This is a genomic window from Dyadobacter sp. CY351 (assembly GCF_021502625.1).
GTDB lineage: Bacteria > Bacteroidota > Bacteroidia > Cytophagales > Spirosomataceae > Dyadobacter > Dyadobacter chenhuakuii.
Window position 1 is genome coordinate 230686 of the sequence record NZ_JAKFFU010000010.1, and the last position, 105102, is coordinate 335787.

Sequence of the window (105102 nt, forward strand, 5' to 3'; positions counted from 1 at the left end):
CGGACGGAACGGATTTCAGTGGATCGTGGAAAACAGCATTGCTCGCGCACATGAGCTGGGTGATTATATTATAGGAAGCGAACTTTTCGAGCTGGCAGCGCCCGTAAGGCTTAATGTGGTCAGTTTCCGCCTGAAAAAATCGAATGAGGTGGCTGGTTTCCTGGAAAAACTGAACCAGAATGGTAAGGTCTTTATTACCCCGACAATGTTAGATGGCAAGAGCGCAGTGCGTGCAGCATTTGTTAATTACCGGACAACTTCCGCCGACATTGCCATAGCAGTCAAAGAAATGGAAGCAGCTTACCATTCTCTGCTACAACCAGACTAGTAAACTGCCAGCTTGCGCACAACGCTCCGCCCGTTCACACTTACTTTTAATAAGTAAATCCCGGCAGCAACATTATCTGGCAAGAATAGCACTGGCGATTCGGTCAGTGTCATTGTTTTTTCAACCAAAATCCTTCCGGAAACATCCATCAATTGCATTTCCACTTTCAACGAAGCACTCTCCGAAAGCTTGACCTGCATTTGCCGAGCCGAGGAAGGGTTCGGAATAACTTCTATGTCGAATGGTTTTGCATTGGGATTTACAGCAAGAATGATTTCTTGCAAACGAATGCTTGTAATGCGTGAATAGGAAATCCGGCCATCGAGCGCCACCATTTTAAGGCGGTAATAAATCGACTGGTTCAGATCAAGCTTTGGGCTTTGTTCGTCTTTGAAACTGTAATTCTTGATGGTGGTAGAAGTAGGCCCGCCGGCCATGCGGCCTACTTCTGCCCATTTGAGATCATCCTGTGCTCGCTCGATCAGAAAATGTGAAAACGCATTTTCAAACTCGGTCGCCCAGGACAGGGTAACCACGTTCGCAGCGTCCGCTTCGCGGGAAAAACTAATGAGCTTAACGGGGTCGGCAAGCGTTACTGTCACATGAAATACATCAGTAATGCAATTCTGGGCGTCCTTTACATTATAATCAGTTGTCTTGTCCGGGGAAACGGTTATGGAGGATGTTTTGGCACCGTTGTTCCAAACGTATTCCGCTATGAAAGAAGATTTTAATTCGATGCTTTCGCCGGCATCAACTTCAATGGTCGTCTCATTGTTTACATCTTTTTCAATAGTGAATTGGTCATAAATTATTCCGTCAACGCCGATCCACTTGGCATCGAGGCGGTTTCCTTCCACTTCCAGCACCATGCCGCCCGAGCGTTCTGCATCCGAATAATACATGGCATTGTGGGGAAAACCGGCGGCCTTCGATCCCAGCTGTCCGGCCGAGCCCGAAACCACATATACGGTGCCCTTATTGATCCCCGATTTCTTTAAATAAGGACAAGATTCTTGTGACCCGTCGTATCGGCCAGAGGAATTGCTGACGTTATGTTTTGCCGGATCGAATGTGTCCGCTTTGTCATAATGTCCCTCCATAAGCCGCGAGCGCTCGTATACGTGGCTATGCCCGCAAAGGATAAGATCAACGCCGTTCCTTTCCAGGATGCCGATAAAATTTTCACGGATTTTAATCATATCAAGTTCGGTTTCCGAATTGCGCGAGCCCTGGGAATAGGGTGGGTGATGCCAGTAAGCAACGATCCAATCCTTGTTCTGATTAGCCGCCAGGTCCTTTTTGATCCACTGCACCTGCCTGCCGAGCGTGTCATACAAGCGCGTCGCCTGGTCTTCTTTTCCATAAGAATCGAGGGACAGAAAATGCACATTGCCGTAATCGTAGGAATAGAAAGCCTCCGTTTCGGACGGTACGCCACCTGCTTCACCTTGCGTGGGCAATGTGAAAATGTCGTAATAGGGAACATTATGATCCTTCTGGCGGTCCGAATTGTCGTTGTTGTAATCGTGGTTTCCCGGAGTGGGGAAAACCGGGTTCTTTTTCAGGAAGTTGCTTTTGTAATGATTAAAAAAATTGGATTGATACTCGGCGTCTTTTCCAAAAGCGTATGCATTATCGCCGAGCAGCAGCAGCGCGTTCATGTAATTTTGCCCCAGATAGCTGGAAATCCTTTCACGCACCATGTCCTGCGTGGCTGAATTTGTCCCGCAGTCGCCCAGCACCCCGAATCTGTATTTTCCTTTTGTACCCGGTTCTGGCGCAGTTTCGAAATAGTTGTCTTCACCGCCTTCGAGGGGCTCGGTCCCAGAACCAATCGCATAATAATAACGAGTGGCCGGATCCAGTTCCGACAATTTTACTTCGTGCTCCGTTTCTTTTGCGGCAAGGTTAACCTGCATGGTCAATGCAGCAGAAGAGGGGCCATAACGAACCGTACTCGTGGTCGCTATGTCCGTGCGCCAGCGTATGACCATGCTGGTGGACGTGGCCGATTGCAGGTAAGGTCCACGCAGCAACGCGGTCTGCGCCTGCACACATGGCGCTATGTAAATGAGTACAATGAGGAGTAAATATTTCTTCATATTTTGTCGGTTAGGGCATGCATAAAAGCGATAATGTCTTGTTTCTCCTGATCTGTGAGATTGAGCGGAAGCTTTGAAAGTGTTTGCTTGGGAATGTCCAGCCCAAGCCCTGCACCGCCGCCTTGGTCGTAAAAATCAATTACTTTTTCGAGCGATGTAAATGCCCCGTTGTGCATGTAGGGGCCGGTTACCGCAGCGTTCCTGACCGTCGGTGTTTTAAATGCGGCTTCGTAATAAGGAGTCGCGCGGATATCCATGCGACCATTATCCGTGTCTTTTTTCGGCTTCAAAAAATCGTCTGTGGCCGTTGTGCCGATGATCTCGAATTCTGTCAGTGCGTAGAATGGTGGGATAAGGCCATTGAACAGGGGCGCGAAGTGGCAGGTCCCGCATTGGGCCTTACCCATAAACAAATTGAATCCGCTGATCTGGGAGTCGGTCATGGCTTGCCGGTTTCCTGCTATATATTGGTCAAAATCAGATGCATAGGGATTTAATGTTTTGATAAATTCCGCCAGTGCTGAAAAAATCTGCTGCTCATCCCGCTTCTTTTTGCTTGTGTTTGGAAAAGCCTTTTTAAACAAAAGTTTGTACGACTTGTCTTTGAGCAACATTTGCATGCTACCCGCCGGACTCGCATTCATTTCGGACGAATCGCGCATTACGGCTTCAATTTGCGCTTCCAGTGTTTTCGCGCGTCCGTCCCAGAACTGGTTATGCTGCGCTGCTGCATAAAATAGCGAAGGGGCATTTCTTTTTACGACTGCATGCGCCTTAATGCCCATGCTTTTTGGAAGGCCATCTGTAAAATAGTTGGCAGGATTGTGACAGGAAGCGCAGCTTTTGGAACTGTTGCCGGACAGCCGTGTTTCAAAAAACAGCTTTTTCCCAAGCGCAGCCCGCTTTGAAGATAAACCCTCATCTCGCACCGAATCGGCCGGTTGCAACGCCCCGGGGCTGAACATATGCGGCGCATCATAGCGTAACATCCCGGGCGCTGCCGTGTCCAGGCCCATTTCGCGAATCATCAGGTTTAGATGCTTTTGGAGCGGCAGCGCATTCCCGGTGAGGAATTTCAGCCGGTCAAATGAATCGAATTCTTCATTAACGCGGAGGAAGCGGACCGAACTTTCAAGATAATGCCTCACGCTGTCCTGCTTGCTGTGGTCCAGGTAAGGTTTCAATGTGAGGGCAATTGTTTCCATGGCAGACGCAGATTCCCATATGCTGCTCTTCAACTGGGGTGCGTCAAAACCTGTTATGCCGAGTGCGATAATGCGGATTAATTCAAGCCGGACGGCGGCAAGCAATTGCTTGTCAGTAGTTTCAAATTTATATAGTAATGCGTGCAGGTCATTCGCTGCATTGGTCAGCAACTCCGCCTGAACCAGCAATTCTTTCTTGGAATCGGTTGTAATGCTGTCAAATAAAATAGCTTCCATATACTGCATACCGGCTGGTTCCATGTATTCCAGATGCGGTTCCTCAATTTCGTTTTTGGGTGCGCGGTTGTAAATCCGGGATGAAGTGTAGAAAAAATGTTCGAGAAAATATTCGATCCGTTTGTAAGCCAACCTGCTGTATATCAATCTAGTCTTGACATTGGCAATTGTTTCAGGCGCACCGGGGACCATATCCTCAACGGCTTGTTTGAGATCTGCCAGGCTTGATGCATAAGATTTGGAATCGACCCTGAACCGCGCAATGCTTTGCTCCACACCTATTTTACCAGACGCTGTTCTTCGGTTGAAAGCAAGTATCAGCAGGGATGCAAGAAGCAGGAAGGTAAAGGTTTTGGGCATCGGCAACGGGTTCAGTTTGCTCATATAATATTACAGAAAAAATCAGTTTTCCCGCTATCCGGGCTGTATTGCGTATAGTTGAACACGTTCCGCTTTATGACCGGGCGATTTTCCAGCAAAGCTTCTGGCATAGTAATTTATGTTACGGGCACATTCTGGTTCGTTTTAGTATCTGGATTTTTACAGAAAAAGAAAGCGGATCGCACATTCATCAACATTCACATTTGTATAATGATCGATACCCCAATCAGCAACGATTTTTCCGCAAAACAGTTGCAGCACCTGACCCTGGCGGGAGATGAGGAGCAGGATTCGCTCCCCAGGAACCTGCTTTGCTTTTCTCATCTCAGATGGGATTTTGTTTACCAACGTCCACAGCATTTGCTCACGCGGTTTTCAGACATTGCTGCGGTTTACTTTTTGGAGGAGCCGATATTCGGCAAGACCGATGTTCCATATCTTACTTTTTCCCAGCGCCTTCCGGAACTCTGGGTCTGCGTGCCGCACCTGGCCGACGGTCTCACCAAGGACGAGGTGAACGCACAGCTGCGGGAACTGATCCGGGTATTTTTCATCAATAAAAAGCTTGACGAATTCATCTTCTGGTATTACACGCCCATGGCGCTTGAATTTTCATCGCATCTGTCTCCGGGGCTTACCGTATACGATTGCATGGACGAGCTTTCGGCATTCAAGTTTGCACCTGAATCCTTGAAAAGCCTGGAAAAGGAATTGATGACGCGGGCAGATGTTGTTTTTACGGGAGGACATTCTCTGTTCGAATCCAAACGCGATCAGCACGCAAATATTTATCCGTTCCCGAGCAGCATTGATAAAAAGCATTTCGGACAGGCAAGAAAACGAAACTATGAGCCAGCCGATCAGGCGAAAATCAAAGGAAAAAAGATTGGTTTCTATGGTGTGATCGACGAGCGTTTTGACATTGATCTTATTCGCGACATCGCCGCAGAACGGCCCGACTGGAACATTATCCTCATCGGTCCCGTAGTGAAAATTGACCCGGCTACATTGCCGCGTCAGGCTAACATTCATTATCTGGGAGCGAGATCTTATGAGCAGTTACCGGCTTATCTTTCCGGATGGGATGTTGCATTGGTGCCATTCATGCTGAACGAATCCACGCAGTTCATCAGCCCGACAAAAACGCCTGAATATCTGTGCGCCGGAAAGCCGGTTGTATCCACACCCATCCGCGATGTCGTAAATCCATATGGGACCAAAAACCTGGTGTCTATTGGTAACAACAGCAAGGATTTCGTGGAAGCGATTGCGTATTGGATTGCTATGCAGGATAAAAAGGACTGGTTAGGAAATGTTGACAAGTTTTTGAGCACAATCTCCTGGGATCTTACCTGCGCCGATATGATCGATAATATGTCATCCGTTTACCAGGACAGGAAAGTTGTTAAGATTGGTCGGCAGTGAGAGACTATATTGTTAAATTGCCGGGAAGATAATGTCCGATCTATTTTTGCATGCAGACAACTTTCCCGCGGCTTGACATTGGCCCGCTATCTGAGTATAAGGAGAATGATGTAATGATCAGCCGGTTTGAGGATTACCTGGCAGAGCACCAGAACCTGGTGTTCCCGCACCGGCATGGCTTTTACCATCTGGTCCTCTTTACGAAGGGCGGGGGCTTTCATACCATTGATTTCAACCACTTTGAAGTAAACCCGTTACAGATCTATTTCATGACTCCCGGTCAGGTGCATTCCTGGCATTTTGAGGGCGAAATGGAAGGATTTGTCGTGAATTTTTCCGAGGCTTTTTTCCGTTCTTTCCTGCTAAAACCTGATTATCTGGAATCTTTTTCGTTTTTTGACGGGGACAGCAACAATAGCGTCATCACCGTTCCGTATGATATTCAGAAGAATGTTGTGGGACTATTTGACGACCTGTTGTTGCAGGTAAAGAAGGCCAAATTCCGGGAAGATATCATCAGGGTTTTACTGCTGCACATTTTCCTTTTGCTCGAACAGGGCCAGGCGCAAGAGAAAAAGCAAGAGGTCAAAAACCAGCAGAATCCTTTGATCAAAAACTTTCAGAAACTCGTTGAGAAAAACTTCATCAAAATCAGGCAGCCGGGTGAATATGCTGAAATGCTGCATGTTACGCCCAATCACCTGAATGCGCTGAGCAAGGAACATTTAAGCCTGCAAGCAGGAGCGGTCATCCGGAACCGCATTGCGCTGGAAGCGAAGCGATTATTGATCAATCTGGATTTTACAGTGTCCGAGATTGCCTACAAGCTTAATTTTAATGACAACTCTTATTTTTCCCGCTTTTTTAAAAAAGAAACCGGTATGACACCGGAAGCATTCCGGGCTGAGTCTGCCAACCACTCCGTTAAACCTTAGCGCTTAACGGTTTCCTGATTCGCCGGCTTGATGAATAAAGCCAGCCAGGAACGACGCGCCAACCGGTAAAAATAGGGTGTCAGGATGATCAATACAGGAATTATCGACATTAAAAAGTAGTCCAGATATTCCTCGAAAAAGTTGACGAAGATCAGGAAATAGATCACCATAAAGGCTACATAAAAAGAGTAGCTCATGTACAGCGCGCCCTGGTAAAAGCCGGGCTCGGGAACCAGGTTTTCGCCACAATGCGGACAGTGCTTATTCATCTTGTCAAAGGTTTTAAGGTTATAGGCGCTTTTTGAAATAAAAAAATCGCCCACACCGCATCTAGGACATTTATTGAAAAGGACGCTATATAGTTTATTTGGCTTTGCCATGGTGTTGAAGTTTTGGATTAACACAAATTACGCGAGAAATCAGCTCAGAAAGAAAGACTGATGGTAGGTTTTGTGGTACAGATCAACGATCGCCTATAAAACCCGTGCCAATTTTCCGGACAACCCGGCGCAGCTCAGTGCAAGGTGTTAATGAAATGTGCCATTTGTGGAATGTCGCACACGTGGTCAATTACGGCGTGCATCAAGGCATAGTTCGGCATGTAGGGCATCTGAGCTGTTTCCGGGTTTTGAACGAGGGTAATTCCCCCTGTTTTCTTCACAGCTAAGAGACCTTTTGTCCCATCCTCATTAGCACCCGACAGTAACAATGCAGCCAGTGAAGAACCATATACTTCCGCCGCAGATTCAAATGTAACGTCTATGCTGGGCCGACTGAAATTGACCTTTTCTGAATAGTCCAGTGAAAAAGTCTCACCCTTTTCGATCAGCAGATGGTAATCCGCCGGCGCGAGGTATATATGCCCTGGCAGGATCACGTCTTTGTCGTCTACTTCTTGGGTAGGCAATGCAGTTTTTGTAGATAGCAACTCAGAAAGTGATGAGTCTGCCGAATGGCGGCGGTGGAGCACCACAATGATGGCGAACGGAAGGGTTTTGTTCAACAACGGAAGCAGATGGAAGAGCACCTGCAAGCTTCCGGCAGATCCTCCGATCAGCAGCGCCTTAACAGGTTTTTTTACATCACTTTCTTCCATATTTTTTCCCGGTTAAGCTGCTTATACTTGTTTTGTATCACCGAAAATTTTAATGTTTCCTTTGTTCCCAATGCGAGATAACCCAGTGTTCCCAGGCTGGCATCGAAGAGCTTCAAAACCCTGTCTTGCAGGTCTTTGTCAAAGTAAATGAGCACATTCCGGCATAATATCAGGTCAAACTCATTAAAAGAGCTGTCGGAGACCAGGTTATGCGTGGAAATAATGATTTTTTCAGACAGCTCTTTGTCAAATTTCGCCTGTCCGTAATTGGCTGTGTAATATTCCGAAAAGTCTTTCAGGCCGCCCGATTCAATGTAACTTTCCGAATATTGCTTCATCTGGTGCATTGGGAAAATCCCTTTCCGCACTTTTTCCAGCACGCTGGGATTAAGATCGGTCGCATATAGCAGCGATTTCCGTAACAGTCCGGCTTCTTTCAGCAAAATAGCCATTGAAAATACTTCCTCACCAGTAGAACAGCCTGCATGCCATACTCTTATGAAGGGTTTCGTGCCCAGAACCGGCAAAATATCTTCACGTAACGACTTGTAGAAAGTGGGGTCGCGAAACATCTCGGTCACATTCACCGTAATTTCTTCAACAAACCTTTTCAGGTAGTTTTCATCCGTCCTGACCTTGTATCGAAACTCCGCGAAACTTGGGAATTTGTCAATTGAGACAAGCCGCACAATGCGTCTTTTCAGGGACGCCCTGGAATAGCTCGTAAAGTCGTAGCCATAGATGTCCAATAAGTCTGTCAGCAGTATCTCAACTTCCTCGTCCTCAATCATTTCGTCTAAATGTCTTTTAAAACCTGCAATAATCTGTCGACGTTGATCGGTTTGGAGATATAATCGTCCGCACCAGCTTTGAGGCATTTCTCGCGGTCGCCTACCATGGCTTGCGCGGTCACTGCGTACACAGGCGTATTTCTTCTGCTTTCTATGTTCTTAATCAATGGGATAGCTTCATAACCATCCATTTCGGGCATCATCATATCAATCAGGATCGCATCGACAGGTTCATTTGTCCTAAGCAATTCTAATGCCTCGGCAGCGCCCGTGCAGGAAATGCAATCGTAGGATTTGGATTTCAACGTGGCTTTCAGGGCGAATATGTTCCTGGAATCATCATCGATAATCAGCACTTTTTTCTTATTCATATGGAAGGTCATTTTCTTTGGATCCGGATCTTACGCCATTTTCCAGGTTCAGGATTTTTCATACAGCCACACGCGCAGCAGTGACATCAGCTGGTCAATGTCCACAGGCTTGGTAATGTAGTCGGACGCGCCGGCATTAATGCATTTTTCGCGGTCACCTGTCATTGCTTTGGCTGTTACGGCAATTACCGGCAGGTTGCGCCACTGGTAATTCTCCCGGATACGTCTGGCGGTTTCATAACCATCCATCTGCGGCATCATCATGTCCAGCAGCACCACGTCCACGTCCGGATTTTCTTCCAGCCGCTGCAATGCTTCTTTTCCGTCAAGTGCGGTTAACACATTCATTTTATAGTTTTCCAAAGATTTGGAAAGCGAGAAGATATTCCGCACATCGTCGTCGGCAATAAGCACCGTTTTACCTTGCAGGATTTCACTGAGGCCGCCCAGTTTCTGCCTGTCCGAAGCTTTTTGCGGAGCTTTTTTACTCTCTTCAACCACATGCAGGAAAAGCGAAACTTCGTCCAGCATACGCTGGTAGGAGTGGGCAGTCTTCACCACGATGGAATCCGCATATTGCTTGATACGCAGCTCTTCGGTCATCGAAAGGCTTTTTCCCGTAAAAACTATAATCGGGATATGTTCGAAGCTTGGATTCATTTTCGCCATTTCCAGCATTTCGTAAGCTTTCTTGTCGGGTATGCCCATATCCAGGATCACGCAGTCGACCTCATTGTTTTGCAAAGCCTGCAACCCTTCGTCAATGTCGCTTTTCAATTGGGAATTAATGTTGAAAGAGGACAAATAATAGGCAAGCGCTTTGGCATGCATGGAATTATCTTCCACGATAAGCACTTTCTTGCTCTGCTTACTGACTACAAACTCAATCTTTTTAAAGATCTCTTCCATCTTCTCGAAGGCAACCGGCTTATCAATGAAGTCGACAGCGCCTTTCAGCAGGCTTTCATTTTTCATGCGGTGCGATGACATAATGTGCACCGGGATGTGCCTGGTTTCCGGCTTGGATTTCAATTCGTCCATGACCTCCCAGCCGCTCAGGATAGGAAGCTGAATGTCGAGCAAAATGCCCATCGGTTTGAAGGTTTGTGCCAGTTCCAGCCCCTCATCTCCACGAACGGCCACGATTCCTTTATAGCCTTGCTTCCGGGTGTAATCGAGCAGCGACTTGGCGAACATGGTATCATCTTCCACGATCAGAATCGTTTTGTCGGCGGCCTGAATATTGTCGCGGTCGTCGGCAATGCTGGCCGGGATTACCGTGCTGATGAAACGTGCATCGTTTCCTTCCGGCTTGGTCTTTAACGCTTCTTCGCTGTGGTTCAGGAAATATGTTTTTGGCTCGCTGTTGTTTCCGGCAAAAGCTTTTGCAACAGGAATGGAGAGGGTGAAAACGCTGCCCTCATTTAATTTGCTTGACAGTTCAATCTCACCACCCAGCAGTTTAACAAGCTCACGACTGATGGACAGCCCCAGTCCGGTTCCGCCGTACTTTCTTTTTGTAGAACCGTCGGCTTGCTGGAATGCTTCGAAAATGTGCAGTTGCTTCTCCGGCGCCACGCCTATGCCCGTATCTGTTACCGCAAAGCTGAGCATATTCTCCGAGCCGGATTTGCGCTTGATATCAATGCGGACGGAACCCTGTGAAGTGAATTTCAATGCATTGGAAATCAAATTTTTAAGTATTTGTTCCAAACGCATTTTATCCGTTTCAATCACCAGGGGAACACCGTTTTCAATGTCAACCACAAAATCAAGTCCTTTTTCCCGCGCAACCGGGGCGAACAAACCTTTCAGATCGTCCACAATTTCCTTTACCGTAACATTAACATAGTCCAGCTCCATTTTGCCAGCCTCAATTTTGGAAAGGTCCAGGATCTCGTCGATCAGCCCGAGCAATCCGTTTCCGGAAGATTGGATCACGGTTGCGTATTCCACTTGTTCAGTGCTCAGGTTTTTCTCGTCATTTTCGGACAATAACCGGCTCAGTAGTAAAATAGAGTTTAGCGGTGTGCGCAGCTCGTGGGACATATTGGCCAGGAATTCGGACTTATAACGCGTCGTCAATTCCAGTTCCTCGGCCTTCTTTTGTATCTCCGCGTTCTTTTCTTCCAGCAGTCCGCTGCGTTCTTCCAGTTCTTCGTTGGTTTGTTGGAGTTCTTCCTGCTGCACGCGCAGCTCTTCTTCGGATGCCTGCAATTTCTGCGACTGTGCTTCGAGCTCGGCATTCAGATTTTCCAGCTCATTATGCTGCGTCTGCAATTCCTCAGACTGGGCCTGTGTCTCTTCCAGGAAGTTCTGCAATCTCAGGTAATCCAATGCCGAGTTGACGCCCGTAGCGATGGATTCCAGACTGCCTTCCAAAAACTGGATTTCAAGCTTGTCCGGTTTCGAAAGAAAGGCCAATTCTATCACCCCGATGCATTCATAGGCGTAAATAAGCGGCAGGATCGCCAGAGCAGCTGGCTTGGTTTCGCCGAGCGTTGACGTTACTTTCAGGTAATTTTCGGGTACATCATATACCACGATTGGTTTTTTACTATGGATCACCTGCCCGGCGAGCCCTGCTCCGGGAGTGATGGTTTCCGGCGCATTCTCCGTAGCATAACTGCTTGCTAATTTGAAGTTCCAGTCGTTATCCTGGATATAGATAGTTCCGAGGTGTGCTTTGGAATAACGCGTAATGGTTTCGATGAGGTTCGCCGCCAGTTTTTTCAAAATTCGCTCACCGCGGATCGCATCGCTGATCTCCACCATTCCGGTTTGCATCCAGTTCCTGGTGTTGAGATCATTGAATGTCTGTTCGAGGGAAGCGGTCATTTTATTCAGCGCTGCTGAGATGCGGCCAATGTCATCATCACTTTCATCCTGAGATCTTACAGCATAATCGCCTTCCGAAACCTGCCTTGTAATCTGTTCGATCCGGTTGATCCTGCGTTCTGTGGTTCTGTATTTTTCTTCTTCCAAAAGCTGCAGAGCAAGTCTCTTGTCCATATCGTTCTTGATGCGCATGTATGCAAACACCGTGATCAGGATCGAGATCAATGCGGCCACAACGAGCAGGATAGGCGTGTACTGAATGTAGATCTGCTGCTGTTCCAGTCGGGTCTGGAGAATTTTATTTTCTTCGGATTTAATGCGCTCTGTTGTCAGCCGCAGGTCGTCCATGATCTTTTTTCCTTTGACCATTTCGCGCAGCCTGCCGTTCTGATCATCTGCAAAGTTGCTATTCCGGCGTGTCTGGTCAATAATGTATTGCATTTGCCCGAATTTGGCTTCATACAATGCTTTTATTTCCCGCAGGTTTTTTTGCTGCGCCGGGTTGTCGGCGGTTAGCTCGCTAAGATTGTTGTAGCTGTTGGTTGTTTTCGCATACGCATCATTATATGGATCCAGGAATGTTGCGTCTGAGGTGATCAGATATCCTCGCTGGCCCGTTTCCGCATCCTTAACGAATGAGATAATGGATTCGGCTTCTATGAGGACCTGGTTGGTGTGGTTAACCAGTTCTGAATTATTGATAAGCTTCTGAGTGCTGTAATAGGAGGCCAAAAGGCTGAATATAAGCAGCAGAATGGAAAAGGAGAATACAATTTGTAATTGCTGAATTATCGAGTTAGAGGTTTTTTTCATCTGCGCTTATAGCTGATTTTTCAGTTTTGATTTCGTTTGGTGCCTGCTCCTGGACGAGGGGCAGTATGAGAATAAATTGAGCGCCGCGGTTCTCCGCACTTCTTGCTGAGATGACGCCATTGTGCTTGTCCATAATTTTTTTGGCAATCGCCAGCCCGATTCCCGTCCCTTCATAGCTGTTCATATTGTTGAGCCGCTGGAAAATGACGAATATCCTGTCCAGAAATTTCTCGTCGAAGCCGATGCCGTTGTCTTCAATCACGATTTTACAATATTGCCCTTCATAGTGCTCAGCTGCGTCCACGTGCTTGTCGGCAATGATCGTGGATGTCACGTTTATGACCGGCGGAATTCCTTCTTTGGAAAATTTGAGTGCATTACTGATCAGGTTTTGGAAAACCTGTCGAATCTGGCTCGGTATGGTATCGATGATGGGCAGCTTGCTGATCCTAATCTCTGCTTGCTTGTTCAGGATGATCTCGTCGAAGTCGGAAAGCAAATCGTCCAGTAAGGAATTGAGGTCGGTAGGCTGGAAGTGGGCTTTAACCGAAAGCCTGGAATAATCGAGCAGGTCACTGATCAGGCGGGACATTCTGGCCGACGAGCTGATAGACCGGTTGAGATAAGAAACGGCCTCCGCATTTTCATTCAGATACTTGTCTTTTACCAAATGGCTGAAAGTCTGTATTTTACGTAATGGCTCTTTCAAGTCGTGTGAAACAACCCAGGCAAATTGTTGCAGCTCGTGATTGGTCGTTTCGAGTTCCGAGTTTTTGTCAAGCAGCTCCTTCGTCCGGACTTCTACTTTGTGTTCAAGCAGCTCATTCGCCATTTTTTGCTGGTGAATGTCTGTAAATGTGCCTACCCAGCGTATGGTTATCCCGTTTTGAAGAATGGGGATGATTTTGATCAGAAAATATTTGTATTCCTGCGTTTCTAAATGTCTTAACCTTGCTTCGCCGGTAAATTCCTGTCCGTTCCTGAATGATGTTTCCCAGCGCTCATACAGGTTGTCTTCGGGATGCGATTCTGGAAATACGTTTGCATCCGCCGAGACCTGAAACCAATGTTCATTTACAAATTCTATTTTTCCATCCACACCAATGGTGAATGCGATCTGGGGAAGCGATTCAAGTATAACCCGCAACTCCTCCATTCTCCCGGCGAGTTCTTCCTGGGCTTTTTTTCTTATTTCAATTTCATATTGAAGCGAGTGCTGAATTGCTTTCAGCTCCTGCTGCTGTTCATAAAGTTTGTAGAAAGTCTTTACTTTAAGCAGCAAAATGTCCGCATCCACAGGCTTGGTAAGATAATCAATGCCACCGGAGGAATAACCTTTGGTAATAAATTTCTTCTCTTTGTTAACAGCGGAAAGGAAAATGATGGGTGTATCCTTAGCTTTCCCGAAACCCGAAATTGCCTCAGCAACCTCAAAGCCGTCCATGCCGGGCATCTGGACGTCCATAATGATCACAGAATAGCTGTTTTTCAGTATTTTTTTTAACGCCTCTTCTCCTGACTCCGCACTATCCGTTTTGAAATCGTGCAGTTCCAGGATTTTTTTAAGTGGAAGTATATTTTCGGGCCTGTCGTCGACAATCAGAATCATAATATGGGTAAAAAACTATCCATTCAAATCCTTGCTAATGTCAGCTGTGAAGTGATCTAGTATCCTTAAATTAAACCTGCATGTGTATACGCTGTAATTCAATTAGTTAAGATAGAGTGATAGCAACAAGTCAAAAAATTCAATGTAAGGTAATCGATATTATAGATTTAACACAAAAATCATACCAAATTTGCATCAAAAGGCACTTTTTGTTGAATTCGCGCAATGTAATGACCTAGCCTTCACGCACAATTTTTTTAAGTTCTTCCGACCACTTTTGAATGGTGATCATGGGATGAATGAAGGGTGTATTAAAATCTTCTGAAATCGAACTATATCCCTTTTCGTCGACCATTTTGATAATGGCTTGTACCAGATATTCCTCGGAAGAGTCGTAAACCGTATCCTCATTCATTTCACTTACTTTTTGCAGAAATGCCAGCATTTCCGGCTGCATGTTTTTGTCCATCTCCTTGTTGTTATGTGTCAAATAAGCGCCCTTGTGGAATATTTTCCCGAATCCATCGGTGCCGTACTGGCATAATTTTATAGCAAATTGTGTTCTCAAACAAAAATTCCGGCGAGAATGGTCTGTGTAATATATGTTCAGGCGGCTGTTTCCGCATGAGCAAGAAGGAGAATTTGTAACAAAAATTTTAAAAATGAAAAAAGTATCCAATAATACCGTTGTCAAGAAATCAGAACATAGTAACGTCATAGTATACCCCGGAGAACCCTATCCATTGGGCGCAACGTATGACGGTGAAGGAGTTAATTTCGCATTATATTCCGAGAATGCCACTGGTGTTGAGCTTTGCCTGTTCGAAAGCCAGGAAAGTGAACGGGAGCATATCAAGATTGAAATTCAGGAAGCGTCGCATCATGTGTGGCATGTGTATGTGCCTGGTTTAAAGCCTGGTCAATTATACGGTTACCGTGTCCACGGGCCTTTCGTCCCCACAGCAGGGTTCAGATTTAATCCCAATAAACTTCTTATCGATCCTTATGCAAAGTCCATTTCCGGGACAATCCAATGGCATGACGCGCTTTTCGGCTATGTGATTGGTGATGAAAACGAAGATCTCAGTTTCAGCGAGCTGGATAGCGCTCCTTACATTCCTAAATCGGTGGTGATCGATTCGGGTTTTGACTGGGAGGGCGTACAGCCACCCGAGATTCCTTATCATGATACGATCATTTACGAAACGCACGTAAAAGGTTTTACGGTGTTGAACGAACAGATTCCTGAGGAAATACGGGGAACGTATGCTGCTATGGGGCATCCGGCCACCATTAAATATCTCAAAGAACTCGGCGTAAACGCAGTTGAGCTGATGCCGGTTCACCATTTTATTGCCGACCGGCATTTGAAAGAGCGCGAACTGACCAACTATTGGGGTTATAATTCCATTGGTTTCTTCGCACCGGATGTGCGTTACAGCAGTGCCGGGACGCTTGGCGAGCAGGTGGTTGAGTTCAAAAATATGGTGAAGGAATTGCATAAGGCGGGCATTGAAGTGATCCTGGATGTGGTTTATAACCATACAGGAGAAGGTAACCATATGGGGCCGACTTTATCATTCAGGGGCATTGACAATATGTCTTATTACCGGCTTATGGAAGGCCGTTACTATATGGATTACACGGGAACTGGTAACACCCTGAATGCCCGGCTTCCGAGCGTGCTTCGCCTGATCATGGACAGCCTGCGTTACTGGATCACCGAAATGCATGTGGATGGATTCCGGTTCGACCTTGCTTCTACGCTTGCCAGAGAGTTGCATGAAGTGGACAGGTTGAGCGCATTCTTCGATATTATTCACCAGGATCCGATCATTTCGCAGGTGAAACTTATCGCCGAGCCGTGGGATATTGGTTTCAATGGCTATCAGGTAGGGAAGTTTCCGATCGGATGGGCCGAGTGGAACGGGCAATACCGCGATTGTATGCGCGATTACTGGCGTGGTGCCGACAGTATGCTCGCCGAATTCGCAGAGCGCTTTACAGGAAGTTCGGATTTATACAAAGGAGAATACCGCAGGCCTACGGCGAGCATTAACTTCATCACCGCACACGATGGCTTTACATTGAATGACCTCGTATCGTATAATGATAAACGTAATTTTGCCAACGGTGAAAACAATAACGATGGAGACGACCATAACCGCTCATGGAACTGCGGGGTTGAAGGACCATCGGATGACCCGGAGGTTAATGCATTGAGAAACAAGCAAAAACGTAATTTCCTGACAACCCTGTTTTTATCACAAGGTGTTCCGATGCTGGTTGCCGGGGACGAGTGGGGCAGGACGCAGGGCGGAAATAACAATGCTTACTGCCAGGACAATGAGATATCCTGGCTGAACTGGGACAAGGCGGATACCGAATTATTAACATTCTCGCAAAAGCTCATTGCTTTCAGTAAGGCGCACCGTTCGTTCAGAAGAAGGGACTGGTTCCGGGGCTTACCGATCAAGGGAAAAGGATTGGAGGATATTGCATGGTTCCTGCCTGATGGAAGCGAGATGCCGGAAGAAAACTGGAACCACGACTACGCCAAATCACTGGCCGTTTTCCTGAATGGCAAGGGGATCCGTCACGTGAATAAAAAGGGCGAACCGATTTATGATGATAGCTTTTATATGATCTTCAATGCGCATTATGAACCCGTTGAATACACGCTGCCTCCAAAAAAATACGGGACGGAATGGCGAAAAGTAATTGATACGAGTGAAGGCACAGTGAACGAAGAAGGCGAACTATTCGGACCAGATACGTCGGTGACGGTGGATAGCAGGTCGATCATTGTATTTAAACATGCATTGGAACAACAGAAAATATGATAGATAACGAAAAATTGATACCGGGTGTACGGTTCAACGAATTCGGTGAGGCGCAGGTGGTCGTTTGGGCTCCCGAATTAGAAGAAATTGCATTGCTGCTGGAAAAAACACAGGAGCAGCTTCCGCTAAAAAAGCAGGAAATGGGTTACTGGCTGCTGAGGACCGATGCGCTGAAACCGGGTGATCTCTACCAGTTTGTAGTAAAAGATAAGCCACAGCCGGATCCCGCATCCCTATGGCAGCCTCAGGGCGTTCACGGACCTTCCGCTGCCTACGACGTCCGTAATTTCAAATGGACCGATAAGGACCTCCCGCAACTGGCGCTGAAAGATTACATTATCTATGAGCTCCATACCGGGACTTTTACAGAGGAAGGCACGTTTGCAGCAATGGAAAGCAAGCTGGATTATCTGGTTGAACTCGGTATTAATGCGATTGAAATTATGCCTGTTTCGCAGTTTGCGGGCGCGCGTAACTGGGGCTATGATGGGGTTCTTCCTTATTGTGTCCAGGATTCTTACGGCGGGCCGGAGGCATTACAGCATCTTGTAAATGCCTGTCATGAGAAGGGAATCGCGGTTATCTTGGATGTCGTTTACAATCACATCGGCCCTGAAGGCAATGTGCTGCCGCAGTACGGCCCTTATTTTACAGATAAATACAACACACCCTGGGGCGACGCGCTCAATTTTGACTCTCCCTGGTGCGATGGCGTCCGGGAATATTTTGTCGAAAATGTGCTGATGTGGTTCCGGGACTTCCACATTGATGCGCTGCGGATGGATGCGGTTCATGCTATAAAGGACATGAGTCCTGTGCATATCTTGCAGGAAATGAGGACGCACGTTGATGAGCTGGCTCAGCAGACTGGGAAAAGTCATTACCTGATCGTGGAGATGGACCTGAACGACACACGTTACATTAATCCAATTGCAAAAGGCGGTTACGGCATGGACGGACAGTGGATAGATGAATTTCACCATGCATTGCGCGTTTCCTCAGGCCAGCAGCGAAGCGGTTACTACTCTGATTTTGAGCCTATAACATCCCTGGCTAAATCTTATAAGGACGCCTACGTATATGACGGAGGGTTTTCTGAACACCGCAAGCGCAAGTTCGGTGTGAAGGCGGATGGGAATTCCGGAGAGCAATTTGTGGTTTTTTCTCAGAATCACGATCATGTTGGAAACCGGATGCTGGGTGAGCGTACAAGTCAGCTTGTCTCGTTTGAAATGCAGAAATTGCTGGCCGGTGCTGTTTTTGTGAGCCCTTATCTGCCGATGCTTTTCATGGGTGAAGAATACAGCGAGAGCAATCCATTTCAGTATTTTGTGAGCCATACTGATCCTGAACTAGCGGAAGCTGTCAGAAAAGGCAGGAAGCGGGAGTTCGCAGCATTCCATCTGGATGGCGAAGCTCCGGACCCGATGTCTGAGGAAACTTTCAATAACTCCAAACTTCAATGGTCACTGCCGGAAGAAGGTCAGCATAAGACAATGTTGCAGTTTTACAAAGAGCTGATCCGTCTGAGAAAATCACAACCAGCATTAAGGAGCAATGATCGCGAAGCATTGGAGGTTGAGCCGAACACGGTAAATGAAACGATTACCCTGCTTCGCTGGACTTCGGAACAGCAGATTGTCGCTGTCCTGAATTTCTCTAAAACGGTACGCGAAATGTGGTTACCAGAGCAGGCAGACGGATGGAAAAAGCTGATTGCGTCGTCTGACAAAGTTTGGAATGGATTGGGGAATGTTACCGAGCCGCCGGCTGACCGACTGATTATGCTGCCGCCGGAGAGCGTTGCTATTTTTACAGATTCCGTATTTTAATCTTCATCTCATGCGGCGCCACTTCGTCGCCGCCAAAATAGGGAAGGAGCTTATAAGCAATGCCCACGCCGCCTGAACAGTGGCGTGGCATTTTTGTATCCACCCCATGGTAAGAAAATATGTAAGCATTATCCTCCAAAGCTATTTTGAAGCTGTTGGTCTCGTTCAGTTCGGCAGTGCCCAGGTCTTTTACTTCCCGGATGCCATTTGCGTAGGTATATGCATAGATGTGTATGTTGCCCTCCAACCAGTTCCAGCCGAATCTTGCACTGTTGTTTTGATGTTGGGAGCTGCAATCGGAAAATCCATAGAGCTTATTGATGTCAAACTGGTTTTCAGGAATGGCTGTCTGATAAATGCAGGAACTGTCGAAAACGACCTGAAAACGCATTGAGCTGGCTGTGAAGGGCGTATTAGCATTTTTCTCGACCTCATGGTCACCGGCTTTAATGGTGTAAGTGATAAAATCATCACCGAAGCTGGGTGTGTTGCCAATCCAGTCGCAGGATATGGTGGCAACCAGCAGAATGGCGCAAAAAAGGATTGTTCTCATAACAATGTGCTGCATTACCGGCAAAGTTTAACCGATAATCAGCTAATGAACGAATGGTTGAGCTTAAAATTGAATAAAATACAAAGTGCGTGATCAGTGTTTTGCAATCATGTAAGTATGGAATGTGAGCGGCGCGTCTTTCAGTTTCTCCCGAAACTCTTCCACATTGCTGAATTGCAGCTGTGTCATTGTTTTTGATTCAAAATTAATCTGAAAATTATCCACATCAAAAGGCCACGGAGTAACGCTGAGTTCATTTTCGGCCGGTGACCAGAGCTCATAGTTCTGCTGATCCGGCCCGGCGCTGATCTCTATTTTGCGGCCTTCGGGCGGGACAAGGTTTTGGCATAGCAACAAGGAAAATGCATCGCACCATTCGAGGATAGCATAAGCCGTTTTGATCTCTTTCTCATCCAGCTGCGCCTCTTTAAGCCATTTTTGATCCCACTTTTTGAGTTTGGCACAATATGCGGTGATCTTTTTGTCGGTTTCTTTTTCGTATAAAAACTGCAAATGCTGCGATGTGAGCAATGCGATGAATCTGCTTTTGGATAACGCGAGTTGCAGCAGCTCTTCACATTTGTCCTCATCAAATTTCCGCATCTTGAAGTTCACAGGCCCGCCATTCTCATTCAGGAGCATGTTATCGTTCACAAATTCGTTGAATGCGTCGTCATGCTCCGTTGTGGCAATGATCGTTTCCAGCCATCGTTCAGGCCTTAGGTCCTGTTTCCAGTGAAAGCAGATTTGCCCGGAAAGCAGCCCGTGCGCGCGCTGTGAGATGATCTGCCAGCCATTTTCCTGATAATTAACAATCATATTGTTAGTGAAATTTGAAATGATATATTGCAAAAAAGGCCAGGAACGAATCCTGGCCTACCTTCACAAAACTGCATTTGCACAACGGCTATTGCTGCTGTTTTTGCTGTTTTGAATTGCTATGTTGCTCTTTGTGATTATTTGTAATGTGGTCTCCTTTAACCATTTCCTCTTCCTTATGCCTGCTGTCGATATTGTCTTTATTGTCAGGCTTGCGGTTGCTCTGCGTTTGTTGCATCGATCCCGAATTTTGTGACTGTTTCATGACAATCTTTATTTGGTTATGCACATTACATTTTAAAAATTATGCCAGCGGTGCGGGCTCCTTGTTAAATTCTCTTCGAGTTCCTTCATAAAGTTCGTATTCCAGTAAGCGACAGTCTATTGTGCTGGTATAGAACTCAATTCTGCGCTTGGCTTTCAATCCGATTTTTTTCGCAAGGTCCAGGTTTCCGGTAAATACATATCCGAAATATCCGCCACACTTTTGTTTCATAAAATCGCCAATCCGCGCATATGTTTCTTCCAGCTCTGCGATTTCGCCCAGCCGGTCGCCGTACTCGGGATTGATAAAAAATACGCCTTTATTTTCTTTCGGCACTTCTGTATCGGCAAAGTCGCAGCATTCAAATTCTATGAGTTCGGCTACGCCGGCTGCGATGGCATTTTTCTTTGCATTGGCGATGGCCACATTGCTGTAATCTGTTGCAATAATCCGTAAGCCGGGCACTTCCCTTATCTGCTGTTCCAGCTTGTCCTGCTCAGCGTAATATATTTCCTGGTCGTAGCCAAGCACGTGCATAAATGCGAAGTTATCCCTGAACAGGCCCGGGCGGCTGTTGGTAGCGATCAAAGCAGCCTCAATGGCCAATGTTCCGGATCCGCACATCGGATTAATGAATGTCGAATTCCGGTCCCAGCGGCTGGCCAGAATTGTGGCAGAGGCCAACGCTTCGAGCATGGGCGCCCTGCCCGGAATTTTCCGGTAACTATGCCGCGCGAGCGAATCGCCCGATGTATCTATAAAAATTTCAGCAGAATCATTTTTCCAGAATAAGTGGATCACTGTGCCTATCAGGTCCGAACCTGTGGTTGGTCGCGTTCCTTTTTTATCGCGGAAACGGTCTACGATGGCATCCTTAACACGCAGGTTTGCAAACATGCTGTTATTGATCGTCGGGTTCTGAACATTGCTGGTAACGGAAAAATACCCTTCGTCGGCAATGATATCCTCCCAGGGCATTTGCAGCAGAAACCGGTAAACGTCATCAGGATGGTGCGCTGTGAATGAACCCAGACTATACAAAACCTGGCTTGCGCAATAGAGATTAAGGTTTAGCTTAATGCATTCATTGATAGATGCTTTGATCCGTAATCCGGTAATAAATGCTTCCTCGATATCAAATCCAAGGTCCTTAACCTCTTGTTCCAGATAGGGCGCAAGGCGTTTGTGACAAGTGATAATAACGCGGGAAGGTGTTGTGAAATATGACATGCGTGAATTTGAGCTTTCGGCGGTGAGCTCTTTTGTTTTATTTTAAAATAACAAACTTAGTGCTTTCTGTCTTAATCGCCTATATTCCGTTCAGCTCACTTTCCGTAAATGCTTTTTCACGCCCGGTTAACTTCTGGCGCGTTTTTTCAACTTCCTCAGCAGTGATTTTGTCCGCATCATTGCGCCATGATTTTCTGATAAAACTCAGTAGCTGGGCAATGTCTTCGCTAGGCATATCCTTATCGTAGCCAATGCCGGGCATATCGCCGCTTACCTCGGGCGTTTGGTACACGCGGCCATTTACTTTAACAGGACCGGTTAAGCCATAAAGAATGATGGAAATGAGCTTGTCTTTATTCCCCGTAACCCATTCCGACTGGTTCAATGGCGGAGCGAGCGACTTGATCCCAGCGCCATCTGCGCCGTGGCAGGTCTGGCAAATGGATGTGAACAATGCTTCGCCTTTGGGAAATTCCTTTTTCAGCATGTCGGGATTCCGGTTGCCGCGTGCGCTCTGCACAGTGCTGATAACCCGTTGCAATTGCTTGTTCAACACAAAGTCGGGATTGGATAGGGAAGCTGAAATTTCGGATTGGAAACTTTCTTCCTGATCCTGTAAGTTGCTGATAATGGCGTCGCTGACGTAACGGTTGTTCGGATATTTCGCAGCCAGCTTGGTAAGCAGTCCGCGGGCAGCGGTTGTATCGAATGGTTGGATGGTTTTTGCTGCAAGCGCAATGTAAGGTGCTGCTAATGTATCATTAGCATCCACCATAGTATTGAATGCCGAAGCAAATTGCTGATAGGAACCGGGCGTCATCAATACTGGCGAAACGGCAAGGCCTTGCATACGGAACTTCCAGTCAGCCTGTCTAAGCCATGCCAAAGCTTCCTCTGTTTTCAGGGAGTTAAGGCCTTCCAATGTCCATAATGCATGAATAGCAAGCAGCGGATTTGTTGTCTCCTTAATCGCTGCACGCAGAGCAGGAACGGTCTGATTATACTTCCCATCGATCAGCTTCTGTTGTGCGCGGTCTCTTACCCAGCCATTGGCATGGCCCAGCAATTTTACAAGGTCATCGGCGCCCGAGGGAATCAATACCGGTTTGGCCTTTGCGTTTTTCGGGACAATTTTATAAATACGTCCGCTGGAAAGTGGCTGTGTAAGGCTTCGCTTTCCAATCTGGTCTTTCAGATAGGGCGTCAGATAAGTTTTGTGCTGGATGATGCCGCGATACATGTCCAGAATATACATGGCGCCATCCGGTCCATTGTACAGGCTTACCGGACGGAAACGCTCATCTGTGCTGGCGAGAAATTCTTTGTTTTTATATGCCTGTTCTCCTTTAACAACATAGCCGTTTTCGCTGAGCACATTCCTTTTAATGAGGTTTGCGGAAGGCTCGGGAACGAACGCATTAAATGCGTAGCTGTCGCCAAACAGGTCGCCGCGGTAAACTACTGGCGCGGCTGCTGCAGTAAAGTTGGTCAGGCGCAGGCTGTCGTCAAGGACATTTTTCATGTAGCCGCGGTTCACGCCGGGTGTAGGATGCAATGGGAAAACGCGGTTATTGGCCACCCATTTTTCATTGTAACCTGCCACATTCTTCTGGTTTTTGTTGGAAGCACCAAGCCCTGCCGGAAAATAGTCGCCGATCAGGTTTTGCGAATTGTTGTTATAATAAAGGCGTCCGTAATTATCCTGGCTGATGCCCCACTGGCCGCGGAAATGCGTATGTTCAATTTCCCATTTGTTGCCGCGCTTGCGGTAACGCTTGTCTGATTTGGCGTTGTAAATCCAGTTGTCCAGCGCCCGGAAAAGCCCGTTAGGCTGGTGCTCAACATTACCGCCCTCGGTGTATTTCGGATCGACTAATGTTCTTTTTCCGACCTTATCATTTTTAATCTCATAAAACCAGAGGCTGGTTGGTTCTGCCACGAGTATGCCATTCTCAATAAGACAGATCGCGCGTGGAAGAACAAGGGAATCTATCACTACTGTGCGGTCGTCATACACGCCGTCTTTGTTTTTGTCGTCCAGGATCACAATGTTCCCGTTCGGAATATCTTCGCCTGTACCAATGGTGTCGGGCATATAACCCGTCATTTCCACGACCCACATTCTCGCCTTATCGTCGAACTGCATGGCAACGGGCGCACTTACAAGCGGCTCGGCGGCGATCAGTTTTACTTCAAAACCATCTTCCACCTGCATTTTTGCAATGGTCTTTTCGGGTGAAATAAATGGTGACAATGCTGAAACCTCAGCCTTGGCAGGCACTTCTTTTTCCACTTTTTCGGTAACGACCTGCTGTGAGCCGGTTTGCTTATTGGACTTACAATAAAACAATGTGACCGAAATTGTCAGGAAAAGAATATAGAATCGGGACTTTTTCATTTCAATGAATAACCTCTTTGCAGTAATGGTGAAATTAAATATAGCAGGTTGGAAGAACCAAACAATCAATCTCTTAACGCTTCTTCAACCGGTTTCATATTTTTGGTAAGGAAATGAATAATGAGCCATGCTACCAGATAGGCCAGGCCGCATATAATGAATAAAATATTGTACCCTGCACCAATGTTCCCCGCTGCCTTATAATAGTCCAGTAAAGAACCCACCAGCAATGGAAACAGCGTGGAGCCAATGGACCCGGCCATGCCGCCGATTCCTACGACGGAACTTACCGCGCGTTTTGGGAAAATGTCGGAAACAATCGTAAAAATATTTGCGCTCCAAGCCTGGTGCGCTGCTGCCGCAATGCTGATAATGCCCACGGCCACCCAGATATCAGTCGCAAATTGTGCCAGAATGATCGGTAATACAGCGATTGCAACGACCAGCAATGTCGTTTTCCGCGCCCGCAATGGTGCCCAGCCCATTTTTTTGATCAGATAGGACGAAAGATAACCGCCGCCAATGCTGCCGAATGTTGTTGCCGTATATACGACCGCCAGATGCAAGCTTGGTTTTTTAAGATCCAGTGCGAACGTGGTAGCAAAGTAGGAAGGAAGCCAGAAGAGGAAAAACCACCAGATGGGATCGGTGAGCAATTTTCCGCTGATAAAAACCCATGTCTGGGGAAGTTGGACCAGCTTAGCCCACTTGATCGGTTTTTGATCCGGTGTAGCAATGTCTTCGCTATCGCTGTGAATGTATTCAAATTCAGGCGTTTTGATTTTCTTATGTCTGGAAGGGATTTCATAGAACAACCACCAGAATATCAGCCACACGAAACCCAGCGCACCTGTAATCAGAAATGCTTCCTGCCAGCCGTAAGCGCCGAGTAACCAGGGAACCATTATGGGCGCTGCAACGGCGCCGATGCTCGTTCCGGAGTTGAATATACCGGTTGCCAATGCGCGTTCGCGCTTGGGAAACCATTCGGCTGTCGCTTTTACAGCAGCCGGAAAGTTACCGGCTTCTCCAAGGCCTAAAAGTGCCCTAACCGCTCCAAAGCCGAATGTGCTTTTGACAAATGCGTGTGCAATGGCAGCAATGCTCCAAATGATGATGGAAATAGAATATCCTAATTTCGAACCGATCCGGTCGATGAAATTTCCAAAAATGATATAACCCAGGGCATAACATCCGGCAAATACCATGACAATATTCGCATAGTCAGTTTCGGTCCAGTTGAACTCCACTTCGAGCGTGGGTTTCAGTAAGCCCAGGATTTGTCTGTCGATGTAATTGATTGTGGTGGCGAAGAATAACAATGCACAAATGACCCAACGGTAATTGCCAATTTTGGATTTTTCCATAGTGAGAGGTAAATCGATTTTTTCGGATTCAGGATGTAAAAACTGTTTGTTCGAAAAGAAGACTGTTTTTTAATCATTCTACCCCTTAAAATCATTGCGCGGCGGCCAATAAAAAAGACTCCCGCCACTAACAAGCTGGCTTGTAGCGACGGGAGAATGTATTTTTCAGAAACTTTATCTCAACATTTAACTAGTTGACAGGATAGTCCTTTTGTGCTTTTTCCAGGTCGGCCTCGTTGGTGAGGTCGAGGCGGAGCGGCGTGATGGAAACAAAATTGTTTTCAATCGCCCAGCGGTCCGTTCCTTCCTCTGCCGGCTCCATTGGAATTACCGTAAACCAGTAATGTTTCCGACCCATAGGATCAAGCGCAGGCACGATCTGGTTGTCGTATAGCCTTACCGACTGCCTTGTCCAGCGCACACCTTGCGGATCATGCGGGAAGTTGACATTCACCAGGTTCAAATGTTCATTTTGAAATAAAAGGGCCAGTGCTTTCTCAACAAAAGGATCTAATGCGTCGAAATCAGGCTCCTTATCGGTTGGCGTGCTGAGGGCAATTCCCTTCATGCCAAATAATACGGCCTGTTTGGCGGCGGCGAGCGTTCCGGAATGCCACATGGCGTTTCCCAGGTTTGGCCCCATGTTGATGCCCGAAAGCACCACATCCGGCTTGTCCCATAAGTGCTGGCCCAGCGCCACACAGTCTGCGGGCGTTCCGTTGACGCGCCAGGCGTCGATGCCGTCAAATTCGATCGGGGATTTTTTGTAAGAAAGTGGCCGGGAAGCTGTAATCGCGTGGCCCATAGATGATTGTTCTACATCGGGGGCTACCACTTTAACTTCTCCAAACCGCGCCGCAATTTTTGCCAGGGCAGCGAGTCCGGGACTGTATATTCCATCGTCGTTTGTCACCAGGATTTTCATAATGATATCTTTTTTAGGGTTCAGGGTAATAAAATTATGCCTGGTATGTTTTTTATGCCTGGTACGTTATCCTAAATACTTTCTATGAAAAACGCAAACCTTTTGCATAACCCCACAGCCGGGGATAATGATTTTTCCGAAAAGCAACTAGTGAAACAGATTGAGGCGGAAGGTTTTAATTGCGAATATTCCTCTGTAAAAGAGGAAGGCTGGGACCAGTTCAAAACAGAGACAGATTTTCTTATCATTGCAGGCGGCGACGGGACTGTAAGGCGCGTTGCCAAAGCGCTTATGGCCCGGAAGCGGCTGGACAAGCAATATCCGCTTGCCCTGTTGCCGCATGGAACGGCCAATAACATTGCTACGGCTTTGCAGATCAGCGGCAAACCCAAAGAAATTGCAAAACGCTGGCACGAAGTTCATTTGCAGCCCTTTGACATTGGTAAAGTATACGGCTTAAAGGACGACCGTTTTTTCCTGGAAGGCTTTGGCTACGGCGTATTCCCGCGCCTGATGAAAGTGATGGAGAAAATAGAGGATGAGATTGGTGATACGGTGGAGGAAAAGCTGAAAGCGGCACTGGCGGTTCTCTACGATGTTGTGCTGAACTACGATGCAAAGGAATGCAGGGTGGAAGCAGATGGCGTTTCATACTCGGGTAAATACCTGATGGTGGAAGTCATGAACATCAGGTCTATCGGGCCCAATCTGGTTCTGGCTCCTGGGGCAGATCCGGGAGACGGAGAGCTGGAAATCGTCATGATCCCGGAAACGCAAAGGAAGAAGTTGGAAACATACATTCTGGCGCTGATCAATGGTGAGGATAAGGAGTTTGACTTCACGACTGTCAGGGCAAAGAATATTACGCTGCGCTGGGAAGGTAAGGATATGCATATTGATGATGAGCGCATCAAGCTCGAAAACCCCGCTGAAGTCCGCATTGAAATTCAACCTAACATGTTGCAGTTTCTGATAACAAAACGCGCAGACCAATAACTTTTGGTTATGGTGGATAAGCAAATGTGATTGGCATAACATGCGGTGAGGAGGTAATTTTGGGACATTAAATTATTCCAAAGTTCAATCTCATCACGTTCATGATTACCACAGATATTTGCATAATAGGCGCCGGCCCCGTCGGTTTGTTCGCAGTTTTTGAAGCGGGTTTGCTGAAAATGCGCTGCCACTTAATTGATGCGCTTCCCGTAGTAGGAGGCCAGCTTGCCGAAATTTACCCTCAAAAACCTATTTACGATATTCCTGGTGCGCCGGGCATTATCGCCGAAGATCTTGTTAAAAACCTGATGTTGCAGATCGAGGAGTTCAAGCCCGGGTTCACATTGGGCGAGCGCGTGGAAGCGCTCGAAAAGCAGGAAGATGAAAGTTATATTGTCCGTACGAATGAGGGAACTGCAGTGCATTGCAAAGTTGTGGTGATTGCAGCTGGCCTCGGAAGCTTTGAGCCCAGAAAACCAGCCGTTGAAAAACTGGAATATTTCGAAGGCAAAGGCGTGCATTATATGGTCAAAAAACCTGAACAGTTCCGCAACCAGAATGTGGTGCTGGCGGGTGGCGGCGACTCTGCACTGGACTGGACCATTTTCCTTGCCGACATTGCCTCACGCGTAACACTGGTTCACAGGGGAGACACATTCCGGGGCGCGCCGGATTCAGCCGAAAAGGTTTTTGAGCTTGCCGAAAAAGGAAAGATCGACCTAATCCTGCAATCCCAGGTAAGCAGCCTGGGCGGAAATGGTGTTTTGAAAGAAATTTCGATTACAGGCAATGATAAGAACGTAACCACCATTCCCACCGACCATTTTATCCCGCTTTTTGGATTAAGCCCCAAGCTCGGCCCGATTGCCGACTGGAATCTGGGGGTTGAAAAATCGGCTGTTATAGTCGACACACTGGATTACTCCACCAACGTCCCGCGTATATATGCCATAGGCGACATTAACACTTATCCGGGCAAATTAAAACTGATTCTCTGCGGTTTCCACGAGGCGGCCATTATGATGCAGAGCGCGTTCAAATATGTGTATCCGGATCAGAAATTAAGTTTTAAATACACAACTGTCAACGGAGTTAACGCTTTTTAGCCATGATAAATATTCAAGTAGAAGATAACAACGGAGACCGTCAGGAGCTGGAAGTGCCTGTGGATATGGGGCTAAACCTGATGGAAATGCTTAAAGCGTATGAATACGACATTCAGGCGACGTGCGGCGGAATGGGACTATGTGCAACATGCCACATTGCCGTGCTGGAAGGAGGAGAAGGTTTGCCCGAACTGAACGACAATGAACTGGAAACGCTGGATACTTTGCCGGACGCCGAATCAAACAGCCGCCTGGCCTGCCAGCTCCGCTGCAATGATCAGATGAACGGCCTGGTGATCCGGTTGAAAGCCTTGCAAGAAGCGTAATTTAAGGTTATAGAATTTTGGAATATAGTGCATAAACCTTCGCCTTCATAAAGCGGAGGTTTTTAGTTTGAAGTGTATTTATATCCTAGACTTGATCAGCGGCACAACCTTATCAACCCAAAGCTGGTGCATTTTGCCCGAATAGTGAAGGTTATCACGCGCCAGCAGGGTAGGGTTCTTTAATGCTTGCCTTGAAATGGGGGTTATATCAATGAAAATGACTTTCAACTTATCACACTCTTCTTTTGCAACCAGATTGAACGCGTCAATTTCTTTGGTAATGTTCGCACGGTCACTTTCTCCGTAGGGCGTTGTGCCCCAATCCGGAATTGACAGCACAAAAACGTGATCCACTTTGCCGCTGGCTAGCGCGATGCTTTTGGTCAGCAAAATGCGAAATTCGGTCCTGTACTCGTCAATGCTTTTGCCCTGAAACTGGTTATTAACGCCAATCATGAGCGACACCAGATCATAATCCGTCGCGGGTTTGGCATTATCAACTGAAAAAATAAGGTCCCGCGTCGTCCAGCCTGTGGTGGCAACAATGTCCGGTGAACGAAACTGAATTCCATTCTCTTTCAAGCTTTTAACCAATAAAACCGGCCAACGCTCGGCTTCCGTAACACTCTGCCCGATTGTATAGGAATCGCCTAAGGCAAGCATTTTTGCACCAGGTTCGGTGCTGCCCGGATTGTATGCATTACCGGGATCCGCTTTTTTGCTGCAACTGGTAAGCAGCGCGGTGCATAAAAAGAATATTTGAAGAAGCTTCATCTCGATTGTTTGTTTACAGGAGTGCTTTGCGGTGGTTCCAATTCAAAAAAATCACCATTAAATGTATGTTTTTTGCCCGTGCCATCGGTCATTTTGGTACTTTTGAGCGTATTTAATCTCGTTGAAGCCGCTTATGACCATTTCAGAACGGTGATTCGGGCGATTTAATTTTAGCAGATAATGACTTATTGTTTAGGGATAAAAGTGAAAGAAGGGCTTGTGGCATTGGCCGACACCCGCATTACAGCTGGCACCAATACGACTGTAAAAAAGAAGATGTATGTAACGCAAAAGGATAATTATTCGCTTTTTATCATGACCAGCGGACTGCGTTCCGTGCGGGACAAGGCGGTGCATTATTTCGAAGAGCTGATCAGCGAGGGCGTTGTTTATAATAAGCTTTACAAAGCTGTGAATGCGTTCGGAGAGCAGATTAAGCGTGTTGCAGAAGAGGATAGGGCGTCGCTGGAACGTGCAGGATTGAAATTTAACCTGAACACCATCGTTGGTGGACAATTGAAGGACGATACGGATCACAAACTGTTCCTGCTTTATTCCGAAGGGAACTGGGTGGAACTCGACGAAGGTTCACCCTATGTGATCATCGGAAACTCCGGTCAGGGAAAAGCCATCCTGAACCGCGTGTTGAACGGCGAATCCACCATGAAGCAGGCCTTAAAAGCTGGTTTCCTCTCGTTTGACTCGACGCGCGTTAGTAATAATGATGTTGATTTTCCCATTGACGTGGTCCTTTACAAAAAGGACAGCTTCAAAATTGTTGAACATCGTTATGAAAAGAAAGATCTGGAACAGATTTCAGATATCTGGGCCGATAAGCTGAAACAAGCGCTCGACGACATTCCCGAAGAATGGATGGATCAGAGTTTCGAGAAAATAGTATAAACAACAAAGGCTGCCCATTTGGGCAGCCTTTGTTGTTTATAAGGTCATGTGAATTTCTAAACGGGATATTTATGAACCCGGACATTAGGTAGGTCTTACATTCTTTCCTTGCCGTTTGGCGATGGAAAGCAGTAATGCGGGGAGGAGAATAAGATTTGTACACATGGCGACCAGCAGGGTTATGGAAACCATCACACCCATCGCCGCCGTTCCTCCGAAGCTTGATGCCGCGAAAATAGAAAATCCGCAGAATAAGATCACCGCCGTGTAAATCATGCTAAGCCCGGTTCCGAAAAGGGATTGCGTTACAGCCTGTGACGGCGTAAGGCCGTTCTTATGCAACTCCTCGCGATATCGCGTCAGGAAATAGACAGTGCCGTCCGACGCAATGCCGAATGTAATACTGAAAATTAAAATAGTGGTTGGCTTGAAATAAATGCCAAAATAACCCATAATCCCGGCTGTAAGGGCCAATGGGATTAAACAAGGCAGCTTGGAAAGCAAAATGATCGGGATGGACCTGAAAAGCACCATGCCGACAATGGCGATCAGAACGATCGCGATCAGCAAGCTTTCATACAGATTACTAAGCAGATAATCATTGCTTTTAAGGAAAACAAGGCTATGACCTGTAAGGCTCACTTTGTATTTTTCAGGACTAAATATGGAATCCACTTTGGGGCGGATTTTTTGCATCAGCTCCTTAATGCGCTCAGAACCAACGTCGGCCATTTGAAAACTGACACGTGTAACGCTTTTGTCCTTGCTCAAAAATGCATTCAACTGCTTCGCAGCGCCCTGCTGGTCCTGCACGTAACCAGTAAGCTTATTCAGTTCTAAAACGCCTGGTAATGCATAATATTTAGCATCGCCGCCCCGGTAAGATTGGTATAAAAACCTTGAAGCTTCCACCACCGAAAGAGGTTTGGAAAACTCAGGGAACTTGGCCATCTCATTCTGGAAAGCCTTTATTTTATAGAGCACTTCGGCCTGGTCAGCGAAAATCCCGTTTGGCTGTTTGGTATCAATCATCACTTCAAACGGCAGCACACCATTGAAGTTTTTCTCAAAGAATCTCAAATCCGTATAAACGACATCTTTCTTGGGAAGATCGTCAACAACGTAACCGATGGTCTTTATTTTCGTCATTCCAAAAGCCGAAATGATGATCAGCAAAACCATCGCCATGTAAATTTCCTTACGGCGATTATGCACCAGGTAATCGATTTTTCGAAGGAAACCGGAGGCCCATTTTCCATCGAGATGTTTCAGATGGCGCGCTTTTGGAACGCTCATATAATGCAATGTGATCGGCAAAAGCAGCAGGCAAAGCACATAAGTAGCCATTACACTGATCGCCGCCACAACGCCGAATTCGACAAGCAAAATGCTGTTTGTAAAGTAAAATACGCCAAATCCAATCGCGGTGGTCATGTTGGCAAGGAACGTCGACAAGCCGATCTGCCGGATCATTTCAAGCAAAGCTTCGTCCTTATTATTATGCGATCGGAGCTCTGCCTGGTATTTATTGATTAAAAAGACGCAGTTAGGAACACCAATTACGATCAAAAGCGGAGGAAGAAGGCCGGTAAGGGCAGTGATTTTGTAATTAAAAAGGTGCAAAATCCCGACAGAAAACACAACCCCGATCAGCACCACAACAATGGATAACAATGTTAGTCTGAGCGACCTGAAAAACGCCCAAAGGATCAGTAATGTCACAAAAACTGCCAGTCCCATGAATAACTCCATTTCGCCGGAGATCTTTTTCATGTTTACCGTGCGGATATAAGGCATCCCGGAATAATGCAGATCCGCCTGATATTTCGTCCCGAATTCTTCGGCCATTGCTTCAATGTCGCTGACAATAGTAAGCCTGCGCTTTGAATTCAGTTCTTTGTCGTTGAATGTTACGACGATGAGCGTTGCATTGGTTTTACTATTGAGGACCAGTCCCTCGTAAATGGGCAGGTTGGCGATTTCTTTCTGAATGCTGTCCGCCTCGGCCTGCGTGGACGGAATTTGCTTGATAACCGGCGCGACGTCAAACTTTCGGAGGCTATCGTTACGGTTGATCTTATAGACATTTGCAAGTGCTAGCACATTTTTGATGCCCTCGGTGTCCTTAATGCGCTGAGTTAGCTTGCACCAGTCGCGAAATTTATTGATCTCAAAAAGCTGCGGATCCTGCCAGCCGATCACCATCACGCTGCCGTCTTCTCCGAAGAGTTTCCTGAAATCCTGATATTCTTTTTCAACCGGATCGTTGGAAGGCAATATTCGTGCAAAATTGTAAGAGAGTTCGATCTTGCTGGCCTGATATGCCATGAAAACCGTTGAAACAAATACCAGTGCAACCCACAAAAGCCGGTAGCGGATAATGTAAGTTGCTATTTTATTCCACATAATAAATTAGTCAGTTCCACAAAAAGGTGCAAATATACGGACAGGGAAGCGAAAGTGAGACTTTTCACGAGATATATCCGGCTTTGAAGATGTTTACAAAAGACGATCCAATTGACATTTAGAGACTTTGCAAACCGGCAATTTTTTCGAGATGATGGTAACCAATGCCAAAATACTGCTTGGCCTCCTGAATCTTTTTAAGTATTCCCGGCTGATCAGCGATGTTGCGCTTGTCTTTTGTGCCAACAATCATGACATTTTTCGGTGTGTGGGCGTCAGAAATGAATTCAAAAACTTTGGTTTTATATCCGAAGTATTCCAGGATCATTGCCCGGATCCCGTCCGTAACCATCTCAGCCTGCCGTTCGAGGAATATCCCGTATCGGGTAAGAAACTGAACATCGTTCCCGGTTTTGCTTTTTTCCATTTCCCGGCGGATCTGTTTGTGACAACAAGGCGCCACAACGATCAGGTCTGCGCCGGCGGAAATGCCTTTGAAGATGGCATCGTCCGTGGCTGTGTCACATGCATGAAGCGCAATGAGAAGATTAACGTTCTTGCTGTCAAAATTTTCAATTGTCCCTTCCTCAAAATGCAGATTTTCAAAGTTTGAATGCTGCGCGATCTCGTTGCATAATGCCACAAGGTCCTGCCGGAATTCCACACCCGTAACATGCGCGTCGACATGCAGGACGTTTTTCAGGTAATCGTAAAGGGCGAATGTGAGATAACCCTTTCCTGAGCCCATATCGGCCACATTAAGCTGCTTATCGGTAGGTATTTCTTTAATCAGCGCGCTTAAAATTTCAATGTAATGATTGATCTGCCGAAATTTGTCCTGCGCCTTTTTGAAAACATTCCCGTCTTTGTCGGTAATGTTCAGCTCATGCAAATAGCTTTTATTCTCGCTGCTGATCAGCCTGCTTTTGCTGTGATCGTGTTCAGGAAGAGGCACTTCCTTTGTATCGGTAACTTTCTTTTTAAGGGTAATTTTGTTGTTTTTCAAAATCTCGAATTGCAATTCTTCTGCTTCGGTGAAGAGTGTGCCAACGTGGAAGTCCTTTGCAATAAGCTCTTCAAAAAGTGTTCTGGTTTCGTCCAGACTGTAATTTTTGACAATGTCCCTTGTTTTATATCGGTAAGTAAAACTGAACTTCTCTTCTTTTTTAATCAGAACCCTTCTCACATAAATGTTTTTCAGGTTCTCCTCAGATCCCTTGTAATTCCCGAGGGAGAGCTTTATAAAGGAATTGTTTGAAATACTCTGTTCAAATGCGTTAATAAATTCTTCTACTCTTGGCAAAATATTCATAGATAGGGATGCTCTTGTTCGTTAAATCAGGGTCTTCGGGATCTCAATGTCAACTTTCAGTCCCTTGGGCTGCTGACTGATGATCTGCACTTTCCCGCGCAGACTTTCTACTCGGTTCTTCACATTTTTAAGCCCTACACCTTGCCGCGAAGGCTCCACCATGCCGTTGCCATTGTCAATGATCGTCAGGTGAATGTTTTTGTTTTCGGTGAGGTTAATGCTTGCCTTGTTCGCGCCGGAATGCTTGATAATGTTGTTGGTGAGTTCCAGAACAATGCTGTAAAGCTCAAATTCCGTCTTGTTATTCAAACGATGCGACATGCCGGAAACGTTAAAACTGAATTCGATATTCTTGTTCTCGTTCATCTTGTCGATCAGCCGGTGCATTGCCATCACGAGCCCGTGCTCTTCCAGTTCGGGCGGCATCAGGTTGTGTGACAGGCTGCGTACTTCCCGGTAAGCTGCGCCTACCATCTGATGTACGCTTTCGTAGATTTTTTGCTCTTCCGGTGAAAGCACTTTTTTATCAATACCAAACAAATACCAGTTCAATGAGGCAAGCGTTCCGCCCAGGTTGTCATGGAGTTCGGCTGCAACACGTTTACGCTCAATCGCTTGCCCACGCGCCATCGCTTCGCTGATCTCCGCATTCTTCCTGCGCAGTTTCTTGTTATTAAACCAGAGAAATGCAGCAAATGCAATGATCAGACATGAAAAACCAATCAGAAACCGCTGCACAGTGCGCTGCTCGGCAATGATCTTATTCTGAATTTGCGAGTCCATGATCTGATTGTCATAGCTCAGCTGAAACATGGTGTATTGTCTCTGAACATATTCCGTGTGAAGCATACGCCGGTTGAAGATCACCTTTTCCATGTAATCCAGCGCTTCCCGGAACATTTTCTTGTTCTTATAAGCCCGCGCGAGCGATAGTAACGCCCAGTTGGTTTGCTGCGAAGAGTGGAATATTGTTGAATAATCCAGCGCGCGTGCGGCAGTCGTGATCGCCAGCTCATTCTGATTGCTCAGGCAATAAATGTTGGCCAGATCATTCAGTACATTAAGCTCTCCGTAACGGTTGTTTATTTTCTGAAACAGCACAAGCGAGCGTTTCAGCAAATCCTCCGCTTGTTCGCGTTCTTTCCGGATGACGTGCAGGTAACCCCGGTTTTGGAGCACCGTAGCCCGGCCCCAATCCGAGTTCATCTTGTCAAAACGCGCATAAGCCTGCTCATAATAGGGGATCGCCTCTGCAAACAAGCTTTTTTCCCGGTAAGAATTTCCCAGGGCATTGATGCAAGTCGCAGCCGAGCTATCCTCGCCAAGCTCTTCAAAAATGGCGATGGCCTGCCGGTAATTTATCTGGGCGGAATCCCACTGCCGGTATTCGGAATAGCTTTCGGCAAGGAAATACTTTGAGTAAGCTGTGTAAAAGGGCAGGTCTTTGGACAGCGACATGGTTTCGTTAGAGAGCTCCCGGAGCACGTCATAACTGCCATCCATCAGATAGTAAGTGCTTAATAAATTGTAAGCGAGTATTTTACCTTTGCTCCACCGGTGTTTCTGTGAAAGTCTCAACACATGTTTGGAATAAAACATGGCCTTTTCAGCATCCTGAAACAAATACTCTTTCGCGAACTGGTGATATTTTAAGATCAGGACGGTGTCTTCTGCAAAACCCTCGACGGGGACAGCTTCAACGACGTCTTTCTTTGCACCAACACTATCATTATGGTCAGAAACAGAAGTACAACGACTCCCGCTTACCAGCGTTGCCAAAGACAAGATCGTTAAAAGTCTGTACAAATTACCCATAGACTAAACTGCCGCTACGGGTAAAATGGGCCACCAGAAGCAGCAAGTGTAGGTTTTCATATAGGTCGTCGAGTGTAGATTAGAGATCCAAAGATAAAAAGTAATTATAAAAGCGCAGGACTATCGTGCCTTAAAAGTGAGGGATGTGGTATATTTCCCGCAAAAAATTACAATTTACTTACAAAAGGGTTGTCTTTTATATAAAACCGGTAAAGCAACTCCTTACCGACATTGATTCCAATGCGTACAGACGATCCGATTTCAAGATCCTGCACTTCCCGATCCTGAATGTACAGCCGCGCGCCAGTCAATAATATGTTGTTGTGCAACGATCTTTCTATACCCATGGCCCTTGCCAGATTTCCCGGACCTTTGCACAACTCATTTACTTTCAACTGCTTCGTGCGGATTTTCGGGGCCGTCTTTCCGGGGATCAGCGACCGGCGCAATTCCATCAGCTCAATGCCTTTTACTGGCTGCAATGCGCGGATCAGCACTGCCTCGCCGATGCCTTCGTGGTTGCTGACCACATTAAAACATTCGTACATACCGTAGATCAGATATACGTAGCTCGTGCCCGCAACCCCATACATCGGTTCCGTACGCGCCGTGCGCCTGTTGTATGCGTGACAGGCAGGATCATCGGAAAGATAAGCTTCGGTTTCTACGATAATCCCGCTGGTAACGCCATCCGGACTCTCATGAACGAGCTCGCAGCCCAGTAATTTCTCCGCCAGCGAGCGCGTGTCATAAGCAGCGTAAAAAGATAATGGCAGTATGCTATCCGGCACCGGTTAGATAATGTTCATGGTTTGTTCCTTGATCTTTTCAAGCTCATCCTTCATTTGAACAACCAAATGCTGGATCGTCGCATCATTCGCTTTCGAGCCGATTGTATTGATCTCACGGCCAATTTCCTGTGCTATGAAGTTTAGCTTTTTACCGTTGCTTTCAGGCGATTGCAATGTTTCTGTGAAATAAGTAAGGTGGTTGGCAAGCCTGATTTTCTCTTCTGAAATGTCAAATTTCTCTACATAATAAATCAGTTCTTGTTCAAATCGGTTAGTATCAAAGTTATCATCTGCAAGAAGCTCCCTGATCTGCTTTTCAAGCCGCTCGCGAACAGCCGGAATTCTTAATTTGTCTTGCTCGGAAACGCTGTTCAGCAAAGTTTGAATGGTGTTAATATACTCTGTGAACTTGTCAGAGGTCATTTTCCCTTCCTGCTCCCTGAAAACCGAGCATTTGCGGATCGCTTCCATCACAGCCACTTTAATCTGCGTCCAGTCATTTTCTTTGCTGGAATCATCCACCGTTTCGTTATTATAAGCATTAGGCATTTGCAACGCAATGCGGAACAATTCCGTAAAATCCGGACTGAACCCAATGGCTGACGCAGTATCAGAAAGGTCTGTATAGTAGGCATTTACCAGCGCTCTGTTAACAGAAGTTGAAGCAACTGTTTTTCCAACCGGCTGAACTGTCAATGTAAACTCAACTTTACCGCGTTCAAGCGACTGAGTGAGTAAGTTGCGGATCTCGATTTCGCGTTCAGAAAACTGCCTTGGAATGCGGCAGTAAATGTCCAGAAACTTAGAATTTAGCGTTTTTATTTCAACCGTAACATTTATGGAATCGGATTCGATGTTGGATACACCGTATCCGGTCATTGATTTTAACATTGGTTTTTGATCTAGGTAAAATGGATGTAAAGCACCGCCCCGTAAGCCGGCCGCCGAGTGTTAGTTATTAAACCGCTGCTTTCCCCCGGACTTGGCAGGATGCTGGCTTTCAGATTGTTGTGGTTTTGAAATTAATGCGTGCTTGTTAATATCCTCGTTCACCACCCGGAACCTGGAAACGTCGCATGCCAGGTAAATGGCTTGAAGCAATGAGCCGGGTTCTGCTATATTTTTGCCTGCAATGTTGTAGGCCGTTCCATGATCCGGAGAAGTTCTTACCGCCGCAAGTCCGGCTGTGAAGTTCACACCTTCATTGAATGCCAGGGTTTTAAAAGGAATCAAACCCTGGTCGTGATACATGGCCAAGACGGCGTCGTACTGCTTGTAAGTAGCGGCAGCAAAGAAGCCATCTGCCGGGAAAGGACCGAAAACAAGGTTGCCTTTTTCTTTAAAATTCTTGATTACGGGCGTAATGACATCTATTTCTTCGTTTCCCAGCAAACCATTTTCCCCTGCGTGCGGGTTAAGCCCCAGTAAGGCCAGTTTGGGTTTTTTTATTCCAAAATCGCCTTTCAATGATTGCAGCATCTGCTCAATTTTAGCCGTCAGCTTCTCGGTTGTAACATTGGTGCTGACCTTGTCAAGCGGAATGTGCCCAGACAGAACACCAACCCGAAGTTCGCCGGAGACCATAAACATTAACGCATCTTCTTTGCCGAAAGACTGCGCCAGAAACTCCGTATGACCAGGAAATTTGAAATCTTCACTCTGAATGTTGTCCTTATTGATCGGCCCTGTTACCAGCGCCTGGATTTTTCCTTCTTTCAGGTCTTCGACGGCTCTTTTCAATGATGCAAAAGATCCTTGTCCTGCCTCCGGGGTTATCTTTCCTGGTTGGATTTCGGTTTGATGGTCGTGCCAGCAAGTGATGACGTTAGTAAGTTTCGGATTGGCCTGATCTGCTTTTTGAATGCCGTGTAACGTCCATTCTTTCATTTCAAACAGATTTCGATACTGGTTAAGCACGCGCAACGATCCGTAAATGATGGGTGTGCACAATTTTGCTAACTGATTCCCTTCTAATGCTTTGAGTATAACTTCCGGCCCGATTCCGTTGTAATCGCCTAATGTAATTCCTATAACAGGTTTATCGCTGATTTGATCGCTCATGTAGGTTTAATGCTGTTGTAACTGTTCTTCTGAGTAATTCTGTATTACTTTTGCGCAATGTCTGACCGGCAAGTTACAAAAAATCCCGTGCTCCTATGAAAATCCTGATCGCAGACTCTATGCATCCCTCGCTTTTTGAAATGTTACGGGATGAAGGCTGGGATTATTCCTATCACCCGGAATTCCGCCGGGAAGATATTTTAGACAACATTGCGGGTTATGAGGGGCTCATGATCCGCAGCAAGACGAATGTTGACGAAGAGATGCTTGCTGCGGCAACCGAGCTGCGCTTTATAGCCAGGGCAGGAGCAGGGCTCGACCTGATCGATCTGGAAGCCGCTGCAAAGCGCAGCATAGAAGTTTTCCACGCCGGAACTGGGAACCGCGATGCCGTGGCTGAACATGCAGTTGGAATGCTGCTTGCCCTTTTTAACAACATATTACGGGCCGACCGCCAGGTTCGCAGCGGAATATGGGACCGGGAAGGGAATAGAGGCGTGGAGCTTATGAAAAAAACCGTGGGCATTATTGGCTACGGAAACAATGGTTCTGCCACTGCCAAGCGACTGAGCGGATTTGGCTGTCGCGTGCTTGCGTATGACAAATACCGTGACAATTACAGCGACGCCTACGCCACTGAATCCGGTCTGGAAGAGATTATGCAGCAAGCGGACGTTATAAGCCTGCACATTCCATTGACGGAGATTACGCGTTATATCGTCAATGATGATTTTGTAAACAATATTTCCAAACCATTTTACTTGCTAAATCTTTCCCGGGGTGAAACTGTGAGCCTTGACGCAGTTGTCAATGGATTAAAGTCCGGTAAGATCCTGGGTGCTTGCCTGGATGTGTTGGAAAATGAAAAGATCAGCAAACTGACGGACGCGCAACAGGAGACATTCGATTACCTGCGTGCCTCAGATAATGTAGTGCTCACCCCGCACATTGCAGGCTGGACACATGAGAGCTACGTACGTATCAATGAAGTGTTGATTGAACAGATACGGAGCTGGATCTGACCAAAACAGCGACTGTCAACAAACCAAACAGCAACTGTCACAGTCAAAACGGAACCGGCTATAAACAAATATGCCGACCAAAGGTCGGCACGTTTGCATCTATTAGCCATGAAAAATAAAATACTTACTTACCAAGTGTACCTCTCAGTGCACGTGGGATCTCAACTGAAGCAATCGGGTTGCTTGCGGCTGTTAATATAACGAAATTTTCAGCCTTAACTGCACCAACCTTAACAGATTTTCCTAAATCCAGCTCAGTTACATCAACATCTACGTAGTCTGGAATGTTCTCAGCCAAACCTTGTACACGCAATTTACGCAATTTTTGGTTCATTTTACCACCTTTCATAACACCAGATGATGTACCAGTCAATTTAACGGGAACGTCAACTTTAATTTCTTTGCCGTCAACGATCTGCAAGAAATCCGCGTGGATCAATGAGTCGTTAACAGGGTGAAATTGTCTTTCCTGCAAGATGGCATTATATAGAGTACCCTCGATATTGAGCGTAACATTAAAAATATCCGGTGTGAAAAGCAACTCGCGGAACAACATAGCCGGTGCATAAAAATGAACCTGCTCAGCTCCACCATACAGCACAGACGGAACATAACCTTGTGAACGTAGTTCGGTCGCTTCCGTCTTGCCGAGATTCGCTCTTTTAAACCCTACAATCTCATGCGTTTTCATAAGAATATTTAATTAAGAAGATAAAAAATAAAAAAATTTACTGATAATTTATAAACAAAGAACTAATAGATTCATGATCACGGATACGGCCTATGGCTTTTGCGAATAATTCTGCAACCGACAACACGCGTATTTTATCATTCTGTTGCTTCAAAGGAATCGTATCAGTGATAATCAGCTCTTCCAAAACAGAATTGGCAATATTTTCGTGCGCTTTACCCGACATAATCGCGTGGGTACTAATGGCCCGCACAGAATTGGCCCCTTTTTCGATAATCAATTCAGCAGCTTTGCAAAGTGTGCCACCGGTGTCAATCAAATCATCCACCAGTACAACATCCATGCCTTCCACATCCCCGATCACCTGCATACTCGCGATTTCATTTGCCCGTTTCCGGTGCTTATCGCAAAGGATCATATCAACATTCAAAAACTTCGCAAAATTACGCGCCCTGGCTGCTCCACCCATATCCGGCGATGCAATCAGCAGGTTTTTGAGGTTCAGGGATTTAATGTAGGGAACGAAAATAGACGTTCCTTCCAAATGGTCAACAGGGAGGTCAAAAAAGCCCTGGATCTGTCCTGCGTGCAAATCAACTGTCATCAGACGATCCACGCCCACAGAAGTAAGCAGGTTAGCAACCACTTTCGCAGCAATCGCCACACGTGGCTTATCTTTCCGGTCCTGCCTAGCGTAACCAAAGTAAGGAATTACCACAGTCACATAATGAGCAGAAGCGCGACGTGCGGCATCCACCATTAAAAGCAATTCCATCAGATTGTCAGCCGGAGGAAAAGTGGATTGGATCAGGAAAACGTCGCACCCTCTAACCGATTCTTCGAAGCTGGGCGAAAGCTCTCCGTCACTGAATTTCCTTAATGTATAACCTCCCAGCTCTTTGCCATAATACCTGGCAATGTCTTTGGCCAAATATTCGGATTGACTTCCCGAAAATATTTTTACTGTATTAAATGAACCCATTGGCCAAACTGAAATTTGCGCAAAATTAAATAAAATCGATCAGATACGGTAATATCTGGTCAAAAAAGTATGGTAAAGTTTCAAACAAAGCCACCCGACCGTCAGGCCGATCATGCATCCGATCACAATATCTGCGGGATAATGTACGCCTACATAGACCCTGCTATACGAATAAATAGCGGCCCAGATGAACAGGAACCACATGTACGGCAATTTTGTCCGTAAAAAAGCAAACCAGGTCATTGCCACAGCAAAACTTGTGGAAGCATGCGATGATGCAAAACCATAAAGTCCGCCGCAACCCGTGACCTGATGCACCAAACCCTGCAATTCGGGTTCGTGACAAGGCCTGTACCGAACGAAATAAGGCTTCATAAATCCGGATGTGATCTTATCAGCAATGATCACTGCAATCAGCACTACGGCGAGCTCTGCCAGTCCTTTTTTCCAATCCTTTCTTAAATGGACTGCAATTAGGACAGTGTACATGGGAATCCACGTGTATTTGTATGTGATCCAATACATTAAGGTGTCGAGCCAGGGCACATGCTGACCGTTTAACCAGAGAAAAAGATCCTGGTCGGAATTGATCAGCATGTCAACGCTTTCTGTCATGAGCTGAAACCGAGAACTTTACGGACTTTCGCAATCGTTTCCTGCGCAATAGCGCGCGCTTTCGTCTCGCCCGCTACAAGGATGGCTTCCAGCTCCTGCTCGTTTTCCATATAATAGTTGAAAATGCGGCGTGGCTCAGCGAATTTTTCCAGCATACATTCCAATAATGCTTGTTTGGCGTGCCCGTAGCCGTAACCGCCATTCAGATAGTTCTGACGCATGGTGGCAACGTCGCTTTCAGGGGCGATGAGGCTGTACAGCTTAAATGTAATGTCTGTTTCGGGATCCTTTGGTTCTTCCAAGGGCGTGGAGTCAGAAACAATCTTTTTAATCGATTTTTTCAACTCGTTTTCCGGAACGAATATATCAATGTAGTTGTGGTAAGACTTACTCATTTTCTGGCCGTCGACACCCGGGATCGTCATGATGCGCTCATCTATTTGCGGTTCGGGCAATACCAGCATTTCCTCTCCGGCGATCTGATTGAAGCGTGTGGCAATGTCCTTTGTCATTTCCAGATGCTGCTTCTGGTCTTTTCCTACCGGAATAATGTTCGCATTATAAAGCAAAATATCCGCAGCCTGCAAAACCGGGTAAGTGAACAAGCCAGCATTCACATCTGCCAGCTTCTCTGATTTTTCTTTGAAAGACGTCGCATTCGCCAGCATTGGGAACGGCGTGAAGCAATTGAGATACCACGCCAGTTCAGTATGTTCCTGAATCCTGGACTGTCTCCAAAAGACGTTTTTCTTAAAATCGAAACCGAATGCTATCCAGGTTGCCGCAATAGCACGGGCATATTCATGCCTTAATTTTCCATCTTTAATAGAAACAAGCGAATGAAGGTCAGCGATAAAAAAGAAGGATTCATTGTCAGGGCTTCTTGAAAGTTCAATAGCGGGAACGATAGCTCCCAAAATATTCCCCAGATGGGGCCTTCCACTACTTTGAATGCCTGTTAGGATTCTGGCCATTTATATATTGTTACTTATTATTTTATTGATTCGACAAAAAAACGAATGTCTTTAAGAGAAACTGTTTCTCGCTCAGATTTGTCATAAATGTCAAGAAGAAACAACTCGTTGTTTAGGATTTTGAAATATGTTATAATCCGCATTCCGCCGCTTTTGCCTTTGCGTTTACTTTTTACTTGCCAACGAATTTTGAAAATCTGTGATCCGAGCGGTGTGCCAGTTGTGGGGTTCGCGGATAGAGTTTCAATAAGAGACTTTACGTCTGTTTCTAGTGATGCATATTTTTTTGCAAGTCTTTTATACTCTCTTAAAAATTCATGTGTGTAAGTGATTTCAATCATTGGTAACGAGCTTTAATCTTTGAATAGATCGTTTATGTCAGGTTTGGGCAATTTGCCTTCTTCCATGAGCTTTACTTCTTTTAAAGCCCTGGTAAGCGATTCAAATAGCCACTGCTTGTCTGCTTCCTTTTTATCTGCCTTTGCTTTCAAGTCCGGCAGGTCTTTATTTAGCCTGGAAACAGCAGGCTTCTTCTTCTCTTCTTTGGACAAAAATGGACGGTTCATAGCTTTCTCCTGATTATCAGTTTTTAAGAGATTTTCCAATTTCTAATTTGTCAAAATTCGTTAAATTGAATCACAAAACGTAGTAAATTTGAATTTTATAGCTTCACCAAGATACGATGGAATCCAAAACACTTCACTTTTTAAGTCAACTAGCCGAAAATAATAACAGGGATTGGTTCCAGCAAAATAGAAAGGATTACGATGCAGCAAAGGCGGATTTGGAGCAACTGGTCGCTTACCTGATTCAGGAAGTAGGCAAGTTTCAGGATCTGGGCAATTTGCAAGTCAAAGAATGTATTTTCAGGATCAACCGCGATATCCGGTTTTCAAAAAATAAAGCACCATACAAAAATAACCTGAGCGCGGGCATCGGCCCGGGTGGAAAGGGCTCCGGGAAAATCGACTATTATCTTCAAATACAGCCAGGTAACAAGACGTTTCTGGGCGGCGGCATGTGGGAAACCACACCCGAGCAACTGGCCAGATTTCGTCAGGAGATCGATTACAATGCGGATGAGTTGAAGCAGATTATCCATGACAAAGAATTTCATGCCTATTACCCGAACATCGAAGGCGAGGCTTTGAAAACGACGCCAAAAGGTTACGCCAAAGATCATCCGGAGATTGAGCTCCTGAAACAGAAGCAACTTTTTTTCTCTCACACTTTCACAGATAAAGAAGTGGCTTCCAGGGACTTTGGAAAAATGGTCGTAGAAGGCATTTCAATCCTTAAACCTTTTACGGATTATATGAATTATGTTATATATGAACAGCCTGCGGAGTCCTGAATTTAAGTGCCTGCCTTTCTGATTAGTCCACAATTCCAATTTACATTTTAGCGTATGCAATTTTCACACTTGCACTGCCACACCCAATTTTCTCTTCTCGACGGTGCGGCGGATATAAAAAAGCTTTTCAAAAAGGCCAAGGAAGACAATATGCCTGCCGTTGCCATCACGGACCATGGAAACATGTTTGGCGTGTTCGAATTTGTGGCGGAAGGCAATAAGCAGGGCATTAAGCCGATTGTGGGATGCGAATTTTATGTGGTGGAAGACCGGCATATCCGACAGTTTACAAAAGATAAAAAGGACGTCCGGCATCACCAATTGCTGCTGGCGAAAGACGAACAGGGATATAAAAACCTGGTTAAAATGTGTTCGCTCGGCTTTATAGAGGGAATGTACGGCAAGTATCCGCGGATTGATAAAGAGCTGATTGTCAAGTATCATAAGGGACTTATTGCCACGACTTGCTGCATTGGAGCTATTATTCCGAAGACCATTTTAAAAAAGAGTGAAGAGGAAGCGGAGAGGGAATTTAAATGGTGGCTGGATCTGTTCGGTGACGATTTCTATGTGGAATTGCAACGCCATGAGATCTTCGATCAATTAATTGTGAATCAGGTTCTTGTTAAATTTGCCAGGAAATATAATGTTAAGATCATCGCCTCCAATGACTCGCATTATGTGGATCAGGAAGACTGGAATGCGCATGATATCTTGCTGTGTATCAATACGGGCGATAAGCAAAGCACACCTTCGGCAAAGGATTTTGACGATGATAAAGGCATTCCGAAAGGCTCGCGTTTCGCGTTTTTCAATGATCAGTTTTATTTCAAAAACACCAGCGAAATGATGAAGCTGTTCAACGACTTGCCCGAGTCGCTGGACAATACGAATGAAATTGTAGATAAAATAAAAGCCTTGGATCTGCGGAAAGATATTCTGCTGCCTAATTTTCCGATTCCCGAAGAATTTAAGACACATACTTTGTCGGAAATGTTTGGTAAGAAGGAACTTACGGCCGATGTGTTAAACCAGTGGGAATATCTCAAACACCTGACATTCGAAGGGGCGAAGTTCAAATATGGAACGATAACGCCTGAGATAGAAGACCGCCTGAACTTTGAGCTGCAAACGATCCGGAATATGGGTTTTCCGGGTTACTTCCTGATCGTGGCTGACTTTATTGACGCAGGCCGCAAAATGGGCGTTTTCATTGGTCCCGGACGTGGTTCGGCGGCCGGCTCCGTGGTGGCCTATTGCACCGGGATCACCAACATTGACCCGATCAAGTACGACCTGCTTTTCGAGCGTTTCCTGAATCCGGACCGTATTTCACTTCCTGATATTGATACGGATTTCGATGATGAAGGCCGTCAGAAAGTGATCGATTATGTGGTTAAAAAATATGGCTATAACCAGGTTGCGCAAATCGTAACATACGGCACAATGGCCGCCAAATCGGCGATCAAGGACGTGGCGCGCGTGATGGACCTGCCACTTGCAGATGCTAATATGCTCGCGAAACTCGTTCCGGACAAGCCTACCTATAATATGACGCTTAACCGGATCTTCACAGCGCCGCTGGAAGGAGAGGGGAGTTTGACGAAGAAAGAAGGAATTGCGCCTGAAGAGTTGGATAATGTGAAGAAAATGCGCGCTATTGCACTAGGCAACGACTTGCAGGCAAGCGTTTTGCAAGAAGCAAGAAGGCTGGAAGGAACTGTGCGAAACACGGGAATTCACGCAGCAGGGATCATTATCGCTCCAAGTGATTTAACTGAAATCATTCCCGTAAGCACATCCAAAGATTCCGACTTCCTGATTACGCAATATCAGGGGAAGATTATTGAAGATGCGGGGGTTATTAAGATGGACTTTTTGGGTCTGCGAAACCTGACGATCATTAAGGAAGCATTGCGGCTGATCAAGCAGAACCATAATGTTGATATAGTGATCGACGACATTCCGCTGGACGATCCGAAAGTGTTTGAATTGTTCCAGAGAGGCGAAACCAACGCGATTTTTCAGTTCGAATCCGATGGGATGAAAAAATACATGCGCGACCTGATCCCCGATCGTTTCGAGCATTTGATTGCCATGAACGCATTATACCGCCCGGGTCCGATCGCCTACATTCCGAACTTCATCCGCCGTAAAAATGGATTGGAGGAAGTAACATATGATTTGCCGGAACTGGAAGAGTATCTGGCTGATACATACGGGATTACGGTTTACCAGGAGCAGGTTATGCTTCTGTCTCAAAAGCTGGGCGGATTCACCAAAGGACAAGCTGATACATTGCGTAAAGCAATGGGTAAGAAGCAGATAGAAACGCTGAACAAAATGAAGGGCGACTTCATGAAAGGTGGCGCGGAGAAAGGCCTGGATACCAAAAAGCTCGAAAAGATCTGGACGGACTGGGAGGCTTTTGCATCTTATGCATTTAACAAATCCCACTCGACATGCTACGCCTTCGTTGCTTACCAGACAGCCTATCTGAAAGCGCATTATACCGCAGAATACATGTCTGCTGTATTGACGAGCTCGCTGGGCAACATTGAAAAGATCACATTCTTCATGGAGGAATGTAAAGCGCAGGGATTGAAGGTTTTAGGGCCGGATATTAATGAGTCTGACAGGCAGTTCAATGCAAACAAGAAAAGTGAGATCCGTTTTGGACTGGCAGGTGTGAAGGGAAGCGGCGACGCGGCAGTGGAATCAATCATCGAGGAGAGGAATCAGAACGGGCCGTTTAAAGACATATTTGATTTTATCATTCGCGTCAATCTGCGAACTGTTAATAAGAAGACGATAGAAAGTCTGGCTTATGCAGGAGGATTCGACTGTTTTCCGGAATATCATCGTGCGCAGTATTTTGCAACCGAGCCGGGGGAAACAGGAACGTTTATTGAAAAATTGATCCGTTACGCCAATAATTATCATGCAGAGAAGGCCTCGGCACAGTCGTCGCTTTTTGGTGCATTTGGTGGAAATGAAATATTGATGTCTAAGCCGAAGGCAGCCGAGGTTATGCCTTGGGATGATCTGGCGAAGCTGCGTTACGAGCAGGATGTGGTTGGTTTTTATATTTCCGGGCATCCACTGGATACATTCAGGGTAGAGCTTGACAACTTCTGTAACTGCACGGTAGACAAGGTGATGGAGATCGGTGAAAACGAACGGGCACCGAAATACTTTGGAAAGGAAATCAATGTGGGCGGAATCGTAACGAGTGCGCAGGAACGCATGTCGCGGAATGGCAGCTTGTTTATGATCTTCAAAATCGAGGATTACCGCGGCTCGATGGAAATGCTTTTGGGTGGTGAGGATTACATTCGTTTCAAAAATTACTTACAGGTTGGCCAGTTCCTGTACATTAAAGGCAAGGTGCAGAACCGCTGGAAACAGGAAGATCAGTTTGAGTTTAAAATTTCTCAGATCCAGCTGCTGACCGAAATCCGTGAGAAGATGTGCCGCAAGATCCGTATAAACCTGACTTTGGATCAGATTGACGCGCAGTTTATTCATTTGCTTAACGAAACCTTTGGTAATCACCCCGGTGCGTGCGCGGTAAATATGACCGTTGTAGATCCTGAAACGCATTTGGAAGTGGAAATGGTGTCGCGCGGTTACCGGGTTGCGCCTACGAATGAACTGTTCAAAGTGCTCAATGGATTTCATGGGGTAAAATTCTTTTTAAACTAACCTGATGCAGGGAGAATCAGGAACTTTTAGTTACTTATAATCCTTATTATATCAGATTTATAAAAAAACATTAGACATTTTTTCGACATGGGAAAAGCACTTGAAATTACCGATAGCACCTTTGAAGATCTCATCCAAGGAGATAAACCAGTACTTGTTGACTTTTGGGCTGAATGGTGCGGTCCTTGTAAGATGATCGGACCGGTTGTAGAACAATTGGCTGGCGAATACGAGGGCAAAGCAGTTATTGGTAAAATGGATGTGGATATGAACTCTTCGATACCAGCTAAATTCGGTATTCGCAGTATCCCAACATTGATGATTTTTAAAGGCGGACAATTAGTAGATAAAGTTGTAGGTGTTGTGCCAAAAACAACTTTAGAAGATAAATTAAACGCACAAATCGAGGCTACTGTTTAGTAGTAAGCGTTTTGTAGAAAGACTAAAAGCTTCCATCCGGAAGCTTTTTTTGTGAGCACTAGTTTGGAAATGGTATATAATTATATACCTTTGGATTCAACACTTTGCTCACACTATCAATGAAATATTCAGAGTTTCACCGTATCATACGGCGTAATGGCTGGTTGCATATCAGAACGCGAGGCAGTCATTGTATTTATCAGAAAAATGGCCAAACTTATTCGGTTGCAAATCATGGTGCAAGAGAAATGCCGGAAGGAACAAGGTTGAAAGCAATTAAAGGAATGAACTTAGAACTAAGATGAAAAAGATCAGAGTTGTAATCGAGCGGAGCAAGGATTTCTACGGCGCGTATGCTGAGAATGTTAAGATGTTAAATGGAGGTGGAGAGACGATCGACGAGGTTAAAAAGTCGGTTCTGGAATGCATCGAGATCATCAAGTCCTTTGACGATAGAAATATTCCCGCAGCTTTGAAAGGTGAATATGAAATTGTCTGGAAGTTCGACGTTGGAAGCTTTTTGAAATACTATAAAGGTATTTTCAGCCAGTCCGGCATAGCTCGATTGACTGGCATTAATGAAAAACAGCTTAACCACTATGCTTCCGGTTTGAAAAAGCCTCGTCCCGCGCAAGCGAAAAAGATTGAAGCTGCACTGCACCGACTGGGCAGTGAGCTTCTGGCGTTGAAATTGTAGCGATCAGTCTATTCGCTAATTTCAATCTCAAACTTCGCTTCGAACTTGTTGCCGGCAGCCAGCTTTAAAATGCCTTCTTTGGTTTCAAAGTTCTGGTCCGAGTCGGTGCTGTCGGCTATCCCTAGCCAGGGTTCGATGCAAACAAAGTTGCCGCCGGGTTTTGCCCAGATGCCAAGATATTTGAAGTCGTCGTAATGCAGGGTAATAACTTGTGGAGATTTTGTGCTTCGGAGACTTACTTGTTTTGAAACTAAATGTTTGAAAATCAGCGCATCGTTGTCAAACAAATGTCTGTTTAAATGAAGGATATTGGTGTTTTCGAAAACAGGCTTTGTGGTGTTGCCGACCAGGCCGTCTTTCTCTAACAGCCAGGTTGCGTCATTTTCAACAGCGTAGAATTCAAGATAGTAATCCTCGTAAACCTCATCGTCATGCATAGGGCATTTAAATGCGGGATGTCCACCCAGCGAGAATAACATTTCCTCATTTCCATGATTGATCACTTCATGATTGACAATGATCCGCTTTTCTTGCAGGCTGTAAGTAATGCGGAATTCAAATTCGAATGGGTAAATTTCTAATGTTGTTTCACTGAATTTAAGCCCGAATGTCAGGCTGTCGTTCGTTTGGTCGACAAGTTTTACGTCCGTATTATTTCTGATAAAACCGTGGCGCGGGACTGCATATTGCTTGCCTTTGTAGTTTACAAAACCATCCTTAATCGCTCCGATTACGGGGAAAAGTACCGGTGCATAACTCGCCCAAACCTCCGGATCGGCGTCCCATAAAAAGTCTTTCCCTGTAATGGCTGACTGGATCTGGCAAAGTTCTGCGCCTTTTTCCTGCACGGAAATTTTTAGAAAATGGTTTTCGATTGAGTAGTTCATATGTTGCTATCGTTCAAAACGGATAATATTACGTCGCAAGCTTCGCGGATCTGATCTTCGGTAATGGTAAGCGGCGGGGCAATGCGCATGGCGTTGTCGCAAAACAAAAACCAATCGGTAACTACGCCGCGTTCAATGCAGCGATCAATGGTATCCTTCAACTTTGCGAATGATTCCATTTCCGCCGCGAGCATCAATCCTCTTCCCCTTACTTCCTTAATGGCCGGATGGACCAGCAATGCTTTGAAAAGTGCGCCTTTTTCAGCGGCGGACGCCGCCAGGCCTTCCTCTAATGTTACTTGGAGTGCCGCCAGCGAAGACGCGCAGCTTACGGGATGGCCGCCAAATGTGGTAATGTGGCCAAGTATTGGATTGTTTTTGAAAACACGCATAATTTCCTGCGAAGCCATGAATGCGCCAATCGGCATGCCGCCGCCCATTCCTTTGGCACTGAGCAATATGTCAGGGTAAACATTAAACTGCTCAAAGGCCCAGAACGATCCCGTACGGCCATATCCTGACTGAATTTCATCAAAAATTAAAAGCGCGCCGGTCTCGGTGCATTTTTTTCGAAGTGCAGGAAAATAGTCATCACCCGGTACACGCACTCCGGATTCTCCGCCAATGACTTCAATGATAACTGCTGCCGTTTTATTTGTTATTTTTTCAATATCGTGCAAAAAACCATGCTGAATGTGCGTGACGCCGGGAAGCAGCGGGCGGAAATTTCGCTTGAAAAACTCTGCTCCGGCCAGACTTAATGCACCTTGCGTAGCCCCGTGATAAGCATTAAAGCAAGAAACAAATTCATCACGACCGGTAAATCGTTTGGCCAGTTTCATCGCGCCTTCGACTGCTTCCGTCCCGGAATTTGTAAAGTATACATTATCAATCAAACCATATGGCGAAGGATTTGCGCTCGATAATTGTAATGTTTCAGTGAGTGCCTTTGCAAGCTGCACTTGCGTGCTTTGTACATATTCACCGTACACAAGCAAGTGCATATGCTTTTCAAGTTGCTCATGGACAGCTGCTAACACCTTTGGATGCCTGTGACCAACATTGCTGACCGCGATTCCGGAAATCAGGTCCATGTATTTCCTGCCGTCCGGGCCGTACATATAGGCGCCCTCGGCTTTCACAATTTCTAGCGCAAGCGGGTAATCGGATGTCTGGGCGAGGTGATCGAAGAAGTGTTGACGGTGGGATATATGCATTCTAAATGTTCAATACTTTTGAAAAGTATTTTATTATTTAATTTTATAAAACTTAATTTACTTTTCGAAAAAGGCTGCGCTTCCGCCAACCCACGTAAAATCCTTATTGTAGCGGACCCCGATCATTTCGCCCCGGCTCAGTCGGCTCAGCGCGATGAACAATTCCGGTTTTTCCGCATTGTCATTCCAGCCGTACATCATGCGGACTTCACATTTAACCAACCCATCCGGCGCTTGAATGACAGGTTCGTAGGTCACTTTTCTTTGCAAAATATAGTTTTCCGGATCTGGCAATGATGCTAAGTCTGATTCCGCAATGTGCAATTGTACGCCTGAGCCAGCAAACGAAAAAAGCGGCTTTAAAACGTAATTTTCCAGATCAGCAGGAAAGTTGCCTTTATAATCATTTACAAAACGCGTTTCCGGAATGTATGGACTTTGGAGAAAGGGAATTGAAAATTTGCTGATCCTGAAAAACCAGTTCGGATGACCCACCCAGCTTACATTTACTTCGTCCGAAAGACGGTAACTCGTTTGCAGGTCGGGATAGTTAAGTAAATCATCGAATATGAGGCGGTTATAGATCCTTTTAACCTGGATTTTTCTGCCATTGTCTTCGTAAAATAGATCTTTTCCTTCTTTAATCAATTTGGTGTAACAAACAGCCTTGATGCCCAGCATTGCTTCTGTTACCGCAAAATCGACGCGCGTCTTTTGCTTTTCCGGAAAGATCTCTAAGAGAATGACATTTTCAGGTTTTTCACCAGCCAGGATCAGCTCTTTCAATTTCTCAACATAAGCTGTATACGAATCGGCGCCGAAGCAGTAACCGAAATTTTCAGGAATGTCGAAATGCTTTTTGAAGTTTTCGGACAAGTAAGCCTGATAGCCGAATAGGGAAGGAAAGCCTTGTAATTCAATCAATTGCGGAACGAGGTTTCCTTTCTCATCTTTACAAATCGCAAAGTCGATCGCCAGAAAAGATGTGTGCTCATTCTCATTAGGCACGGCTTGATCGGCCGGAACGGCCCTTTCTGTTTGACTTATAAATTCGGGCGAAAGCAATGTTTTGATAATTTGCTCCGAAGCAATGTTGATCTTTTCGAGCAAACCTTTCGGAACAAAAATCGGGGTTTCGGCTACGCGAAAATCAAGTTGATCGGGAAAATCGAGCTCGAACGACTTTACGAATTTTTCATATTTATCCTCCGTGAAAGAGTCATTGAATGCTTTGCGCGCTTGCTTATGCATAGGCAGGCTGAAAAGTTTTGTTCAAAGCATTTTTTAGAAACGCGGGTATGATCACAGATTCAGTCATCATAATCTTATCGGGATCATTCAAGTGCATGATCATATCATTGTATTTAGCTTCGCCATGATTGGCAATGATGGCGGCTTTTTTGTCTTCACGTAAAAAGTATCGGAGCATGCCTTCGGCATCCGCCTCTGGATGAAACTGTGTTCCTACGATCTCTTTGGAGAAACGGATGGCCATTATAGCGCGTTCCAGCGGCACATGCGGCCTGATTTTTTCTAAACAAAGCAGCTTAGCGCCCAGATCATCAAAAGCGAATTGGTTAGGCTGTGTAACCTGATAATCGCGTGAATCAACGATCCAGAACGGATCTGCCAGAGCTGTTAAAAGAGGATCCTTGCGCCCAGCAGCAGATTTGTATACAGGAAATGTGCCGAAGGAAGTTTTCCGTCTCTTGCTCACGCTCGCCAATTGCCAGTGAATGCAGGCCATCTGGAACGAATGACAAATTAGGAAGAGGTGTTTTTTGACCTTGTTATGCCGGCTGGCATTGAACCGCAGCATTTGATCCAAAAATCCAAAAAATTTCTTCTCCCAGGCCGCGCCGACCGGTGATGGGTTACCGGGGCCGCCAGTTGAAATGTATGCGTCGAAATCCATTCCGGGAATCTCCAATCTTTGTCGGACGTCGAAAACAGTGTAGGCAACGTCCAAAGATTCCTGCTCACCGAATGCAGTTATAATTTTTTTAATACAACGCATTCCTTCATTTTCGAAGCCATCGTACATATCCAGAATGGCAATCCGGAAATGTTTTTTGTTATCGTTCATCTTAAAAAGCTGCTTATTTAACGTCAGCCGTTAGCATTATTTTTAATAGATAGGGTAAATATGGTTAACAACCTGACCCGCTAATAGTTCGCCGCGAGCAGAAAAAAGATGCCTCAATCTAACCCGATTCTGGTTTCAGAAACGATGTAATCCACCACCGCGTTCATGCTTCCAGTTTGCTCGAACACAGCCAATTGGCGGTCAGCACCCGTTCCCATGGCCATAATTTGATGGATATAGTCGATCTCTTTCCGGCTTCCCAGCTCATCCACAACATCGTCTATAAATTCCAGCAGCTCAACGACCAGCATCTTGTATTCCACCTCTTCCTGTTTACCAAAGTCGATGAGCTTGCCGTGGATGCCGTAGCGGGCGGCCCGCCACTTGTTTTCATTGATCAACATGCGGTGATAGGGCCTGAATGTCAGGTTCATTCGGTGCAATTTATGGATTTTAGCAACGAGCGCCTGCATAATGGCAGCCAGGCAAATGGTCTCATCCGTACGCATAGGCACGTCGCACATGCGGAATTCAATTGTGTCGAAAAACGGATGGACGCGAATGTCCCACCAGATCTTTTTACCATTATCAATGCATTTAGTCTTTATCAGCAGATTGACATATTCATCGTATTCGGCTGCGCTTGAAAACGAATCCGGTATGCCGGTTCGGGGGAATTTATCAAAAACCTTGGACCTGTAAGACTTAAAACCTGTGTTACGACCGCACCAGAACGGCGAGTTGGTTGACAATGCATAAATATGCGGCAAGAAATATCGCACCGCATTCATAATCTGAATGGCTTCGTCCCGATTTTCAATCCCAACGTGCACGTGCAACCCGAAAATCAGGTTGCCGCGTGCTACGTCGCGCATTTCATCGATGATTTCGTCATAACGGGGGTCGGGCGTGATGAGCTGTTCAACCCAGTCTGCAAACGGATGTGTTCCGGCGGCGGCCACCTGCAGATTCTGCTTGTCGGCCAGGTCCAGGATCATCTTCCTCAGATAGGTAACTTCCTCACGCGCCTCCTGAATGTTATGACAAATGTTGGTGCCTACTTCCACAACAGCCTGGTGCATTTCGGCTTTCACACGCTCTTTCAGCGTAATCTTTCCGTCCTCAACAAGCTTTGACATATGTGACCTGAGATTCCTCGTGACAGGATCGATGGTCTGAAATTCTTCTTCAATTCCCAGCGTGAAAGTGGCCATAAAGCGTGCGTATGCGGTTAGTTTAAGGTTTTTTCAATTTAGAATTGGCGGCAGGTGCTTTGGTAGCAGCCGCTTTTTTGGTTGGGATTTTCGGGGTCGGCTCGCTCGGAACGGGCTGGTTGCCTTTATCCTCCACAAGCTTTGGCGATTTCTTCGGCGTAATGGCTTTCACCTTCACCTCTTTGGCAGAAGCCGGGGCTGCCAGCGGAGTCTCTGCGGATGCAGTATCGCTTACCGGGATGCTATCGGCAGGAGCGTCAGTGCTTGCAGAAGCGCCCGTGTTTTCAGCAGCATTCATGCTTGTAGGAGCACCCACGTTTGTGTGAACGCTTATCGCATCCTTTACAAATGTTCCCCAGGTCAGGTTGGTTTGGCCGGGCACATGGGCTTTGGCCTTTTCAATGGCCAGATTGGCGGCAGCTTCTACCACCCATTCAAAATTATCGCGGCCTACGGAATAAATGTCGGCATCCGGGGCAGGGTTGCAGAAGTCGATGGCGATGGGGATGCCATCCCGCACGGCAAATTCTACGGTGTTGAAATCGTAGCCCAGCGCAATGTTTAATCTTAATGTATAGTCTTTAATTGTTTCCAATAATTTTTCCCCTTCTTCGCCGGTCGCCTTCATTTCGGCTGCGTAGCGTAAATGATGTGGGTTTCTGGGTTCATAAGGCATGATCAGCACGTCTTTCTGGCCAATGCAGTAGCAACGGAAATAATCGGTAAACTCGATTTCTTCCTGCAACATCATCACCAACTGGCCGGTTTCCTCGTGCTTATGCCACATATCATGCGGGTTAACCACTTTATAAACACTCTTCCATCCACCACCGTCGTGTGGTTTCATATAGGCGGGAAAGCCGATATATTCAAATATTTCTTCCCAGGCCATCGGAAAAGCCAGGTTGCGGAAGGATGTTTCGGTTGTGTTTTCAGGGCGCTGTTTGGAAGGGATCAGCACCGTCTTCGGTACGGGAACTCCGATCTTTTCGGCCAGTGCGTTATTGAAAAATTTCTCGTCTGCGCTCCACCAAAAAGGGTTATTAATGACAGCCGTGCCGGATAATGCGGCGTTTTTCAGATATGCACGATAAAAAGGCACATCCTGTGAGATCCGGTCAATGATCACCGCGTACTCGGTCGGATCGGCTTGTACCACTTTATCAATCGTCACGGCTTCTGCGATGAAGCCGCTGTCTTTGCTATTCACTCTTTCAATAAATGCGTTCGGGAAAGTGTTTTCCATTCCAAACAAAATGCCAATTTTTTTCATATCCGGTTTTTGTTTTGTATTTACATAATCCGCGAAAGGTAGTCCGGGAACATTTTGTTCCACAGTGGCCAATCGTGTTTTTCCCACCCTCTAATATCGAGCCAATGTTCAATGCCCTGGTCATTGAGGATTTTGGACATCTTTAAATTACTATCCAGACAAATATCCCAGTCCGAAGTCCCCAAAACGATTTTCATATGGCCGTAACGCCATCCCTGTTCGTTAGGCATGAAATCAACGGGATTGTTGAAGTAAACCGTGTCGTCGTAAAAGCCATCGGTAAAGCTGCGGATGTCGAATGCGCCGCTCATGCTGATCATATAGGCAACCTGGTCGGGATGTTTGAATGCAAAATTTGCAGCATGAAACCCGCCAAAGCTGCATCCGGCCACACCGATTTTGCCGACATGGCACTCACTCATTATATAGGGAACCAGTTCATTATGCAGGAATTTGTCATACTGAATGTGGTTCAGCACCCGGTATTGCGGATTTAAATGTTTGGCATACCAGGAATCTGCATCAATGGAGTCCACACAGTATATTTTGTACTTTCCAGATTCCACCAATCCGCTCACAGCTTCGATCAGGCCCATGTCTTTTGCCTGGTAATAGCGCCCGAGCGTAGTAGGGAAGAGCAGGAGCGGATAGCCCCAGTTACCATAGACGAGCATGTCCACATTCCTGTCCAGATGATGCGAATAATAGGTGATATGCTTCTCTTCCAAAAGGAGGTTATTTAGGTAAAACCATTGATATTGAAATATACAAAACAAATTAACGGAAGCAAATTATGGGCATTTATTAACTTGCGCGCTCTTATTACAACTATTTTAATCGCGCTGATTTGAGTTTCGACACCAATCCTGTTCATACCATTGTCAAAAATGTATTTTCTGTCTTTCTGGAAAGAGAGGTGGTGATTACTATCATTCTGCCCGCAGATTATGATCGCTCGAAGCATTATCCGCTGGTCTTGTTCAATGATGGCCAGGATTTTGAAGGACTGGGAATGGCATCGATCCTGACAGATTTGCTGTCGGACGGGGAATTCGATCCTGTACTAATTGTGGGTATCCATGCCAATGAAAACCGCATTTTTGAATATGGTGTTTCCGGTGAGGCGGACTATGCAGGGCGGGGAGACAGGGCAAATGCGACTTCGGACTTTGTAGTCAGAGAATTAATCCCGCATTTACATGCAGAGTACAACATTTCGCAAGAACGCATTGCTTATGGCGGGTTTTCGCTGGGCGGGTTGATGGCTTTGGACATTGTCTGGAACAATCCGCAGATTTTTGCCAAAGCAGGTGTATTTTCAGGTGCATTGTGGTGGCGACGAAGAGCGTTGAATGACGATTACAGCGATTCCGACCGCATCATGCACGCGCAGCTTCGTAATGCCAGCGTTAAAAAGGATCTGAGATTCTGGTTTCAATGTGGTTCGCTGGATGAATACGACGATCGCGATGGTGACGGCGTCATTGATTCGATTCAGGATACGCTGGAATGTATTGCCGAGCTGGAAAAGAAAGGTTACGCCTGGAACCGCGATGTATTTTACACTGAGATCGCTTTTGGCGAGCATAACCTCAAAACCTGGTCCGAAGCGCTCCCCGGTTTTTTGAGGTGGGCTTCGGAGAAGAATCGCTTGCTTTAATAAGAAAACAGAAAATTAGAATTCTGCTAAAAACGCCATGGTGTCGACGGCATCCGCATAATCGTACAAACCCGGCTTCTGCGTTTTACCAAATGGGATCAGTCCTGGCAGTGCGATATCGGCATTGGTCACCACGCACTGGATCTTTTCCGCCTGGTCATTCAATGGCGCCTCAATATCTGTAAGTGATTCATATGTTTCGTAATGCAACACGCTGATAGCGGAAACGAGCGCTTTGCTCTCCGTCAGCAGCAGGAAACCGTTATCGTAATGCGGCACCCGGTTCACCAGGAAGATCGACTTGTTGTACTCGTAGTTGTTGAAGTATTTGTGGTGATGCAAATAGGTTTTATCCAGGTCTTGAATGGATTCGTAAAACTTGGTAAAATCATATCCGGCGGGAACAAAAAGCTTGGAAACATTCCGGCATCCCAGGCCAAAATATTGCAGCACATCACGCCCGAGCGCCGCCAGTTCCTCCGTGCTTTCCTCGCCGGTCAGGATGGCTACGGACGTCCGGTTTCGGCGGATAATGTTGGGTTTTTTGGCAAAATAATAATGGAAATAACGCGCCGTGTTGTCGCTTCCGGTGGCAATGTAAGCATCTGCATCATTGAGCCGCTCTACAAATTGAATGTGCTCTTTAAGTCCCGGTTCAATTTCCATAAGCTTATCCAGCAGGGCATGAATAAGCATATGGTCGTCTGAGCTCGGTTTCGCCATTAATATATGTCCGCTGATGATGACGGATAATGCGTCATGAAATCCCACTGCCGGAATGTTGCCGGCCATTACAACGCCTATTTTTTGAAAAGATACAGGCTCCGGATATTGTGCGGTCCAGGCATTCAGCTTATCCGGATTCAGAAATTGGTGGGCGATCGCATTAAGGGAGCGTGCTACGTTTTCGGGGGTGAACCAGTTGTTCCTGCTGTTGGCGCGGGCGATCCACTCTTCAATTACCGGTTCGTTTTGAGGGTTTGTGATGAATTTTCCAAGATTTATAAATGCATTGATCCGCTGGGCTCTCGATATCATTCTGACTGAACGCTGAAAAGTTAAATTAGGTATTCGTTTTTATTTTTCTGATTGTTGGGAAACTATAAATAGTTATATTTGTTACTCTAAACAGAAGAAATAGCAACAAATATAAACAATCCGGCGATATGGCTATAATGATAACCGATGAATGCATAAATTGTGGGGCGTGCGAGCCAGAGTGCCCTAACACAGCAATTTATGAAGGAGGTGTGGAGTGGACCTGGGGTGATGGGACAAGTCTGGACGAGGTGGATTTCGGCGATGGAACCATTGTAAGCGGTAAGGAAAAGCAGTCGCCGGTTTCTGACGAATTCTATTATATAGTTTCAGATAAATGTACCGAATGCGTAGGTTTCCATGAAGAGCCACAATGTGCGGCGGTTTGCCCTGTCGATTGCTGCGTTCCGGATCCTGACAACGAAGAGGAAGAAGACACATTACTTGCCAAAAAGGCATGGATGCATGGTGAGTAGCAACTGCTAACCAAATAAGATTTTGAAGCCCCGCCCACAGCGGGGCTTTTTTTGTGCCCTAACCAAATGAAAATGGCACTTTTATCATAAAAAGTCAATGTTCATCCGGTCTAGTGTAATTTATAAAATTCTGTATATCTATATTTTTGCAGAATTTAAATATTTGTATAAATTTTGTCAAACGCCCCGTTTTATGTTCATAAAACAAGAATTTTGGGTAGAAAAATGTGATAATTGTGTTTTTTTAGATAAATTTTGGTTCTGTTATTTGATTAATACAATTTATATATAATATTTGATTCATCAATCGAGCCGGATAGTGATATTAACTTAAACAGAATATAATTATGAGAAAAGTCTATTGTACAGTATTATCTTTGATGGTATCATTTTTGGGTTTTGCAAAGTCAAATGAAGACAAGAAAGCTGCCAAGGCTGATACATTAATGGTTACAGAGGCGAAGGATGAGGAGGATGCGAAGGGTGCTTTTGCGTTTTCGGGATATCTTGATTCCTATTACATGGCCAATTTCAATAAACCCGCTTCACGTTCTAACATGGGAGGAAGCAATGCACGGGTTTTTGATCAGCGTTCAGGTCAGTTTTCTTTGGGACTTGTACAAACAAGAGTTGCTTATACCAATGCGAAGTCAGAAGCCGTTGTTGACCTGACATTCGGCCCTAATGCAAACATGGGTAATTATGGAAATGCTTTGTTCAGCACCGCACTCGCTATCAAGCAGGCATATTTTACTTACAAATTCACAGACAAATTTTCGATGACAGCCGGACAATTCGGGACCAACATCGGATATGAAGTGATCGACGCACCGGCCAACTTCAACTACTCACTGTCTAACCTTTTCAACAACGGACCATTCTACCACGCCGGTTTGAAAGCAACTTATGCTTTTTCAGACAAGGCATCTTTAATGGTAGGGGTTGTGAACAATGTGGACGGACTAGGAGATAACAACCGTAAAAAAGGGATCATCAGTCAGTTTTACTTCCAGCCTGTCGCAAACTGGAACGTATATGTGAACTACATCGGAAGCAACGAGGCTAATCCTGATTCGGTTACATTCAAAGAGCCATCTGCTTTCTACCAGGTTTTTGACCTCACTACAAGTTTCCAGATCACTGAGAAATTCCTGCTTGGACTAAATGCCGCTTACGGAAGCCAAAAAGGAGATTACCAGGGTGCAGGCGGACCTGCCGACACAGAAACCTGGGGTGGTGTAGCTGTTTATGCCAACACTGCATTAACTGACAACTTCGGAATCGGTGCGCGTTACGAATACTTCAACAATGACAGCGGCGTGCGCGGCTTGCTTACACCTGCCGGCATGGGAACAAGTGTCAACTCCATTACTTTAACAGGAAACATCAGCCTCGCTGACGGACATATCCTTGTAAAACCTGAATTCCGTCTGGATGCTTATCCAAAAGTTAGCGGTGCAAACGAATTACAGCAGTTTGAAGACGAAAACGGCTCATTTACAAAAAACAGTCAGACTACCTTCGGACTAGCATTCATTTACAAATTCTAATTCAATCACATACCTTCTTAATCTACCCATAATAACAATTTACTAAAATGGAAAAACGTAATTTCATTCCGCTGATTATCCTGCTGGCCATCAGCATTCTCGGTGCCTTCATTCCCAACGTTCCGACTCAGATCGTTACTGAGGGGATCAACTCCGGTGACACCGCCTGGTTACTCGTGTCTGCTGCGCTTGTATTGCTCATGACCCCTGGTCTGGCTTACTTCTACGGCGGAATGGTGAATAACAAGAACGTTATCTCGACAATGCTTCAAAGCTTCATCGCAATGGGCGTTATCAGTGTCCTTTGGGTTGTTATTGGTTTCAGTCTTGCATTCGGTGACGACATCGGCGGGTTTATTGGTAACCCAATGACGCACTTCATGTTCAAAGGCGTATTGGATGGTCCGGTTTGGGGCACAATTCCTTTCGCTTTGTTCGCAATGTTCCAGATGAAGTTCGCGGTTATCACGCCTGCACTGGTAACTGGTTCTATGGCTGAGCGCGTAAACTTCCGTTCTTATGTGTTGTTTATCATCTTGTTCTGCATCTTTATTTATTCTCCATTGGCACACATGACCTGGCATGCAGATGGCATCCTTTTCAAAATGGGCGTGCTTGACTTCGCGGGTGGAACTGTTGTTCACATGTCTGCTGGCTGGGCTGCTTTGGCTGGCGCACTTTATCTGAAAAGACGTAAGTCATTATTGGAAGATCATATTTTGCCTCCTGCTAACATTCCTTTCGTTCTTTTGGGAACAGGTTTGCTTTGGTTCGGCTGGTTCGGTTTCAATGCAGGTTCTGCGCTTTCAGCTTCTCCATTGGCCGTTTCTGCTTTCGCTACTACTAACACTGCTGCTGGTGCCGCTGGTCTTTCATGGGTTTTGTTTGATGTTGCAAGAGGCAAAAAAGTGTCAGCGCTTGGGTTCTGTATCGGTGCGGTTGTAGGTCTTGTGGCTATCACGCCTGCTGCTGGTTTCGTAACGGTTCCTGCTTCTCTTTTCATCGGAACAATTGCTGCGGTAATCAGTAACTACGTTGCTCACCTGCGCACCCGTTCTACTTTGGATGATACATTGGACGTGTTTCCTTGCCACGGTGTAGGCGGTATGGTTGGTATGCTGATGACAGGCGTGTTCGCGACAAGCGGTGTTAACTCACTGGTTACGGATCAGGGTCTTGCTTTCGGCGAAACAACATTGTTCATCAACCACGTGATTGCTTTGGTAGGTGTATCTGTATTCGCATTCGGAGGTTCCTTGCTGTTGCTTAAAATCACGGACCTTATCCTGCCGCTACGTGTATCTGAATCAGACGAAAAAGCTGGATTGGATGTAAGTCAGCATGACGAGTTTCTTGTAGAAGCATAATTTTTCTCAACGTTATATAACAACAAAAGCCCGGAATGTTCCGGGCTTTTGTTGTTATATAACGATTTTGTTATGGCCTAATATTCAGGAATGGATCAAAACTTCTTCTTCCGATTCCGTCACTTCCATTAAGCCTGCATCATTAATGTGGTCGTATCGCACGGCTCTTGTCTCATTAATGAGTAACGGATCATATTTCACTGCGACCCGCACATAATTATCTGTAAAACCAAGCATCTGACCGTTCTGAATCTCGTCTTCAAACAAAACCAACCCCTGATTATCGACTTGCTGCTCGTAGAAGAAGCGCTTCTTCTTTTCTGACAGGATATGCAGCATCTTCGAGCGATCCGCTCTTACATTCTTGGCAACAACCGGCCTGATGCTTAAAGCCGCCGTATTTTCTCTTTCCGAATAGGTGAATACGTGTAAATAGGAAACATCCAGCTCATTCAAAAACTGATAACTTTCTTCAAATAGCTGTTGCGTTTCGCCAGGATGGCCTACTATAACGTCCACGCCAATGCAGCATTCAGGCATAAGCGATTTGATTTTCGCAACGCGCTCTGCATAAAGCTCGCGTTTGTAGCGACGCTTCATTAACCCCAAAATGGTGTTGGAGCCCGATTGCAACGGAATATGAAAGTGATGCGCAAAACGCTTGGATTGAGCCACAAATTCAATGACCTCATCCGTAAGCAGGTTTGGTTCGATAGAGGAAATGCGGAAACGCAAAATGCCTTCCACTTCGTCCAATGCTTTCACCAGATCCAGAAATGTCTCTTTTCGTTCGCCATTTTGTATGCCAAAATCACCAATATTGACCCCTGTCAAAACAATTTCCTTCACGTCCCTGGCAGCAATCTCCCGCGCAGCATTCACAATGTTCGCTATACTGTCGGAACGGCTTTTGCCTCTGGCCAATGGAATGGTGCAGTAGGAGCAAGGGTAATCGCAGCCATCCTGCACTTTGAGGAATGTCCGCGTTCTGTCATTCAGGGAATAGGACGTGTGATATTCAATGGCATGGTCGATTGTTGACGCAATCACCTGAGCAGGCTGGCCCAGCGGCGTCTTTTCAAATGTGTCAATAAGTTCGACCAGGCGAAATTTTTCTGCTGCACCCAAAACAGCGTCCACACCCGGGATTTCAGATATTTCCCTTGGTTTCAATTGCGCATAGCAACCGATGATGGCCACATAACCATCCGCATTGATCTTCTGGGCTTCCCTGACAATCTTGCGGCATTTTTTATCCGCGTTCTCTGTAACGGAGCATGTGTTGATGATGAAAATATCAGGTGTTTCATTAAACTCAACCTTTTGATATCCCTTTTGCTCAAACATCCTTCCTATGGACGATGTTTCGGAATAATTCAGTTTACAGCCTAATGTATAGAAAGCGACTTTTTTCATTGTTTTCAAATATTCTGCAAAATTACACCTTTTAGTTTCAACGCTTTAAATAATCGTTGAAAGAAGACTGTAAATATGCTTTTCCCATTTTTTCTTCTTCCGGCGTCAGCGCCCCTGATTTCTCGGTAATGTTGCCACCAATGTTGTCCCGCACCAAAAACCCGCCCGGTTTCATCCAGCCTAAACCATTATTAAATGCGAAGTAGGCAAAAGGCGTGCGGTTTTTAGCAAAAATATCGTTGCTCCAGTTGAAAGAACCCGAAGGCATATGCAACTGGTTCAATAACGTCGCGGCGAGGTCCGTTTGCGAGCAGAGCGAATCCACTTTTGCACTTTGTTTTTCCAACGCCCCGCCCAGCCAGAGCATGGGAATGTGAAATTCGGCGGGTTTTGATTTGTCTGATTCCGGAAGCGGGTGACCGTGGTCGGCGATAATGATCACCAGCGTGTGATCCCACCAGGATTTTGTTTTTGCTTTTTTTATAAAATCCCCGATTGAGGCATCCGTATAATGATGCGCATTTAAAAACAAATGCTCGGGATCATTGCCAGGGATGGCGGTTTTGACCGGAACTTCAAACGGCTCGTGGCTGCTTAATGTGAAAAGCGTGGAGAAAAAAGGCTCTTTCTGCTTGTCCAGGTCGTCCAGTAAGCGGTTCAAAACAATGTGGTCGTGTGCGCCCCATTTGGAATTCATGTCCTTTTTGTCAAAATCATTTTTATCAATGATCCGGTTGAATTCCTGTTGCAGAAAATAGGATTTCATGTTGGCAAATTCGGTTTCTCCTCCATAATAAAAGGAAGTGGACCAGCCGTTTTTATGAAACATTTTAGGCAATGACGGCAGCGTTGCCGTTTTTTTCGGAATCTTAATGATGGACGTGGTTGGCTGGGCCGGATAGCCGCTCAAAATCGCGACCATTCCTTTGTCGCTGCGGTTTCCGCTTGCGTACATTCTTGTAAAGAGCAGTCCTTCCTTCGCAAGCTGATCAAACTGCGGCGTCACATTTTTAATACCATTCAAGCTGCCAACGATCTTGGCTGTCTGGCTTTCCCAAATGATCACCACCACATTGATTTTGCCCTCCTTAACAACCCTTTCGGAAGTGCTGTCGGCGTGATACAGCTTCCTTACCATGTCGTCGGCCTGCTTTTCTTCGTAGTATTTGAAAGGGTTTTTCTTTTGATAAGTCGCATTGATGAGCGAGCTCATATAGTTCCATGGAACATTCACGGCGGCATAATTTGCAAAACTTTTATCACTGAAAAACACAGCGCTTTCGTTCATAGGCGCCAGCTGAAGACCGCCGCGAATAGGAATGATCAGGCTGGCAGTTAAAACCAGAAAAACCGGAATGGTATAAACGAAACCCGTTTGCTGAAAGGCCGAAGTGCTTCGCTTAACGATTGTTTGCAACAGCTTCCAGACCAATATCAAGAGTAATACAAACAGCATCAGCAGCGGTACAACCGGCGCGGCACCCATGGATGCCATGGCTTCCGTAGGCGTTTTCAGGTAATGTAAGGATGTGCCGTCAATGCGGAATCCCCATGCCCTGAACAATTCCAGATCGGTAACAACGAGCAAAACGATTGCAAATGAGACAATGAAGCTGTATATAGAGAGGGTTTTGGCAAACCAGCGCCATTTCCTGGCCGTAAACATGACCAGTAATGTGGGAATAAGCAATATATAGCCGGCAAAGGAAATGTCCATTTGTAAACCGTGCGCGGCACTGCTAACCCAAAGAGATGGAGGCAGTTCAAGGGTTTTCTTAAAATGATAAGCAAGAAATATGATCCGGAAAAATTGGAAGAGTATGATCCAGGTGATCCCGTAAAGGGCAATAAATTCTAATCTTTTGCGCATTGTGTCAGAGAGAATCTGCAAAGTTCTGAAAAATGCGCCAACCTGCCGTATGTAATGAGGTTAAATGTGAAAATGTCGCCCGGAATTGTTGTTCGTACTTTTAAATAAATAATTTTGGGCAGAATTAATATAAATCAAGAAATAAAATGACTTTTCGTTCCAAAGCGTTTGAAATTGCTCAAGGCCGGGTTGCCCCCTCACTTTCCCCTCCATCAGAAAAAATTACCGACTTGTATGGTAGTAACACATTCAGCGATGATGTAATGAAAACATTGCTCTCCGCTGAGGCTTACACCAAGATTTCAAATGCAATACGCTCCGGCTCGACGATTGACCGGGAGGTTGCAGATGAGGTTTCGGCGGCAATGAAATCATGGGCAGTTTCCAAAGGAGCAACGCACTATACGCACTGGTTCCAGCCACTTACCGGAACGACGGCAGAAAAGCACGATTCATTTTTTGACCTTACGATAGACGGAAAAGCCGTCGAAAAATTCAAAGGCAGCGCATTGGTGCAGCAGGAACCGGACGCATCGTCTTTCCCGAGCGGCGGCTTGCGTGCAACATTCGAAGCGCGCGGTTACACAGGCTGGGACCCAAGCTCGCCAGCGTTTTTAATGGATAATGGGGCGGGAGGGAAGACATTATGTATCCCGTCAGTTTTTATCTCATACACAGGGGAAGCGCTGGATTACAAGGCGCCATTGCTGAAATCGCTCGTAATGTTGGACAAAGCTGCCACTTCGGTTTGTCAGTTTTTCAACCGCGACGTGGATAAGGTAACGCCAACTTTGGGCATCGAGCAGGAATATTTTTTGGTTGATAAAGCACTATACTATGCCCGTCCCGACCTGTTGATGGCCGGCAGGACCGTTTTTGGACACAGCCCCGCGCGTGGCCAGCAGCTGGACGACCATTATTTTGGTTCCATATCGCCTCGGGTGAATGCATTTATGGTGGATTTCGAATTTGAAGCACTGAAACTGGGCATTCCGGTTCGGACGCGCCACAATGAGGTCGCACCCGGCCAGTTTGAATGTGCCCCAACATTTGAAGAAGTAAACCTTGCCATCGACCACAATGCATTATTGATGGATCTAATGCAGAAAGTGGGCGATAAGCACAATTTCCAGGTTCTTTTTCATGAAAAGCCGTTTGCCGGAATAAATGGAAGCGGGAAGCATAACAACTGGTCGCTGTCTACGGACACAGGCATTAACCTGCTCGCACCGACCTCCAAGCCAAAAGAAAACCTGCGCTTCCTGACATTCCTGATGAATGTGGTTAAAGCTGTTCACGATCACGCAGATTTGCTCCGTGCTTCTATTTCTTCTGCCGGTAATGAACACAGGCTGGGTGCCAACGAAGCGCCGCCATCGATTGTGTCTGTTTTCTTAGGAAACGAGCTGACGAATATGCTTGAAGAACTGGTGAATAAAGGCGAGATCACGCTGGAAAAAGGGGAAAATTTTTACTACAAACTGGGAATCACCCGCATCCCTAATTTGCAGCGCGATAACACGGACCGTAACCGCACTTCGCCATTCTGTTTTACAGGAAATAAATTTGAATACCGCGCAGTAGGAAGCTCGCAAAACAGCGCGTCGCCAATGATCGTTTTGAACACCATCGTAGCAAACCAGTTGCTGGAATTCAAAAAAGAAATGGATGAACGCCTTGCGGCAGGAGAGGAAAAGAAAGTAGCAACGGTAGAGATACTGAAACGCTATTTTACCGAATCCAAAAACATTCTTTTCGAAGGAAACGGTTATTCTGAGGAATGGGTGGAAGAGGCCAAAAACAGAGGACTTACCAATATCCGTGAGACTTACGAGGCCTTGCATGCGTATAAAACCGAACGCACTATTGCCGCATTTGAAAGAATGGGCGTGCTTACCTCGCGTGAATTGCATGCTCGCTATGAAATCGAATTGGAAAACTATGTCAAAAAATTGCAGATCGAATCGCGTGTGATCGGCGACCTTGCATTGAATCACATTGTTTCCACGGTTGTAAAATATCAGTTCAAGCTCGCGCAAACGGCACGGTCGCTGACGGATCTGGAAATGCTGGAAGAGGCTGCGCCTATCAAGGAAATCATCAAGGACATTTCAACGCACATTGTCGTCATCAAAAAGCTTGTGCAGGAAATGACGGATCAGCGCAAGACTGCCAACAACATTGACGACCTTTTTGAAAGGGCTAAAATGTATGGCTCGGAAGTGAAAGGTTTCTTTGAAGAGATCAGATATCACGTGGATAAACTGGAATTATTAATCGACGATGAAGACTGGCCTTTGGCAAAATACCGTGAAATGTTATTTTTGGAATAATTTTAAAGCAAACGCTTTATTCAATAAACTATCGAGACTATGAATCCGGGATTTGATCCAGAAGAAATTGAAGTGCTGAAACAAGAATGTAAGGCGGAGCGATCAAGCTTTATACATGTTGAGGACGAGCTGGAAGATGATGAAGAAGACAACAACGAACACGCGCACGTTCAGTTTGTAGGAATGTATAATGAAAAAGAAGTCATCTACGACGCGCTGATCTATACGTTGAGATTGCACCATTCGACATTGGTTTACGATGCTGCTTTGGAAAGGCTGAAAAAAGTGATGCCCAATTACGTTTCCCTTGACGAGCGCCCGGACGATTACGTTTGTGACGATGAGCAAGACGAGGAGGCAGAATTAATGCTGACCGAATTCATCGAGGAGATCGAAGAAAATGAGGAAATAACCGTCCGCGAGCACATCGAAACGGACGAGACGTTTGACTATGGAATCGGGCTGGAAGTGGGATTGAACAAAACAGAGATCAATGATAAAACCATCAACGATTTCATCCTCCGCTTTAACGCCGGCCGCATTCAGCTAGATCCAACGCTTTATTCCTTCTCCGGAAGCGAAGAGCAGGATTGATTAGCCGCAGGCAACGCAATATTGGCAGCAAATAATGTGACCGAATAAAAAATCCCGGAGGGATATAACATCGGTAGCAAATAAAGTTCAACCGAACATAAAATCCCGGAGGGATCTAATATCGGTAGCAAATAAAGTTGACCGAACATAAAAATCCCGGAGGGATGTAACATCGGTAGCAAATAAAGTTGACCGAACATAAAAATCCCAGAGGGATATAACATCGGTAGCAAACAAAGTTCAACCGAATACAAAAAATCCCGGAGGGATGTAACATCATGCAAGACGTTACATCCCTCCGGGATTTTTCTTTAACCATGCAATCGCCATTGACGCCGCGTTGCGGCTACCGATATTACATCCCTCCGGGATTTTTCTTTAACCATGCAATCGCCATTGGTGCCGCGTTTTTGGCTACCGATATTACATCCCTCCGGGATTTTTCTTTAACCATGCAATCGCCATTGGTGCCGCGTTTTTGGCTACCAATATTTCATCCCTCCGGGATTTTTGCGTCGCCATTGGTGCCGCGTTTTTGGCTACCAATATTACATCCCTCCGGGATTTTTGCATTAACCATGCAATCGCCGTTGACGCCGCGTTGCGGCTACCTATATTGCATCCCTCCGGGATTGGTCTTAAATGAAAAAACCGCCAATTTGGGCGGTTTTTTCATTTAACATTATATGGGTTCTGCAAATATTATAGCGCAGATTTAACAGTCTTGATAATACGTGCTGCTACTTTATAAGGATCAGCAGCTGAGTTTGGACGACGATCTTCCAAATATCCGCTCCATCCTTTTTGAGGAACAAGAACAGGGATACGGATGGATGCACCGCGGTCAGATACACCGTAGCTGAAATCGTGGATAGAAGCAGTTTCGTGCTTTCCAGTCAAACGAAGGTGGTTGTCAGCACCGTAAACGTCAATGTGTTCTTTCACAACAGGACGGAAAGATTCGCAAACCTTATCGAAAACTTCTTTGCTTCCAGCCGTTCTCAAAGCAGAGTTTGAGAAGTTGGCGTGCATTCCGCTTCCGTTCCAGTCAAGCTCGCCCAGGGGCTTGCAATGCCAGTTGATAGCAACACCATATTTTTCACCAATTCTTTCAAGCAAATAACGGCCAAGCCAGATCTGGTCACCAGCTTCTTTTGCGCCTTTTGCGAAAATCTGGAATTCCCACTGTCCTGCTGCAACCTCTGCATTGATACCTTCAACATTAAGGCCTGCATCAAGACATGCGTCAAGGTGCTCCTCAATGATCTCACGGCCAAATGCATTCTGCGCGCCTACTGAGCAATAGTATGGTCCTTGTGGTGCAGGGTAACCATTTGCCGGGAAGCCTAATGGTTTGTTTGTATCAACATCCCAAAGGAAATATTCTTGCTCGAAACCGAACCAGAAATCGTTGTCATCATCCTCAATTGTCGCACGGCCATTGGATACGTGAGCAGTTCCATCTGCGTTAAGCACTTCGCACATAACCAGATAAGCATCTCTGCGCAATGGATCCGGGCAAATGTAAACTGGTTTTAACAAACAGTCAGAAGAACCGCCAAGCGCCTGTTCAGTAGATGAACCATCAAATGACCAGTTGCTGCAATCTTCCAATTTTCCACTGAAATCGCTTTCAATTTTGGTTTTGCTACGTAAACTTTGGGTCGGCTTGTAGCCATCCAACCAAATATATTCCAGCTTGGATTTTGACATAATAGTACTAGATAAAGTGGTGACGAATTATTATAACGGCACAATATTAATGCAAAAATGTATTTCCAAAAAATAAAAACTAAGAAAAATTAACCATACACAGAATATTATTGGGTTTATGGTAGTATTGTCAGTAAAAGATGTACTATTCTCATAAAACGGGTGAAATTATAAATGGATGTATCCGGAGAGTATTTTTGCAAAAACTGTAAATCCAGGTGTCAATCAGACATAGTTCATGTCAAAATGTTGCCAAAATGCAAAAATCATGTTTTTCTGCATTCGCGGAATAATATAAGGCTGCCTTGATGGTTATGTGCTTCATACACGTAAATTTGAGCGTCGCTTTGATAATGTTCGACGGTTCTCTTATCTTAATTCCTATTTACTTTTTAAATGCATCTATTTTACCAGCCCGACTCGAAAATTTTTGAATTGGATGAAGAAGAGGCCAGGCACAGTTCCAAAGTGCTGAGGCTCAGCTCCGGCGACATTATATATGTTACCAATGGCAAAGGCACATTGCAGAAATGCGTGTTGAATGTTCAGGGCAGAAAGGCGGGTTACGAAGTTTTGGAATCACAGCAGATCGAAAGACGACCCTTTGCCGTAAATATGGTGATCGCGCCCACGCGCAAGGCCGAGCGCAATGAGTGGATGGTGGAGAAGATGACCGAGTTAGGCGTTGAGCGCATTGATTTTGTAATCACCGAACATACCAATACAGACACGATTAACCGCGTCGTAAACCTCACAAGGCTGAACCGGATTGCTGCCGCTGCGATGAAACAGTCACAGCAACATTATCTGCCGATCATCACGGTGGGCAATAAATATGAAGCGTTTGTGAGGGATGTGAAAGATTCTGTAAAATTAATTGCCTATGTGCCAGATCATAATAGGGTTGAGCACGTTTTTAGTAAAGTAAAAAAAGGCCAGGGAACCACTTTATTAATAGGTCCGGAAGGAGATTTCAGTGAAAAGGAAGTTTCGCTGGCATTTGATCACGGATTTTCAACGGTTTCTCTCGGCCCGACCCGTTTAAGAACAGAAACAGCGGCCGTAGCGGGCTGCCATGCCATTAACCTGGCACAGAACATATTATAAAAGCATTAATGCATATGAACCGATCAGTAGTGCGTTTTGGAAAGTTTTTAGGGCTGGTCACATTCGTTCTGATAAGCACGGTAACATTGGCGCAATCATCATTAAAGATTGCAAAGCTTAAATACGGCGGCGGTGGCGACTGGTATGCCAATAAAACCTCTCTTCCGAATCTGATCAAATTCTGCAATACGGAGCTGAAAATGAACATTAACCCCACAGAAGACGTGGTGGAAGTGGGTAGCGCGGACATTTTCACTTATCCGTTTGTGCATATGACGGGCCACGGCAATGTTGTTTTCAACGATGCTGAGGCTCAAAACCTTCGCAATTATCTGCTCTCGGGCGGATTTCTGCACATCGATGACAACTATGGCCTCGATCAGTTTGTGAGACGGGAAATGAAAAAGGTTTTTCCTGAGCTTTCATTTGTCGAGCTGCCTTTTGACCACCAGGTTTACCGGATCAAATATCTGTTTCCGGAAGGGCTGCCCAAAGTTCATGAGCACGACGGCAAGCAGCCGCAAGGTTACGGGCTTATCTGGCAAGGACGCTTGGTTTGTTATTACAGTTACGAAACAGATCTGGGCAATGGCTGGGAAGACCAGAGTGTTTACAATGATCCTGAGGAAATGCGAAGAAAGGCGCTGCAAATGGGCGCGAACCTGCTTAGTTATGCTTTCATGATTCTCTAAATACGGGCGCAGGTAATATAAAATAATTCCAAATTAGTTTTCTGAATTTCGGTTTTGTAAGCGCTTAGCCTTACTTTTGTACAAAGTTTAAAATAATATCATTTCATCTCGTTCCATGTATATAGTCCTTATCGTTTTTGTTGTACATTGGTATTTATCCCTTTTTTGTCAAACCTTTTTCCTACACCGTTACTCTGCGCATAAAATGTTCATTATGAGCAAGCCATGGGAGCGGTTCTTCTATTTACTGACTTATCTTTCCCAGGGGTCTTCCTATTTAAGTCCGAGAGCTTACGCGATTCTTCACCGCATGCATCATGCTTTCAGTGACACAGAAAAAGATCCGCACTCGCCGCACCATACCAAAAACGTGTTTACGATGATGTGGGAAACGAAGAATATTTATAATGCAGTGCTAAGCCGCAAGCGTGCAATTGAATCACAATTCGAAAGGAATTATCCGGAATGGCGCTTTATTGAAAAGTTGGGAGATTCGTGGCTTTCACGTTCTGGATGGGCGTTGTTGTATACCGCATTTTACATTTTGGCTTACATTTATCTGGATATGCACTGGGCGTTTTTCTTCCTTTTGCCGATCCACTTCCTGATGGGCCCGATCCACGGCGCAATTGTAAACTGGAGTGGTCATAAATACGGTTATCAGAACTTCGATAACGAAGACAAATCAAAGAATTCTCTCATCTTCGATTTCTTAATGATGGGCGAGCTGTTCCAGAATAACCATCACAAGAGACCTAATTCGATTAACTTCGGATCAAGATGGTATGAAGTTGATCCGACTTATCCGGTGATCAAAATGCTGAATAAGTTAAAGATTATTGAGATACGAAAGAAGAACTAGGTAAGTATCTTGCTACTTTCACTTCGGCTCCGCTCAGTGTGACAGATGATTGTCACATTGAGCGGAGTTTTTTTCCTGTCACACTGAGCGGAGTTTTTTTTTCTGTCACACTGAGCGGAGTCGAAGTGAAATTCCTAACGCTTGCTCCCTAGGTAGACCGAACAGGCCGGGCGGCCACAAAAAAACTTTGGCAGGTGTGAGATACACCTGCCAAGTTTGCTTATTAACACCACAAAAAATGAAATCCTTTTGAACTGCCGTTTTATCGGCATGTCTTATTGAGACAATACAAATAAATCATACAATACTTAAAAGGGCGTTAATAAAAAGTTAGAATTTGCTTAGAGCTTCGAAAATGTTACAACGAATGTTGTGCCCTTCGGTTGATTGGAGAAAATATTAACATTGCCCGAATGCAGCTTCACAATCCGCTCCACCAGTGACAACCCGATCCCATATCCTTTAATGTTTGCCGTGTTGTCACTTCGGTAAAATGGTTGGAAAACCAGACTCTGATCTTCTTTCGGAATTCCCTTCCCATTATCTGAAAAGCTTAACGTCAACCTCCTCGCAGATGTTTTCAGATTCACATTTACTGTATTGTTCTCCGAAAACTTGCACGCATTGTCCATCAGGTTCAGGAACGCGGTTTTCAATAATGTCGAGTTTCCGGTCAGTTCAAGCCAGGTGTCGTCTTCGGGCAACTCGTCGAAATTGAGCTGAATGTTGTAGGAAGGGTTTGCTTGTGCGAGGCCCAGTCGGCAATCCAGTAAAAGATCATCAACGCGAATGATTTCTGTGAGCAGATCTTTTTGATCCTCGCTCACTTTCGCTAGTTCTAACAATGTATTCGATAGCTGCGCCAGCTCCTGAATGTCTTCCAAAACGGATTGAATAGTAAGCTGGTAATCAGCTGTATTTCGTTCTTTTAGCATGCTGACTTCCAGCTGCGAGCGGATCTTGGTCAAAGGATTTTTAAGCTCATGCGAAACATTGGCCACGAAAATCTTTTGCATTTGAAATGCAGTTTCAATCCGGTCAAGCAGATTGTTGAATGTTGTCGTTAAGCGGCCAATTTCGTCTTTCTGGTTAGGAACGTCCAGTCTGGTGTCGAGTTTTTGAGGTAAAATCCTTTCGACCGCATTCATCACCTTGGAAATTGGCCTTAATGCACGTTTCGAGAAAATCCAGCCAACGAGTGCCACGATAATGGTCACGATAAAGAACAAAACCGTGAGTAGGGTGCTTAAATTGGATAAATTGGCCTGTCCGTACAAATCTTTTGCCCCTAACAAAACCACGGCCCGATTGAACGGATATTTGTAATACAACCCTACAACTTTATAATCGCCATCCGTATAGCGGATCTGTCCGGCCTTCCGGATCTCGTCCAGCCAGAAGTTGGATACGTGAATGGATTTGGACTGAGGGCTGGTTGGGTTGCTGTAAATGAGGCGGTTCTTTTCGTCGAAAATGAATGTATTTTCGTCATAGATCAAATCGCGGTTGGTTTCATCCAGCGCTTTCAGAACCTCGGTATTCACTTGCGGTACTTTCAGCAAAAGTTCGGCTTGCGACTTGGCTTTCGACCTTAACCGATCGTAAAAGTCCTCATTAACATTGTAATAGGAAAAAAAATAGATAGCCAGAAAAGTGATCAGAAGGATTCCGCTCACCAGCAGGGAAAACTGAACTGTAAGTCTGGTGCGGATCTGCATAATTTACTCTACTTTAAGCACATAGCCCATACCGAACTGGGTGTGGATCAGCTTGACAGGATAATCCTTATCGATTTTTTTCCGAAGATAATTTACATAAACTTCAATGACATTGGTGCCCGTATCAAAACCAATATCCCAAACCTGCTCCGCAATCTCCACTTTGGAAATGACCCGGCCCTGGTTACGGATCAGGTAAACGAGCAGGTTGAATTCCCTTGCCGTGAGATTGATCTTATTTCCTGACCTATAAACTGTTTTCGCATCCAACGATATTTCCAAATCAGCAAATTTCAGAAGCTGCGCGGTATGAGAAACGGTTGTGCCACGCTTCGTTAGTGCCCTCACACGGGCAAGAAGTTCTTTAAATTCGAATGGTTTGACCAGGTAATCGTCCGCGCCGGCATCCAGACCCGTGACTTTATCATCTGTCGTGCCCAACGCAGTTAACATTAAAATAGGCGTTTCATCACCCCACGTCCTGATCTCCCTGCAAAGCTCGATGCCGTTGATCCCGGGAATGATAATGTCGCTGATAATCAATTGGTAAGTGTTGTTTTTTGCCAGCTGCCTACCGATCAGGCCGTCATAGGCAATGTCCACTTCATATCCGTTTTCTTCCAGCCCTTGTTTAATGGATTGCAGCGTTTTCGGTTCGTCTTCAATAAGTAGTAGCTTCATGCGATGGGTAGGAATAATTCAGAAACATCCTTCCAATTGGAAACACGCTTATATGAGGTTTCTTTAACATTATGCGGCGCTGTAAAAAGGATGCCCGTGCCTTTGAACGCATTCAGGTTTCGCACGTGATCGTCAATGAGGTAATCGGACTGGATAATGCTTTTATAACCGCAGAACACAACATTAGTCCACGGAATAAACGGGAAATGCTTTTTTAGCCAGGCAAATTTATCGTTAAACGACGTCGGAAATTCCATGCATGCGGTGGCCACAAATATTTCGTAAAACTTGGACAGCTTGTAGACTGTTTCAACCGCCCCGTTCATCACTTCAATATCTGCAAAAAAGCCAGGCGTATCAATGATCTTATGCAGCTTTGCAAGTTGCTTGGGGTGTAAAATATCTCTGAAAGCGCTTTTTCTCAGCTGTTCTTCATTATATACCGTTGAAAAATCATTGTGAACAATGTTGGCGAGTTTCTTGTGGGTGTTCGCCATCACATCATCCATGTCCAAGGTGAGTCTGAGCATTACATTATAGTTCTGTGCGTATCGAAATTTTCAAGATAATCGTGCACGCGTTTCAGAAAAAGTCCGCCAAGGGAGCCGTCCACAACGCGGTGGTCATACGAATGTGAGATGAACATCAGGCTGCGAATGCCGAGCAAATCGCCTTGCGGCGTTTCAATCACGGCCGGTTTCTTTTTTATTGCACCGAAAGCCATGATCGCAACCTGCGGCTGAACGATAATCGGCGTGCCCATCAGATTGGCAAATGCGCCAATATTGGAAATCGTGTAAGTCCCGCCGGCCAGATCGTCGGCCTTCAACTTGTTCTCCCGCGCTCTCTTGGCGAGATCATTTACTTTTCTTGCCAATCCAGGCAGATCATACTGGTCTGCGCGATGGATAACCGGGACAATGAGGTTTCCATCCGGCAGAGCTACGGCCATGCCAATGTTAATTTCCTTCTTTTTAATGATCCGGTCGCCATCCACTGAAATATTGATCATCGGATAATCTTTGATCGCCTTTACGACAGCTTCAATCAAAATAGGGGTAAAGGTGATGCTGTCGCCCGTTTTCTTTCTATACTCAGCCTTTGTATGCTCCCGCCATTGAACCACCGGCGTCATATCGGTTTCAATAAAGGAAGTAACATGCGCCGAAATTCGCTTCGACTCAACCATCCGCTGCGAGATCATCTTCCGCATCCGGTCCATTTCAATGATCTCGTTGCTGCCGTTCAGTGAAGTTGCAACGGGCATTGCCGTTGCAGGGGACTTTTTGCGGTTATCCAGAAAGGAAATAATATCGTTTTTGGTGACCCGGTTTTCCATGCCCGTTCCCGGAATGGTGGCCAGCTCCGTTTCCGTGATGTGCTCTTCACGCGCAATGCTCAGAACCAACGGGGAATAGAATGCATTGTTTTCCGGGCTATTTTTGGCATATTCCAGCGCAGGCTGTGCTTTTTTGGTAAGCACTTCCTCATATTCCTTTTCCAATACAGCCGCCGTTGCTTCCACCTCTGACGCGGCGCTAAACGGCTCATGGACAGGTTGATCCACTGGCTGCTGATCGCTTTCATCCACATCATTCTCCACTTCAATCTTTGCAACCGGGCTTCCTATGGGCACAACGTCGTTTTCAGCAACAAGCCATTCCGTAAGCACGCCGGAAAAAGGGCAGGGGACTTCCGTATCCACTTTGTCCGTGGCAACCTCCAATATCGAATCATCCACCGAAACCTTATCACCTGCTTTTGCAAGTAAATGAAGGACAGTGCATTCCATAATACTTTCGCCCATTGGAGGCATTACCATTTCAACTATTTTCATAACTGGTATCTTTCATTCGCGGCAGCTTATTTTGTTGCCGAATGTATATTAATGTTCTTCTCAGCCTTTGACGGCAAGATTGGTTTTCAAAATGGTTTTGCGCAACAAATTCAGTGCATAAGAAGCGGTAAGCTCAATGTTGATCTTCCGGTTGTTGCGCAAGGTAAGTAATTGGGTGAATGTTTCCTCCGGTGTCGCGCAGGCAATCCAGACGGTTCCAACCGGCTTCTCGGCCGTGCCTCCATCCGGTCCGGCAATGCCCGTTGTGGAAATCGCGAATGTGGTGTTTAGCACTTTGCGGGCGCCCTCGGCCATTTCTCGCGCTGTCTGCTCACTTACCGCCCCGAATGCTTCCAATGTCTGAGGTGAAACGCCGAGCACATTCATTTTGACCTCATTGCTGTAACTCACCACCGAACCCTGAAAATATTGCGAAGCGCCGGGAACACTCGTGATTTGGTTGGCAACAAAACCGCCCGTGCAGCTTTCCGCCGTTCCTACTGTCGCGTTGTGCTGAACAAGTAACGATCCGATCACTGTTTCCAGTTCATCCGTATCAAATCCAAAAACCCATTCTTCAATATACGGCATCAGTAACGCAACCTGCTCCGCCATGTCGGCATCCAGCTGGGCCTGATCTGTTCCGGTGCCTGTCAGGCGCAGCTTAACCTGCCCGAAGTGAGGCAGATATGCCAGTTTTATATGTTCAGGAAGGGCGTCCTCCCAAGGTGCGATCGTTTCGGCCAGAAAAGATTCTCCTATGCCGATCGTCCGTACCGATTTATGTTGAATAATGTTTGAAACAAATCTTGATTTCAGCCTGGGGAGGATCTCAAACTCCATCAGGCTCTTCATCTCGTATGGCACGCCGGGCAGCGAAACGTAAATTACGTCGTCTTTTTCAAACCACATTCCGGGCGCGGTTCCCCAAAGATTTGGAATGTAGGTACAATTTTTGGGAAGTGCAGCCTGCTGGATGTTCAGCTCAGTCATGGCGCGTCCGCGTTTTGCAAAAAACGCCGTAATCAGTTCCAGTGCCTCCTGGTTGATTTCAAGTTCAGTCCCAAAATATTCGCAAAATGTATGCTTGGTAATATCATCGCGGGTAGGGCCGAGGCCTCCCGTCACAATAATAACGTTCACCCGCTGGCTGGCTGCCGAAAACGCATCCAGTATGTCGGCTTTGTTATCTCCAACCGAAGTCTTTCTAACCGGCCGAATGCCTATATCAGTCAGTTGAGAGCCAATCCATTGCGTATTCGTATCCGTAATTTGTCCAAAAAGGATTTCGTCACCGATCGTTAAAATTTCAGCCCGGATTATGGGAGCCATAGTTTGAAATTGGTTGATTAAGACCGTTATTTTCCCAAAAATAAGTAAAATTAATCGTTATTGAGTACGTTTAAGGCGTAGTCAGAATTTAACAAACACAATCGTAATGAATCACAAAATCTTAGCAATATTAATATTTTTACTCCTGGCAGCGACTAATTCACAGGCCCAGTTCAACTTAGGAAAAGTGCTGGATAAGGTGAGCGGGAAATCCGATGGACTTGGTGAAAATGAAATCGTCTCGGGTTTGAAAGAGGCCCTGAATGTCGGGATTAGTAATGGTTCTGCAGAAGCTTCCAAAGTGGATGGTTTTTTCAAAAATGAGCTGATCAAAATTGCCGTCCCTCCGGAAGCGCAGAAAGTAGCAGAGACATTAAGGAAGATGGGACTGGGAGATCAGGTGGATAAATTCACATTATCACTCAATCGCGCAGCAGAAGATGCCGCAAAGAAATCAAAACCTATTTTTGTAAAGGCCATTACGTCCATGACCGTCCCTGATGCATTGGGCATATTAAAAGGCCAGGACGATGCGGCAACGCAATATTTGAAGAAGACGACAAATGAAGATTTGTATAAAACCTTCTTTCCTGTTGTAGACTCTACGCTCAATCTGAACAAGGCGACGGACTATTATAAGGAAATCGTTGATACTTATAACAAAATTCCTCTGGTGAAGAAAGTGAATCCGGATTTGAAAGGTTATGCTACGCAAAAGACTATCGACGGGTTATACATTTTGATCGCACAGGAAGAGAAGAAAATCCGCGAAGACCCGAAAGCACGTGTTACCGATCTTTTGAAAAAGGTGTTCAAGCAGGCAGCAAAGTAATCTTTCAGAACTATAAATTTCCTCAATTGGTTACTTTTGTCTAAATATTAACACCTCATATGAAAAAATCGGAAATACATTTTAGTGTTGAACTCGACGACAAGAACATACCGGAAAAGATTTTTTGGAATGCGACAGACAACCCCAACGAAGGCATCAACGACACCCGCGCCATCGCCATTGCCGTTTGGGATCATTACCACAGAGGCACATTAAAAATCGACCTTTGGACCAAGGATATGGAAGTTTTCGAAATGAAACGCTTCTACATCGAACTCATGAGCGGCATCGCGGATACGTTGCTGACTGCTACGAATGATAATGTAATGGCAGATGCGATTGAAGGCGTTTGTGAGACATTGAGCAAGAAGCTCGATGAGGAGATGAAGGCTGCTAAGTAGGGCGCTGCGGCCGTGTCGTCGACCGCCCGGTTCGCTCGGGCTTGGTGGTTGTGTCTTCGGCCGCCCGGCGGCCCGGTCCGCTCAGACTGACAGGGCGTTGTGGTTCGCTCAGACTGACAGGGCATTGTTCATGTGCCTTTGGTCGTCCGATTCGCTATACTTACAAAGTGTCTTGGCAGCTCGCTACTGCCCCTGTCACCCTGAGCGGACCGGGCCGCCGGGCGGCCGAAGGGCGTTCACTCACCAGCTAACGTGGCCTGATCCTTCTTCGGCAAACTCTTAACTATCAAATCATAAGAGTCCTTCACCCAGCCAAACAACGTCTCACTAGGAATGTTACCGGTGACGTAAACCGTGTTCCAGTGCTTCTTATTCATATGATATCCGGGCTTTACGTCCGGATATTTTTCTCTGAGCTCTTCTGCTTTTTCGGGATCACATTTGGCGTTGAACTGGTGGGACGCTGAGTCCATGGGGGTAAGTAGGAATACTTTGCCTTTTACCTTGAATACGAGTGTGTCCGGGCCAAAGGGCAGTTCCTCTGTTACGCCTGGCAGTTGCAGGCAAAAATCTCTCAGCGATTCCAGGTTCATCTTGTTAATGCTCTAACGATCATAATGATAACGCAAATTAAAAACATGACGATGGAGATGCGGTTAATACCATGCATCATGCGAAGGTTAAAGGAATCGGGGGCATTAGGATCCCTTTTTTTGAAGACGCGAAAGAAGTAACCAAACACGTCGCCTAATTGAAAGTATCTTTTCATAAATTTTGCTGTTTCTGTCTTTACCAACCCTGCTAAACCAATATTTCACGCTCGTCCGGCTCGATCCAGCGACCGTCTTCCCGAATTAACCCGATCAATTCTTCCACTGCTTTCGCCGCAGTTACTGATCTTTTGATCACTTCCTGACCACGATACAAAGCAATTTTATCTTTTCCCATACCCACGTATCCGTAATCCGCATCGGCCATTTCACCTGGTCCGTTAACAATGCAGCCCATAATGCCGATTTTAACTCCTTTCAAATGTTCGGTGTGCTTGCGGATCATGGCTGTTGTTTCCTGTAAGTCAAACAGTGTTCGTCCGCAGGATGGGCAGGAAATGTATTCTGTTTTCGACATCCGGGTTCTGGCGGCTTGCAAAATGCCGAATGCTATGCTGTTGAATGAGGCGGCAACTTTCAGCTTGTCTGTGTGATTGATGTGCATTGGGAAAGATGGCTGTAACAACACGCCATCGCCAAAACCATCGACGAGCAAACCACCAACGTCCGTAGCTGAATATAATGTAAGCTCATCGCCCGAATCGGTTGCGTACTCACGCTGGACGACTACCGGGATTTTAATTCCCTTTTCAACCAGCTTATAAAAAAACCGGCGCAGTTCTGGCATTGCATGTGCGTTGTCGGTGTGTATCAGCAGGACAATGTTGGTTGCCTCTCTGACACTTTCCAACAGCGCATCATTCAGTGAATGTATGGTGCCTTTGATAAAATTCAACTGTGTTGAAACGAGTGTCTTATCGGTTTCAAGCCATTGTTCTGCCTCGAAAAGCGGAAATTTGTTTGCAGCATTTTCATGTTGGTGCCATTGCTCAAAATCCAGGATCTCACGCAAACCGTTTGGCAGCATGAACGGAATAGGGTTTTTTCCGGAATATATAAAATCAGCTCCCTGATCGTTCATAGCCCATTTATCCGGCACTGGCAAAAAGAAATGTCCGATGCTTTTCAGGTTTTCGAGTTGGGTGACTTCGATATTGGAATAATCCGCAATTACACGCGGCACATTCAAATGACCGAAATTATAAACCTCTGTTGTATCCCTTCTTGTGTATTGAAATGGATTGATCGGGCAAGAATCAACCGGCTCTATGAAATCGTGAGGTGTTCTGTTAGCATAACGCTGGATTAATGCACGAGCCACAGGCGCTTCTTTTTCAGGGGCTTCCGTTAATGAAACACGGACCGTATCGCCTAAGCCATCTTCCAGTAATGTGCCGATTCCGACAGCCGACTTGATCCGGCCATCTTCTGCTTCGCCTGCTTCTGTCACGCCAAGGTGTAACGGATAAGGCTTTAAGCCTTCTTCATCCAAACGCTGCACAAGCAACCGATATGCTTCCACCATCACTTGCGTGTTGCTCGATTTCATTGAAAGCGCAATGTTGAAATAATTGAATTCTTCGCAGATCCGTAGAAATTCCAGCGCCGATTCCACCATGCCCAGCGGTGTGTCGCCATAACGGCTCAGGATCCGGTCTGAAAGCGAGCCGTGATTTGTGCCAATGCGCATCGCTGTGCCATATTCCTTACATATGCGCACCAGCGGGATGAATTTTTCACGGATCCGTTCCAATTCCGCGGCATAGGAAGCATCGGTGTAGTCAATGACTTCAAAACGCTTGCGATCGGCGTAATTTCCAGGATTAATCCTTACTTTTTCTACGATCCTTGCTGCCAGTTCGGCTGCATTGGGTGTGAAATGTATGTCGGCAATGAGCGGAACATTAATACCGAGCTTGCGCAGGCCGTTCCGGATGTTTTCAAGATTTTGCGCTTCCTTCACACTGGGCGCCGTAATACGCACATATTCGCAGCCCGAATCCACCATTCTGATCACCTCATCAATAGATCCTTGCGTATCCATCGTGTCCACCGTCGTCATTGACTGAACGCGAATGGGATAGTCGGAACCCATAGGCAGGTCGCCGATATTAATGGTGATGGTTTCGCGTCTTTTATATGCTGTCAGAGAAGGACAGTAAAGATTTGTCGTTTTTTCAGAAGCTGTAACTACTGCCATGGAGTTGTTATGATATTGGCAAAGGTCTTAAAACAAAAACACAATCGGAATTACAATCGTGCATTTTAATGCCTCAGTTTTCGATCCGCGTTCCTGAATCAACTGTGATGATGTAACTTTTTCCGCCTTGTTTTTCAATGGCTTCGGCCACCTCCTCGGCTTGCGTGGGCGCATATACAAACATGCAGCCGCCACCGCCCGAGCCATTGATCTTGCCGCCCAATGCACCCGCCGATAAAGCTGCATTCATCATGCGTTCTATCTTGGGCGTTGACGTCCTTTTATGGTCGCGCAGGTTTTTGTAATGTTTATATAAAAGTCCGCCAAAATGTTTGTCAAACTCCTCATTAACAGGACTATTAATGCTTTGTGTTAACAGCACTTTACCTTCCAGAAGTATGTCGCGGTCTTCGAGATTTGCTTTTAAAAGGCTCAGCTCATCGTCGGTCAGCTTTGATCGGTATTCAGCAGCTTTTTCAAAAGGCGTGGTAAAAATGGAAAATTCAGGGTTGTAGTTCGTGACTTTTTTGATCACATCTTCCATTCCATAACGGCAGCGCGCGAGGATGCCTAATGTGTCTTTTGCCTCCAGAGAATCACCTAAAACGAATGTTCCCAAGGTCGGACTTAGCGCTTCAACATGAATGATGGGTGTTGATTCCAGGTAAATCACATTGCCGATGGCCGTAGAATAATGGTCCATCATGCCGCCGGGTTCGCCAAATTCGAGCACTTCGGCTGCATTGGCAATTTCTCCCAATTCTTTTTGAGAAAAACCAACCGGCTTATCGCTCATTTTATCCAGAAAATGCGCCCAGGAAACGATCAACGCCGAAGAGCTCGACGTTCCGGAATTGATCGGAATGTTGCCGTGAATGACACATTCGAAACCTTTTGAAAAAGTTAAACCCTTTCGTTTTAAAACATTAATGGTGCTGCGGAAATAGTCCCGCTGCACCACGTATGGAAATGTATCATTTAGAGAAAACTCCTCTTTCAGCCCAAGATCGGGCAAATGCAGGATGATTTTGTCATCATCGCGATAGCGCCCGTCGATGCTGATCCGACGGGAAATAGCCGCTGCAATGACAGGCAATCCAAGATAATCCTGATGTTCACCAAATAAACATATACGGCCCGGAGTCGAAATCTTCATGAACTACCAGCTTTTCTTTTTATGGCCTACCAGACCGAAATAAAGGATAAAAATATACAACGGAACCATGATCCAGTAAGCCTGCTGTGTGCTTTTGATTGAATCGGCAATGCCGCCGTAAACCAATGGCATCACCGCGCCCCCGGAAATCCCCATTACCAGTAATGCAGACGCTATTTTGGTAAACTTACCCAGTCCGCTCAATGCCAAAGGCCATAGTGCAGGCCAGATCACCGCATTGGCAAAACCTAAAATTGCAATGCAAAGCACTGATGCAAAGCCCGTTGTAAAGATTGCAGCAATGGTTACTACCATTCCGAGAACGGCCGAAAACATCAGATATGCCTGCTGAGATACATATTTAGGAATCAAAACAATGCCCAGAACATAGCCAAACATCATCCCACCCAATGTATATGTTCCAAAAAGCCTCGCTTCTTCTTCTGCGAAACCGAGCGAAACACCATAATTAATGATCGTATCCCCCGCAATTACTTCAACACCCACATAACAAAACAATGCGATCACGCCCAACACAAGGTTAGGAAACTGGAAAACGCTCGTTTTTTCTACAACCGGTGCTGATCCAACCGGCGCTTCCTCTTCCTCACTTACTTCCACCAAGCCTTTGGACATGCGGATCAAAATCGCCAAACCGACCAGAATCGCGGTCAAAACCAGATAAGGTACAACCACTTTGTCAAGTTCTTCCTGGGGGTCTGTTGAGCTTGCACCGGATAAGAGCAATTTACCGATGATCACCTGGCTCAGTATCCCTGCCGATTTGTTGGCAATTCCCATGATACTGATCCGCTGAGCAGCACTTTCGCGTGGTCCCAGGATCGTTGCATAAGGATTGGAAGATGTTTGCAAAACCGTCAGACCGATCCCGATCGTGAAAAGTCCCACCAAAAATACAGGATAGGAAGCCATTTCAGCGGCTGGAATGAAGATCAGCGTTCCCGCCGCCATTACAAGCAGGGCCAGCGACATTCCGTTTTTGAAACCCGTCTTCTTTACAACATAAGAACAGGGGATCGCCATGATCGTGTAGGAAATGAAAAAGGCGAATGTCACCAGGTAGGAACTGGTGTTATCAAGGGAAAATGCTTTTTTGAAAAAGGTAATTAATGTACCGTTTACCCAGGTGATGAAACCCATCACGAAGAATATAACGCCAATCATAAAGAGAGGGCCAAGGTAGCTTTTTTTGTTGTCCATTTAGGTTTAAATTAATTGGTAAGGGTTATGCAGTTTAAAAATGAAAAATAGCTGTTAATACTCGTCATTCAGTCCGAAAATGCGCTTGTTGGTTTTCCATTTGCCCCGGGTGAAATCCGGAATTTCAATGGGCGCGCTTCCTTTTGCAATGGACATTTCTGATAATGGGCTGATGGAGCTCCATGTGGCCGCATCGTACACGTCAATGGGCGGTGCGGTTTTTCTTTTAATAGATTCAATAAAGCCTCTTAATACGAAATAATCGATGCCGCCGTGGCCGGCGCTTTCTGCATCTTTCGCATATTTTTCCCATAACGGATGGTCGTTCTTGTCGAGATAGGCCTTGTCAGGTTCGGCGGTGTGTTCTTTTGGCGAAACACCTTCTATATATATGCTGTGTCCGTCGTTCATCCAGATGCCGTTGGTCCCCTGCGCACGGAAAGCGAGCGAGTAGGGGCGCGGCGAGTTGGTGTCATGAACGAGTACGATGTTCTCGCCATTATGGCATTGGATTACGGTCGTAACAATGTCGCCGAGCTTGAAATTGACTTTGGCATTAGGATGATCCTTACCGCCATGATCAACGATGTATTTGTGTAAACCTCTCGATTTGGTGGCCGTGGAAGTCAGGTAAGAGAATTTGTTGCCGCGATTAATGTCCATCCAGTGTGCCACCGGGCCCAGGCCGTGCGTTGGATAAATGTCTCCGTTGCGGTCGACGGAATGTTGGGTGCGCCATTTGGCTTCTGAAAATCCTTTTTCACCAAATTCAACGCCTACACCACCATTGCTTTTGCCGTCATTCAGCTTAACAGACCGCAGATCGTGCTGGTAACCGCAATGCGCGTAGGTCATTTCGCCAAACATTCCCTTGCGGACCATGTTCAATATTGCCATGACATCCCGGCGGTAACACACGTTTTCGAGGATCATGCAATGCGAGCCCGTTTTTTCAAATGTGTCCACCAGGTCCCACGACTCCTGTAAAGTGACCGTGGCAGAAACTTCAACCGCTGCATACTTTCCAGCTCTCATGGCAGACAGCGTCATAGGAACGTGCCATTGCCAGGGCGTTGCGATCAGGATCCCATCCAGGTCATCGCGCTTAACCATATTCAGAAAGTCCTCGTCACCCTTACCATAAACCGCCGGCGCTTTTCTTCCCGACTTCTTGATTTGTGCCAGGGAAGCGTTGATGGCAGCCGGATCAATGTCGCAGATTGCATTCACTTCCACATCCGGACGAAAAAGTGCCTGTTCAAGGTGACTGCGGCCGCGAAGTCCTACACCAATAAACCCCAGCCGCACTTTGTCAGCCGCTTTCGCTTCGTTGGAATACAATGACGGCAATATCCCGATGGCGGGTCCGGCCATTGAGGCTTGTTGAATAAAGTCGCGTCTATTCATGACGTTGTCCATTTAAAGGTTCAGGATGGGGTTGGCCTGCCATCGGCACAATGGTTTCCAAGATCGCAATTTACATTCAATAACCGTATTTTTTAATTTTTTTTATTAATTCAGATGAAATGGAAATTCCTGTAAGTGGTGATGATTATTTTAAAAAATGAACAAATTGGAATTGCAAAGCGTTAACCCAACACAAGTGACCCCAGAAAGAGCATTACGTCCAGGCTCGAAGGCTTTAAGTGTGTTGGACACATACTTTGTAACGACATTTAAAGCGAATTTTATTTTAAGTAAATCATCATATGGCTCAAAAGGTGGCGGTGTTCCGGAAGGAACATTTCAATGCGGCTCATCGTCTTCATAATCCGGAATGGTCGGCTGAAAAGAATGAGAGCGTGTTTGGTAAATGCAATAATCCCAATTTTCACGGGCACAATTATGAGCTGATCGTTCAGGTGACGGGGGAGGTTGATCCTGAAACCGGTTATGTGCTGGATATGAAAGTGCTCAGTTCTGTTTTAAAGGAATTTGTGCTTGATCGTTTTGACCATAAAAACCTTAATCTCGACGTCGAAGAATTCAAATCACTCAACCCTTCCGCGGAAAATATCGCGATCGTTATTTATACCATATTAAGATCAAAAATTGACTCAGGCCTTGACCTGAAAGTTAGATTATATGAAACAGAACGGAACTTTGTCGAATATCCCGTCGACTGAAATGGTTGAGGTTGAGGAAGTTGGAAACGATCATGTATTTTCTTCGATCGACACGCCTTTGCGTAAAGATGCCTTTGCAATGGAGGACGACATGAAGATGGAGCTGATTGAAAAGCATTTCCGCCACATTATGGAAATCATGGGCCTGGACCTGACCGATGACAGCTTGAAAGGCACACCGAAACGGGTTGCCAAAATGTTCATCACAGAGGTTTTCAGCGGCCTTGATCCAAAGAATAAGCCGGCGGTTACTTTGTTCGAAAACAAATATAAGTATGACCAGATGCTGGTCGAAAAAGATATATCGGTGTTCTCCAACTGCGAACACCATTTCGTCCCCATTTACGGAAAAGCGCACGTTGCATACATTTCCAGCGGTAAAGTGATCGGACTTTCCAAACTGAACCGCATTGTAGAATACTTTGCAAAACGTCCGCAAGTTCAGGAACGCCTCACCGTGCAGATTGCTACTGAGCTGAAATTAGCGTTGGAAACGGAAGATGTGGCAGTTGTAATCGATGCGCAGCACATGTGCGTTCAGTCCCGCGGAATAAGGGATTCAGGAAGCTCCACTGTTACCGCGTTTTATGGTGGGAAGTTTCAGGAGGAGAGTACTAAGAAGGAGTTTTTGAGTTATTTGGGGATGTGATCTCCATAGGTTCTGGGAGGGGATTGACGTTTACCCGGTGACCTGATCAATATGGTCAACCTAAGCCAACTGTCACCCTGAGCGGAGCCGAAGGGACATGCAGCATGCCAGCAAGCATCCTACACGTCCCTTCGGCTCCGCTCAGGGTGACAGGGTTGGTCCACTCACGATGACAAAGTCAGTCGACTCAAAACCTCCTACTAAACCGTTGGTCCGACTCTCTCAAGCAACGCCTTAGTCGCTTTAATCCCATCATACTCAGAAAGCTTGCTTCCTTCATATTCGATCCCAGCGATTCCTTTGAAGCCTGCGTCTTTAACGATTTTCAGGATTTTTGTGTAATCCGTTTCAATGCAGTTTCCTTTTTCGTCGAAGTCATACGTTTTTGCGCTTACGCCTTTTGCGTAGGGCATCAACTCTTTCGTTCCCTGATATCTGTCGTATGATTCTGCGCAGCCGCCGTCTTTTCTGGTGATGCAGAAGTTACCGAAGTCCGGCAATGTTCCTACATTTTTTAGGTTAACCTGCTTCATTACGCCTGACAACCATTGTCCGTTGGATGATGACCCTCCGTGGTTTTCGACGATTACGTTAATGCCTGTTTTCGCAGCGAACTCACCTAACTTACCAAGCCCGTCTACGGCAGATTTAGCTATTTCTTCGAAGCTTCCTTTTCCGAATGCATTAACGCGGATGGTTTTGCAACCCAGATATTTCGCGGCTTCTACCCAGCGATAATGGTTTTCAACGGCCTTGTTACGAACCGCAGCGTCCAATTCTCCCAGGCCGCCTTCGCCGTCGATCATGATCAAATGCGCAGTTACGCCGTTGTCTTTTTGTCTTTGGATCAAATCATTCAGATATGTTTTGTCTTCCGCTTTGTCTTTGAAGAACTGGTTTACATATTCCACGATGGAAATGCCAAACTCTTTTTTCGCCAATGCCGGGAAATCGAGGTTAGTCAGTTCTTTTTTGAAAAGTGCTTTGTGCAAAGACCATTCTGCGAGTGAAATATCGAACCATAGTTTTTTGGCAGGATCTGCCATTAGTAAGTCGGAAAAAGCGGTTGCTGCGAAGGCCGTAGCACCGGCTTTTTTAAGGAATTCGCGACGAGAAACGTACATTTTGGTTAGAATTTAGATTTATATTTATTATGGAATGTGAATTCTTGCTTCATTATACAGCTTCTCATTTTTCACCAGACTCGCTGCGTCCCAGTCAATGTCCTTGATAAAGGCATGCGCGCGAACGGGACAGTTTTCGACCCGGCAAAAGTAACAGCATTGATATAAGCACGGGTCTGCATGAACGAAAATCTCGGTTTCTCCCCTATGGCTGTCTTTCAGTATGTTTTCAAAATTATGAATTGTTTCATGCACTTTCTGCAGTTCCCAATAATATGGCAATGTCAAATGGCAATCAATGTGCAGGTCAGAGCCGTATTGCTGCACGCGAAGGTTGTGCACGTCGATCCATTCTGTTTTTTTGTTATCCTTCAATGTCTGCACTACTTTTTCCAGCAACGCGTCATCCACAGCGTCCATAAGCCCGGCTACGGATTTACTAACAAGCAGGAAGCCGTTATAAGCAAGAAATAAACCGAACAGGAGGGAAGCAGCGCTATCAATCCAGACGTAGCCAGTTAGCATAATGAGTCCGACGCTCACAATCAGGACCAGACTGCTGATGCTGTCCGTCATCAAATGGCGTCCATCGGCGGTAAGTGCCAGCGAATGCATTTTCCTGCCTTCGGTTAACAGCTTATAACCGATAGCCGTGTTGACAATAATGGTAAAAAGTATAAACCCGGAACCTTGAAGCAGGTTTTCAATAGGAGCGGGATCCAGGATCCTGTTCACCGCTTCGATGATGATAAAAAGCGAAGCGATCATGATCAATGCACCCTCAAAACCGGCGGAGAAAAACTCTATTTTGCCGTGCCCGTATGGATGGTTCCTGTCTTTGGGCTGCGCCGAAAGATAAATGCTGTAAAATGCAAATCCGCTTGCTATAACATTAATGATCGACTCCAGCGCATCGCTCAGGATGGCGTTGGAGGAGGTAAGATAATAAGCGAAGAATTTCAAACCCGTCAGGATGATGCTGGCTATAAAAGACAGCAGTATGAGACGTTGTTTAAGCTTATTTTGGTTTATTTGCATTTGCGATTTGAAATTCAGAGGCCAAAAATACTAAGAAAATGCGGGTTATAACCACAGAAAATAATTGGAAAACACTTTCAACCGAAACTGTCTACGAAAATGCGTGGCTCGAACTGAGCCATCGCGATGTGATCAACCCGTCGGGAAATAAGGGCATTTATGGGCTGGTAAAATTTAAGAATCAAGCCATTGGCGTTATTCCACTGGATGCCGAGGGCAACATTTATCTGGTAGGTCAATATCGCTATGCAATCGATGAATATTCCTGGGAAATTCCGGAAGGCGGGGGCGCTTTAAATGCAGATCCACTGGACGCGGCCAAGCGGGAGCTGAAAGAAGAAACCGGTTTGCTGGCTGAAAAATGGACCAAGCTTGCGCGCATTCATACTTCCAATTCCGCCACCAACGAAGAAGGTTTCCTGTTCATCGCCGAACAGCTGACGCAACAGGAAGCAGAACCTGAGGACACCGAAGATCTGCAAGTGCGGAAAGTGTCTTTGCAGGAAGCGGTCGATATGTGCATGCGTTCCGAAATTACTGATTCGCTGTCTGTATGCGCCATTTTAATGACCGCCAGACTGAGGGGAATCTGATATGCTCGAATCGCTTTTCTATGGAACGCTTACTGGAATAGGATTATGCCTCACGTTTGGGACCGTGTTTTTCTCATTGGTCCAAAACAGTGTTGATAATGGTTATGAAACCGGCGTGAAGATCGCACTGGGCGTTTTCGTTTGCGACATTATTTTTGTTTTCTTCGCTATTTACGGAACTGCGTTACTGCCCGATATTCCCGATTTCAAGAAGTGGATGGCTGGTGCAGGCGTATTTTTCCTGATCGCACTCGGACTGACAAATTTGATTAAAGGTCAGCCAAAAATTGCCTATCCGACAACCCGGTTCGGCAATTTGCTTTACTATTTTACGACTGGTTTTTTCTTGAACGGGCTGAATCCGGTGAATTTCATCAGCTGGGTCACCATTGCTTCCTATATCCGCACCAATCTGCATTATAATTATCACCAGGTGCTTGTTTTTTTTGCGGCGAGTGTAGTTGCTGTATTCCTCGTGGAATGTGGCATTGCGATCTTTGCGCACAAGTTGAAACGCGTTTTTACGCCAAGAGTGGTCACGATATTTAACAAAGTGACAGGCGTCGTTTTTATCCTGATCGCCTGCCAGATTGCTTATGTCAATTTCCTGAGTTAATGCGAGGGAGGTTCCGTTATGTAGCCGTTCTTTTGCAAAAATCCCTTCCAATCATCCATCAGGAAATTCTTGAAAACACGCGGAAACTTGTGCTGGCCGCCCATTTTGCCTTTGGAATTCATCCAGTCGTAAAAAGCTTTGTTCGGCAGCACAGTAACAAACACTTCCTTCAATGCATGACGCCTTTCCACAGCATAGTCATCATTAAGCTCTGCTAATTTGGCGTCCAGTCTGGTTTTGAGCTCTTCTGCATTCACATCCGTTTCTTCTACGCCGATATACCAATGGTGCGCAAACATAGAACCGTATTCAATGCCGCAAACAGTGAATTCTTTAACCGTTAACCCCATCTCATCTGAAACCAGATCGACGGCCTTGTTCATATTGTCGACCGAAAGGTGTTCCCCGCAAAGACTTAGATAATGCTTCGTGCGTCCTGTAATAACAATTTCACCTTTCGCTTTGTCCACAAATTTCACTGTGTCACCGATCAGGTAACGCCATGATCCGGCGCATGTAGACAGGAGCAATGCATATTCTTTGCCTTCTTCAACCTGATCGATCATTAATGTCTCAGGATCAGACATTAAGGTGCCTTCTGAGTCAAAGTTTTTTTCGTTGAAAGGAATAAACTCGAAGAAAATCCCATTGTCACAAACCAGCTCCATGCCTTGTGCGCCCGGGCGGGTTTGGTAGGCGATAAATCCTTCGGAGGCAAGATACGTGTTAATGTATATCAATGGCCTTGCCAGCAGCTTTTCGAAACCCTTTCTGTAAGGCTCAAACGAGACACCACCATGCGCGAAAACCTGCAAATTGGGCCAGATATCGTGAATGGTCTTTACATTATAATGCGCAATGATCTTTTCCATCAAAAGCTGGATCCACGCCGGAACGCCCACAATGAAGCCAATGTCCCATTCGTGCGCCTGCTTTGTAATTTCTTCCAGTTTCAAACCCCAATCTTTCTGCGCAGCGATTTTTTCCCCGGGTTTATAGTAAGGTCTGAACCAATAAGGAATCTGCTTGGCCGTGATGCCGCTCAAATCGCCTTCAAAATGTTTGTCCTGATTATTCAGATTTGTACTGCCGCCGAGCATCAGGAAGCCTTTTTCATACAGATCATTGGGAAGATCCTTGTAATGTCCGAGCGAAAGGATCTGGCGGATGCTGGTCTTCTGGATCGCGCGCGACATGGCCTTTGTGACCGGAATGTGCTTCGTAGCGGCCTCGGAAGTTCCTGAACTTAATGCATAATATTTGATCTGCCCAGGCCAGCAAATGTCTTTTTCGCCTTCAAGCGAACGGTGCCACCATTCGTTGAAGATCTTGTTGTAATCGTAAACCGGAACTGTTTTCTTGTATAATTCGTAATAAGCGCCCTTTTCACTGAACAATATGGATGAAAGCAGCTCGTCAAAATTGTATTTTTCTCCAAACTCTGTGTAGCGCGCCTTGGCCAGCAATTTCGCCAGCGTCTTTTTTTGCTGAATGTGAAGACTTGCTTTTCTGCGGTTAGCAACAATGTTGCTGATATGAATTCCTTTTTTTAATAAACTCCCTACTAATGCCATAGCTGAATTTTAAAATTATAAATCCCAGGTCGAAAGCTGTTTTACTGCCTCATACGCTGTCAGATCATATTGGCACGGTACAACAGAAATGTAGTTGTTATCCAGCGCCCAGACATCGGTATCCTCCTTTTCGGTGTCAAAATTCACGAATTCTCCTGCCATCCACAGGTAACCTCTTCCGTTCGGGTCTACGCGATAATCAAATTTTTCCTGCCATTTTGCGTGCGCCTGTCTGCAAACTTTTACACCCTTTAAAGGCAGGTCTGTTTTCTCAGGAATGTTAACGTTCAGTGCAATGCCGTTCGGTATGCCGTTTTTGAGCGCTTCTTCGGTAATGGATTTGATAAATGGAATAGCATGATCAAAATCCGCATCTTCCCGGTAATCCGTTAATGAAAATCCAATCGCCGGAATGCCTTCTATTGCAGCTTCGATGGCTGCGGACATGGTCCCGGAATAAAGCACGCTGATCGAACTGTTGCTTCCGTGGTTAATCCCACTAACGACCAGGTCGGGTTTGCGATCCTGCAAAACGTAATTTTTAGCCAGTTTTACGCAGTCGGCAGGTGTTCCTGAACATTCATATTCAACAACGCCTTCAAAAATATGTGTGGAATAAAGTCTTAGCGGTTCGCCAATCGTGATAGCATGGCCCATCCCGGATTGCGGGCTGTTTGGCGCAACAACGATCACTTCTCCAATGGTTTGCATCACTTCCACCAATGTCCGGATTCCTTTGGACGTTATGCCGTCGTCATTTGTAACTAAAATAAGGGGTCTCATATAATTCTACTTATCGCCGGTCACATTAAGGGGTTGAAAGTCCTGACTGGCGAATGAAGTAATGCGGTTTTTAGGTTGAAAAAAGATTTATTTGTAACTGCTATGAGCCAAAATTAAGCATTATGCCATCATTCTCAATAAAGCCTGCAACCACAGCCGACATCCCGACCATCATCGCAATCCAGGAACAGACCTGGGAAGCAACTTATAGTGAAATACTTACGAGAGAACAGATTGACTATATGTTTGAAAAAATATATTCCCCCGAGTCTCTCGAGCGTCAGTTTACCGTTGAGCAGCATTCTTTCCTGATCTTGTTAAACGACGGCAAGCCGGAAGGTTTTGCATCCGCTTCCGAAGAAGGCCGGGAAAAGTTTAAGTTACATAAAATATATGTACTTCCTTCCACGCAGGGAACGGGTGCCGGAAAATATCTCCTGGCTGCGGTTGAAAATTATGTAAAGTCGGCCGGTGGGAAAAAATTAGGTTTAAATGTCAACCGGTATAATAAGGCAAAGGGATTTTATGAAAAAATGGGCTTTGCGGTGACAGGCCAGGAGGACATTCCCATTGGTCCTTACTGGATGAACGATTATGTTTTGGAAAAAGAACTGAACTGACTTATTGAGCCGGTTCAGTTCTGTGGGCCAGTTTCATTTTTTTAATATTCTTCTTCTGACTTTTAAGGCCTTGCAGCGGGTGGTAATGGTTGCTGTTGCTCACATAATATCCCGTTCCGTCATACGTGCGTTTGTCTGGGTGTGCCTTACATTCAGGTGAGCATGCACCCTCCATTTCTTCACCGCATTTGTGACAAACCGGCACGTGCGTGTTACATTCTGCATTGGCGCAGTTAATCATGCGGTCGCAAGGTTCGTCGCAGATGTAGCAGCGGGAGATAACGGTTGGGTTGACTTTGTTAACCTCAACGGCAATGCGGTTGTCAAAAACGTAGCATTTACCATCAAAATTTTCCCCGCCTTCTTCCAGCCCGTAACGGATAATGCCGCCATGTAACTGATATACGTCCTGAAAACCCTGTTCGAGCAGGTAAGCACTTGCTTTCTCGCATTTAATGCCGCCCGTGCAATAGGTGACGATCTTTTTATCTTTCAAATGTTCGATCTCGTGAATGTGATCGGGCAGCTCGCGGAGGTTATGCATATCAAAAGTGATAGCACCCTTGAATTTGCCCAATTCATGCTCATAATCCGAGCGCATATCCACAAGCACCACATTCGGATCATTAAGGATTTCCTTAAATTCAGACGGCTCCAAATGCTTACCCGTCCGGACCAGCGGATCAACACCCAGATCGGAATTGACAATTTCGTCCTTCACGCGGACATGCAATTTTTGAAAAGCCACTTTATCATGCTCTTCCACCTTAAACTGCACATCCTTAAACCGGCTGTCGGAACGCACGTAATTCATATATGCCTCACAGTCTTCCGGTGTGCCTGAAACGGTTCCGTTCAAACCTTCCGGCGCAATGATGATCCTGCCCAGAAGATTGTGCTGCACGCAGAACAAATGATGCTCATCGCGATAGGTTTCCGTGTCTTCGATGGGCGCATAGAAATAATATAAAATTACCTTGAAAGGCTTCATTGTTGCATTAGTTGATGTATTCCAAAGAGGAAAGGGTTATGTCCACGCAGCGCTTTCCCCCAAATCAGCTGCAAATATACGAAGAAACGCACTTTAACGAAAATGAGCGGATTGGACTTTTGCACGAAGCAAACTATTGAAATGATTTCTATATTTTTACCGAAACCAACGCATTCCCAGGCATTACTCCGTTCACATTATGCACATTGCAATCATCGGCAACATCGGCGCAGGCAAGACGACATTAACCCAGATGCTGGGTGAATATTTCAAATGGGACGTCATGTACGAAGCCGTAGAAGGCAATCCCTATCTCGCTGATTTTTACCAGGATATGGATCGCTGGGCATTTAACCTGCAAATCTTTTTCCTCAATAACCGCTTCGCACAGGTCCAGAAAATACGCGAAACCACTTACTCCACCATTATCCAGGACAGGACCATTTACGAGGATGCATTTATTTTTGCAAGAAATCTGCATGAGTCCGGCGTGATGACCGAGCGGGATTACCAGACTTATCTTTTGCTTTTTGAATCCATTATCCGGACTGTTTCGCAACCGGATCTGTTGATTTACCTCAAAGCAGACATTCCCAAGCTGGTTTCACAGATCAAAAAGCGGGGCAGGGACTTCGAAGCCGACATTTCAACCGATTACCTGACTGCGCTCAACCATTATTATGATGATTTTGTCAAAAATTACGATCATGGCAAAATCATCGAAATTGATGTGAACCAAATGGACTTTGCTTCCAATCCGGACGATTTCAACTACATCGTTTCCAGGTTAAACGAAGAGTTGTTCTACATCTGAAAATCAGGTCATTACTAAATGCTGATTAAAGCACGCACGCTAATGCCTTGTTGAGGATCTGATTGCTTTTGGGGCTGAATGTATAAATCTTGCGCTCCTCGGGAAGGATGATTTCAATCTTGGATGTGCCTTTCATTTTCTCCAGTTCTTGCGGCGTAACCGGCGAGGAAAGCATAAATGACTTGTTCCAGAAATTACGGTCGGAAGTGGTTGTAAAAAGTGAAAAAGTGCCACTCTTGGTTGTAAACCTTATTTCCGTGAACATTTGCACGTGAAAAATGAGCTCTACTTCTTCATTGTGATAGGTAAAAATCTTCTCTTCTCCAGTGCGCGACAAGCTCAGATATTCCTTTTTATCCACCAGCTGAACAACTTGATAATATTCCGTTTTGTTCGTGGATCGGCTCACTTTGGTCAGGCACTGAGCGTAGCAGACAGACTGGGAAGCAAAAACCAGCCCAATAACGCCAAGCAGCGCAATCACCTTCATGTGGTAGTAGTCCTTCAAACTATTAAGAAAAATCAGGGGTCGTCCAATTAATAGTAAATATATGCTAATTTTTTAAAAAGGAATGGCATAAAAAAACCTGCGCCGGAATGCAGCGCAGGTTGTGACCAGGAGGAGAGTCGAACTCCCATACCCGAAGGCACTACCCCCTCAAAGTAGCGTGTCTACCAATTTCACCACCTGGCCGAGGATTTTGCAAAAGTACTATTTAAATGATATGCCGCAAGGCTCTGGGAATGTTTTTTGAGTGTTTTTTATGGAGACATTCGTCGATCAATGTCGGGGTTGTTCTATTGTAATGAGAATGAGGATGCTAACTTTGCCCATCTTTAAAAAATGATGACCACATCTTGCTATTCCATTAACACATGAACTTCATTTACTTCCCTAGCCTGGTTATTTCTGCGTTATTGACGGGGTTATCTGCTGGTTTATTCTATTCCTATTCCTGCTCGGTTAATTTGGGCTTGAATAAATTGCCTGATGCGGAATATTTGCGTGCAATGCAGCAGATTAACAAAGCGATCCTGAATCCTGCATTTTTCGCTTCGTTCATGGGTTCAGTTCTGGTGCTGATCCTGGCGAGCTGGCTTAGCTATTCCTTGCAACATGCTTTTCAACTCAAAATGCTGTTAACGGCAACCGGCATTTACGTCGTAGGCGTTTTAGGAATTACTATTTTCGGAAATGTGCCACTGAATGACGCACTGGCTAACTTTGATATTAGTACAGCGACAAGTAGCGAGATTGCCAGACACCGCATATTGTTCGAACAGCCATGGAATAATCGTCATACCGTCCGCACTTTCTGCGCATTTGCAGCCTTTGTATTTACATTGATTTCTTTTTATAAGGCAAACTAGAAAGGAATGTTCCTTTCTAGTTTATAGACAAATGCAGCGCATCAAAAGGCATGCGTGCCGTGTTGCTGGGCTTGAAGTTTGTGATAAGTGAAATATGACACCATGAGAACGGCTAGTACGATCAGCGGGAATATGGAGTTGAAGCCGAATCCGTCTACGACGGTGATGCTGATGCTTGCACAGAGGAAGTCGAAGACGAAGCCGGCATAAGCCCATTCTTTAAGGCGCGGCGGAACTTGCGGCAGCATTAATGCTATTGTACCGGCAATTTTGAAGGCTGTGATCATCGGGCCAAAATAATCTGGGTAACCCAGATGCCGGATTCCTTCGCGGGCCATTTCAGTATGGGAAGTGAGCGCGGGCATGACGCCTTCAAACAAAAAGATCAGTGTTGTTGAAATCCAGAAAATAATGCGGGTCGTTTTCATGACAGTAAATGTTTGATGATTGAGTTTGTTTTTGTTGATACAAATCTACCGCACATCCGGCCGACGGACGCAGTGTAAATACGACGAATTAGAGGGTACAATGCGACAATTCGATTGCCGCAATTTGATTGGGGCAATTCGATTGCCGCAATTCGATTGGAGTAATTCCATTTGGGCAGTTCCATTAGGGCAATCAAGGACTCTTCGCTTAATCAGCCAGTTTTTTGCGGATTGCTTCTTTGTCGCTTTCTGTTTTTGCAAGGGACAATGCGGTTTGCCAGTGCATCATTGCTTTTTGATCATCCAGACCCGTATAAAGCGTTCCCAGCAGGGCAAAATAGAAGTGGTTTTCAGGCATCTGCAATTTTTCTGCTTCTGCGATTGCGACCGCTTTTCCCCTGACTTTTGCAACAGCGTAGGTGCGGTTGAGCGCCGTGATAGGGGAGTACTCGCGCTGTAATAACTGATTGTATAGATGCAAAATCCCGTCCCACTTCTCGGGGCTGTCTGCCTGTTGCGTATGCCATGCGGCGATGCCGGCTTCGAGGTGATATTTGGACAAATCATTTCCTTTCCCGGCCATTTTAAGGAAATAAGCACCCTTACTGATCAGGTCTGTGTTCCAAAGGCTTGAATCCTGATCGTCATAAAGAATCAGGGAACCGTTGTCATTCATTCTAGCATCGAAGCGCGAAGCATGAAAACACATCAGCGCCAGCAGTGCATTTACTTTCGGTTTGTTGGTTTCGGGATGCTCGATCAGCATGGTGCACAGGCGGATTGCTTCAAGACACAAGTCCTTTCTTAATGTATTGTTTTGATTAACTGAATAGTAACCTTCATTAAATAACAGGTAAACGGTTTTCAAAACCGGTTCCAGCCTGGCTTCAATTTCCGGTAAAGGCGGCATTTCGATAGCCACTTTAGCTTCGCGCAACTTTTCCTTTGCCCTGAAAATGCGTTTGCTGATGACTTCTTTATTTGTCATGAAAGCGCTCGCTATTTCGTCGATTCCAAACCCGCAAAGAATGCGGAGCGAGAGGCAGATCTGCGATTCGTGGGAGATGGAAGGATGACAAACCGCAAACATCATTTGAAGCTGGCTGTCTGTAATGTTTTGAAATGAAAGGTCTATGTCGGCGCTGTCCGATTGTTGCGCGGTCTTTTGCAGTTCCTGCGCGATCTTATCCCGGAAAATGGACTCCCGATGGAGGTGGTTTTTGGCTTTGTTCTTAGCGGTGTTATAAAGCCATCCCGCCGGATTAGGCGGGAGGCCTTCTATGCCCCAGGCTTGCATGGCTGCCTGAAACGTTTCACTAGCAATATCTTCGGCCACCTCAATCTCCTGAAACCCGAAATGCCGGCAAAGCACGGACACGATTTTCCGGTATTCGGTCCTGAACAAATGTGGGATGACGGGTCCGTGGTCGGGCATTGTTTTAGCTTTCGTGCACAGAAATGATTTTCCGGACTTCAACACTATTGCCTTCACCATGCAGGATCGGGCAGGCTTGTGCCATTTCAACGGCCTCGTCGAGGCTGGCTGCTTTAATGATGATGAAGCCCGCAACCGATTCTTTTATTTCGACAAACGGCCCGTCCGTCATTACATTGTTTGGTTTAAGCACCTTCCCTTCGACAGCTAAGCCCTTTCCGCCGCTGAATTTGTTCTGGGCTGCAATGCCGCCAACCCAGTCATGATATTGCTTCATGTAGCCTTCCATTTGTTCGGGCGAGGGCTGCGCTTCCTTGGTCAACAAATCCAACCGCATAATTACAATGTACTCTTCCATGTTGTTCTCAATTTATGGTTAATGATAAATAATTTACATCCCCATTACAAATGAGTATGGACGAACAGGACATTGCTGCAAGTATTTTTTTAATTATTTACCAAACAAAAAAGGGATGTGGCAGCGAGCCACATCCCTTTTTCTCAAAATATTAAATTACTAGCGAACCTTGAAGAACCGCATGTTCATTTCCTGATTGCCATAGTAGACTTTCAGGAAGTAATGACCTTCATTCAAGCCTGTTACATTCAGCGGCAAAGTATTTTTTCCTTCAACCACATCCTGCTCAGCCGAATTCAGTTTGATACCGCTGATGTTGTAAGTTTCAACTCTTCCTTTTCCGGCAGATTTTGAAATAAACTCAACATTAACAACGTCTCTAACCGGGTTAGGCGATACAAATGCTCCCGTAATAGCCTCATAACGAACTGTAACAATGCGACTGGAAAGGAATTTACCATCCCGGTCGACCATTTTCAGCTGGTAATAGTTGTTGCCGTAAACCGGTGATTTATCAACGAATTTGTATTCTCCAACACGCTTGTCAGACAAAGGCAACTCGCCGATCACATTTGGAACCTTCACCTGGTTGTCGTAACGGATCACTTCAAAACCTTTACCATTCTGCTCGTCAGTCACATTCCACGAAAGCTCAACGCCTTCTTCCGCTGGTGCAGCAGCAAACCTGGCAATGTAGATCGGAAGCACTGCATCGATTTTGAATGCCATCGTCTGAACAGTTGATTTGCAGGAACCGCCTTCAATTTGAAGCGTGTAGTCACCTCTTTCAAGTGCAGCGAAGCTGATCTGCGGACGGTCACTGGTCAGATTAACCCGTGCGGAACGCATTACTGTATTTCCTTGCATGATCTTCCAGTCGATGCTGGAAACATTGTTACCATGGAAGTTAAATATAAGGCCAGTCTCAGTTTGGTTGTAGACAGATTTCAAGATCGGTCCGTACTCGCATGGAAGGCGGTTATCAACCGTGGTTACATTGAATGTGCTTGAACTAACTGTTGATACGCAATTGCCACCTTGAATTTCAAGTGAGTAAGAGCCTGCATTAAGCGCTGCAAAGGTAATCGCAGCAGAGTTGCTGGAAAGATTTCCAGTTGTTCCGTTTGCCACTATTGCTCCGCCTTGCTTGATCCGCCATGTGACAGATGAGACGCCTACACCATTAAAGTTAACCGTCAAACCGGTAGCTGAGACATTAGCAATGCCTGAGATCGTCGGGCCGCTTGCGCAATTTGTCGAGCCGATAGAGAATGTTTTCGAGCTAACAGTCGAAATACAGTCACCACCTTCAATTTCCAAAGTATAAGTTCCGCCGCCCAGTGCTGCAAAAGAGATGTCAACCAGCGAGGAAGTCAAACCAGGAGTCTTACCATTGCGAACTACATCTGCACCGGATTTGATTCTCCACGTAATGTTAGGAACGCCGTTACCGTCAAATTGGAAACGCAGGCCGGATGCCGAAATGTTGCTGATCGTGCCCAATGTCGGACCGCCTGGGCAAGTTCCTGCATTGATAGTAAAGTTTGAAGTGCTCACCGTAGATACGCAGTCACCACCTTGGATTTCGAGCGAATAAGTGCCTGCGCCCAGTGTAGCAAATGTTAACGCCGCAGAGTTTGAGGTTAAGTTACCTGTTTTACCATTTCTGATCACATTACCGCTTTGCTTCACGCGCCATGTGATATTTGGAACACCTACACCATTGAAATCAACAGTCAGACCAGATGCCGAAACATTTCTAAGACCCGAAATTGAAGGCCCGCTAGCACAGTTTGGTGTTGCAACCGTGAAGTTTGAAGTGCTAACCGTAGAAGTACAGTTGCCGCCTTCAATTTCCAGAGAATAGTTACCCGCTGCAAGGCTGGTAAACGTGATAGCTGCTGAATTGGAGCTCAAAGTGCCCGTTTTTCCGCTTGCTACTACATTGCCGCTAAGCTTCACGCGCCATGTTACTGTAGAAACGCCCACGCCGTTGAAATTGAATGTCAAACCAGTAGCAGAAACATTCGTGATGCCGGAGATCGATGGTCCGCTTGCGCAGTTAGTCGAGCCGATGGAGAATGTTTTAGAGCTGACAGTTGATACGCAGTCACCACCTTCAATTTCCAATGTATAAGTTCCGCCGCCTAGTGTCGCGAATGAGATGTCAACGAGTGAGGAAGTCAGGCCAGGAGTCTTACCGTTGCGAACTACATCTGCACCGGATTTAATTCTCCATGTAATGTTAGGAACCCCGTTGCCGTCAAATTGGAAACGCAGACCAGATGCCGAAATGTTGCTGATCGTGCCCAATGTAGGACCGCCAGGGCAAGTTCCTGCATTGATAGTAAAGTTCGAAGTACTTACTGAAGATACGCAGTTACCACCTTCAATTTCCAGAGAGTAAGTGCCTGCACCCAATGTGGCAAATGATAATGCAGCAGAATTTGAGGTTAAATTACCTGTTTTACCATTTCTGATAATGTTTCCGCTTTGCTTCACGCGCCATGTAATATTTGAAACGCCCAAGGCATTAAAATCAACAGTCAGGCCAGATGCCGAAACATTCCTGAGACCTGAAATTGCCGGGCCGCTTGCGCAGTTTGGTGTAGCAATCGTAAAGTTTGAAGCACTTACCGCAGAAGTACAGTTACCACCTTCAATTTCCAGAGAGTAGTTACCCGCTGCAAGGCTTGCGAATGTGATAGCTGCTGAATTGGAGCTTAAAGTTCCGGTTTTTCCGTTAGCCACAGTGTTGCCATTTAGCTTCACGCGCCATGTTACCGTAGAAACGCCCACACCGTTAAAATTGAATGTCAAACCAGTAGCAGAAACACCAGTGATTCCAGAGATCGATGGTCCGCTTGCGCAGTTTGTCGAGCCTACTGAGAACGTTTTAGAACTTACTGTTGAGATACAGTCACCACCTTCAATTTCCAGAGTATAATTTCCGCCAGCAAGCGTTGCAAATGAAATGTCAACCAGTGAAGAAGTCAAGCCAGGCGTTTTGCCATTGCGAACCACATCCGCACCGGATTTGATTCTCCAGGTAATGTTAGGAACGCCGTTACCATCAAATTGGAAGCGCAGACCAGATGCCGAAATGTTGCTGATCGTGCCCAATGTAGGACCGCCAGGGCAAGTGCCTGGATTAATCGTAAAGTTTGAAGAGCTTACCGAAGATACGCAGTCACCACCTTCAATTTCAAGAGAATAAGTGCCTGCACCTAATGTAGCAAACGACAAAGCAGCAGAGTTTGATCCCAAATTACCCGTCTTGCCGTTTCTGATCACATTACCGCTTTGCTTAACACGCCATGTGATATTTGAAACGCCCACGGCATTAAAATCAACAGTCAGGCCAGATGCCGAAACATTCCTGAGACCTGAAATTGTCGGGCCGCTTGCGCAGTTTGGTGTGGACACCGTGAAATTAGATGAACTAACAGCAGAAGTACAGTTGCCGCCTTCAATCTCCAGTGTGTAACCACCAGCTCCAAGGCTTCCGAATGTGATAGCTGCTGAATTGGAGCTCAAAGTGCCCGTTTTTCCGCTTGCTACCGTGTTGCCATTTTGTTTCACGCGCCATGTTACGGTTGAAACGCCTACGCCGTTGAAATTGAATGTCAAGCCGGTAGCTGAGACATTCGAAATGCCAGAGATCGATGGGCCGCTTGCGCAGTTGGTCGAACCTACTGAGAACGTTTTAGAACTTACTGTTGAAATACAGTCACCACCTTCAATTTCCAAAGTATAATTTCCGCCGCCAAGTGTTGCAAATGAAATATCAACCAATGAAGAAGTCAAGCCGGGAGTCTTACCATTACGAACTACATCTGCACCGGATTTGATTCTCCAGGTAATGTTAGGAACGCCGTTACCGTCAAATTGGAAACGCAGACCAGATGCCGAAATGTTGCTGATCGTGCCCAATGAAGGACCGCCAGGGCAGCTTCCGGGAACGACAGTGAAATTAGAAGTACTAACAGAAGAAAGGCAATCACCACCCTCGATTTCAATCGAGTAAGTGCCTGCACCCAGACTGTTAAAAGAGATCGATGCTGAATTTGAGCTTAGATTACCTGTTTTTCCGTTTCTAACAACATTACCGCTTTGTTTCACGCGCCATGTCAGGTTAGGAACGCCTGAACCATTGAAATCAACTGTAATGCCGGTAGGAGAGACGTTTCTGACATTTGAGATAGATGGTCCGCTTGGGCAGTTAGCCTGGTTTATCGTAAATGCCTGCGAGCTAACTGATGATGCGCAATCACCACCTTCAATTTCCAAAGTATAATTTCCGGCTGCCATTGAGCCGAATGAAATATCAACATTTGTAGAAGACAGATTTCCTGTTTTACCAGATCTCAGAACATTATTACCAGATTTTATTCTCCAGTCGATATTTGGAATGCCGTTGCCTGAGTACGAAAAGCGTAAAGCAGTTTGCGAAATGTTGGTGATCGTTCCCAAAGTAGGGCCGCCGGGACAGTTAGGCTCAGGGTTTACTACTGAATCAGGGTTTTTAGGAAGTTCGTTCCAGAAGCAGCTAAGGACCTCGTTATAGTTCAATGAAAATCCCATATTCGGGTTCATAAAACTGCCGTTCTCACCTTCGAGCGTCTGACGGATCAAGCCCATTGAAATTGCATCCCTGCTGTATCCGTTTGTTTCACGGTGAAAGTTCACACGCAGCAAACCATCCTTGATGATCGCATATTGAAATGTTCTTACACCATCACCACCCTTATACGTTCCCAGCATTAAACCATCTGTGATAGGCTTATTGTTACAAGGAATCATATTTCCCTGCTGCGTGCCCAGATAGTTGTTACCCATCGTGCTAGGGTCAATGGAGTTGATACAAGCGTTAACAACCCGGTTTCCCTCCGTGTTATTAGGGAACTTGTTGTTGTCCATGTGCAGCAGAATGGCCGTATTTTCAAAAGCCTCATTCTTACGGCTTTGGTCCGGGTTGCCATCCCATCTGATGTAAATTCTGTTCTGATGGATAATCGTGTAAACCGGCTTTCCACCCACATTACCCAGGAATTCGTCGTGCGTCCACTTTAAAGGCTCATTTGTCCCGGGTTTGATCCCGCAATAAACCTGTGATGCTACAGCCAATTGATTTTTCCGTAACGCATCATCCGAGGTCGCCGCCATGAGGCCGAGCAACCCACTCGCGAAAATTAACTTCTGTAAAAGTTTCATCAATGTTTAAAAAGTAAATGTTTGAAGAATTAAATGAATGGGTTAGTTAAAAAAAGCACAAGAGAGGACTCCTGGAAATGGAGTTTTGGCGTTTTCAGTTGAAGGGGCGAACCCAATATTGAAAATCTTGTGGTTGGAGGGTGCAACTAGTTGAAAAAGAGTAGTTAATGACTTTTGGAAATAATTAATATGACGAATAGAATACGTTTGTAGAAGTATAATCTGTCGAAATGTAGTAATTATTTTGTTAGTAGCAAGAGGGAAAACTAAAATATTAAGAAGTTATAACAACCTTTAAATAAAAAGTTTCACCTAATCTACGTATTATTTTTGACCGTAATCTGCGCTGGCAGCCCGGGAGCCTATTTTTCCTGTTATTACAAATTTGGAACAGCTCAGAAAAAAAAAATTACGCTGTCATTTGTCTTGTAAACAGACCGTTAGTTCCTCTTAAAATTTGTGTGGAACAAAAACTTTTGTCTGTGATTTGGAAGGATATTTTTAAAGTGTACCTTTGCACCACGATTGAGGAACAGGACAGGAGGAAAGAAGCTGAGGTTTAGCAGCAAAACATAACCAACCGATTCCGTAGCTCAGCTGGTAGAGCAATACACTTTTAATGTATGGGTCCTGGGTTCGAATCCCAGCGGGATCACTTGAAGAAATAGCAAACGCATCAAAAGCCTGCAAATCAATAGATTAGCAGGC

General features: G+C 45.7%; 95 protein-coding genes and 2 tRNA genes (1 of these 97 only partly in view). 35 read left to right on the forward strand and 62 right to left on the reverse strand.

Annotated elements, in window-relative coordinates:
* On the forward strand, positions 1-328 hold the 3' end of the coding sequence (locus tag L0660_RS18625; protein WP_235160725.1) for a pyridoxal-dependent decarboxylase. The gene continues 1076 nt to the left of window position 1, outside the view; only the last 328 of its 1404 coding nucleotides appear in the window; its start codon lies off the left edge, out of view; it ends in the stop codon at positions 326-328.
* Here the strand turns inward: L0660_RS18625 and L0660_RS18630 are convergent.
* Both L0660_RS18630 and L0660_RS18635 read right to left on the reverse strand, forming a co-directional pair.
* The gene (locus L0660_RS18630) at positions 325-2433 is read right to left on the reverse strand and encodes a metallophosphoesterase (protein ID WP_235160726.1); all 2109 of its coding nucleotides are present in this window, start codon (positions 2431-2433) and stop codon (positions 325-327) included. The genes L0660_RS18625 and L0660_RS18630 overlap by 4 nt on opposite strands.
* A complete protein-coding gene (locus L0660_RS18635; protein WP_235160733.1) occupies positions 2430-4259 on the reverse strand; it encodes a cytochrome-c peroxidase in 1830 nt (609 codons plus the stop codon). The genes L0660_RS18630 and L0660_RS18635 overlap by 4 nt, the downstream gene beginning before the upstream one ends.
* A gap of 207 nt (positions 4260-4466) precedes the next feature.
* Here L0660_RS18635 and L0660_RS18640 point away from each other — a divergent pair, with 207 nt between their 5' ends.
* Positions 4467-5681, forward strand: a complete 1215-nt coding sequence (locus L0660_RS18640; RefSeq protein ID WP_235160734.1) for a glycosyltransferase family 1 protein — start codon at positions 4467-4469, stop codon at positions 5679-5681.
* A 50-nt stretch (positions 5682-5731) separates the two neighbouring features.
* Entirely contained in the window at positions 5732-6616 is an 885-nt protein-coding gene (locus L0660_RS18645) for an AraC family transcriptional regulator (protein WP_235160736.1), read from the forward strand.
* Here the strand turns inward: L0660_RS18645 and L0660_RS18650 are convergent.
* From L0660_RS18650 to L0660_RS18680, 7 genes are all read right to left on the reverse strand, one after another.
* Complete coding sequence (locus L0660_RS18650) at positions 6613-6885, reverse strand: DUF983 domain-containing protein (protein ID WP_229204307.1); 273 nt, start codon at positions 6883-6885, stop codon at positions 6613-6615. The genes L0660_RS18645 and L0660_RS18650 overlap by 4 nt on opposite strands.
* Positions 6886-7130: 245 nt before the next feature.
* Positions 7131-7712 (reverse strand): chemotaxis protein CheB, encoded by a 582-nt coding sequence (locus L0660_RS18655; protein ID WP_235160737.1) that lies wholly within the window; start codon positions 7710-7712, stop codon positions 7131-7133.
* A complete protein-coding gene (locus tag L0660_RS18660) occupies positions 7694-8503 on the reverse strand; it encodes a protein-glutamate O-methyltransferase CheR (RefSeq protein ID WP_235160738.1) in 810 nt (269 codons plus the stop codon). Before L0660_RS18660 ends, L0660_RS18655 begins: the two co-directional genes overlap by 19 nt.
* 5 nt (positions 8504-8508) lie before the next feature.
* Positions 8509-8874, reverse strand: a complete 366-nt coding sequence (locus L0660_RS18665; protein ID WP_233798071.1) for a response regulator — start codon at positions 8872-8874, stop codon at positions 8509-8511.
* Positions 8875-8922: 48 nt separating this feature from the next.
* Positions 8923-12525: a response regulator gene (locus tag L0660_RS18670; protein WP_235160739.1), complete on the reverse strand. Its 3603-nt coding sequence runs from the start codon at positions 12523-12525 to the stop codon at positions 8923-8925.
* Positions 12509-14134 (reverse strand): response regulator, encoded by a 1626-nt coding sequence (locus L0660_RS18675; protein WP_235160740.1) that lies wholly within the window; start codon positions 14132-14134, stop codon positions 12509-12511. Before L0660_RS18675 ends, L0660_RS18670 begins: the two co-directional genes overlap by 17 nt.
* A gap of 235 nt (positions 14135-14369) precedes the next feature.
* Entirely contained in the window at positions 14370-14603 is a 234-nt protein-coding gene (locus tag L0660_RS18680) for a hypothetical protein (protein WP_235160742.1), read from the reverse strand.
* Positions 14604-14796: 193 nt separating this feature from the next.
* Between L0660_RS18680 and glgX the strand changes: the two genes are divergently transcribed.
* Both glgX and treZ read left to right on the forward strand, forming a co-directional pair.
* On the forward strand, positions 14797-16977 hold the full coding sequence (gene glgX, locus L0660_RS18685) for a glycogen debranching protein GlgX (protein WP_235160743.1): 2181 nt from the start codon (positions 14797-14799) through the stop codon (positions 16975-16977).
* Positions 16974-18809, forward strand: a complete 1836-nt coding sequence (gene treZ, locus L0660_RS18690) for a malto-oligosyltrehalose trehalohydrolase (protein WP_235160745.1) — start codon at positions 16974-16976, stop codon at positions 18807-18809. The genes glgX and treZ overlap by 4 nt, the downstream gene beginning before the upstream one ends.
* Here the strand turns inward: treZ and L0660_RS18695 are convergent.
* From L0660_RS18695 to surE (L0660_RS18725), 7 genes are all read right to left on the reverse strand, one after another.
* Positions 18790-19377, reverse strand: coding sequence for a hypothetical protein (locus tag L0660_RS18695; protein WP_235160747.1), 588 nt, complete (start codon positions 19375-19377; stop codon positions 18790-18792). The two genes, treZ and L0660_RS18695, sit on opposite strands and share 20 nt — an antisense overlap.
* 78 nt (positions 19378-19455) lie before the next feature.
* Positions 19456-20181, reverse strand: coding sequence for a DUF3891 family protein (locus tag L0660_RS18700; RefSeq protein ID WP_235160748.1), 726 nt, complete (start codon positions 20179-20181; stop codon positions 19456-19458).
* An 88-nt stretch (positions 20182-20269) separates the two neighbouring features.
* Positions 20270-20446, reverse strand: a complete 177-nt coding sequence (locus tag L0660_RS18705) for a hypothetical protein (RefSeq protein WP_235160749.1) — start codon at positions 20444-20446, stop codon at positions 20270-20272.
* Positions 20447-20485: 39 nt separating this feature from the next.
* Positions 20486-21676: a class I SAM-dependent RNA methyltransferase gene (locus L0660_RS18710; RefSeq protein ID WP_235160753.1), complete on the reverse strand. Its 1191-nt coding sequence runs from the start codon at positions 21674-21676 to the stop codon at positions 20486-20488.
* 79 nt (positions 21677-21755) lie between these two features.
* Entirely contained in the window at positions 21756-24074 is a 2319-nt protein-coding gene (locus L0660_RS18715) for a c-type cytochrome (RefSeq protein WP_235160758.1), read from the reverse strand.
* A gap of 65 nt (positions 24075-24139) precedes the next feature.
* The gene (locus tag L0660_RS18720; protein ID WP_233798081.1) at positions 24140-25441 is read right to left on the reverse strand and encodes an MFS transporter; all 1302 of its coding nucleotides are present in this window, start codon (positions 25439-25441) and stop codon (positions 24140-24142) included.
* A 190-nt stretch (positions 25442-25631) separates the two neighbouring features.
* Entirely contained in the window at positions 25632-26366 is a 735-nt protein-coding gene (gene surE / locus L0660_RS18725; protein ID WP_233798082.1) for a 5'/3'-nucleotidase SurE, read from the reverse strand.
* Positions 26367-26450: 84 nt separating this feature from the next.
* Between surE (L0660_RS18725) and L0660_RS18730 the strand changes: the two genes are divergently transcribed.
* The 3 genes from L0660_RS18730 to L0660_RS18740 all read left to right on the forward strand — a co-directional run bounded on the left by L0660_RS18730 (position 26451) and on the right by L0660_RS18740 (position 28794).
* Positions 26451-27362 (forward strand): diacylglycerol kinase family protein, encoded by a 912-nt coding sequence (locus L0660_RS18730; protein ID WP_235160759.1) that lies wholly within the window; start codon positions 26451-26453, stop codon positions 27360-27362.
* 101 nt (positions 27363-27463) lie between these two features.
* Positions 27464-28468, forward strand: coding sequence for an NAD(P)/FAD-dependent oxidoreductase (locus L0660_RS18735; RefSeq protein WP_233798084.1), 1005 nt, complete (start codon positions 27464-27466; stop codon positions 28466-28468).
* A 2-nt stretch (positions 28469-28470) separates the two neighbouring features.
* Positions 28471-28794: a 2Fe-2S iron-sulfur cluster-binding protein gene (locus L0660_RS18740; RefSeq protein WP_026632900.1), complete on the forward strand. Its 324-nt coding sequence runs from the start codon at positions 28471-28473 to the stop codon at positions 28792-28794.
* Between the two features lie 78 nt (positions 28795-28872).
* Here the strand turns inward: L0660_RS18740 and L0660_RS18745 are convergent, their stop codons facing one another.
* On the reverse strand, positions 28873-29568 hold the full coding sequence (locus L0660_RS18745; protein ID WP_235160765.1) for an SGNH/GDSL hydrolase family protein: 696 nt from the start codon (positions 29566-29568) through the stop codon (positions 28873-28875).
* 180 nt (positions 29569-29748) lie between these two features.
* Between L0660_RS18745 and L0660_RS18750 the strand changes: the two genes are divergently transcribed.
* Positions 29749-30471: a peptidase gene (locus L0660_RS18750; RefSeq protein WP_026632901.1), complete on the forward strand. Its 723-nt coding sequence runs from the start codon at positions 29749-29751 to the stop codon at positions 30469-30471.
* Positions 30472-30555: 84 nt separating this feature from the next.
* Here L0660_RS18750 and L0660_RS18755 read toward each other — a convergent pair whose 3' ends face one another.
* The 6 genes from L0660_RS18755 to pdxA form a co-directional block, all read right to left on the reverse strand.
* Positions 30556-32877, reverse strand: coding sequence for an RND family transporter (locus L0660_RS18755; protein ID WP_235160767.1), 2322 nt, complete (start codon positions 32875-32877; stop codon positions 30556-30558).
* 118 nt (positions 32878-32995) lie between these two features.
* A complete protein-coding gene (locus L0660_RS18760) occupies positions 32996-34189 on the reverse strand; it encodes an SAM-dependent methyltransferase (RefSeq protein ID WP_235160768.1) in 1194 nt (397 codons plus the stop codon).
* Between the two features lie 21 nt (positions 34190-34210).
* On the reverse strand, positions 34211-36004 hold the full coding sequence (locus L0660_RS18765) for a tetratricopeptide repeat-containing sensor histidine kinase (protein ID WP_235160770.1): 1794 nt from the start codon (positions 36002-36004) through the stop codon (positions 34211-34213).
* Between the two features lie 167 nt (positions 36005-36171).
* Positions 36172-36795, reverse strand: a complete 624-nt coding sequence (locus L0660_RS18770; RefSeq protein WP_235160771.1) for a DNA-3-methyladenine glycosylase — start codon at positions 36793-36795, stop codon at positions 36172-36174.
* A 3-nt stretch (positions 36796-36798) separates the two neighbouring features.
* Complete coding sequence (locus tag L0660_RS18775; protein ID WP_233798090.1) at positions 36799-37686, reverse strand: YicC/YloC family endoribonuclease; 888 nt, start codon at positions 37684-37686, stop codon at positions 36799-36801.
* Positions 37687-37746: 60 nt separating this feature from the next.
* A complete protein-coding gene (gene pdxA, locus L0660_RS18780; RefSeq protein ID WP_235160776.1) occupies positions 37747-38856 on the reverse strand; it encodes a 4-hydroxythreonine-4-phosphate dehydrogenase PdxA in 1110 nt (369 codons plus the stop codon).
* Between the two features lie 95 nt (positions 38857-38951).
* Here pdxA and L0660_RS18785 point away from each other — a divergent pair, with 95 nt between their 5' ends.
* Positions 38952-39878 (forward strand): 2-hydroxyacid dehydrogenase, encoded by a 927-nt coding sequence (locus tag L0660_RS18785; protein ID WP_235160778.1) that lies wholly within the window; start codon positions 38952-38954, stop codon positions 39876-39878.
* A 124-nt stretch (positions 39879-40002) separates the two neighbouring features.
* Here L0660_RS18785 and L0660_RS18790 read toward each other — a convergent pair whose 3' ends face one another.
* From L0660_RS18790 to L0660_RS18815, 6 genes are read right to left on the reverse strand one after another with little or no spacing between them, the layout of a single operon-like run.
* The gene (locus L0660_RS18790) at positions 40003-40569 is read right to left on the reverse strand and encodes a 50S ribosomal protein L25/general stress protein Ctc (protein ID WP_233798093.1); all 567 of its coding nucleotides are present in this window, start codon (positions 40567-40569) and stop codon (positions 40003-40005) included.
* A gap of 37 nt (positions 40570-40606) precedes the next feature.
* Positions 40607-41551 (reverse strand): ribose-phosphate pyrophosphokinase, encoded by a 945-nt coding sequence (locus tag L0660_RS18795; protein ID WP_026632910.1) that lies wholly within the window; start codon positions 41549-41551, stop codon positions 40607-40609.
* A 39-nt stretch (positions 41552-41590) separates the two neighbouring features.
* Positions 41591-42166, reverse strand: coding sequence for a phosphatase PAP2 family protein (locus tag L0660_RS18800; RefSeq protein WP_235160779.1), 576 nt, complete (start codon positions 42164-42166; stop codon positions 41591-41593).
* Complete coding sequence (gene trpS / locus L0660_RS18805) at positions 42163-43140, reverse strand: tryptophan--tRNA ligase (RefSeq protein ID WP_235160780.1); 978 nt, start codon at positions 43138-43140, stop codon at positions 42163-42165. Before trpS ends, L0660_RS18800 begins: the two co-directional genes overlap by 4 nt.
* Before the next feature lie 17 nt (positions 43141-43157).
* Positions 43158-43481 carry a type II toxin-antitoxin system RelE/ParE family toxin gene (locus tag L0660_RS18810; protein WP_235160785.1) on the reverse strand — a complete coding sequence of 108 codons (324 nt, stop codon included), beginning with the start codon at positions 43479-43481 and terminating at the stop codon, positions 43158-43160.
* Between the two features lie 12 nt (positions 43482-43493).
* Positions 43494-43706 carry a hypothetical protein gene (locus L0660_RS18815; RefSeq protein ID WP_235160792.1) on the reverse strand — a complete coding sequence of 71 codons (213 nt, stop codon included), beginning with the start codon at positions 43704-43706 and terminating at the stop codon, positions 43494-43496.
* Positions 43707-43822: 116 nt separating this feature from the next.
* Between L0660_RS18815 and L0660_RS18820 the strand changes: the two genes are divergently transcribed.
* From L0660_RS18820 to L0660_RS18835, 5 genes are all read left to right on the forward strand, one after another.
* Entirely contained in the window at positions 43823-44494 is a 672-nt protein-coding gene (locus tag L0660_RS18820; protein WP_235160794.1) for a DUF2461 domain-containing protein, read from the forward strand.
* A 54-nt stretch (positions 44495-44548) separates the two neighbouring features.
* Positions 44549-48199: a DNA polymerase III subunit alpha gene (gene dnaE / locus L0660_RS18825; protein WP_235160795.1), complete on the forward strand. Its 3651-nt coding sequence runs from the start codon at positions 44549-44551 to the stop codon at positions 48197-48199.
* An 87-nt stretch (positions 48200-48286) separates the two neighbouring features.
* Complete coding sequence (gene trxA, locus L0660_RS18830; RefSeq protein ID WP_026632915.1) at positions 48287-48619, forward strand: thioredoxin; 333 nt, start codon at positions 48287-48289, stop codon at positions 48617-48619.
* Positions 48620-48738: 119 nt separating this feature from the next.
* On the forward strand, positions 48739-48924 hold the full coding sequence (locus L0660_RS26390) for a type II toxin-antitoxin system HicA family toxin (RefSeq protein ID WP_409013434.1): 186 nt from the start codon (positions 48739-48741) through the stop codon (positions 48922-48924).
* Complete coding sequence (locus L0660_RS18835) at positions 48921-49316, forward strand: type II toxin-antitoxin system HicB family antitoxin (protein WP_235160797.1); 396 nt, start codon at positions 48921-48923, stop codon at positions 49314-49316. Before L0660_RS26390 ends, L0660_RS18835 begins: the two co-directional genes overlap by 4 nt.
* A gap of 8 nt (positions 49317-49324) precedes the next feature.
* Here the strand turns inward: L0660_RS18835 and L0660_RS18840 are convergent, their stop codons facing one another.
* The 7 genes from L0660_RS18840 to L0660_RS18870 all read right to left on the reverse strand — a co-directional run bounded on the left by L0660_RS18840 (position 49325) and on the right by L0660_RS18870 (position 56721).
* On the reverse strand, positions 49325-50203 hold the full coding sequence (locus L0660_RS18840) for an aldose 1-epimerase family protein (protein WP_235160798.1): 879 nt from the start codon (positions 50201-50203) through the stop codon (positions 49325-49327).
* Positions 50200-51420 carry an aspartate aminotransferase family protein gene (locus L0660_RS18845; protein WP_235160799.1) on the reverse strand — a complete coding sequence of 407 codons (1221 nt, stop codon included), beginning with the start codon at positions 51418-51420 and terminating at the stop codon, positions 50200-50202. The genes L0660_RS18840 and L0660_RS18845 overlap by 4 nt, the downstream gene beginning before the upstream one ends.
* Before the next feature lie 57 nt (positions 51421-51477).
* Complete coding sequence (locus L0660_RS18850; protein WP_235160800.1) at positions 51478-52671, reverse strand: hypothetical protein; 1194 nt, start codon at positions 52669-52671, stop codon at positions 51478-51480.
* Positions 52664-53506: a type 1 glutamine amidotransferase gene (locus L0660_RS18855; protein WP_235160801.1), complete on the reverse strand. Its 843-nt coding sequence runs from the start codon at positions 53504-53506 to the stop codon at positions 52664-52666. Before L0660_RS18855 ends, L0660_RS18850 begins: the two co-directional genes overlap by 8 nt.
* Positions 53507-53619: 113 nt before the next feature.
* Entirely contained in the window at positions 53620-54720 is a 1101-nt protein-coding gene (locus tag L0660_RS18860) for a carboxylate-amine ligase (RefSeq protein WP_233798105.1), read from the reverse strand.
* A 22-nt stretch (positions 54721-54742) separates the two neighbouring features.
* The gene (locus tag L0660_RS18865; RefSeq protein ID WP_235160802.1) at positions 54743-55993 is read right to left on the reverse strand and encodes a RimK family alpha-L-glutamate ligase; all 1251 of its coding nucleotides are present in this window, start codon (positions 55991-55993) and stop codon (positions 54743-54745) included.
* 20 nt (positions 55994-56013) lie between these two features.
* Complete coding sequence (locus L0660_RS18870; protein WP_233798107.1) at positions 56014-56721, reverse strand: esterase family protein; 708 nt, start codon at positions 56719-56721, stop codon at positions 56014-56016.
* 119 nt (positions 56722-56840) lie between these two features.
* Here L0660_RS18870 and L0660_RS18875 point away from each other — a divergent pair, with 119 nt between their 5' ends.
* Positions 56841-57653 (forward strand): esterase family protein, encoded by an 813-nt coding sequence (locus L0660_RS18875; protein WP_235160803.1) that lies wholly within the window; start codon positions 56841-56843, stop codon positions 57651-57653.
* Positions 57654-57668: 15 nt separating this feature from the next.
* Here the strand turns inward: L0660_RS18875 and L0660_RS18880 are convergent, their stop codons facing one another.
* A complete protein-coding gene (locus L0660_RS18880) occupies positions 57669-58691 on the reverse strand; it encodes an acyl-CoA reductase (RefSeq protein ID WP_235160805.1) in 1023 nt (340 codons plus the stop codon).
* Positions 58692-58819: 128 nt separating this feature from the next.
* On the opposite strand from L0660_RS18880, the gene L0660_RS18885 reads away from it, so the two are divergent.
* The 3 genes from L0660_RS18885 to L0660_RS18895 all read left to right on the forward strand — a co-directional run bounded on the left by L0660_RS18885 (position 58820) and on the right by L0660_RS18895 (position 62084).
* Positions 58820-59167: a 4Fe-4S binding protein gene (locus L0660_RS18885; RefSeq protein WP_082216484.1), complete on the forward strand. Its 348-nt coding sequence runs from the start codon at positions 58820-58822 to the stop codon at positions 59165-59167.
* 347 nt (positions 59168-59514) lie between these two features.
* Positions 59515-60717 carry a porin gene (locus tag L0660_RS18890; RefSeq protein WP_233798110.1) on the forward strand — a complete coding sequence of 401 codons (1203 nt, stop codon included), beginning with the start codon at positions 59515-59517 and terminating at the stop codon, positions 60715-60717.
* 47 nt (positions 60718-60764) lie between these two features.
* Positions 60765-62084, forward strand: coding sequence for an ammonium transporter (locus L0660_RS18895; protein ID WP_235160808.1), 1320 nt, complete (start codon positions 60765-60767; stop codon positions 62082-62084).
* An 84-nt stretch (positions 62085-62168) separates the two neighbouring features.
* Here L0660_RS18895 and mtaB read toward each other — a convergent pair whose 3' ends face one another.
* On the reverse strand, positions 62169-63500 hold the full coding sequence (mtaB, locus tag L0660_RS18900) for a tRNA (N(6)-L-threonylcarbamoyladenosine(37)-C(2))-methylthiotransferase MtaB (protein WP_235160811.1): 1332 nt from the start codon (positions 63498-63500) through the stop codon (positions 62169-62171).
* 37 nt (positions 63501-63537) lie between these two features.
* Complete coding sequence (locus L0660_RS18905; RefSeq protein ID WP_235160812.1) at positions 63538-65370, reverse strand: LTA synthase family protein; 1833 nt, start codon at positions 65368-65370, stop codon at positions 63538-63540.
* 146 nt (positions 65371-65516) lie between these two features.
* Here L0660_RS18905 and L0660_RS18910 point away from each other — a divergent pair, with 146 nt between their 5' ends.
* The 3 genes from L0660_RS18910 to L0660_RS18920 all read left to right on the forward strand — a co-directional run bounded on the left by L0660_RS18910 (position 65517) and on the right by L0660_RS18920 (position 68977).
* On the forward strand, positions 65517-67703 hold the full coding sequence (locus L0660_RS18910) for a glutamine synthetase III (protein ID WP_026632931.1): 2187 nt from the start codon (positions 65517-65519) through the stop codon (positions 67701-67703).
* Between the two features lie 39 nt (positions 67704-67742).
* On the forward strand, positions 67743-68297 hold the full coding sequence (locus L0660_RS18915) for a hypothetical protein (RefSeq protein ID WP_233798114.1): 555 nt from the start codon (positions 67743-67745) through the stop codon (positions 68295-68297).
* Positions 68298-68575: 278 nt separating this feature from the next.
* Positions 68576-68977, forward strand: a complete 402-nt coding sequence (locus L0660_RS18920; protein ID WP_235160817.1) for a hypothetical protein — start codon at positions 68576-68578, stop codon at positions 68975-68977.
* 22 nt (positions 68978-68999) lie between these two features.
* On the opposite strand, the gene L0660_RS18925 is transcribed toward L0660_RS18920, so the two are convergent.
* Complete coding sequence (locus L0660_RS18925) at positions 69000-70010, reverse strand: glutamine synthetase beta-grasp domain-containing protein (protein ID WP_233798115.1); 1011 nt, start codon at positions 70008-70010, stop codon at positions 69000-69002.
* Between the two features lie 396 nt (positions 70011-70406).
* On the opposite strand from L0660_RS18925, the gene L0660_RS18930 reads away from it, so the two are divergent.
* From L0660_RS18930 to L0660_RS18940, 3 genes are all read left to right on the forward strand, one after another.
* A complete protein-coding gene (locus tag L0660_RS18930) occupies positions 70407-71117 on the forward strand; it encodes a 16S rRNA (uracil(1498)-N(3))-methyltransferase (protein ID WP_235160818.1) in 711 nt (236 codons plus the stop codon).
* 14 nt (positions 71118-71131) lie between these two features.
* Complete coding sequence (locus L0660_RS18935; protein ID WP_233798117.1) at positions 71132-71809, forward strand: DUF4159 domain-containing protein; 678 nt, start codon at positions 71132-71134, stop codon at positions 71807-71809.
* A 115-nt stretch (positions 71810-71924) separates the two neighbouring features.
* Positions 71925-72671 (forward strand): acyl-CoA desaturase, encoded by a 747-nt coding sequence (locus L0660_RS18940; protein WP_233798118.1) that lies wholly within the window; start codon positions 71925-71927, stop codon positions 72669-72671.
* A gap of 341 nt (positions 72672-73012) precedes the next feature.
* On the opposite strand, the gene L0660_RS18945 is transcribed toward L0660_RS18940, so the two are convergent.
* Genes L0660_RS18945 through L0660_RS18965 form a run of 5 tightly spaced genes read right to left on the reverse strand, consistent with a single transcriptional unit; the run spans position 73013 to position 78239 of the window.
* Positions 73013-74389 carry a HAMP domain-containing sensor histidine kinase gene (locus L0660_RS18945; protein WP_026632937.1) on the reverse strand — a complete coding sequence of 459 codons (1377 nt, stop codon included), beginning with the start codon at positions 74387-74389 and terminating at the stop codon, positions 73013-73015.
* 3 nt (positions 74390-74392) lie between these two features.
* Entirely contained in the window at positions 74393-75070 is a 678-nt protein-coding gene (locus L0660_RS18950) for a response regulator transcription factor (protein WP_233798119.1), read from the reverse strand.
* Positions 75067-75600: a 5' nucleotidase, NT5C type gene (locus L0660_RS18955; protein WP_026632939.1), complete on the reverse strand. Its 534-nt coding sequence runs from the start codon at positions 75598-75600 to the stop codon at positions 75067-75069. Before L0660_RS18955 ends, L0660_RS18950 begins: the two co-directional genes overlap by 4 nt.
* On the reverse strand, positions 75600-76907 hold the full coding sequence (locus L0660_RS18960) for a dihydrolipoamide acetyltransferase family protein (RefSeq protein WP_235160820.1): 1308 nt from the start codon (positions 76905-76907) through the stop codon (positions 75600-75602). The genes L0660_RS18955 and L0660_RS18960 overlap by 1 nt, the downstream gene beginning before the upstream one ends.
* Positions 76908-76967: 60 nt before the next feature.
* The gene (locus L0660_RS18965; protein ID WP_235160822.1) at positions 76968-78239 is read right to left on the reverse strand and encodes a competence/damage-inducible protein A; all 1272 of its coding nucleotides are present in this window, start codon (positions 78237-78239) and stop codon (positions 76968-76970) included.
* A 106-nt stretch (positions 78240-78345) separates the two neighbouring features.
* Between L0660_RS18965 and L0660_RS18970 the strand changes: the two genes are divergently transcribed.
* Entirely contained in the window at positions 78346-79071 is a 726-nt protein-coding gene (locus L0660_RS18970) for a DUF4197 domain-containing protein (RefSeq protein WP_235160825.1), read from the forward strand.
* Positions 79072-79130: 59 nt separating this feature from the next.
* Entirely contained in the window at positions 79131-79472 is a 342-nt protein-coding gene (gene gldC / locus L0660_RS18975) for a gliding motility protein GldC (protein WP_026632943.1), read from the forward strand.
* A gap of 236 nt (positions 79473-79708) precedes the next feature.
* On the opposite strand, the gene L0660_RS18980 is transcribed toward gldC, so the two are convergent.
* The 6 genes from L0660_RS18980 to L0660_RS19005 form a co-directional block, all read right to left on the reverse strand.
* On the reverse strand, positions 79709-80065 hold the full coding sequence (locus L0660_RS18980; RefSeq protein WP_235160827.1) for an MmcQ/YjbR family DNA-binding protein: 357 nt from the start codon (positions 80063-80065) through the stop codon (positions 79709-79711).
* The gene (locus L0660_RS18985) at positions 80062-80241 is read right to left on the reverse strand and encodes a DUF6728 family protein (protein ID WP_084439924.1); all 180 of its coding nucleotides are present in this window, start codon (positions 80239-80241) and stop codon (positions 80062-80064) included. Before L0660_RS18985 ends, L0660_RS18980 begins: the two co-directional genes overlap by 4 nt.
* 32 nt (positions 80242-80273) lie before the next feature.
* Positions 80274-82283: a (E)-4-hydroxy-3-methylbut-2-enyl-diphosphate synthase gene (gene ispG / locus L0660_RS18990; RefSeq protein ID WP_235160830.1), complete on the reverse strand. Its 2010-nt coding sequence runs from the start codon at positions 82281-82283 to the stop codon at positions 80274-80276.
* Between the two features lie 73 nt (positions 82284-82356).
* Positions 82357-83439, reverse strand: a complete 1083-nt coding sequence (locus L0660_RS18995; RefSeq protein WP_235160833.1) for a galactokinase family protein — start codon at positions 83437-83439, stop codon at positions 82357-82359.
* Positions 83440-83442: 3 nt separating this feature from the next.
* Complete coding sequence (locus L0660_RS19000; protein ID WP_233798127.1) at positions 83443-84660, reverse strand: sugar MFS transporter; 1218 nt, start codon at positions 84658-84660, stop codon at positions 83443-83445.
* A gap of 54 nt (positions 84661-84714) precedes the next feature.
* Positions 84715-86034 (reverse strand): Gfo/Idh/MocA family protein, encoded by a 1320-nt coding sequence (locus L0660_RS19005; protein WP_409013436.1) that lies wholly within the window; start codon positions 86032-86034, stop codon positions 84715-84717.
* A 335-nt stretch (positions 86035-86369) separates the two neighbouring features.
* On the opposite strand from L0660_RS19005, the gene L0660_RS19010 reads away from it, so the two are divergent.
* Together L0660_RS19010 and folE are read left to right on the forward strand one after the other, a co-directional pair.
* Positions 86370-86786 carry a 6-carboxytetrahydropterin synthase gene (locus tag L0660_RS19010; RefSeq protein WP_233798129.1) on the forward strand — a complete coding sequence of 139 codons (417 nt, stop codon included), beginning with the start codon at positions 86370-86372 and terminating at the stop codon, positions 86784-86786.
* Positions 86746-87435, forward strand: coding sequence for a GTP cyclohydrolase I FolE (gene folE, locus L0660_RS19015; protein WP_026632950.1), 690 nt, complete (start codon positions 86746-86748; stop codon positions 87433-87435). Before L0660_RS19010 ends, folE begins: the two co-directional genes overlap by 41 nt.
* Before the next feature lie 200 nt (positions 87436-87635).
* Here folE and L0660_RS19020 read toward each other — a convergent pair whose 3' ends face one another.
* Both L0660_RS19020 and L0660_RS19025 read right to left on the reverse strand, forming a co-directional pair.
* Positions 87636-88559 carry a sugar phosphate isomerase/epimerase gene (locus L0660_RS19020; protein WP_235160837.1) on the reverse strand — a complete coding sequence of 308 codons (924 nt, stop codon included), beginning with the start codon at positions 88557-88559 and terminating at the stop codon, positions 87636-87638.
* 27 nt (positions 88560-88586) lie between these two features.
* Positions 88587-89597, reverse strand: coding sequence for a cation diffusion facilitator family transporter (locus L0660_RS19025; RefSeq protein ID WP_235160840.1), 1011 nt, complete (start codon positions 89595-89597; stop codon positions 88587-88589).
* A 38-nt stretch (positions 89598-89635) separates the two neighbouring features.
* Here L0660_RS19025 and L0660_RS19030 point away from each other — a divergent pair, with 38 nt between their 5' ends.
* Together L0660_RS19030 and L0660_RS19035 are read left to right on the forward strand one after the other, a co-directional pair.
* Positions 89636-90190 (forward strand): NUDIX hydrolase, encoded by a 555-nt coding sequence (locus L0660_RS19030; RefSeq protein ID WP_235160842.1) that lies wholly within the window; start codon positions 89636-89638, stop codon positions 90188-90190.
* Position 90191: 1 nt separating this feature from the next.
* The gene (locus L0660_RS19035; protein ID WP_235160843.1) at positions 90192-90806 is read left to right on the forward strand and encodes a LysE family translocator; all 615 of its coding nucleotides are present in this window, start codon (positions 90192-90194) and stop codon (positions 90804-90806) included.
* Here L0660_RS19035 and L0660_RS19040 read toward each other — a convergent pair.
* A complete protein-coding gene (locus L0660_RS19040; protein WP_235160844.1) occupies positions 90803-92380 on the reverse strand; it encodes a GH3 auxin-responsive promoter family protein in 1578 nt (525 codons plus the stop codon). The two genes, L0660_RS19035 and L0660_RS19040, sit on opposite strands and share 4 nt — an antisense overlap.
* Before the next feature lie 15 nt (positions 92381-92395).
* Positions 92396-93163, reverse strand: a complete 768-nt coding sequence (gene surE / locus L0660_RS19045; RefSeq protein WP_233798134.1) for a 5'/3'-nucleotidase SurE — start codon at positions 93161-93163, stop codon at positions 92396-92398.
* 122 nt (positions 93164-93285) lie between these two features.
* On the opposite strand from surE (L0660_RS19045), the gene L0660_RS19050 reads away from it, so the two are divergent.
* Positions 93286-93783, forward strand: a complete 498-nt coding sequence (locus tag L0660_RS19050; RefSeq protein WP_235160845.1) for a GNAT family N-acetyltransferase — start codon at positions 93286-93288, stop codon at positions 93781-93783.
* A 1-nt stretch (position 93784) separates the two neighbouring features.
* On the opposite strand, the gene L0660_RS19055 is transcribed toward L0660_RS19050, so the two are convergent.
* Positions 93785-94774 carry a rhodanese-related sulfurtransferase gene (locus tag L0660_RS19055; protein ID WP_235160850.1) on the reverse strand — a complete coding sequence of 330 codons (990 nt, stop codon included), beginning with the start codon at positions 94772-94774 and terminating at the stop codon, positions 93785-93787.
* A gap of 199 nt (positions 94775-94973) precedes the next feature.
* On the opposite strand from L0660_RS19055, the gene L0660_RS19060 reads away from it, so the two are divergent.
* The gene (locus L0660_RS19060; protein WP_235160851.1) at positions 94974-95588 is read left to right on the forward strand and encodes a deoxynucleoside kinase; all 615 of its coding nucleotides are present in this window, start codon (positions 94974-94976) and stop codon (positions 95586-95588) included.
* Between the two features lie 25 nt (positions 95589-95613).
* Here the strand turns inward: L0660_RS19060 and L0660_RS19065 are convergent, their stop codons facing one another.
* Both L0660_RS19065 and L0660_RS19070 read right to left on the reverse strand, forming a co-directional pair.
* On the reverse strand, positions 95614-96096 hold the full coding sequence (locus L0660_RS19065) for a hypothetical protein (RefSeq protein ID WP_235160853.1): 483 nt from the start codon (positions 96094-96096) through the stop codon (positions 95614-95616).
* Positions 96097-96200: 104 nt separating this feature from the next.
* Positions 96201-96282: transfer RNA gene (locus L0660_RS19070), tRNA-Leu, on the reverse strand.
* Positions 96283-96464: 182 nt separating this feature from the next.
* Here L0660_RS19070 and L0660_RS19075 point away from each other — a divergent pair.
* A complete protein-coding gene (locus L0660_RS19075; RefSeq protein ID WP_235160855.1) occupies positions 96465-96959 on the forward strand; it encodes a DUF1772 domain-containing protein in 495 nt (164 codons plus the stop codon).
* Positions 96960-97000: 41 nt separating this feature from the next.
* Here L0660_RS19075 and L0660_RS19080 read toward each other — a convergent pair whose 3' ends face one another.
* The 4 genes from L0660_RS19080 to L0660_RS19095 form a co-directional block, all read right to left on the reverse strand.
* The gene (locus tag L0660_RS19080) at positions 97001-97387 is read right to left on the reverse strand and encodes a DoxX family protein (RefSeq protein ID WP_233798140.1); all 387 of its coding nucleotides are present in this window, start codon (positions 97385-97387) and stop codon (positions 97001-97003) included.
* 208 nt (positions 97388-97595) lie between these two features.
* Positions 97596-98822, reverse strand: coding sequence for an RNA polymerase sigma factor (locus tag L0660_RS19085; RefSeq protein WP_235160858.1), 1227 nt, complete (start codon positions 98820-98822; stop codon positions 97596-97598).
* Between the two features lie 4 nt (positions 98823-98826).
* Complete coding sequence (locus tag L0660_RS19090; RefSeq protein WP_235160862.1) at positions 98827-99180, reverse strand: YciI family protein; 354 nt, start codon at positions 99178-99180, stop codon at positions 98827-98829.
* A 159-nt stretch (positions 99181-99339) separates the two neighbouring features.
* Positions 99340-104394, reverse strand: coding sequence for a T9SS type A sorting domain-containing protein (locus L0660_RS19095; RefSeq protein ID WP_235160865.1), 5055 nt, complete (start codon positions 104392-104394; stop codon positions 99340-99342).
* 582 nt (positions 104395-104976) lie between these two features.
* Between L0660_RS19095 and L0660_RS19100 the strand changes: the two genes are divergently transcribed.
* Positions 104977-105049: transfer RNA gene (locus L0660_RS19100), tRNA-Lys, on the forward strand.
* The last annotated feature ends 53 nt before the right edge of the window (positions 105050-105102 follow it).

Bases quoted from the DNA above. Each gene is read 5' to 3' on its own strand.
- L0660_RS19075 (WP_235160855.1), top strand. From the start codon at position 96,465: ATGAACTTCATTTACTTCCCTAGCCTGGTTATTTCTGCGTTATTGACG.
- L0660_RS18820 (WP_235160794.1), top strand. From the start codon at position 43,823: ATGGAATCCAAAACACTTCACTTTTTAAGTCAACTAGCCGAAAATAAT.
- ispG (WP_235160830.1), bottom strand. From the start codon at position 82,283: ATGGCAGTAGTTACAGCTTCTGAAAAAACGACAAATCTTTACTGTCCT.
- L0660_RS18735 (WP_233798084.1), top strand. From the start codon at position 27,464: ATGATTACCACAGATATTTGCATAATAGGCGCCGGCCCCGTCGGTTTG.
- L0660_RS18790 (WP_233798093.1), bottom strand. From the start codon at position 40,569: ATGAAAACGCATGAGATTGTAGGGTTTAAAAGAGCGAATCTCGGCAAG.
- L0660_RS18700 (WP_235160748.1), bottom strand. From the start codon at position 20,181: ATGATTGTTAATTATCAGGAAAATGGCTGGCAGATCATCTCACAGCGC.
- L0660_RS18880 (WP_235160805.1), bottom strand. From the start codon at position 58,691: ATGATATCGAGAGCCCAGCGGATCAATGCATTTATAAATCTTGGAAAA.
- L0660_RS18840 (WP_235160798.1), bottom strand. From the start codon at position 50,203: ATGAACTACTCAATCGAAAACCATTTTCTAAAAATTTCCGTGCAGGAA.
- L0660_RS18675 (WP_235160740.1), bottom strand. From the start codon at position 14,134: ATGATTCTGATTGTCGACGACAGGCCCGAAAATATACTTCCACTTAAA.
- L0660_RS18890 (WP_233798110.1), top strand. From the start codon at position 59,515: ATGAGAAAAGTCTATTGTACAGTATTATCTTTGATGGTATCATTTTTG.
- L0660_RS19000 (WP_233798127.1), bottom strand. From the start codon at position 84,660: ATGGACAACAAAAAAAGCTACCTTGGCCCTCTCTTTATGATTGGCGTT.
- L0660_RS18925 (WP_233798115.1), bottom strand. From the start codon at position 70,010: ATGTCAAAATCCAAGCTGGAATATATTTGGTTGGATGGCTACAAGCCG.
- L0660_RS18630 (WP_235160726.1), bottom strand. From the start codon at position 2,433: ATGAAGAAATATTTACTCCTCATTGTACTCATTTACATAGCGCCATGT.
- L0660_RS18935 (WP_233798117.1), top strand. From the start codon at position 71,132: ATGAACCGATCAGTAGTGCGTTTTGGAAAGTTTTTAGGGCTGGTCACA.
- L0660_RS18795 (WP_026632910.1), bottom strand. From the start codon at position 41,551: ATGGGTTCATTTAATACAGTAAAAATATTTTCGGGAAGTCAATCCGAA.
- L0660_RS18635 (WP_235160733.1), bottom strand. From the start codon at position 4,259: ATGAGCAAACTGAACCCGTTGCCGATGCCCAAAACCTTTACCTTCCTG.
- L0660_RS18680 (WP_235160742.1), bottom strand. From the start codon at position 14,603: ATGGACAAAAACATGCAGCCGGAAATGCTGGCATTTCTGCAAAAAGTA.
- surE (WP_233798134.1), bottom strand. From the start codon at position 93,163: ATGAGACCCCTTATTTTAGTTACAAATGACGACGGCATAACGTCCAAA.
- L0660_RS18815 (WP_235160792.1), bottom strand. From the start codon at position 43,706: ATGAACCGTCCATTTTTGTCCAAAGAAGAGAAGAAGAAGCCTGCTGTT.
- L0660_RS19080 (WP_233798140.1), bottom strand. From the start codon at position 97,387: ATGAAAACGACCCGCATTATTTTCTGGATTTCAACAACACTGATCTTT.
- trpS (WP_235160780.1), bottom strand. From the start codon at position 43,140: ATGGCCAGAATCCTAACAGGCATTCAAAGTAGTGGAAGGCCCCATCTG.
- L0660_RS19040 (WP_235160844.1), bottom strand. From the start codon at position 92,380: ATGGCATTAGTAGGGAGTTTATTAAAAAAAGGAATTCATATCAGCAAC.
- L0660_RS18960 (WP_235160820.1), bottom strand. From the start codon at position 76,907: ATGAAAATAGTTGAAATGGTAATGCCTCCAATGGGCGAAAGTATTATG.
- surE (WP_233798082.1), bottom strand. From the start codon at position 26,366: ATGAAAATCCTGGTGACAAACGACGATGGAATATACAGTCCCGGACTC.
- L0660_RS18705 (WP_235160749.1), bottom strand. From the start codon at position 20,446: ATGAAACAGTCACAAAATTCGGGATCGATGCAACAAACGCAGAGCAAC.
- L0660_RS26390 (WP_409013434.1), top strand. From the start codon at position 48,739: ATGAAATATTCAGAGTTTCACCGTATCATACGGCGTAATGGCTGGTTG.
- L0660_RS18985 (WP_084439924.1), bottom strand. From the start codon at position 80,241: ATGAAAAGATACTTTCAATTAGGCGACGTGTTTGGTTACTTCTTTCGC.
- L0660_RS18950 (WP_233798119.1), bottom strand. From the start codon at position 75,070: ATGAAGCTACTACTTATTGAAGACGAACCGAAAACGCTGCAATCCATT.
- L0660_RS18715 (WP_235160758.1), bottom strand. From the start codon at position 24,074: ATGAAAAAGTCCCGATTCTATATTCTTTTCCTGACAATTTCGGTCACA.
- L0660_RS18765 (WP_235160770.1), bottom strand. From the start codon at position 36,004: ATGGGTAATTTGTACAGACTTTTAACGATCTTGTCTTTGGCAACGCTG.
- L0660_RS19030 (WP_235160842.1), top strand. From the start codon at position 89,636: ATGCGGGTTATAACCACAGAAAATAATTGGAAAACACTTTCAACCGAA.
- L0660_RS18845 (WP_235160799.1), bottom strand. From the start codon at position 51,420: ATGCATATATCCCACCGTCAACACTTCTTCGATCACCTCGCCCAGACA.
- L0660_RS18835 (WP_235160797.1), top strand. From the start codon at position 48,921: ATGAAAAAGATCAGAGTTGTAATCGAGCGGAGCAAGGATTTCTACGGC.
- L0660_RS18860 (WP_233798105.1), bottom strand. From the start codon at position 54,720: ATGGCCACTTTCACGCTGGGAATTGAAGAAGAATTTCAGACCATCGAT.
- L0660_RS19020 (WP_235160837.1), bottom strand. From the start codon at position 88,559: ATGTACGTTTCTCGTCGCGAATTCCTTAAAAAAGCCGGTGCTACGGCC.
- L0660_RS18810 (WP_235160785.1), bottom strand. From the start codon at position 43,481: ATGATTGAAATCACTTACACACATGAATTTTTAAGAGAGTATAAAAGA.
- L0660_RS18895 (WP_235160808.1), top strand. From the start codon at position 60,765: ATGGAAAAACGTAATTTCATTCCGCTGATTATCCTGCTGGCCATCAGC.
- pdxA (WP_235160776.1), bottom strand. From the start codon at position 38,856: ATGAGCGATCAAATCAGCGATAAACCTGTTATAGGAATTACATTAGGC.
- L0660_RS18915 (WP_233798114.1), top strand. From the start codon at position 67,743: ATGAATCCGGGATTTGATCCAGAAGAAATTGAAGTGCTGAAACAAGAA.
- L0660_RS19090 (WP_235160862.1), bottom strand. From the start codon at position 99,180: ATGGAAGAGTACATTGTAATTATGCGGTTGGATTTGTTGACCAAGGAA.
- L0660_RS18850 (WP_235160800.1), bottom strand. From the start codon at position 52,671: ATGCATAAGCAAGCGCGCAAAGCATTCAATGACTCTTTCACGGAGGAT.
- L0660_RS18945 (WP_026632937.1), bottom strand. From the start codon at position 74,389: ATGCAGATCCGCACCAGACTTACAGTTCAGTTTTCCCTGCTGGTGAGC.
- L0660_RS18660 (WP_235160738.1), bottom strand. From the start codon at position 8,503: ATGATTGAGGACGAGGAAGTTGAGATACTGCTGACAGACTTATTGGAC.
- L0660_RS18940 (WP_233798118.1), top strand. From the start codon at position 71,925: ATGTATATAGTCCTTATCGTTTTTGTTGTACATTGGTATTTATCCCTT.
- L0660_RS18695 (WP_235160747.1), bottom strand. From the start codon at position 19,377: ATGCAGCACATTGTTATGAGAACAATCCTTTTTTGCGCCATTCTGCTG.
- L0660_RS18640 (WP_235160734.1), top strand. From the start codon at position 4,467: ATGATCGATACCCCAATCAGCAACGATTTTTCCGCAAAACAGTTGCAG.
- folE (WP_026632950.1), top strand. From the start codon at position 86,746: ATGAAACAGAACGGAACTTTGTCGAATATCCCGTCGACTGAAATGGTT.
- L0660_RS18730 (WP_235160759.1), top strand. From the start codon at position 26,451: ATGAAAAACGCAAACCTTTTGCATAACCCCACAGCCGGGGATAATGAT.
- L0660_RS19085 (WP_235160858.1), bottom strand. From the start codon at position 98,822: ATGCCCGACCACGGACCCGTCATCCCACATTTGTTCAGGACCGAATAC.
- L0660_RS18885 (WP_082216484.1), top strand. From the start codon at position 58,820: ATGGCTATAATGATAACCGATGAATGCATAAATTGTGGGGCGTGCGAG.
- L0660_RS18930 (WP_235160818.1), top strand. From the start codon at position 70,407: ATGCATCTATTTTACCAGCCCGACTCGAAAATTTTTGAATTGGATGAA.
- L0660_RS18905 (WP_235160812.1), bottom strand. From the start codon at position 65,370: ATGCGCAAAAGATTAGAATTTATTGCCCTTTACGGGATCACCTGGATC.
- L0660_RS19010 (WP_233798129.1), top strand. From the start codon at position 86,370: ATGGCTCAAAAGGTGGCGGTGTTCCGGAAGGAACATTTCAATGCGGCT.
- L0660_RS19055 (WP_235160850.1), bottom strand. From the start codon at position 94,774: ATGAAGCCTTTCAAGGTAATTTTATATTATTTCTATGCGCCCATCGAA.
- L0660_RS18655 (WP_235160737.1), bottom strand. From the start codon at position 7,712: ATGGAAGAAAGTGATGTAAAAAAACCTGTTAAGGCGCTGCTGATCGGA.
- L0660_RS18650 (WP_229204307.1), bottom strand. From the start codon at position 6,885: ATGAATAAGCACTGTCCGCATTGTGGCGAAAACCTGGTTCCCGAGCCC.
- mtaB (WP_235160811.1), bottom strand. From the start codon at position 63,500: ATGAAAAAAGTCGCTTTCTATACATTAGGCTGTAAACTGAATTATTCC.
- L0660_RS18785 (WP_235160778.1), top strand. From the start codon at position 38,952: ATGAAAATCCTGATCGCAGACTCTATGCATCCCTCGCTTTTTGAAATG.
- L0660_RS18775 (WP_233798090.1), bottom strand. From the start codon at position 37,686: ATGTTAAAATCAATGACCGGATACGGTGTATCCAACATCGAATCCGAT.
- L0660_RS19005 (WP_409013436.1), bottom strand. From the start codon at position 86,034: ATGGCCGGACCCGCCATCGGGATATTGCCGTCATTGTATTCCAACGAA.
- L0660_RS18865 (WP_235160802.1), bottom strand. From the start codon at position 55,993: ATGAAAAAAATTGGCATTTTGTTTGGAATGGAAAACACTTTCCCGAAC.
- L0660_RS18800 (WP_235160779.1), bottom strand. From the start codon at position 42,166: ATGACAGAAAGCGTTGACATGCTGATCAATTCCGACCAGGATCTTTTT.
- L0660_RS18970 (WP_235160825.1), top strand. From the start codon at position 78,346: ATGAATCACAAAATCTTAGCAATATTAATATTTTTACTCCTGGCAGCG.
- L0660_RS18965 (WP_235160822.1), bottom strand. From the start codon at position 78,239: ATGGCTCCCATAATCCGGGCTGAAATTTTAACGATCGGTGACGAAATC.
- L0660_RS18920 (WP_235160817.1), top strand. From the start codon at position 68,576: ATGCAAGACGTTACATCCCTCCGGGATTTTTCTTTAACCATGCAATCG.
- L0660_RS19095 (WP_235160865.1), bottom strand. From the start codon at position 104,394: ATGAAACTTTTACAGAAGTTAATTTTCGCGAGTGGGTTGCTCGGCCTC.
- L0660_RS18760 (WP_235160768.1), bottom strand. From the start codon at position 34,189: ATGAATATTTTGCCAAGAGTAGAAGAATTTATTAACGCATTTGAACAG.
- L0660_RS18670 (WP_235160739.1), bottom strand. From the start codon at position 12,525: ATGAAAAAAACCTCTAACTCGATAATTCAGCAATTACAAATTGTATTC.
- L0660_RS18910 (WP_026632931.1), top strand. From the start codon at position 65,517: ATGACTTTTCGTTCCAAAGCGTTTGAAATTGCTCAAGGCCGGGTTGCC.
- L0660_RS18755 (WP_235160767.1), bottom strand. From the start codon at position 32,877: ATGTGGAATAAAATAGCAACTTACATTATCCGCTACCGGCTTTTGTGG.
- L0660_RS18710 (WP_235160753.1), bottom strand. From the start codon at position 21,676: ATGTCATATTTCACAACACCTTCCCGCGTTATTATCACTTGTCACAAA.
- L0660_RS18750 (WP_026632901.1), top strand. From the start codon at position 29,749: ATGACTTATTGTTTAGGGATAAAAGTGAAAGAAGGGCTTGTGGCATTG.
- L0660_RS18720 (WP_233798081.1), bottom strand. From the start codon at position 25,441: ATGGAAAAATCCAAAATTGGCAATTACCGTTGGGTCATTTGTGCATTG.
- L0660_RS19060 (WP_235160851.1), top strand. From the start codon at position 94,974: ATGCACATTGCAATCATCGGCAACATCGGCGCAGGCAAGACGACATTA.
- L0660_RS18955 (WP_026632939.1), bottom strand. From the start codon at position 75,600: ATGCTCAGACTCACCTTGGACATGGATGATGTGATGGCGAACACCCAC.
- L0660_RS18645 (WP_235160736.1), top strand. From the start codon at position 5,732: ATGCAGACAACTTTCCCGCGGCTTGACATTGGCCCGCTATCTGAGTAT.
- dnaE (WP_235160795.1), top strand. From the start codon at position 44,549: ATGCAATTTTCACACTTGCACTGCCACACCCAATTTTCTCTTCTCGAC.
- L0660_RS18995 (WP_235160833.1), bottom strand. From the start codon at position 83,439: ATGAAGATTTCGACTCCGGGCCGTATATGTTTATTTGGTGAACATCAG.
- gldC (WP_026632943.1), top strand. From the start codon at position 79,131: ATGAAAAAATCGGAAATACATTTTAGTGTTGAACTCGACGACAAGAAC.
- L0660_RS18855 (WP_235160801.1), bottom strand. From the start codon at position 53,506: ATGAACGATAACAAAAAACATTTCCGGATTGCCATTCTGGATATGTAC.
- L0660_RS19025 (WP_235160840.1), bottom strand. From the start codon at position 89,597: ATGCAAATAAACCAAAATAAGCTTAAACAACGTCTCATACTGCTGTCT.
- L0660_RS18980 (WP_235160827.1), bottom strand. From the start codon at position 80,065: ATGAACCTGGAATCGCTGAGAGATTTTTGCCTGCAACTGCCAGGCGTA.
- L0660_RS18740 (WP_026632900.1), top strand. From the start codon at position 28,471: ATGATAAATATTCAAGTAGAAGATAACAACGGAGACCGTCAGGAGCTG.
- treZ (WP_235160745.1), top strand. From the start codon at position 16,974: ATGATAGATAACGAAAAATTGATACCGGGTGTACGGTTCAACGAATTC.
- L0660_RS18745 (WP_235160765.1), bottom strand. From the start codon at position 29,568: ATGAAGCTTCTTCAAATATTCTTTTTATGCACCGCGCTGCTTACCAGT.
- glgX (WP_235160743.1), top strand. From the start codon at position 14,797: ATGAAAAAAGTATCCAATAATACCGTTGTCAAGAAATCAGAACATAGT.
- L0660_RS19035 (WP_235160843.1), top strand. From the start codon at position 90,192: ATGCTCGAATCGCTTTTCTATGGAACGCTTACTGGAATAGGATTATGC.
- L0660_RS19050 (WP_235160845.1), top strand. From the start codon at position 93,286: ATGCCATCATTCTCAATAAAGCCTGCAACCACAGCCGACATCCCGACC.
- trxA (WP_026632915.1), top strand. From the start codon at position 48,287: ATGGGAAAAGCACTTGAAATTACCGATAGCACCTTTGAAGATCTCATC.
- L0660_RS18665 (WP_233798071.1), bottom strand. From the start codon at position 8,874: ATGAATAAGAAAAAAGTGCTGATTATCGATGATGATTCCAGGAACATA.